This window comes from Marinomonas rhodophyticola, assembly GCF_026113935.1.
Taxonomy (GTDB): domain Bacteria; phylum Pseudomonadota; class Gammaproteobacteria; order Pseudomonadales; family Marinomonadaceae; genus Marinomonas; species Marinomonas rhodophyticola.
The window spans coordinates 115,344-230,686 of sequence record NZ_JAPEUL010000007.1; the positions used below are offsets into that span (position 1 = coordinate 115,344).

Genomic DNA, 115,343 nt, shown 5'->3' on the forward strand with positions numbered 1-115,343 from the left:
AGCATGATCAAATTCGTTGCTAGGTCAGAATACTGCAGCAATAAATTAAGTAAGAAATGTTCAATGAAGCGAGTCCCGCCAAGCAATGGCTAGCTTACTGGCTTGTTCTGTTATTGGCTTTACCATCATTAAAGAATAGCAGCCACTGGCCTTGTCTTTTGCTGTGCCGAGACGAACTGGAACATAGCCATTTTTGAGCCAAAAAGACACCACATCATAGCTTGCGGCAAAGCTAGTGCAAAGAAAGTCACAACCTTCACTGGCGCTATTTTCCACATAAGTAAGTAATTGACTGGCTAGGCCTTTGTTTTGCTGAGTTTGCTCTGTGGCGATACGACTAATGCGCCAATAGCGGTATTGTCCTGCGTTATTAATGCCTTCATGGGCTAGTAAAGATTGCGCTACTAAATGGCCTCTCGGTCGACGTTTTCCTTGCATGACCTCTTGGCTAAGTGCGGCTGGTAAATCCCCTTCTTCGGTAATAATGGCAACACTTTGGACTTGGTCTTTATCGAGCAAAAGGTAAGTTGACACAGAAGGGTCGTCTAATATCCAGCGCAGGTTATCAGGTGATGTTTGATAGTGAGCGCTTACCAGTAGGTTAAAGGTATCAGCGAGCTTGTCTGAGTGCGTTAACCAATTTTCACCAGTGAGGCGTTTGAATTCTGTTGCTGGTTTGGTTGTGTTTTCATCAATACTATCGATAGTGTGTGAGTCGGTAGCGGCTAGAAAAAAGCAATCATTGATCCAATTTTCCAGTGGGTCATTTCCCCCCATCGAATGGGCTGATTTAATGTGAGCTCCTGTAGCGCTAAGTTTTGTGTGGTTTTTTGCACGGATAAGTCGTGACAAAACCGTATGCCAAAACCTTTGCCAGCGCCTTCATAGCCATAATTCGTTGTGCTAAATAAGCAATGTGTGGCTTTTTTATTTAAGGCCATGAGCATAGGTAAAGGAATCATGGCTGCTTCGTCGATAAAGAGAAAATCCCACTCAGTAGGGGCATTGATGAGGGCATCAGGCGCGAAAAAAGGCAGTTCATACTCTATGCCGATTTGGCTCAGAGTGCTTTCGAAACGAGATCGCAGAGAGAGGATCGCCTCTTGGTTCGGCGCGGTAATGGCTACACGTCTGCCACGTCCTAACAGCTTGGCTAAGCTGTCGCCTAATAAGGTCGATTTTCCTCGACCTCGGGGAGCAATTAATACATAGGATTTGGCCAGTTCTGCCAATAAACACGACTGAGCTTCCGCTTGTTCTTGGGTTAGCGGCGCGTTAGGTTCTATTGGTTTTAAAGCCGGTAACGGGTTTACGCTATGTTTTTTGTTCTTACTAGAGCGTAATAGTGTAAAAGGTGATGTCTCGTCTTGTAATTTATTCAGCAGGTAATGCTTAAAATACGATGTGACCTGTTCTGGTTCATAAGGCCAAGGTAAATATCTCGATAAGTCTTGATCTGCCATTGACAACCACTCGTCATTAGGCAGTGCAATGGCAAAGAGGCCATTGCCTCGAACCGTACCAGACAAAATAGCCAATGCACTCGCCGATACACCATGAGTCAAATCCACCAAAATAGCCTCATGACTGCGACCAAGCTGCTGGAGAGCTTGTTTAAAGGAGCAGGTTATAAAAGGGGTGGTAGAAGACAGGAGTGCCGTATCGTACTGGCTAACATCATACGCCGCGACCAAGGGAGTAGAAAAATGTTTACTAAGAGTCAGAAAGTCAGACAACACCTCGTTGGGCGAGCCTTTTAAGAGAAAACAATGGCGATGGTGGTCAGACATATCAATAAAATTTCCTTGTGGTCGCATTATCATACTGTGACCACAAGGCAGAGCCAATGAATGTTTGCAGGATAAATACGCTTACGCGATGACAAATAAATCCATGAAGCGGTTTACCGCAGTGTTTTCAAGGGCTTTTTGATCCTTGCAAAGGGCAAAAATGTTTTGGCATTGATGACTTGGGAAGCGCGTTGCTAGGTTGTTTTTAAACTTCTGCTCTAATAACGGGATGCCTTCTTCACGACGACGACGGTGTCCGACTGGGTATTCTACCACCACTTCTTCGGTGCTACTGCCATCTTTAAAGAACACCTGAATGGCATTGGCAATCGAACGTTTGTCGGCTTCTAGATATTCGGCTGTGAAGCGTTTGTCTTCGACGATTTCCATTTTGTTACGCAGCTCATCGATGATGGGATTGGCCGCATGAAAGTCATCCTCGTAATGTTCAGCGATCAAGTTACCAAAGGCCAGTGGCACAGCAGCCATGTATTGCAAGCAATGATCGCGGTCGGCGGCATTCGCCAAAGGACCGGATTTGGAAATAATACGAATCGCCGATTCATGAGTACGAATCACGATCTTGTCGATGTCGGCTAAACGGTCTTTCACCAAAGGATGCAAGGTCACCGCGGCTTCGGCTGCTGTTTGGGCATGGAATTCGGCTGGGAATGAGATCTTAAACAAGACGTTTTCCATCACATAAGTGCCGTAATCTTGCGAGAAAGAAAACTGACGTTTGTCATTCGGCTTAATGGCTTGGTCTTTGTTGGTTTTTGAGAAAGATACGTCATAAAAGCCCCATTGATCAGCCGTTAGTACACCAGGAATGCCCATTTCACCTCGCATCGACATGTCCGCTAAGCGCACCGCGCGGGACGTGGCATCACCCGCTGCCCAAGATTTACGTGAGCCAGCGTTTGGCGCATGACGATAAGTACGTAAAGCCGAGCCATCGACCCAAGCTTGAGAAATTGCCGCCATGATTTGCTCCCTGTCGCCTCCCATCATTTTGGTAACGACCGCCGTAGAAGCGACTCGTACTAAGAGCACGTGGCACAGACCAACACGATTGAACGAGTTTTCAAGCGCAATAACACCTTGTATTTCATGGGCCATGACCATGGCTTCTAGCACTTCGCGCATGGTCATTGGGCTGTCGCCCTTTGATAGTCGAACTTGTGACAGATGATCGGCTACCGACAAAATGCCACCTAAGTTATCGGAAGGATGCCCCCATTCTGCTGCTAACCAAGTGTCGTTGTAATCTAACCAGCGAATAATACAACCAATGTCCCACGCCGCTTTTACTGGATCGAGAGACAAAGACGTGCCCGGTACACGAGCACCATTTGGTACGACAGTACCTTGTACAATTGGGCCAAGGTGCTTGGTACATTCTGGGAAGCGTAGGGCGAGTAAGCCGCAGCCGAGCGTATCCATTAAACAGTTACGGGCTGTGTCGAGGGCTTCTTGGCTTTCTACTTTAAAGTTCAGTACATAATCTGCGATGTCTTGAATGACTTGGTCGTAATCCGGGCGGTTGTTTAAATCTACGTTAGCACTCATTTCTTTTCCTTAATCGTTAAATTTTAATGCTGATGTTGGCTCAATGACGGTCGTCGATGTCTATCCACTCAGAATGATCTGGTCCAATATAATCGGCGCTGGGACGAATAATGCGGTTGTTCGACCGTTGTTCCATTACGTGAGCTGCCCAGCCAGTCACGCGGGAGCATACGAAAATCGGTGTGAACAACTTGGTTGGAATTCCCATAAAGCGATAGGCGCTGGCGTGAAAAAAATCGGCGTTACAGAAGAGTTTTTTCTCGCGCCACATCACGGCTTCGCAACGTTCTGACACAGCATATAAATGGTCGTCGCCGACGTCTTCGCTGAGCTTTTTGGCCCACTTTTTAATGATGTCATTGCGTGGATCGCGCTCACTGTAAATAGCGTGACCAAAGCCCATGACTTTTTCTTTATTGGCGAGTTTTTGCATCAAGGCCGCTTCGGCATCGTCTGGGGTTTTCCATGGTTCTATCATGTCCATCGCGGCTTCATTTGCACCACCGTGAAGGGGGCCGCGTAAGCTACCAATACCGCCAGTGACGCAAGAATACATATCAGACAAGGTGGAAGCACAAACGCGGGCGGTAAAGGTGGACGCGTTGAATTCGTGCTCTGCGTACAAGATCAAAGACGCATTCATCACTTGCGTATGAAGAGCACTTGGCTCTTTGTCATGCAGCATAGTGAGGAAATGACCAGCCAAAGAAGGCACGTTGGCATTGTGTGTATTAACGCGTACGCCATCGTGGGTGAAACGATACCAATAAACGACCATAGCCGGCAGCGTCGCGACCAATCGATCCGCGGTATGCAGCGCTAGCGAAGGTTGCTTTTCAAACGGCAGCTCGAGACTCTAGATTACCTAAAAAGGAGCAGCCAGTGCGCATCACATCCATTGGGTGTGCACTGGCCGGGATAAGTTCTAAGACCGCTTTTAGTTCTTCAGGCAAACTGCGTAAACTCATCAGTCTTTGCTCGTAATCGTGCAGTTGTGTGCGATTAGGTAATTTGCCGTACAGCAAGAGATACGCGACCTCTTCAAAACTCGCTTTGTCCGCTAAGACATCAATGTCGTAGCCGCGATAGGTTAATCCGGAGGCCGCTTTGCCAACGGTACAGAGTGCGGTTTCGCCTGCGCTTTGACCACGTAGGCCGGCGCCAGAAAGTACTTTAGCCATTTTTCTACTCCTTTCATTTATTGTTATTTCTTGGAGAAAAGTGCGTCTAATTTGTCTTCGTATTCATGGTAGTTGAGAAACTCATAAAGCTCATTACGGGTTTGCATACTGTCGACCACATTGCGCTGGTGACCGTCATGTAATAAATGTTGGTACACGTTAAGTGCGGCTTTGTTCATGGCACGAAACGCACTCAGCGGATAAAGCACCAAATCTACGCCAGCACTGGCCAATTCCTCTTTGCTGAACAGCGGCGTTGCGCCAAATTCGGTGATGTTTGCCAAGACAGGTACTTTTACGGCAGCGACAAATTCTTTGTATTGGCCCAAGGTGATCATGGCTTCTGGGAAAATCATATCGGCACCGGCTTCAACACAAGCAATGGCTCGCTCGATGGCCGATTCCATGCCTTCCACCGCCAAGGCATCAGTGCGCGCCATGATGACAAAGTTGCTATCCACACGAGCGTCTACGCAGGCTTTCACGCGATCGACCATTTCGTCTTGGCTGACAATGGCTTTGTTGGGGCGATGACCACAGCGCTTTTGCTGAACTTGATCTTCAATATGCACGGCCGCCGCGCCCGCTTTTTCCATTTGTTGAATGGTTCTGGTGATGTTGAAAGCGCCACCAAAGCCAGTATCGATATCGACTAATAAGGGCAAGTTTGACGCTGAGGTAATGCGACGAACGTCCTCTAAGACATCGTGTAAATCTGTCATGCCAAGATCTGGCAAACCATAAGAAGCGTTCGCAACCCCGCCGCCTGATAAGTAAATGGCATGATGTCCCGTTTGTTCTGCCATCATAGCGCAATAGGCATTTACGGCTCCTACCACTTGCAAAGGTGATTGAGTGGCAACCGCGTGCCTAAAACGGGCGCCTGCTGAAAGTCTTGTCATGCTTGTCTCCTCTTATTCTTGTTAATGTTTGGCTAACGTGAGGCTGCCGATGCCGCTTGGTGCATCGCTTGTTCGAGTAATTTACTGGCGCGGCTAATGTGGCGACGCATCAATAGTTCAGCCAGATCGCCTTCGTGATTGGCAATCGCGTCGAGAATGGCTTTGTGCTCGCGCAATGCTTGGCGTGGATCACTGCGTTGATCCGACGTATGGCGGCGATACATACGAATCACCGCATACAGTTCTTCTGTTAATAAACGAATCAGCTTGGCGTTGCCGCTGGCGTGGATGATGCGAAGGTGGAAGTCATCATTGCCGCCTTGTTGCACATAGTGTTCGTCTTGGTTGGCATCAAGGTGGGCTTGGTGTTTATCGAGTAATGCGTACAGACTGTGTATTTCATCCGCTGGCATCATGGTGGCCGCCAATCGTGCCGCCATGCCTTCTAGCGCCTCGCGCATGGTGAAGGTATCCAGCATGTCTTGTGTATTCAGTTGGATAACACGAGCACCCACATTGGCGGTGCGTGTTACTAGACCAAGCCCTTCTAATTTTACAATGGCTTCTCTGAGCGGGCCGCGAGAAATGCCATATTGCTTGGCAAGTTCTGGTTCTGAGATTTTGCTGCCTTGGGGAATGTGACCCTGCACTATGGCATTGGTGAGTTGCTGAGCGATGTCTTCAGACAGGGTGGCGGACTTGATAGAAATAAGGTTGTTCATAAAAGACAAATCGCTTTATTGTTGACAATATGTCTATTTATAGTGGGTTGTTTGGGTTTTATCAAGTTAGATTGTCGACAATTTTTCGTTTTTTCTCTTATCCTTTGGTCGTATGTCGCTTCTTTTTAATCTGTGTCATAGGTTGATAACGTGATGTTTATTAAGCATTTTTAGGTATTTTTTAATGGTATGCTGGGCGGGAGATAAAAAGCTGCTAGAGTTTAGTTGTCGACATAACTGTTGATTTATCGGAAAAACAGATAGGGTAAAACCATGAAAAAAATTAAAAATGAAGCCGCGTTAAGTAAAAAAGCCATCCAAGTGGGTGAGAACTACGCGTTGAAACGTGGTTACAATGGCTTTTCCGCGACCATGTCAGCGAATGAAAAAACCGAGGCCATTTATCGTTTACTGGTACTGGATAAGTTGATCGTAGGTTTGCCTGCTGACAAAGAGGATCTGCCTAGTATGAAGCATAAACTGGCGTTGTGGATTCAAAAGCATTTACCAAAAGATGATCCATTGCTTAAGTAGATTTTTTATTCAGCGAGGCTTTATTTTAAATATGTTATAACATATCATTTTTTATTTTGGTTGTTTATAACATTGGAGAATAGAGCCGTGAGTTTGAATTTACAGAAGATCCCACAATCGGTTGATTTAAAAGATGCTGTGTTAACACTTATTGATGGTGGGTCTGTAAATGAAAATGCGACCGACAAAATACCAAGTTTATTTGGCGTGGTGAAATCGACTCATCAAGACGTGCTGGCAGACATTTATCAAAACAATATCAGTATGGCGATATGGCAGCGTCAACTCGGTATTTTATCGCGGTATGCGCAGTCAGTATTAATATTAACCCCTAATTTAACGCTTAAACTTCAGGGCGATTCCCAGTATATGGTCGCTTTGATGGCACGTCTTTTACCGGATGCACCAGGTAAAAAGGAATTTATAGAGGACGTGTCATTATTGACCGACATGTTTGCTTGTTTGTTTGATCTCAAAGAAGTGGGGCTGCGTCTGAGTGTGCTGTCTAGTGCGATGTGTCCACGTTTCCACGTAGATAAAATTCCTTGCCGTCTTGTTTCTACTTATATCGGTGCGGGCAGTGAATGGTTGCACGATGCTCATGTGGTCAGAGACAAATTAGGTCGTGGTGGTCATATCAAAGACTATAACAGCGGGTTACACGAGCAGGGTCGTATTAATCAGTTAAACGTGGGGGATGTCGCGGTAATGAAAGGAGACGAGTGGCCAACGTCTTTAGGGCGCGGAGTCGTACATCGTTCACCTTCAGCAAGCGCTGAAGATAAACGACTGTTTTTAAGTTTGGATATAATTTGACTTCACCACTCAATAGTTTGGTTATTCCAGTCAAGATACGCGGCTTTGTTGTCCATTGTGATGCCTTCCATAATAGACAGCAATTGCGTAGCGACAAACTCCGCTGTAAAAAGTTTGTCTTGTGGGACAGAGCGCTGAAAAGGTTTGGATAGCGGCGTGTCTGTTGTGCCAGGGTGAAAAGCGATTAGCTTAACATTCTTAGCTCTTCTGGCGTATTCCACGGAACTGGTTTGAATCAGCATATTCAATGCTGCTTTTGACGCTCGATAACTGTACCAACCACCGGTTTTATTATCTGAGATACTACCTATCCGGGCGCTAAATAGGGCCACTTGAGTTGGTTGTTCCCCTTGTAGAATAGGCAGTAGTTTACTTAGCCAAAGCATAGGAATGATGGTGTTTACATGAAAAACAGCCTCCAGTTGCGATGCACTGATTTCTTCTAATTTTCTTTCTGGCATTATGCTTTCGTCATGCAGCATACCATTACAGATCAATACCTTAGTGATTTTTCCCGCATGGAGTGCCAAGCGTTTGCAAATTTGATTAATACTGCTTTCACTATAATCTGATTCTAACCACAGGGTTTTAGCGTTGTTTGATGTTTTGGGTAGGCAACGGCTGACAGCAAACACGCCAAGGCAATGTTGGTCAGTTTCAAATTTTTGTATGCTAGCTTGAGCAATAGCACTGCTTGCGCCAACCACAAGTGCGTAGAAAGAAGACATATCAAGACTCCGACAATAGACGTCGATTAATCAAAGGTCACAGCGATCTTTTAAACAGCTAGCGCAACGCGGTTTACCTGTAATAAAGGAAGAAATTTGATGGCGGTAACGGGCAAAAAACTTATAACCTAGATCAGCAAAAAAACGAATCAATGGCCAGCGAAGTATTTGTATCCACTGGTGCTTTTCAACCAGTTTCCAAGCAAGACAAGTGACGTCTAAACCGGTAATAATTTTTCCATCGGCAAGTTGTCCATGTAGCAATTTATCCGCCTTGATTGGATCAATGTGTGGAAACTTTTTCTTAAAATTGTCGTTATGAATGTCTTCTAACTGCAGTCTATTGTGAATGTCCAGAGACCGTAATGTTTGCATTTCAGCAGCACAAAGTGGGCAGTATCCATCATAGAAAATTGTAAGCATACATCATTACTCAATAGTGTCATCATTAAGTAACAATACGCAGCAAGGAGTGGGTTAGATCACATTTATTAGAATTATATTAATAGTGCGGATATAAGACGAGCAGATGCATGATGCATACCACGGAGGTTAAACCAAAATGCATAGACATGTAGGGTTTGTTTGCGTTGGACGGTTTTAACCAACGAGCTTCAACCCAATAAATGCTGACAAAACCAAGCAAAAGCAAGGCAACAGACAGCTCCGGCGTATTCATGAGCAAAGAAACCCAAGAGACCAATAAGATCACATTACAAGAAACAAGTAGCTTTCTGCCATGCTTGCTTTCAGGAAGTTCTATGATACGACCCCAAATAATACCACTCAACAAGCTCAGAACAACGGCACCGTAAGTCGCAAACAAGGTCACGCCTGCTTTGCCAAAAAGAGAGGTATTGGCAAGGCTAAAATAGGTCGCTAACACAAAAGGAAGTATGCTCAACGTAGCCACTGTCATCACTACGGGCTTATAAGAACGCATGTCTATACCTACACTAAATAAATAAGAATATGTAAACAATACGCATTATCTAACAAAATGGACTTTAAAACAGTAATTAATTTCCTTGTTTTGTTCTATTTTTTGGCATAAAAGTGTAAATTTTCTCCTGTTTTGTGTCTTGCAAAAGTGATTGTTTCTTTGTTTTGCGTTAGCAAAGACTTATTCACACCTTGCGTCGAATCGCCATTGAGCAGAATACGGTCAAAGAGTACAATGGACGGCTATTATGTCTTGAACGTGGTACCACTTTGGTTCTCATGTCCTTATTAAACAAATTTGCTTAAGGTGTGTTTAGAAATGCCAGCTAAAACAATGGATGAACTCGTCTCCCTGTGTAAACGTCGCGGATTTATTTTCCAAGGCAGTGAAATCTACGGTGGTATGCAAGGTGCTTACGATTACGGTCCGCTAGGTATTGAGTTGAAAAACAACCTAAAAGCCGCTTGGTGGCGTTCAATGGTGTATGAGCGCGATGATGTTGAAGGCTTAGATGCGGCGATCATCCAAAATAAACATGTTTACAAATATTCTGGTCACGAAGATACCTTCACAGACCCAATGGTTGATTGCCACGAGTGTAAATCTCGTATGCGCGCCGATCACATGAAAGACATCAAGGTGTGTGACAATTGTGGCTCAACCAATGTGACCCCACCACGTGATTTTAACCTGATGTTTAAAACCAACGTTGGTCCAATGGTGAACGAAGAGTCTTATACTTATCTTCGTCCTGAAACGGCACAAGGTATTTTTACCAATTTTAAAAATGTGGTGGACTCTACTTCTCGTACCTTACCATTTGGTATTGCGCAGATTGGGAAATCCTTCCGTAACGAAATTACGCCACGTAACTTCATTTTCCGTGTTCGTGAATTCGAACAAATGGAGCTGGAATTCTTCTGTAAGCCTGGCGAAGATGAAAAATGGCATGAATTCTGGGTTAATGCTCGTAAACAATGGTGGTTGGATCAAGGTCTGACAGAAGAGAATATCCAGTTTGAATATGTAACTGGGGATGACCTAGCGCATTACTCTAAATCGACTGTGGATATTTTGTACAAGTTTCCACATGGCTTTGAAGAGCTGGAAGGCGTTGCCAACCGTACTGACTACGATTTGGGTTCACACACGAAAGCGCAAGAAGAATTTGGTTTGTCTGCTAAAGTGAAGAAAAACGAGCATTCAACGTCTAAGTTGGCGATTCGTGATCTGGATGAAAACAAATGGGAAGTGCCTTTCTGCATCGAGCCTTCTGCCGGCCTTGACCGCGGTCTATTGGCTGTTATGACAGAAGCTTATACAGAAGAAGAATTACCAAACGGCACGTCTCGTACGGTACTTAAGTTCAAACCGCATCTAGCGCCGATCAAAGTGGCTATCATGCCGCTTAAAAAGAACAAGCCAGAAATCGTTGCCCTTGCTAAAGAATTGAAAAACAAGCTGCAGAAGCTTGGCTTGGGTCGTATTCTTTATGAAAACACGGGTAACGTAGGTAAAGGTTACCGTCGTCATGACGAAGTAGGCACGCCAATCTGTGTGACGGTTGATTTCGATTCTATTGAGAAAGAAGGCGCACCAGTGACGGTTCGTGATCGTGACACGATGGAGCAAATTGTTGTTAACGCAGCGGACTTGCCAGCGTACGTGATTAACTATTTCATCAATCAAAACTAATTTTTGCTGGTGACCTAAAGAACCACGATTCTCATTTCAGAGTCGTGGTTTTTTTATGTTTGGGGGGAGCTTTTGTCAAAATACAAACAAAAAAAGACCGCAAACAGAGTGCAGTCTTTGCGTGCGAATAAGCACTAAGGGAAAAATTGACTTTTATTTGATGCTAAAAACGGCTTGTTAATCCCATGTAATAAGTACGTGGACTGCCATCGCCATGATCGTCACCCGTTCTAACAATAGTGCCAGTTAGGTTTTCAACGCCAGCTCGCAAACTAACACTCTTATTAACTTCGAAAGTCGTACCGACGTCCAATGTGGTGTAGGCTTTTGCAAAACGTATTTCATCTTCAGTATTGTAGGCTTGCTTGCCTAAGTACTGCACTTTGGCAAAAGTATTCCATTGCTCATTCACATCCCAGTACAGACCAACATTAGCCGTTACTTCTGGAACCAATAATAATGGCTCATTATTGTCTTTTCTTTCTGATTCAATAATATAAGTCAAGTTACCTTTTAGGGTGACTGTGCTAACGACCGGTGCGGCAAAAGTGGTTTCAATGCCACTGGTTGTTGCTGCACCGACGTTTCGTTGAATGGTGTACCACTGACCATCAATGATTCCATATAAATTATTTTGGATTAGATCGTCAATGTCGGTATAGAAATAGGTTACGTCAAGTTGATAACCTGCATCTTCAAAGATGAAGCCGACTTCGTAGTTGGTGCTAACCTCAGGCTCTAGGTCTGGGTTACCTAACATAGTACAGCCACCACCAGTGTAGCCCAATGCTACCAATGAGGTGCAACCGTTGCCGCGTGAGAACGTTCCAGAACTAGGTGAGCGCTCAAGTAACGTCGGTGCTCTAAACCCTTGCGAAATCCCCCCTTTCACTGTCCAAATATTGGAAGGATGATAGACCAAATAGGCTCTAGGACTGAGATGTGCATCAAAGCCGTCTGTTTTGTCGAGTCGTGCTCCCAACGTCAGTGTTAAGTTATCCTTCAAATACAATTGATCTTCCGCAAACAATGAGCCAGACCAGCCGTCTGGGTTTAGTTCGGGGGTAATGGGGTTACCATCTTTATCTTCGCTTAAGTTGCCAATGATCGAACGGTTATAAATATCTTCGGTTTTGTATTGCAGACCAAGGGTTAGATCCTGATCTACGCCTAACGACATTGGGATATTGGTTTTTGCGTCAAGTACGGTTTCGTTGGCCTCAGAATCACCAGTACTGTATCCACCACGTCCATTTGGTAACGATTGGTCGTTATTATTGTATTGATTATGGTACAAGTTGATGGTGTTTTTTACGCTTCCTAAATACCCTTCATACCCAATTCCGTAGCCATGATGTTCTAGTTCACCGACACGATATTGTTCGTACTCCGCATCTGGCGCAGAGTCCGATTCTTGCAAACCGTAGTTAAAGTCAAATTTTAGTGTGTGCTTCTTATTGACTTGCCAATTCAATGCTGTATTTACACTATTATTCTCAAAACCAGAACTTCCTCGCGCATTGGTATCCGCATCTCGTTCAGTTTTATTTAACCCAATTTTTAGTCCCACACTGTCGCTTAGTGGTCCTGCCATGTTTGCTCCCAATTGGGTGGTATCACCGAACGAGCCACTGTCAGGTTTTTGATAGTTTGTAGATACTGATCCTCCCCATTTCGCTGGAATTTTACGAGTAATGATGTTTACAACACCGCCCATGGCTTCTGAACCATACAGTGTCGACATAGGTCCACGAACTATCTCTATGCGTTCTATCATCTCAGGCGATATCCAGTCTAGATCTTGCCCTACAAGATCGGCACGATAACCTGTTAGTGATGAACCTCCAACACGTTTGCCATCAACCATAATTAAAGTGTATTGGCTTGGCATACCGCGAAACGAAATTTTAGAGCCTGCTCCTGCATTGCTGTAGCCACCTGTAATGCCTGGTAGTTCACCGAGTAGTTCAGACAGACTTGTGGCTGGTGTTCTCTCTATGTCTTCACGAGTAATAATGCTGATAGAGGCGGGTGCATCTTTTATATCAATATCATTCCCAGATGCTGTCACAACTAGCTGGTCTAGGTTGACGGAATCTTCCGCAAGCAGTATGGAAGAATGAGCGGCAGCACTAATTAGAGTAGCTAAGACAGTAAGTTTATAATGACGAGGTGAAGGGGCCATTGTGAACATTTTCTCCTTGGTTATGGACGAACTTATTTCGTATCATATTGTCAGTAAATTGTAGTGAGAATCTTTATCATTTGTATTATCTAGCAATATTGCTTTGTTGTGGTGATACGTGTTGTTCCTCTTTTTGCAACATTGCAGATGTTGAAAGTCGTGATACATTCCGTGGAAAATATAAGGTGCGTTAACAATGAAATTTAAAGGACGTCAATGGGTTATGTCATACGCAAGATTAGGAGAGCATGAATGTACGATCTTAATGAAGTGAAGACTTTTGTGTCTGTCATGGAAACGGGCAGTTTAAAAGACAGTGCTCATAAGCTTGGGGTGTCAAAATCTACTTTGAGTCGTCGTATAAGTAATTTAGAAAGTGCCTTAAACCAACCCTTATTACGCCGCCAAGCGAATCGGCTTATCGCCAATGAGGCGGGGCTTAAATTTTTGCCTTTCGCGCGAAAAATGCTAAATGTGGCTGATGAAGGCCATAAAGCGGTTGAAGAATTAAAAGAAGAAGTTAGTGGGTCATTAGTTGTTTATGTACACACTACTTTAGTGCGAGGCTGGTTTTCAGCATTGATGTTTGATTTCTTGGAGGAATTTCCTCAGGTTAATATAGATGTCCGTACAGGCAATCAGCTATACCAAGAGATAAAAAGCAACGACGTGTGTGTGTGGGTTGGTGAACCTGCAAACGATCAATTACGTTCTGAACGGATTGGACAGTTAAGCCAAGGCTTGTACGCCAGTGCCAATTATTTAGAACGAATTGGCATGCTGAACCACCCTAGTGAGCTGAGCCAGCATGCTTGGGTTGATACGCTAAAAAGCGAGCAAAATAGCATAGTGTTGGAGCATGAAACTCAAGGCGACGTGTCTTTTGATTTGCCTAAATCACGACTTACCGTGGATCAATACATATTGCATGCCGAGGCTATCATTCGAGGTAAAGGCGTAGGCTTACTACCACATTACTTTGCTGAAAAACATTTGGCTCGCCATCCTGAGGTATTTGTACCTTGCTTGCCAGAGTGGAAAGGTAAGTCACAGCCAGTCTACCTGCAATACCCTTTCGGCCATTTACCAAGGAAAATGCACGCTTTGATTCAATATTTAAGAGATGAAGCCAAAGCGTTTTATTGATTCCAATGTATTTGTCTTGTTATCGCTCAGACTTCCACCAGAGTGTTAGCGGTGGAAGTTTGTTGATCGAAAAAATGTGTCCAAACTGAGGTGTGCTTAATATCACATTTCGGTTCGCAGACTCAGTCACCACACGATCAAATGGATCATGCCAAGTGTGGAATGCGAGGTCAAACGTGCCATTATGAATGGGCATCATAACTTTTCCTTTCAGATCGATATGCGCTTGAACGCTTTCTTCTGGCTTCATATGGATGTCAGCCCAGTCTGCATCGTACGCACCAGTTTCTATCATGGTGAGGTCAAAGGGGCCATACTTGTCGCCCGTTTCCTTAAAGCCCTGAAAATAACCAGAGTCACCGCTAAAGAAAATACTGTCTTGTGGTGTTTTAATCACCCAAGCCCCCCATAAAGTCGCATTACCATCGCCCATGCCACGGCCAGAGAAATGCTGAGTGGGTGTGAAGACGACTAAGCCTTGGCTTGTTTTCAGCTCTTGCCACCAATCAAACGTAGTGATTGTGTTGGCCTGAATGCCCCAATTTATGAGATCACCATCCACGCCTTTTGGTACTAAAAACTGTTGTGTTTTGGTGCGTAAAATCTTGATGCTCGCCTTATCCAGATGATCGTAATGGTTATGAGAAATCAATACTTTATCAATAGGCGGTAAGTCTTCTAGACTGATAGGGGGCTGGTGGAATCGTTTGGGGCCAGCAAACTGAAAGGGTGATGCTCGATCCGAGAAAACAGGATCAATTAGCCAGTACTCACCATATATCTTTAATAAAATAGAAGAGTGCCCAAGCTTAACTAGGTGCAAGGTGTCATTGCTTAGTGCGTCCAAATCGGCTCGACTTACGCGGCTAACTGGAATGTTGATATCTGGCGTCGTATTCACTTTCTTTTCCGTGAAAAAACGCACCCATAGGGCAGCAGTATCGCTAAACGTCATAGGCTGGCGCGGTGCCGTATTATGAAATTTAGCGTCTTTATAAGGTGCAGAAGTGACCTCTGTAATAGGAGGAACTTTAGATTTAATATTCAGATTAACGATATAAATCACTAGAGCGAGCGCAATAACCAAGGCAACAAAGAGTTTGATCACAAACATAGATAATCACTTTTGGGTTAGATGGTAGCTTATAATTTGGGCGGATGGATAAAACACAATCATAGAATTGTGCCAATAATAAGCAAGTATTGAGACTTCAGGTCTGTATGGTAGTTGAGTAAACTGAACCAAACTTTTGATTAAGCTAGAAAGGAGCCAATGTGATTCACATTGAAAAAATGACGACTCGGCATTTAGCTGATGTTCTATTGCTAAGCGTTGCAGACGAACAGCAGAGATTTGTTGGCAGTATCGAGGAAATATTAAAAAGCGCTAATGCGCAAATTCGTCCTCATGTGATCCTTGTAGAGGGGATCGTTGTTGGCTTTTTTTAATTGATACCATTTATGCAAAACACTTTGATTTTGCTAAAAAACACAGTCTAGGACTGCGTAGTTTTTTTATCAGTAAAGAGTTCCAAGGCAGAGGCTTCGCCAAGCAAGCCATCTCGGCATTGCCCCATTATCTTAAAGAAGCTTTTCCAACGTATTCGATTATTTACTTAACCGTAAACTGCCAAAACCCTGTTGCCAAAGAACTTTATTTAAAGGGCGGCTTTGAAGATACCAACAACCTTTACCATGGTGGGCCAGCGAGCCTACAGCATATTATGATGAAAGCGATTGAATCCAGCATTGGAGCTGAGAGCGAATGAAAAACATGTCTATACAACCCATTTCGCAAACTATGTGGGATGAAATACTCCAGATCCAAGCCGAAGCTTACTCAGAAATCGAACCTGAAAGCCTAGAAGTATTACAGAGTAAATGGCAACAATCGCCAGCGTGTTGTTTTGCCTACCTTGAAGAAAAAAGAGCGCTAGAAGAACAAAATGGGCCAGAAGATAAAGAAGAAGCACAAGGCATATTGGGGTACTTATTGGCTCATGCTTGGCACAGTGAAACGCCGCCCAAACTCTATCAAACTTTATCGGAAAGCAGCCATGGCTCGATCTTATTTTTGCATGACTTAGCGCTGTCAAAACGGGCTTTGGGTAGGGGCATTGGTTCTCAAATGGTCAAACATTTATTGGAAACAGCTACTCTATTAGGGTTTAACAGCGTTTTACTGGTTTCCGTGCAAGACTCAGTACCATTTTGGCAGAAGCACGGCTTTAATGAAGTAACGAATCAACAGGCCAGCGACAGCTACGGTGAAGACGCCAAAATCATGAGGAGACGGTTGACTTAAAAAAGGCGTTTGTCATCAAGTCTCTCTTGCTTATCTGATAATAGAGTGGATCTTCTTATTCTCTTATAAGGAACACAGACGCTAATTCACATTAGAGTCTGCGCAGTCCCCACATGAGATATAGGCCACCGATAATAGACGCCACCATGCCGGCTGGAATTTCCTGAGGATAAAGCCATTGCCTGCCGAGCCAATCAGACAGCAGCATTAGAGCCCACCCACAAGTGCTGACGCAATAAGATGTTCTTTCGCTTTGCTGAAACCGAGTAGACGAGCCAAGTGAGGAGCCATCAGACCAATAAAACTGAGGGGGCCAACAACCAATGTGGCGGCAACAGTTAAGCAAGCGGCAAGAAGCAGTAATAAGAGTCTTGCGCGAGACACCTTCATGCCTAATGATTGGGCTGTAGATTGACCAAGTGGCAAAATATCTAACCATTTACTCACTACAAAGCCAAGTCCAACAAAGACAAGCGTCGCGACAGCCAAAGGCAATAGGGTATTCGTTGTTACGTAATAAGTTGAGCCGGATAACCAAGCAAGAAACGCATAACTACGGGGATCACCACCCGCCAAAATAAGCGTTTGTACCGCATTCATTAACGCCGTGATGGCCACACCAGTCAGCAGCACTTGCTCTGGTTGAAAGCCAGATTTGTGGTTCAACAGTATGATCAAGCCCATGGTTAAGAGAGCACCAATCAAACCGCCCAAGTAAAGCCCTATTGTGCTGGAAGCAAGACCTGCATAAATAGTAACAATAAGGCCAATCGCAATACCAGAGCTAATGCCAATGACTTCAGGGCTGGCCATTGGGTTACCACTTAAACGTTGAATAATCGTACCAGCAACCGCCAGCATGATGCCTGCTAACAGGGCTGCAACCAATCGCGGAATCCGCCACTCCAACATCGACCAATCGCCATTGAGAACTAACCATTGCCAACCATCGGTTTGCACTGACAGCGTGGCAAACAAACAAAAGCCAATTACTAAGGCGCTACCAGTCCACAAAATGGATGACCTGTTGAGTCGACTAATATGATGGTGGTGTCGTGTTAGTACGGTTTGTGTTTGATGACGAATGGCTAATTTGGGCAGCAACCACAGCATTAATGGGGCGCCTAGCGCAGCGGTTGCCGCGCCTGTTTGTATTACCATGCCCAGCATGCCAGGGAGTAATTGAATCAGTAAATCGGTTAGGGTTAACAGCAACGCCCCGAGAATCATGGATATGACGAGCTTAGGGACCAATCGACGTACACCCATTAAGCGCGTAATGGCGGGGGCGGCAAGACCGATAAAGCCAATAATGCCGACACTGGCAACCACCCAAGAGGTGAGTAACACCGCCAGACCAAGGCAGATAAAGCGTAATTTGGTCAATGACACGCCTAAGCTTTTTGCACCAGATTCAGTCAGTTCTAATAAACTCAAAGGCTTTAGAAACACAAAAGCAATAAGTACGGCAGTCAAAATGCGTGGCCATAGATACTGGACATTTCCCCATCCCGTTTGCGCTAAAGAGCCAGCGCCCCAGATCATTAAGCCGGAGAGTTTTTCTTGGTTTAACATGAGCAAAACAGTGCTGAAGGCACTGAAATACAAATTGATAACCAATCCCGCAATCACTACGATGGTGGGTGATAAAGCACGCTGCCATGACAAAGCAAACACCAATCCCATAGACACAATGCCGCCTATTAAAGCCACCAAACTGTGTGAAAAACTAATCAGCCAAGGCGCGTAAAGTGTCGCGAGCATCAAGCTAAAGCTAGCACCGCTTGCGATGCCAAGGGTCGAAGGTGATGCGATTGGGTTGCGCAGTACCTGTTGCATCAGCACGCCTGCAACCGCCAAGGCCGCACCACAAAGTAGAGTGCTGAATACGCGAGGCCACCAGGTTAATGTCAATTCGACAGAGAGACTAGATTGCCAATTCGTTGTAAACGGGTTGATAAATTGACTATGTAACGCCCCAAGATTCGCCAAATGGGAACCCATTAATACAGCGGTTAAGACAATGAGTGTGAGTATTAGAGTCGTCGGAAGAGCGCGCATTATTTTGCTTCCTCATTAAGAGCAGAGGTTAATAAGGTAGCAAAACGTACCGTAGAGGGGATGGCGCCAAAGCTCCATACCGCTGGAATGGTCAACACTGGGTGACCTGATTGTTTTACTACATATTGCCAAAATGCATCCTGTTGCAAATGCTGTTTTACCCCTGCTGGTAAGGGTTCTATCACGACAATCTGTGCTTTTAGGCCAATGAGTTTGTCGATACTGACTAAAGAAAATCCCCAGCTATTGGTATCGCCTTGCCAAGCGTTTTTCAAACCGATTTTATCGACGGCTATTTTATACATGCTATTGTTGCCGAAGACTCGAACATGACGGGCATCCATAAATTGCACCAACAATAACGGTGCTGCCTCCATAGGGACTTGTTTCGACAATGTGGCTAAAGTGTCTCGAGCCGATTGAATTAGGGTGTCAGCTGCGTCTTCTCTGTGTGTGTGTTTGGCAATGATTCGGGTATAGGTTTCTAGCGCTTGCCAAGAGACCTCGTCTTTTTTGTACAAGGTAATGTTCTTGATGGGAGCGATTCGAGACAGTTGTTGTGTCAGTGATTGAAACATGGGGGAAATAAAAATTTGATCAGGTTTTAATTCCGACAGTCGCTCCATATTAGGTTGGGTACGAAGACCTAGATCGACGGTGCCTTCAGGAATCTCTGGTGCTTTTACCCAAGCGTTGTAATCGGCTATTTGCGCTGCGCCAATAGGTTTAACTCCCAAAGCCAACAGTGTTTCGGTTTGCGTCCAGTCAATGACGACCACTCTTAGGTCCTGTTCTTGAGCAAGGGAAATAGGAGACGCCAAAGTGATGACTAACATCAACAGATAAGAAAAAATTCGTTTCATGACATTCCACTTAGCTAATAGGGCATGGCAACCGGATACCCTGCAGGGTGATTCAGGATGTGCATGTGTATACCGTAAATATCTTGCAATGTCTGAGGGGTAAAAAGACTCTCGACAGAGCCAGAAGCAATCATTTTTCCACTATGAAGTGCCACGATATGGTCGCAGAAGCGTGCAGCCATATTAATATCATGAATAACAATAATGACACCTAGGTTTAGTTCTCGGCTGAGCTTTTTGATCAGCTTTAGCATGTCTACCTGATGGGCAATGTCTAAGGCAGAAAGAGGTTCATCGAGCAATAAATATTGCGAGCGTTGTGCCAAAAGCATTGCCAACCAAAGACGCTGGCGTTCACCACCAGATAAGGTGTCGACCAAGCGATCTGCATAATCCATTGTGTCAGTTAATGCCATAGCTTCGTCTATATATTGCTTGTCTTGCTTGTTTAAGCGGTCCAGTAAGCCGTGCCAAGGGTAACGACCAAAACTGACGAGATCTTTGCCTGATAAACTGTCCGTTGTGGGCGTTTGCTGAGGCAGATAAGCAACCTGCTGGGCGAATTTTTTAGGCGACCAAGCTACAATAGCTTGATCATTCAAGAAAAGTTGACCACTTGTCGGTTTTTGCTGCTGGGCGAGTAATTTAAGCAGTGTGGATTTACCAGAACCATTGTGTCCCACTAATGCGTAAACCTTTCCAGCTTCAAAAGTCATTGAAACATCTGTTAGCAATACTCGGCCATCAACGCTAAACCCTAGTTTTTTCGACTCTATCATGCTACCAATCCGTCATGTTTTATATTGTGCGTCGTCTATTTTAAGGCGATACATTTTATAGGTTGGTAATATTAATACAAATCATTTCTATTTGTTGTGGTTTTATTGCATGCATCGTCGCTTTTCGTAGGCCGGATGAATCGAGGAACGAAGATGTAATCCGGCGATGAAAGATTAGCCGAGGTACGAGGCGCTTTACTTGAAAATGAAAGTGATGGTTGAAGATTAACGTGACGTACACCAACGCCTCCGTGTACGAAATTACCAAAATCATGAAGCGAGCGCTTTAACGCGTTCGTAAAAGCGTTCGTATTGTTCTTAATTCACTCGACCATAAAAGGTTTTGCTTGCCGCTTCTGATAGGGCAATTCCAGTGTTGTGAATTATAGGCGAGAACCGCCAGCATACGAGTGGTATTACCTTGTGTTGGTGTGACTCGGTGAATGGCATTTCGACCACGGAAAAGCACCAAAGCGCCAGTTCGATTGCTAATTCTTTGACTTTTTTCTGTCCCGCGAGAACCTCACTGACTCCGCTGTAATTCATCTCGCCAGCATCAGCATCACGCATGTTTTCAATGTATTCAAACACACCGCCACCCTCAGGCTTTTGAATTAACAAAGTAATGGCAAATGACGAGTTATCGAAGTGCCAACCTAACTCTTGGCCTTCGCTGGCGTAATGCAAATTGATAGAAGAAAGATTATCAGCGTAGTTATACAGTGCATCTTCTTCCAACACACTGGCAAGAAAGGCTCGAAATACTTCCGAATTATAAAGCTGGCGTAGTGGTGAATCGTCATCGATTTGATCGTCCGTGATGCAGCCTTTGGACGAAATGACCTGCTTGTTTCTCGCATGATCTGCGTCATAATTTGGATCGACATTCGTTAAGTAAACGTTATGGGTGGACTTGGTATACCAAGCGAGATCTTTTTTCGCCTCGCCTTCCTTAATAACAGCTCGAATTGCCTTATGATTGAGGAAGTCAGGCAAAACCAACGCCCCGTTTTCTGCCAACGTCTTTTTACAATTCTCTCTAAAGCCATTATCTTCAATAGGGTAAGTGGTCTCATTAATAATATTGCATAACGACATTAGTGTTCCCCTTTAGGTTTTGATCTTTTATATTGCCAGCGGTACCCTCTAGATTAGTGACGTTAGCAACACAGTTAAATCAATATTTTATACACCTATCATTCATTTTTACTTAACAATAATGTTAATAAGTGATCCCGTTTTGCACAGCCTTCATTCTACGAGAGCATCATGTTAAAACTGCCTAACCTGAACGGCTTAATCACCTTTATAAACGCAGCGCACACTGGCAACTTTGCGAAAACGGCAAAAGCCTTGTGTATAACGCCAGCGGCCGTCAGCCAACAAATAAAACAGCTGGAATCTCATCTAGACACAACACTGTTTGAACGCTCAAAACTTGGTGTGGAACTGACTCAAGCAGGTCAGCAATACTTATACTTTGCCAACCAAGCGATTGAAAGCCTGCAACGTGGACAAGCCAGCTTAGACCAATTAAAGCAGCAAACGATTTTTACCTTACACACATTACCGTCAGTGGCGAGCTTGTGGTTAATGCCCAAAGTACTGCGCATAATGGAACAACACCCAGACCTAGAAATACGAGTGGAAGCCAGCCATGCAGCGGTCGACTTCAACTTGAGCCGCTGTGATGCAAGCATCAGCTTTGGTAAACAAGACAAATCACTAAACCACGATTTTTTATTCCAAGACGAAGTACACCTCGTCGCCAGTCCATCACTCGTTAACGGAATAGCACAGGGGGATTTAGACGCATTACTGGAAAAACCAATGATCCATATAGACTGGGGCGACGAGAATCCATATCTACCCAACTGGCAAGACTGGCTAACTGCCGCAGGTTACCACAACCGAAAATCCAACAAAGGCCCACAATTCAACCTCTCCAGCATGGCGATCGACGCCGCCATACAAGGCAAAGGCCTACTACTCGGCCAAGGACTTTTCATCCAAAATGCACTGAAAACAGGGCAACTCATCACACTAAGCCCAATCACACTGCCACTAAGAAAAGCCTACTACCTCATCTATCCAGATAGAACCAAGAATAAAGACGGAGCAATGGGATTGATAGAGTGGTTGAAAGAGGCTGATTTCTAAGATTAAGGTGTTGGCATTGTTGGTGAACTTTAATAGAAAGGGCATTTAATTAGCATGAATTAGTCCGTTCTAATAAAAAGCAAGTTGACCAAGCTCTTAGTACTGGTTAGCTTTTATAGAACATATTTTAAGCATGGATAGTTCATGGAAAACCAAGATAAGAACGAAGCAAATATTTCTGTAGATTTAACTTTCGATCAAGTGATAGAAGAGTCTCACTACATTCGAGGCCTTTTTTACAGATAAAGACAGTGTGAAGCTGTTAGCTGAGTGGTTACATGAAGATTATGGAATTAACAAAGCCGCCTCACGACTTGCTTTAAAATATATTATTCCTTTTGTACTAAACAGACTATCTCAACTTGGTAAAGTGGTAGCTCAGTCTTGGATAAATAAATTACATGATAATTTATCCCACAGACCCTTGTATGAAAAATTGAGCCGCACGTTACTCGATACCTTGAAAACTCATACAGATAAGACTTATCAAAGCGCTATGCAGGTAGCCGATTCTGAACAGTTAAAGCTGCTACAAGCAACACCAAGTTGGATTCAACTTAATGCTGAACAACAAGGTCTAGTGCATCTACTTTTGGCACAAGAAAAAAACCATCAGCAACAACTTGGTATTAGTAATGATCTACATCACCTCATTGATTTGCTTTCATTTGATTTAGATTTGAAGTCCGTTGAGCAGCTCAAATCCCAAGCTGAAAACGTAGAAAAAGGCAGTGCTATTTGGTTGACCTACTTTAAGCAACATTCCGATTTAATTGGCCGTGATGCTCAGCTGAATCGACTCGACGAATTTTATGATCAAGAAACCATGTTTAGCTGGTGGGCCATATCTGGTGCAGGCGGCATAGGTAAAAGTCGTTTAGCTTTAGAATCCATTGCTCGTCATGATTACCTTTGGGATGCGGGTTTTTTACACGCCTCAAAACTCGATGTACCTGATGCTTTGCATAAATGGATGCCGTTACAACCCACGATTATAGTTATTGATTATGCGGCTTCATATAGTAAACAAATTGCTAATTGGTTAGACCATATAATTCGACATAAAGACAATTATCTCTGTCCTGTGCGAATTTTAATATTAGAAAGGGAATACAAAAAACAAGATTGGTGGGAGCACCTAACCACAGGGTCTAGCGCAGCCTTAGTCCGCAAAAATGCTTTTTATACACAAGCTGATCCACTTGAACTTATGCCGTTGAACAAAACGGACCAACAAACAGCGCTCGCCAGTTTTTTATCTAGCTTAGATGCTAATGGCAAACTTCCTGAAAAAGACAGCGCGATTTGGGAAACAATCCATGAACTCACCACAAAAGGCAGTCCATTATTTTTAGGCATGGTTGCCATCGTATTGGCGCATAATGAACTTGCGGATATTCGTCAATGGCAACATCTAGACCTTCTGGACAATATATACAGTAGAGAAAAGCAAGCATGGCAACGCCAATTAGCAGACCTATCTAAACAGCAGCAAGAGCAAACCATTAACCTATTAGCCTTTTCTACTTTCATTGGTGGCTTTGATTGGGACAATCATAAAGAGGAAAGTATCCAAACTTTGCTTGCTTGCGAGTTAATCGACTCAAAAAGAGATATAACAAAAGTTCGCCAAAGAATGACATTACTAACCGGTCATGAAGCAGGTTATCTCCAGCCTGACCTAATTGGAGAATACTTCCTTTTACATCATGATTTATTTGAAGACGACGATGTACTAAAGCATGCCTTCTCACTCTCCCAAAACATCACTCTACAAAACCTCATTCGTTGTGCAACCGATTACCCTGAAAATAAAAAATCTTTTATATGGTGGAAAAAATTATTATCTACAGCCAAAGAAAAAGATAAAACTGAGATATTATATGAAACTGCTTTTCGCATAGTAAGTAGACTAATCATAAAAGCAATTTATAAAGTTTCATTGGATGTTTGGTTGCCAGCCCTTAAAAAAATAGATGATAAGAAAATTCATGCTCGTGTCCTAACTACCATAGGGAGGGTTTATTATTGGATGTCTAATTACGGAATGGCATCTGATTACTGGAAACGATCCTTATCAATTCAAAAAGAAATCGGTGATAAAAAAGGAGAAGGTGCAACTTTAAATAATATATCGTTGATATTCCAAATGAAAAGTGAATATGAAACAGCATTACAGTATCAAAAAGACTCATTGGCTATTCAAAAAGAAATTGGTGATGAGACTGGGGTTGGTATAACTCTAAACAATATGGCAATTAATGCAAAAGCTCAAGGTGATTACGACTTGGCAATGAACTATTTACAGGAGTCTATAGTTACTCCCATGGACAAGTTAGGTGAAAGTGTAACTCTAAATAGTATGGCTGCTATCGCTCATGCCAGAGGTAATAGTGATGTAGCACTAGAACTCCTCGAGAAGTCTTTGAAGACTTTAGATGGAGTTGGGAATAAGCTAGGGATCGGCTCAATATTAAATAACATTTCACAAATTTATAGTATCAGAGGAGATGTTGATACTGCATTAATTTATTTGAAAAAATCCTTAATGATAAGAGAGGAAATTAAGGATATATTTGGGTTGGGGACAACACTAAATAATATTGCTAATGTTTATCAAGCCAGAGGAGAATATGATATGGCATTGAAATGTTTGCATAGATCTTTGGTGATAAGGAATGAGATTAATGATAGATTAGGAAAAGGAGTGACATTAAATAATATGGCATCTGTCTATAATAGCAAAGGTGATTATAGTGCTTCATTATGTTATTCGAAAGAGGCTTTATGTATTCAAAGGGAGGTTGGGGATAAAGAAGGTATTTGTGCAACTTTATTTAATTTAGGACATTTTTATTATCAAAATAGCCAAAAAGAAGATGCTATAACTGCTTGGCTAGAAGTTTATCAAATAGCTTCATCAATGGGGTTGAAACAAGCATTGGATTCGCTAGAAGAATTGGCTAATTATTTGAATTTATCTGGGGGAGTGTATGCATGGAAAGCATTATTAGATAAAAGAAATAGTCAAAGTTAGAATAGTGGAACGTTTAAATTCTAGTTGTTGCTTGTTAGGTCTTGTTTTTTCTATATCTGGGTTAGCTATTTCTTGATCTGACCCCACGGCATTGGATGAAACCCACCAAAGCCGATCTACACTTTCTGAACTCATACCACGGAAGAACGAACTTCGACGCAATCCTGATTGCGCGACCCTATGGAGTTTCAGGGGCAGTTAAAGATATCCTTTCTCACAACAGCGAAAACAATCTATGCCTTACGATATAACGAGCGTAGGAAGCAATCATGCACCTATGAAAAGAATCAGGCATTAAAGATCTTAAAGAGACCTTTTGGTTACTTTTGCGGCTCTGGGCAAAAGTTAAACGCCCAGCAGGGCGGAATAAAGGCTGTGATTACAAAGCGTTCGAATGGAAACAGTCAAAACCATAACCCCTCCCTAACCCTCCCCTTGAAGAAAGGGGAGGGAACAAAACCGCTATATACGTCAAATGACGTATACGCCTAAGTCATTTCGCGCATACCTTTCCAACGGTGTTTTTTTAATACTGGCTTTGCGGATTTGAGGTGTTAACACCTCGTCTAAAAAATCAACAATATTATAAATCACAATAGGACGGCTCCAACTATGAAAATCAAAACGCTTACTTCTGCGATTGTGCTCTCTGGTGCAACGCTTATTGCGCTTCCTTCACTGGCGGCAGACACAATCAAGGTCGGTGTGTTGCACTCCTTGTCTGGCACCATGGCGATTTCTGAAACCACGCTAAAAGACACTGTCTTGATGATGGTGGATGAGCAAAACAAAAAGGGTGGTTTGTTAGGTAAGAAGATCGAAGCTGTGGTGGTTGACCCAGCATCAAACTGGCCATTGTTTGCAGAGAAAGGACGCGAGTTATTAACCAAAGACAAAGTGGATGTGATTTTTGGTAGTTGGACATCGGTTTCTCGTAAATCGGTATTGCCAGTATTGGAAGAGTTGAACGGTTTGATGTTCTACCCAGTTCAGTACGAAGGCGAAGAGTCGTCTAAAAACGTGTTCTACACAGGGGCTGCGCCAAACCAACAGGCGATTCCTGCGGTGGATTATTTGATGAATGATCTTGGCGTAGAGCGTTTTGTGCTAGCCGGAACTGACTATGTTTATCCTCGTACCACCAACAAAATTCTTGAAGCCTATCTAAAAGGCAAAGGCGTTGCTGAACAAGACATCATGATCAACTACACGCCATTTGGTCATTCGGATTGGCAATCGATAGTGTCGGATATCAAAAAATTCGGCAGTGAAGGTAAGAAAACAGCCGTGGTTTCTACCATCAATGGTGATGCCAACGTGCCTTTTTACAAAGAGTTGGGTAACCAAGGTGTGTCTTCTGAAGACATCCCAGTGGTGGCGTTCTCTGTGGGTGAAGAAGAGCTTTCTGGTTTAGACACGAAACCATTAGTTGGTCACTTGGCGGCTTGGAACTACTTCCAAAGTGTGGAAACACCAGAAAACGAAGCTTTTATCAAAGCATGGCATGAGTACACCAAGAATCCTGACCGTGTCACCAATGACCCAATGGAAGCGACTTACATCGGTTTCAAAATGTGGGCTAACGCCGTAACGAAAGCCGGTACCACAGACGTTGATGCGGTGGAACAAGCCATGATAGGACAAACCGTGCCTAACTTAACGGGCGGTGTGGCGGTGATGAATAAAAACCACCACTTGAGTAAGCCGGTACTGATTGGCGAGATCCAAGACGACGGTCAATTTGAAGTGGTTTGGGAAACCGATGGCGTGGTGGCGGGTGATGCTTGGTCTGATTTCTTGCCAGGTTCTAAAGACCTGATTTCAGATTGGACGGCGCCAATCAAGTGCGGCAACTACAACACCAAAACTAAGACATGTTCTGGTCAGAATTACTAATTTGACCCATTCCCAGGGGTAACCTCGACTCTCTGTCTAGCAGGCTAATAAGCGAGTTAGCCAGAGAGTCACTTTTTACCTTCGAGCAAGCTTCTGATTTCTTTCTTAGCGTTGTGTTTCTGAATGCTAGCGTAATAAACCTACGACACTTGGAGTATGACCTTGAGACGTATCACCTTGAGACATTGCATTGCGCTTTGTTGCTGTCTTTTTGGGCTATTTTCCCTTTCTACTCATGCGGCTGAACCGACTTCTTTGGATCCTTTGCTGGCAGAGTTGGGCGAAGCCAAAATCAAAGATATGGAGCCTATTCTAGTCAGAATCGAAGCCGTATCCGATGAAACCGTTCTACCGCTTTTGCGTACTTTATTAAACGGTAACTTGTATTACATCAAGGCAGAAAAAAAGGTCATTGGTGAATTCGAAACCAACGGCGAAACCTATTACAAAGACGTATTTACTGATGAAATTAACGCTGGCATTAATAAGCGTGATGTTGAAAAAATCCGTGTGAACAATAACTTACGTGGCTATTTGCGTAATGCTATTGCCCGTATTCAGCTGACGTCCAAATCGCCAAGCGTTCGAGAAAGTGCAGTACGTTCCTTATTGTCTAATCTCGATCAAGATACAGTCGCGACGTTAGAGCGCTTGTATTCCAATGAAACCCATAAAAAAGTCAAAGAAGCTATGGCGTTAGCATTGGCAATGCATACCGCCTCGCAAACGCAATTGGCGCCGTCTAATCGCATTGCGGCGATTGACACCCTGTCTACCAGCTTAGAAAGCGATGTACGAAATCTACTAACGCAATTGACTCGTGACGACAATGCCGCGGTGGTAAGTGCGGCAAATATTGCCTTAGAAAAAATTGCGCAACGGGTGAATCGTTTTGCCTTTGTCGATCAGTTATTTTTTGGTTTGAGTCTTGGTTCAGTATTGCTGTTAGCCTCTATTGGTTTGGCGATTACCTTTGGGGTGATGGGCGTGATCAATATGGCCCATGGCGAAATGATTATGCTGGGCGCTTACACGACCTACGTGGTGCAGTTAATCATGCCGAATTACATCGATTATTCGATTTGGGTGGCGATCCCAGCGGCCTTTTTGGTGTCTGGCTTGATGGGCGTATTGATTGAACGCTTAGTGATTTGCCGTTTGCATGGCCGACCACTAGAAACCTTGCTCGCGACCTTTGGTATCAGTCTGATTTTGCAGCAATTGGTGCGGACGATTTTCTCGCCGCTTAACCGTCAAGTGTCTACGCCTAGCTGGATGAGCGGTTCTTGGGAAATAAACCCTGTGCTGTCTTTAACGTGGAACCGTTTGTACATTCTGGCCTTTGCCTTGTTGGTGTTCATCGTCTTGGTGATTGTATTGAAGAAAACCTCTCTTGGTCTAAACGTGCGTGCGGTATCGCAAAATCGCAACATGGCCAAAGCCATGGGGGTGAAAACCCATTGGGTGGATGCAATGACCTTCGGTCTGGGTTCTGGTATCGCGGGTATTGCCGGTGTGGCTTTGAGCCAATTAACCAACGTTGGGCCAAATTTAGGCCAGTCTTACATTATCGATTCTTTCATGGTGGTGGTGTTTGGTGGCGTTGGTAACTTGCTGGGCACTTTGGTAGCAGCCTTTACTTTGGGTATCGCGACGAAGTTTCTTGAACCAACTACGGGCGCGGTTCTCGCAGCGATTCTGGTGTTGGTGTTTATTATTCTCTTTATCCAAAAACGTCCTAAGGGACTCTTTCCACAAAAAGGGAGGGCGGCAGAATGACACGTCTTACAGCTTGGTTTTCTGAAGGGCGCTCGACGGGCAAACACACTTTGCCATTTGTGGTGATTTTATTAGGTGTGACGATTTTGGCGTCGGCCGCGAATCTGTTTTTACCCGCTGATTCGGCTTTCTATGTCAGCACTTACACCATTACTTTGCTGGGTAAATATTTGTGCTACGCCATGTTGGCGTTAGCGGTGGATATTATTTGGGGATATTGCGGTATTTTGAGTTTAGGCCACGGGGCGTTTTTCGCCTTAGGCGGTTACGCGATGGGCATGTATTTAATGCGTCAAATCGGGGATCGCGGGGTGTACGGTAATCCTTTACTGCCTGACTTTATGGTGTTTTTGGATTGGAAAGAGTTGCCATGGTTTTGGTTGGGCATGGATCAGTTCTGGTTCGCTATGTTAATGGCGGTGCTGGTGCCAGGGTTGTTGGCTTTTGTGTTTGGTTGGTTGGCGTTTCGCTCTCGTGTTACCGGCGTGTATCTTTCCATCATGACGCAAGCCTTAACTTATGCCTTGTTGCTGGCGTTCTTCCGCAACGAAATGGGCTTTGGCGGCAACAATGGTCTGACCGATTTTAAAGAAATCCTTGGCTTTAATTTGCAAGCGGATAGCACACGCGTTGCGTTGTTTTTGATCACCGCGATTCTACTGGCGGTGATCTTCGTGGTCAGTCAGAAAATCTTGTCCTCTCGTCTCGGTAAGGTGGTGTTGGCGATTCGTGACTCGGAATCTCGCTCACGTTTTATTGGTTATCGTACCGATAGATACAAAGTGTGGCTGTTTGTTTATTCCGCTGTGATTGCTGGCATTGCAGGCGCCTTGTATGTACCACAAGTCGGCATTATCAACCCTGGCGAGTTTTCCCCTATCAACTCTATCGAGATGGTGATTTGGGTAGCGGTGGGTGGTCGTGGCACCTTGATTGGTGCGGTGATTGGGGCCTTATTGGTGAACTACGCGAAAACCCGTTTTACCGCGATTATGCCTGATGCTTGGTTGTTCGCCTTGGGTGCCATGTTTGTGCTGGTGACCTTGTATTTACCAAAAGGCTTGATGGGCTTGTATGGGCAGCTAAAGGCCAAGCGAAATACTGTTATGAATAAGGAGTCGCAAGCATGAGCACTTTAGATAGTACGCGTGAATTTTTCCGCCGTGATCAGGTTTGGCCTTTTCTGGCGCCAGAACAAGCCGCTGTTAATGTCGACAATCAGGTGATTCTGTATGTAGAAGGTTTGAATCTGAGCTTCGATGGCTTTAAGGCTTTAAATAATCTCAACCTTTATGTGAACGATGGCGAATTACGTTGTTTGATCGGTGCCAATGGTGCGGGCAAAACCACCTTGATGGATGTGATTACCGGTAAAACTCAGTGTGATTCCGGCACAGTGTTCTTTGGGCAAAACCACAACTTATTGAACAAAGACGAAGCCGAAATTGCTCAGCTTGGCATCGGTCGTAAATTTCAAAAGCCAACCGTATTTGAAGAGCAAACCGTGTTCGACAATTTGGAGTTGTCCCTTAAAACCGACAAGCGCGTTTTGCCGACCTTGTTCTCGCGTTTAACACCGACACAAATCGACCGCATTGATGAGGTATTAAAAACCATAGGTTTGGCTAAGCATAGATTCATGCTGGCGGGTGCCTTGTCTCACGGTCAAAAACAATGGTTAGAAATCGGCATGCTGCTCGCGGCCGATCCAAGGCTGTTATTGATCGATGAACCCGTGGCGGGCATGACAGCACAAGAAACCGAACGTACGGCGGAGTTGTTAACGTCTTTAGCTGGAGAGCGAACGGTGATTGTCGTGGAACACGATATGGAGTTTGTGCGCAGCATTGCGCGCACGGTAACGGTATTGCACCAAGGTTCTGTGTTGGCCGAAGGCACGATGGATCAGATACAAAGTAATAAAGACGTGATTGAAGTGTACCTTGGTGAAGAAGCCGCAAGCGAGAAAGCGCAAACAAGAACCAAAGCGCAAAAAGGAGCGTCAGAATGATTTCAATTAACAAGGTTGATCAACTTTACGGTGGCACGCAAATTCTTTGGGGCTTGGATTTAGAGATAGTCCCTGGCTCCATTACTTGCATCATGGGACGCAACGGTGTGGGTAAAACCACCTTGCTAAAAGCCATCATGGGCTTATTGCCGATCACAAAAGGCGAGATCACCATGGAAGGCGACGTACTGAATAAACAAAGCGCTGAAAAACGTGCGTATTCGGGAATTGGCTACGTTCCCCAAGGGCGAGACATTTTCCCCATGCTCACCGTGGAAGAAAATTTGCGCATTGGTTTGCCAGTGCGAAGTAAACGTACCAAAGACAGTCCGAAAGAAATCCCAGAGAAAATCTTCGAACTTTTCCCTGTATTGAAAGACATGTTGCATCGTCGTGGTGGTGATTTATCTGGCGGGCAGCAACAGCAGCTTGCGATCGGCCGTGCCTTGGTATTAGAACCAAAAGTCTTGATTTTGGACGAGCCAAACGAAGGCATTCAGCCCAACATTGTTAAACAGATCGGCGATGTGATTTTAAAGCTGAACGAAGAAGAAGGTTTGACCGTTATCTTGGTGGAACAAAAGCTCGGTTTCGCCCGTCGTGTGGGTAAAGAATTTCGTTTGATGGAAAAGGGACGCATTGTGGCGGCGGATAAAATGGAGAACCTTAACGACACGCTGATAAAACAATACTTGGCGGTCTGATTTTTGCATTCGCTCAATGCGCAGAGTTGTTTGGCAAAACAAAATTTTAATCCAGTAGACCAGCCGTCAGGATGACGGTAAAGGCCCAACCGGCACAGGGATGTGCCGTATGGGCCAGGTCGGAGGATGAATTTTGTTGGAGCCACTATACAACCAAGAAAACAATGTCTGTCGCCATGTGTGAAGACGCTTATAGGGCATCAATGAATAATAAACATAATCTTGCTTTGGCAGAACAATACGACCAAAAGCCGCTGCCAGAAACAAACATGCCAGTGACGGGACAAGCTTCACACTGGCATGCGTTTCTGACCTTAGGCTTTTGTCAAACCACTCGCGGTACCGTGTTGAAAACCTGCGATCACAAAGGGCCTTTGTACGTACAAAAGCCTTTTTATCCTGAAGGTCGAGACACGGCGCACGTGTATTTATTGCATCCACCGGGCGGATTGGTGTCGGGTGATCGCCTCACGATTACGGCAAACTTAGCCGAAAATACTCACGTTTTAATCACTACGCCAGGAGCTGGTCGTGTCTATCGTGCTCGTAAAGACAAGACTCTACAGCATCAAATTACCCAGTTGAACGTCGCTGAAAACAGCTTAATGGAATGGTTACCGCAAGAAACCATTCTTTATCCGAATGCCCATACTCGCCTTGAAAACTGCATTGACCTTGCGGATAACGCTAAGTTCATTGGTTGGGAAATCACTTGCTTTGGTTTGCCAGCCAATAAAGAAGATTTTGGCGAAGGCCACGCAGAGCAAGGCTTTCAGATCCGTCAGAACGGTCGTCTTAAAGTACGAGAACGCTTGGTGATAGACGATAACAGCCGAGCCATTTTTACCGCCAAAGCCGGACTGGATGGCAAGCCAATCAATGGTTTGATGATCGCTGGGCCGTTTGATTCAGCCAATCAGGACGATTTGATCGATTCTTTACGTCAGCATTGTACCCAACATGGGTCACTAAGTGGCGTAAGCATGGTCGGCGAGTACATCTTAGTTCGTAGCCTTCATGATGATTCAGAACAAGTAAAACAGCTATTTATTCAGTGCTGGCGCGATATTCGTCCCGCATTAATCAACAAAGAATCCAATGAACCGAGAATTTGGTCGACCTAAAACGGGGCGTGTGATCCATTTTGGTTCATATAAATCTATTTAAGAGTGACATGAAGAGGCATTAAATAAAAATGGAACTACTCCCAAGAGAAAAAGACAAGCTGCTGGTATTTACCGCCGCCTTGCTTGCCGAACGTCGTTTGAATCGCGGTCTTAAATTGAATTACCCCGAAGCCATGGCGTACATCACCATGGAAATTATCGAGGGCGCTCGCGATGGTAAAACCGTGGCGGAGTTGATGGCTTATGGCAAAACGGTATTAAGCGCGGAACAAGTGATGGATGGCGTAGTGGAGTTAATCCATGAAGTGCAGGTGGAAGCGACGTTTCCTGATGGGACTAAGCTAGTCACTGTTCATAATCCCATTAATTAATGACTACTCGTTACGTCATTAAAAGTATGTGTTCTTGTTTAAAAGGAAAACATCATGATTCCAGGTGAAATACAGGTTGCCGCGGGTGATATTGAACTCAATGTGGGCCGCAAAACGGTGAAAGTTCGTGTCGAAAATACCGGTGATCGTCCTGTGCAAATTGGCTCCCATTATCATTTTTACGAAGTGAATCCTGCTTTGTCTTTTGATCGTGCAGTGACGAAAGGCTTTCGTTTGAATATCGCGTCTGGCACCGCGGTGCGTTTTGAACTCGGCCAAGGCCGAGAAGTGGAGTTGGTCGAATACGCGGGCACGAAAACCATTTATGGCTTCCGTGGTGACGTCATGGGCACATTGGCTGGAGCAGAATAATGGCGACGATGGACAGACAAAGTTACGCGCAAATGTTCGGTCCAACCACGGGCGACCGCGTGCGTTTAGGCGATACCGATATTTGGATTCAGGTGGAAAAAGATTTCACCGTGTATGGCGACGAAGTGAAATTCGGCGGCGGCAAGGTCATACGCGACGGTATGGGACAAAGCCAAGTGACCAATGATGTTGCTGTAGATTTGGTGATTACCAATGCCTTGGTGTTGGATCATTGGGGCATTGTGAAGGGCGACGTTGGCATCAAAGACGGCCGCATTTTTAAAGTCGGCAAAGCGGGCAACCCAGATGTGCAAGATAACGTCGATATTGTGGTTGGGCCGGGAACAGAAGTGATCGCTGGCGAAGGGTCTATTTTGACTGCGGGGGGCATTGATGCGCACATTCACTTTATTTGTCCGCAGCAAATTGAAGAGGCTTTGACCTCTGGCGTCACCACCATGATTGGCGGTGGTACAGGGCCTGCAACAGGAACCAAAGCGACCACTTGTACACCTGGGCCTTGGTATCTTGGCAAGATGTTACAAGCCACCGACAGCATGCCGATGAACTTGGGCTTTTTGGGCAAAGGCAACGCCAGTCTGCCAGAAGCCTTAGAAGAACAGCTAGAGGCGGGCGCTTGTGGTCTGAAACTGCACGAAGATTGGGGTACCACGCCCGCGTCGATTGATTGTTGTTTGAGTGTCGCGGAAAAATACGACGTACAAGTGGCGATTCACACCGATACCTTGAATGAATCCGGCTTTGTCGATAGCACCATTGATGCCTTTAAAGATCGCGTAATTCACACCTACCATACCGAAGGCGCGGGCGGCGGTCATGCGCCGGATATTATTCGTGCGGCGGGTAATCCGAATGTTTTACCATCGTCGACTAATCCAACGCGCCCTTATACTCGCAACACGGTAGACGAGCATTTAGACATGCTGATGGTGTGTCACCATTTGGACAGCAATATTCCAGAAGACGTGGCCTTTGCCGATTCGCGTATTCGCAAAGAAACCATTGCTGCGGAAGACATTCTTCATGATCGTGGCGCGTTCAGTATGATTTCGTCCGATTCCCAAGCCATGGGGCGAGTAGGCGAAGTCGTGACGCGTACGTGGCAAACGGCTCACAAGATGAAGCAGCAGTTTGGCTTATTGCCAGAAGACCAAGAGCTTGGTGCGGACAACTTTCGGAGCTCGTCGCTACATTGCCAAGTACACCATTAACCCAGCGATTGCCCATGGAATTAGTCATGAAGTGGGTTCGATTGAACCAGGCAAACTGGCGGATTTGGTGTTGTGGAAGCCCGCCTTTTTTGCGGTGAAGCCTTCGATGATTATCAAGGGTGGCATGATCGCCAGCGCGCCAATGGGTGACCCAAATGCCTCTATTCCGACACCTCAGCCAGTGCATTATCGTCCTATGTTTGGTTCGTTCGGTAAGGCTGCTGCGGCGACGTCTGTGACCTTTGTTTCTCAGGCAGCACTGAACAATGGCCTGAAAGAATCACTCGGTTTGGATCGTACTTTGGTGGCCTGTAAAAACACACGCAATATTTCCAAGCTTGACATGATTCACAACGACTGGCTGCCGAACATTACCGTCGATCCGCAAACCTATGAAGTGCGCGCCGATGGCGAATTATTAACTTGTGAGCCTGCGGAAGTCTTGCCCTTGGCTCAGCTTTATACTCTCTTTTAGAGACGTTTATTTTAGGAACATACCATGCTAGATATTTACGAAAGATTAGGCACCCATTGTCACGACCCAGTCCACACCACAGTAACCTTAACTCACGAACAGCGTGATCGTGGGCGTTTGAAACTGATAGGTGACAATAACGAAGAAGTTCGCGTTTTCCTTGAGCGTGGTAAACCGCTGTTAGTCGGTGAATTTTTGAAATCGGAATGCGGCAAGATAGTGCAAGTGAATGGCGCGGTGGAAGACGTGGCTCATGCTAGCTGTGAAGATTGGGAAGCTTTTTCCAAAGCCTGTTACCACTTGGGCAATCGCCACACCAAAATTCAAATTGGCGAACGCTGGCTGCGCATCAAGCCTGACCATGTATTAGAAGACATGCTGCACATGCTTGGCTTGATTGTCACTCATGAAGAAGCCGTGTTCGTCCCAGAATCTGGAGCTTACAGTCATGGACATAGCCACCACTGACATCAGCTTATTACGGTTTTTGCAATTAAGCAGCGTCGCTTTGCCCGTAGGTGGTTTTGCCTTTTCCCAAGGCATGGAATACGCCATTGATCAAGGCTGGGTGAAAAACAAAGCCGAGGTATCCGATTGGATTGGTTTACAGCTGCAGCAATCTGTGGCGCGAATCGACTTGCCCGTATTGCAGCGTTGCATGGTGGCGGCAAAACTCAATGATGCCGAGCGACTGTTTGAGCTAAATGACTTGGTTTTGGCCTGCCGAGAAACCAAAGAGCTGCGTTTAAACGACACCGCCATGGGTGAAGCCTTGTTTCGTTTAATGGGCAGTTTGCAAATAGACACGCCGTTTAAGCGTTTAGATGAAATGAGTTTTGTCACCTTGTTTGCCATTGCTGCGAGTCATTGGAACCTGAAAGCGGATCTTGCGTCGTTGGGCTTTGCTTGGTCTTGGTTAGAAAATCAAATCGCCGCCGCGACCAAGCTAGTTCCCCTTGGGCAAACCCAAGCACAAGAATTGTTAGGGGAATTACAGACAGACATTCGACAGGCCATTGTCTTGTCGTTAACGATTGAGGAAGACCGCATTGGCGCTGGGTTACCTGCTATTGCCATTGCCAGTGCTCAGCACGAAACACAATATTCGCGGCTGTTTCGGTCTTAGGTGAAGCGGTCAATTTAGACTTATCAACCCTAACGAGGGATTGGGTTTTGTAGGTCGCGGCTTTAGCCCGACAAGACGTGAAGTGTTGTGGTGAGTTTTTTGTCGGCATAAATGCCGACCTACAAGTGATTGGTCTAACCATAAGATTTCTAATGTATTTTTAAAAGGAACCTAGTATGAAAAAACAAACGTTACGAATTGGTGTGGGTGGTCCAGTAGGATCAGGTAAAACGGCGTTGCTGCGTTCTTTATGCAGCGCGATGCGCGATCATTACAACATTGCCGTAGTGACCAATGATATTTACACCCAAGAAGACGCGAAGTTCTTAACTCAGCATGAAGCCTTGGATGCGGATCGTATTATCGGTGTCGAGACCGGCGGTTGCCCACATACGGCGATTCGTGAAGATGCATCGATGAACCTAGCGGCAATTGATCAATTATTAGAACGTCATGGTGCCTTGGATCTGGTGTTTGTAGAAAGTGGTGGCGATAACTTAAGTGCGACTTTTAGTCCTGAATTGTCGGATTTGACTCTCTATGTGATTGACGTGTCTGCAGGGGATAAGATTCCTCGTAAAGGTGGCCCAGGTATTACCAAATCCGATTTGTTGATTATTAACAAAACCGACTTAGCCCCTTTGGTTGGTGCTTCTTTAGATATCATGGCACATGATGCCAAGATTCAACGGGGCGAGCGTCCGTTTATTTTTTCGAATCTTAAAAAAGCCCAAGGCTTGGACGACATCATTAAATTTATTGTGTCGGAAGGCATGTTGGAAGCAAAAGAGTTACCAGCGGCGAAAGCGGTTGTTTAGTTCAGATTGATTCAGTATTTGGAGAAAGATTATGAAGGCATTGAAAACAAAAGGGTTATTGGTAGCGGCTTTGCTATTGGCGTCAGGTGCTGTTCTGGCTCATCCAGGGCATGAACAGGCTTCTAGCTTTATGACGGGTTTTGCTCACCCAATGGGTGGTTTGGACCATCTTTTAGCTATGGTGGCGATTGGTCTTTGGGCGGCGAGCATAGGTGGTCGCGCTTTGTGGGCGATTCCGGCCGCGTTTGTTATGACTATGTTGTTAGGTGGTGGCTTAGCCGTGGCCGGTTTGACTGTGCCATTTGTTGAGCAAGGAATTCTGTTGTCTGTCATCGTATTGGGGGCTTTGGTGTTGTTTGCTAAGCGTTTACCAACGACGGTTTGCGTGGCAATTGCCGGTGGTTTTGCGTTGTTTCACGGTGCCGCTCACGGAATGGAAATGCCGTTGAATGCTAATGGTCTGCAATATGCGCTGGGCTTTGCTTTGGCAACGGCTGGCTTGCATGTGGTTGGTCTGGGTTTTGGTCAGTTAATGGCGAAAATCGGCACGCCTTTGGCGACGCGTATTAGTGGTTCTGTGATTGCTGTTGCAGGCTTGGTGCTTGCTCTTGTATAAGCCTATGAGCGGTATGTTATGGCCTAAGCGTGAGACTCTATGACGGCGGCGCAAAAGATCTTTAAAGTGCGACGCCACTATAATAAGTGGGTCGCTGACCAAACCATGGAAGATTACGCTCTGCGTTATACCTCTAGGTATGATAGTAGCTCCAAACAAGGTCACAGTCACACCATGAGCATCGAGCGCGTCGGTCATACGGCGCTCGGTGCCACGGCGTTTTTGGCTCTAGAGGGATTGGCCGCTGTTATTACTCTGGCGTACGGTTTTACCAATGCAGTGGCGGCGATTCTCATTGTGTTGGCGGTATTTTTTATCACCGGTTTCCCCATTGCTTATTATTCCGCTAAGCATGGTTTGGACATAGATTTATTGACCCGAGGTGCCGGTTTCGGCTATCTCGGATCGACCATTACTTCGCTGATTTACGCATCGTTCACCTTTATTTTTTTCGCTATTGAAGCGGCTATTTTGGCCTCGGCGATGGAAGTTCTGTTAGGCATTCCCTTGGCATTGGGTTATGCGCTCTCGGCCATTTTTGTTATTCCCATTGTGACACACGGTATTCGCGCTATCAGTCGTTTTCAAAACGGCACCCAATGGGTTTGGTTAGTGTTACAGGTCGCGGCTATCGGTGTGGTAGTTACGCAAGAATACCAAAACTTTGAAGGCTGGACGCAATACGCGCCAGTGGATGTACCGAACAGTACGCATTTTGATTGGGTTTTGTTTGGTGCGGCGGCATCTGTGTTGTTTGCCTTGATGGCGCAGATTGGCGAGCAGGTCGATTATTTACGGTTTTTTCCAATTAAGACCCAACAAAACCGCCGCCGCTGGTGGTTTTGGCTGATTTTAGCGGGTCCAGGTTGGGTGTTTATTGGCGCAATTAAAATGCTATTGGAGCTCGTTTTTGGCTTATTTGGCCATTTCCGATGGTGCTACTGACATCCAAGCTACTGATCCAACTTATTTGTATCAGCGCATCTTTTTCTTTTTAACCACGTCGCCTACTACTGCTTTGATTTTAGCGGCGGTGTTTGTGTTTATCTGTCAGATGAAAATCAATTTAACCAACGCCTATGCGGGTTCCATTGCTTGGTCGAATTTCTTTTCACGCTTAACGCATTCCCATCCGGGGCGTGTAGTTTGGTTGGTGTTTAACGTGACCATTGCCTTATTGCTGATGGAATTAGGCATTTATCAAGCCTTGGGTGCGATTTTAGGCGTGTTTGCCATCGCCGCGGTGAGCTGGCTGGGCAGTTTGTCGGCGGATTTATTGATCAATAAGCCCTTGGGACTAAGCCCTAACTATGTCGAGTTCAAACGCGCGCACCTATACGACATTAATCCGGTCGGAACTGGGTCGATGTTGATCGCAACTACGTTAGGGTTAGTGAGTTATTTAGGTGTCTTTGGCGACGTGGCGAAAAGCTTATGCCACTTTATTTCGTTGGGTTCTTGTTTCGTCTTTGTGCCGCTAATCGCTTGGATCACCAAGGGCAAATACTACCTTGCGCGCCAAAGCCCTGAGCTGATTCCGATGATAGAGTTAGCAAAGCAGCGCAACCCTAAATATGTCACCTTGACCTGCGGGATTTGTGAGAATGCGTTCGAAACGGAAGACATGAGTTTTTGTTCGGCCTACATGCAGCCGATTTGTTCTTTGTGTTGTTCCTTGGATGTGCGCTGTTTAGATAGCTGCAAGCCGCAGGCAAGTATTGGTCAGCAGAGCGATTATTTCTTAAAGTTGTTTTTACCCAAAGGTTTGGTGAAAGCTCTGAGTTCGCGTTTTGGTCGTTTTGCGTCTTTGTTGTTGGTGATTAATATCATTAACGCGGCACTGATGATGCTGATTTATCGGCAGATGGCACCGAGTTCGTTGAGTGAAGAAGCTTTGTTAAAAGACACCATGTTGGCGCTGTTTTTTACCTTGTTGATTGTATCTGGCGTGTTGTCATGGTTATTTGTGTTGGCTCATGAAAGTCGCGTGGTGGCGCAGAAAGAGTCGAACCGTCAAACGCGAAAATTGATTCGTGAGATTGATGCTCACCAAGAAACCGACAAAGCCTTACAGCATGCCAAAGAGCAAGCCGAACGAGCAAATGAGGCGAAAAGTCGTTATCTCACCGGTATTAGTCACGAATTACGTACGCCACTGCAATCTATTATTGGTTATGCACAACTTTTATCTGAGAAAGCCAATACGCCCTCTGGACATCAGAATGGTTTGGATATTATTCATCGCAGCGGGTTGTATTTGGCAGATTTGATCGAAGGTTTGTTGGATATCTCTAAGATAGAAGCGGGGCGTTTTGACCTGTATCGCAATACGGTGGATTTGCCCAAACTGATCGACCAACTCAACAGTATGTTTGCTATGCAGGCGCGCAGTAAAGGGGTGCAATTTCAGGCAAAAATTCTGGCGCCTTTACCACAACATGTTATTACGGATGAAAAGCGCTTACGACAGATTTTGATCAATTTGTTGTCAAATGCAGTGAAATATACGCCAAAAGGTTCGGTTTTGTTTGAAGTGAATTATCGTAATCAAGTAGCGGAATTTATCATTCGAGATACGGGCATTGGTATAAAAGAAGGCCATTTAAAACGTATTTTCGATCCTTTTGAGCGAGTCCGTGATGTTAGCACTGGGAATTTACCCGGTACGGGCTTGGGATTGACCATAGTGAAGTTATTGACTGAAATTATGGGAGGAGATTTGCAAGCGCGTTCCGTGATTGGAGAAGGGAGTGAGTTTCGAGTGAGCTTGATGTTGCCTTGGGTTAGTCAAGGAGATGGCTCTGCTTATGAATACAAACGTATCGTGAGTTATCGGGGTTATCAGCGCACCTTGATGGTGGTGGATGATGATCCTGTAGTACGTGGTTTATTATCGGATATTCTTGTACCGCTTGGTTTTAATGTGTTGGAAGCTGCCGATGCTGAAAGCTGTTTGGATGAGCTGGAATCCTGCTCGCCAGATTTATTTGTCCTAGATGTGTCGATGCCCGGAATGGATGGCTTGAGCTTGGCTAAGCTGTTACGGGATCGCGCTTACAGTGCGCCGATTATTATGCTGTCCGCTGATGCTAAAGAGAATCAGCGCAAGCCAGATGAGCAAGCGGCGTTTAATCAATATTTGGTTAAACCGGTGAACAACAGTGCCTTATTGGATGCTATCAAACACTGGCTAGTATTGGAGTGGGTGTATCAAGAAACAGAATTGGATACCTTAGCACTAACGGCTCTTAAGAAGACGGTTAGCGGTAACGAAGAACCTTACCAAGACGTGCTAGAAGATCCATCCGTTGCCACGATTCCAGACCATGAAAGTGTTCGAGAGCTGATGGCGTTTGCTGAAATGGGTTATAAAAAAGGCGTGCGTGGCGTGTTGGATCAGCTGGCCAAAAAAGACGTGATTGCCCAGACTCATTTACAGCAATTGGAAAGTTTGTATCAAGGTTTTCAGTTTGATGCGATTGCTCAATATATACAAACAAACTCACAGTTAATGTGTGAGGTCAGTGAGAAACCGAATGATGAACCCCAGTAGTAAAAGTGACATTGTCTTAGTGGTCGACGATTCGCCTGATGCGTTGAGTCTGATTCATGACACTTTGGAAGCGGCTCATATGGATGTTTTGGTCGCTCTGGAGGGACGACAGGCGTTAACCATTGCGAAACGGATTCGACCTGACATCATTTTGCTTGATGCCATCATGCCAAATATGGACGGTTTTGACACCTGTCGAGCATTAAAAGCCGACCAAAGTTTGGCGTCGATTCCGGTTATCTTTATGACGGGATTAAGCGACACGGACGATATTGTGCGCGGTTTAGAAGCAGGTGGGGTAGATTATCTCACCAAGCCGATTCAGCCCAATGAACTGATTGCTCGTATGCGGGTACATTTGTCGAATGCACGCTTGAGCAACAACGCGCAATCGGCCCTTGATAGCATGGGGCAATATTTAATGACAACCAATCACGCTGGTGAAATTACTTGGGCCACACCACAAACTTACGCGTTACTTGCCAAAGCGCGGGCTAATAGTGAGTGGCAAAGCACACACTTAGCATTGCAAATACGTCTTTGGTTGGCTCATCAACCTGTGATAGGTAACCTGTTGAAACTCAGCGATTTGGACTATCCGCTAGCGCTGAAAATGATGGGCGTCACGGAACAGAAAGAAGTGTTGTTAAGATTGGAAGATGGTGATAAACCCACAGGCCCTGCGCTATTAAAGAAAGAGCTGGATCTTACCGATCGGGAGTCAGAAGTGTTGCACTGGATTGCCAATGGTAAAACCAACCGCGAAATCGCGGAAATTCTCGATATGAATTCACGAACGGTCAACAAACACCTAGAACAAATCTTCCCCAAGCTCGGTGTCGAAAACCGTACTTCCGCCGCAGGGGTGGCATTGCGCATTTTATCGGCCGATCGTTAATAAATATCTTTTGAAAATAGCTTGGTCATTCAGACTTAACTTAAGGTAAGCATTTACATATTTTATCCGTATAAAAATTACTCTATGCTGGTTTTTTATTGCATCGTAAAAGGTGTTTATCGTATGTCTATTCAGTACAAGGTTAATCAGTCTATTACCTCTGCTCAATTCATTGAGCCTCTTGTCTAAAACCTCCCTTGGTGCGCGTCGTCCCATTGATAATACTGAGACCATTGAAGCCATGTTAAAACACGCTAATCTGCTGATTACCGCATGGCAGGGTGAGGCGCTTGTTGGTGTGGCGCGTTCGGTGACAGATTTTGCCTTTTGCTGCTATTTATCAGACTTAGCGGTGGATGAATCTGTACAGGCATCGGGGATCGGTAAAACCCTGATTCGAATGACCAAGGAAGCCTTACAGCCCAAGTGCTCTTTGATTTTATTGTCTGCGCCGCAAGCCGTAGCGTATTACCCTAAAATTGGCTTTACCCAACACAACAGTGCATGGGTGCTGACGAATATTGATGACTTAAAATAAGGAGTCTATTAGGCAAGTAACCAACTGAATTATATAGGGTTTTGTAGGTCGTGGCTTCAGCCCGACAAAACGTGATTTGTCGTCACGAGTTTTTTTGTCGGCCTAAAGGCTCGACCTACAAGCAAGCTATCCTCTTGAAGAAAGGCTGCTTAGATCTGGAATTGACCCACTTCATTGTCTACTTGTTGTGCAAGTAGGCTAAGCCGTTTCGATTGTTCCACACCGGTTTGGCTTTCTGAGGCTAAGTCCGCAGCGACTTGACGAATGATCTCGCTGTTTTGGCTGATTTCATTGGTGACAGCGGTTTGCTCTTCTGCGGCAGTGGCGATTTGTGTCGCCATGTCAGAAATACTAACAATGGCGTTAGCGATTTCTTCTAGACTTTGTGTGGCGGCATCGGCATCGGCTACGCTGGTTTGAGCTTTTGCACTGCTGTTTTGCATCGACACAACAGCTCTCGATGTTTGTTCTTGCAGTAACTCGATCATTTTTTGAATTTCTTCCGTCGAGGCATGGGTGCGCTGTGACAAGGTACGAACTTCGTCGGCGACCACAGCAAAGCCACGACCATGTTCACCGGCACGTGCGGCTTCAATGGCGGCGTTTAATGCCAATAAGTTGGTCTGCTCCGCAATGCCTATAATGGTAGCGAGAATGCCGCTGATTTGTTGGGCATGCTTATCTAGATCGGCTATCTGTTGTGTAGCGGCGCTGACTTCGTTGGCCAGTTCATAGGTAGAATGACGGCTTTTTTGTACTTGCGCACTGCCTTTATTTCCCAGTTCCACAGAGTGACCCGCGGCTTTAGCGGTTTGCTCTGCATTGCCAGCGATCTCGTGGGTTGCCGCTGCCATTTCAGTTACTGCAGACGCCACCATGTCGATTTCTTGTTGCTGAGTCGCCACACGCGAGGCGCTTTGTGTTGAAGAATTCGATACTTTGTGTGCTTCGTCTGCCACATCTTTGGACAGCGTTTTTAGTCGTTCAACCACACCGTGCATATGGCCCACAAAATCGTTAAAGCCTTGTGCCAATACACCAATTTCATCGTCGCGTTTTACTGGGATGCGAGCGCGTAAATCGCCTTTACCTTTAGAGATATCTTGTAACGCATTAGAAACTCGATTTAGGTCACTAAAGAGGACTTTGAACAACCAGTATAAAAAGCAAATAAAACCGATTAAGAGAAGTAAAGCGGTGACGATTTGGCGAATCAAGACTTTATAGACAGGTGCCATTAGTTCACTTTTGTCCATAGTAAAGATCAATGACCAATCCGTGCCTGGAATGGCTTGTCCATAAGCAAATACCTCTTTTCCATTTAGGGTTTCTTCCGCTAACTTGTCTTCCTTGATCAAATTAGACAGAAGTTTAGGGGCAAAAATCGAAGAGATAGACTCGGCTTTTTTCATCACCATGTCTCTGTCTGGATGGGCAATAATGTCGTTGTTCGACGCCACCATCATGGCAAAGCCTGACCACTGGGACGTTAAGCTCGCCAACTTGTTTAGACAGCTGATCCAAACTGAGGTTAGCGCCAACCATGCCAAATGTTTGTCCATTTCGGTTAACAGGATTCGTTAGAATTATCACTAAATCTTTGGTGGTGGAGCTGAGATTTGGTCCAAGTATGCTGGCTTTACCTTTGCTCATGGCCTCTCGGTACCAGTGTTGTTCGCGGGGATCATAGTCAGGTCGTTTGGCATCGAGTGCGGGATCTTGGCGATACATATTGCCGTCGTTGTTGCCGTAATAAGTTAGCGCAAATTGGCCGCTATCGAAGGCTTGTTTGATCGCGATATAGGGCGATTGTTCTGGTGCGCGTTCTAAGGTATTGGCAAGCGAGGTGGCAATGACTTTACGGCTATTTAACCATTCACTGGTATTGTCACCATAGGCACCAGCAAAGTGACGCACGTCTTTCAATAAAGAGTCACGCATTTGCTGGGTGAGCGACAAGGTCGTTTCGGTAATGAGGTAAGCTGTCGTTATGACGACCGCTAAAATACTGACACTCAATAAACGAGTGCGCAGAGAAAGAGTCATTCAGATATCTCCAATAAAAAAAGGGCGTAGCATTGTAGTAATGCTTACGCCCAAAGAGGTTTAAGGTACGCTAAAGCACGAAGGTGATTAGCAGGTTAAATAATAAAGCGGCGGCAAATCCCAATGGTGCGGCACGGAATAGGAGTTGTGGAAAGAGCTTGGTGCGGCTTTCCTCTGTTGGGCAAGCGCCCAGCATCAAACTACCACCTGAAGAGAAAGGCGAAATTGCCGTGGCTTGTGCACCGACAACAATACAGATGAACAGCATCATAGGATCCAATGACAAGCTTTGTGCAATGGACGGTACGATTGGGAAAAGCGCAGGTGTTACGACGCCTAAGGTACTGGCAAACAGAGACATAAATGCGGCAACAATCCCAAATACAACAGGAACAAATACCGCAGGGATAGAGGTGCCAATCCACGAGGCAAGGTCGTCGATGGTGCCGGCTTTGATAGCAACCGAGATCAACATACCCACACCACAAATCATAATAAGCGTAGACCAAGGCACAGAAGCAATGGCTTTGCGTTCATCGCCTAGTTTCAACAACAGCGCAATGACAGAGAACACACTGGCAATTAAGCCAATGTCCATTTTTGAATTGATGAAGCTAATCGTCTGATTATCAGGGAATACTAGGTGTGAAATTGGCGCAAGCAATACTAAGCCCATCATAACCAGCGTTAGTATGAGTGTTTGGCGTTGTTCTTTATTAAACGCCGTGGGCGCTTCTATTTGAAAGCCGCCTTTGGCGATCGTGCTACGGTGTTTGGTGAAGAAAATCAGCGCCGTAATCACGATGAAAGGTATGATAGCTGAGCTTAGAAAAATACCAATAGAGTTGATAAAGGCTTGGTTTTCTGTGATACCGGCGTTTGTCATGATACCGCGGAAAATAATGCCGCTCTGACTAGACATAAAGTTCGCCCCCGTTAGTGCCCCATAACCTACCGACATCGAGCCAATTACCATACTCATGCCAGTACGCTGGCAAAGCAGTAGGGTAATAGGCGCCATAAAGGCTAATACCGTGTAGTAGCCTGCGCCCAAAGCCGAAATAATCGTTGTGGTAATGAAAATGGCGTAAGGCAACAGATGGGGGAAATGGCGGCAACGATACATGAGATGCTCGGCCAGCTTTTCCAAGGTGCCATTGATGATGGCGAAGCTATAAAACAAAGACACAGAGAAGATAATAAAGAAGATCTTCAGAGGCCACATTTTAATGATGTCGTTTGGGCTTAGTCCCAGTGCAAAGCTGCCAATCAAGTAGGCAAAGGCAATGGCAAACAGTCCGATATTAATACGAGTTTTATAGCCGAGAATGATGGAGAGTAGTATGGCTCCAACAACAAGTAGACTCATTTTGATGGTTCCTTTTCACACTGCCTGGTTGGCAATTAAAATTTAAATAGCTTGCTTGGGTTCGTTATCAGGATCTGCTTGCGTTCATCCATGTTTGGCAGTAATGCTTCCATAAACTGGTATTGTTCTGGGTAATCGGTTTGTGATTCGAACTGGGTATGTGGCCAGTCACTGCCCCACAATAAAAGTTCTGAGTGTCCATAAGCTGAGCGCAAAGTGGCTAACATGGTTTGTGCTTGCTCGAGGTTGGCATCACAGCGATAGGCTGCTGATACCTTAGTCCAGATAGGCGCACCGCTGCTTAATAAATCTAAGAAGTCTTGATGGGCAGGATTGGATACTTGAATGCCCGTTGAAGTCCGTCCAAAGTGATCGACAATAATCTCTACGCCTGATTCTAAAATAGCCGGTAGAAAACTGGCTAAATCGTCGATTTCTCGCTGAATTTCTACCACCCAGTTGCGCTGTGCCAATTTACTGAAAAAGCTCTGCCACAGCGGTGCTGTGTAATCTTCCAGCGGCTTTTTAATAAGATTAAGACGAATGCCAACCACGCCGGCTGCGTTCAAATCGTCCAGCTCTGTATCACTGATGCTAGGATCGACAACTGCAATGCCTTTTAACTGTGTTGCGTGTTCGCGCAGCGCAGCCAGCATAAAGTGGTTGTCTGTGCCCAAAAAGCTTGGTTGAACCAACACGCCATGAGACACATTGTGTTTGGCTAAGTGATCTAAAAAATCTTCGGCCAGTGCATTGTATTCTGGTGCATATCGACGCTGTTCGGCCATAGGAAGGTCAGTGCGAAATAGATGCGCATGAGTATCGATGCCTGTTATTAATGGTGATAGATGCGTTATTTGAGAATCGTGTTTTGTCATTTTTTATTATTCAATGTGAAAGATTAGTGTAATTTTTTGTAATTCATATATATGAATATATGTCTATATGATTGGTAAGTCAACAATCGTGGATCTTCTGTTACCTGAGTATTAGAATAGGCCCTACTAAAAAGAGGCTCACCAATTAAGGGACTCGCTAACAAACGCTTATAAATAAGAGATGATAATGACTTTTTTCAAGCATGGGCGGGATAAACGTTTGCCGCTGTATCAACAGGTACGTGATGAATTGCTAGAGAACATCAGCGCGGGGATTTGGTTGCCGGAGAAGCCTATCCCGACAGAAAGTGAATTAACCAAAAGCTATGGCGTAGCCATTGGTACGATCCGTAAGGCCGTGGATACGCTAGTGAATGATGGTTTGCTTTATCGAAGCCAAGGTCGTGGTACTTTTGTGCGTCGACCAGATTTCAACGCTTCGTTGTTTCGATTTTTTCGTCAGATGTCTGCGGATGGACGTTTTGTCATGCCGAAAAGTCAGCTGTTATCAAAAACCATGAAACAACCGTCTAAGCACATTGCTGATGCGTTAAACCTTAAGATAAAGGATCGCGCCATTTGCCTTGAACGTCTGCGCTTTTTGGAAGATCGCGTGGTGCTAACGGAAGAAATTTGGCTGCCTGCGTCGTTATTTAGCCGTCTGATTGATCTCGAATTGTCCGAGTTTGGTAATTTGCTTTATCCATTTTATGAGCAAGAATGCGGTCAGCTTATCGCGTCAGCAAAAGAAACCTTAACGATCCAATCGGCCAATACCCGCATTGCAGGAGCATTAAACATCGCTGAAAACAGCCCCGTTGCGGTGATTGAACGAGTGGCTTATGGTTACGATAAAACGCCCTTGGAGTACCGCATTTCCCATGGTGCTGCAGAGACGTTTTGTTATCAAATAGAGATTACTTAAACCGTTAAGATAGTGCTTGACCAACGCCGCTTGCTAACGCTTACTACTCGTTATGTTATGCCGTGCAAATGAGCGGTATTTTGTAATGAATAGAAGGACTTTAAGGCGTTAATATGAAGATTACTGATTTACCCTTTGGTGTTACCGATTGGCAAGGCGTGGAGAAAACCACCCACAAAGGTGAAAGTGGCTTTGCCTACTGGCAGACCAAACAATTTGGCGATATTCGTGTACGGATCGTGACTTATTCGGCGGGTTATTTAGCCGACCATTGGTGTACCAAAGGTCACATTCTTTTTTGTATGAGTGGCGAGCTGAAAACAGTCTTAAAAGATGGCCGTACTTTTGTTCTGTCTGCAGGCATGAGCTATCAAGTGGCCGACGATGCCGAACCGCATCGTTCTTCCACAACAGAAGGCGCAACCCTGTTTATTGTTGACTGATAGTTGTAGATTGAGCACGACTAATAGATTGAAAAAAGCAAAACCACGTAGGTGATTTTGCTTTTATACTTTATGCTCCTCAATCGCTTAATTGGCTGTTATAGAAGACACAAAACGTTGCCGAAAAGCGCTGGGCGTTAGCCCCATAATTTTTTGAAAGGCTTTACGGCAACTTCCCACATCGTCATACCCTACTTGCAAAGCGATGCTTTCGAACGGCAGTGTCGTTTCCTCCAACTTGTCGCAAGCGGCTTGAATACGAAGTCGCTGCACATATTCATTTGGGTTGAATTCAGTGCATTTGGCAAAACGTCTTAAAAAGGTTCTCGGTGTGAGTTTGGCGAGAGCGGCCATGCTTTCGGTGCGTTGCAGTTCGGCAAAATGCCCTTGTAAATGATGTTGAACCGCCAGAATCGCCGCATCGCCATGGTCGAAATTTGGCTGGAATTGCTGATAATAGCGTTGTTCTCTTTTGCCGGTATCAATGACTAACGTTTTGCCTAGCTGACGAACAATATTGGCATTCATCAAGGCTTGTACCAGCTCCATCGCCAAATCCACCCAAGACATCATGCCACCGGCGCTGATCACATCGCCTTGGTTAATCAATATCTTCGACGTGTCCATTGCTTGTTGAGGAAAACGTTCTTTAAACAAACCTTCTAGCGCCCAGTGTGTTGTCATCAGTCGTTTATCCGTAATGCCTGTGTAAGCCAAGAAAAACGCTCCAGCGCAGGCACTGCAAAGCATGGCACCTTGTCGATGTTGTGCGATTAAAAAATCATTGATGCTGGCATTTTTCTCGCTGTAACTGGCTTTCTCCAAACTGGGAGGCAATAACACCGCGTGATAAGGTTGTTGGGTTGCTTGTTTGTTGAGCAGGTTGGCTTCATACAAAATATGCGTTGTGATGCGAACTTCTAAGCCTGCTTCTTCACAGGCTTCATTGGCAAGCTCGAACGTCTCGGCAAAACCATAAACCGCCGACAAGAGACAATGAGGATAAGCAAGCACAGCGATTTGATAATGTTTCAAGGGAAATACTCATTTTGTCAATTTTGGCTTTTAATATGGCAAATTTGACACTGTAATGGAACCCATCGTTTTGCGATGCTAGGGTTCTTGATAACGATCTTTGCAAACAACAGAATAGGAGTCGACCATGAGCCGCACCGCATTATTAGTCATCGATGTACAAAACGATTATTTCGACAATGGAAGCTTTCCTTTATGGAACACAAAGCAGGCTTTAAAAGAAATCCTTAACGCCATTCAAACCGCGAAAGAGCAAGATGCCGCTGTAGTCCTGGTGCAACATGTGGCTGAAAGTGAATCACCACTATTTGCTGAAGGCAGCGAAGGGGTTAAATTACATCAAGCCATTTTAGACGCTGCACCAGATGCGCCTATCGTCACAAAAACACACGCTGATGCGTTTCAAGAGACAAACCTGACGCAAGTGCTAGAAGAACTGGAAGTAGACCGCTTGGTTATCTGCGGCATGATGACGCAAAACTGCGTGACACACACGGCGATTTCAGATGCTGCTGATCCTTACCAAGTCAGCATCCTGCCAGACGCTTGTACCACCCGTGAAGAACTGCTGCATTTTATTGCCCTAGAAGCGATTCAAGCAAAAGTGACCTATACCGATATTCAGCACGCTTTTGAGCGAGTTTAAATCAGTCGCTAACGATAAATAAAAAACGAGTAAAACGCATAAAACTAGAGGGCTGAGTAATTGGTTGGTTAAAAAACGTCAGATAATCAACCACTTTCGAAAAATTATTACATATAAATGGCATCGACTTCTTGGCAAGCGGCAATCATGTCGATATAATCTGCAACGCTTTTAGGGCCTGTAGCTCAGTTGGTTAGAGCATCCGACTCATAATCGGCAGGTCCCCAGTTCAAGTCTGGGCAGGCCCACCATATAAAATAAGCCCCGATAGGTTAGTGAAAACTGACTTATCGGGGCTTTTTTATTGCCTGCGATTTGTGGGGCTTTAGCCAATGATGTTCTCTCTAAGTTAGGTCTGTTTCTTCAGTTCTAGTTGGTTTGCCCGATGATGTTTTTTAATACTGTGGGTATTAAAATGTCCTCCAAGATAAACTGTTTGGTAAGATCTCGCGTTTTTTGTTTAGTGCTGTGAGTGCTGGCGTTAGAGTTTTAGACCGAGTGGTCGTGTTTTTATCTGACCAGCGCTACGCTCTTGATTTGCGCCCAGAGTGTCTTTCCTGTCACCAAGACTAAGTGATCAACGGATCGGTAGGTCAGCCTTGCAATAAGCGTGTTTTGCTCTGTCTGTAAGCGGACTAACGCCATGGCTGGGTCTTTGTCGGCAACAATATCTAGCACGGTGACGAGCAGTTTGTTTAATATACTGGAGTCGTCATGGGGCGAGAGCGTTAGGCTGACGTCGGTAGCGAGTATGCGTACTCGAATGGTTTTTCCTATGTCGTCGCCATTGTTGCGAATCCATAATTCGCTTCCAGCGCAATTGACCTTTGATAAGTGCCAGCGATTGTCTTGTTCAATAATCTGGCCTTGCCAGAGGACGCTGGTGTCATTATTCATTAGCAGTGGCGATTTAAGCTGTGCAAACACCTCCTCGATCGCGCCTTGTGTTGCGACCTTTCCATCCTGCATTAGCACCACGTGATCCGCCAGACGCATGACTTCTTCGACCGAATGGCTGACGTATAAAATCGGTGTTTTAAGGGTGGATTTAAGCTTTTCGAGGTAAGGCAAAATCTCTTGTTTTCTGGCGTTATCTAACGAAGCCAACGGTTCATCCATGAGTAACAATGTCGGTTGAATCAATAATGCGCGCGCAATGGCAACCCGTTGTTTTTCTCCGCCAGACAGCTGTTGTGAATTATTCGCCAGTACGGATTCGATGCCCATTAAGTCGATGATTTGGTCATATAAACCCGCTGGTAAGGGAATGCCGCTGCGTTTAATGGCGTACTCTAAATTGCCCTTCGCGGTTAGGTGAGGAAAGAGGCTCGGTTCTTGAAACACATAACCTAATGGTCGTTTATGAGTCGGCAAGAAAACAGTGTCGCTTTGCCATGTTTCGCCCTTCATCACAAAATGCCCTTGCTGTGCTCGTTCTAGCCCTGCAATACAGCGTAGCAGGGTGGTTTTGCCTGAGCCTGACTCGCCAAAAATCGCCGTTACGCCACTGTCTGGAAGGATGAGGTCGACATTTAAGGCAAAGCGAGAGTGTGGGTGTTGTAAGTGAAATTTGGCGTACAGCCCTTGTTCTGTCTTGTTTGTTTTTTCTAGGCTGTTGGTGTTTTGTGTAGTCGTACTTTGTTTCAGCATTGTTATTTCGCTCCCCATAGAGTGTTTTTCCGTTGGAAGCTATACAGGCTGAGCAACACCAGAAAAGAAAAAATGATCATGATGGCGGCGAGTTTATGAGCTTGATCATATTCCAAGGCCTCAACGTGGTCGTAGATTTGCACAGACACAACGCGAGTTTGACCAGGGATATTGCCACCTATCATTAAGACAACGCCAAATTCGCCGACCGTATGGGTAAAACCTAAGATGGCTGCGGTAATAAAACCCGGTTTGGCGAGTGGTAAAACAATGGTAAAAAATCGATCCCAACTGTTGGCGCGTAAGGTAGCGGCGACTTCTAGTGGACGCTCTCCAATGGCTTCAATGGCGTTTTGTATGGGCTGTACGACAAAGGGCAGGGAATAAAATACCGAGGCTACGATCAGTCCCCAGAAGGTAAAAGGCAGGGTGCCGATGCCGAGTTCTTGAGTTAATTGACCAATGAAACCGTTTGGACCCATAGCGATCAGTAGATAAAAGCCTAATACGGTGGGAGGTAATACCAGAGGTAAGGCAACAATGGCACTGATTGGCCCTTTCAAACGTGAGTGGGTACGTGCCAGCCACCAAGCGATTGGCGTGCCAATTAGTAATAGAATAATCGTGACCGTGGTCGCCACTCTAATAGTGAGCCAAATGGCTTCTAAGTCTGACGCAGAAAGCATGTTGTGATGTTATTCCGTTTTATAGCCGTAGGAGTGAATGATGCGACGGGCTTTGTCACTGCGTAAATAGTCAAGTAAATCTTGTGCAGCAGCGCTGCTTGCGGCGCTTTTTAATAAGACGGCATCTTGGCGTATTGGACTGTATTGATTCGCGGGGATGATCCAGCTTGAGCCTGATTTAATATGCCCTTGGCTCATAATTTGTGACAATGCCACGAATCCTAGGTCTGTATTCCCTGTGCTAACAAATTGATAGGTTTGCGAAATGTTTTCGCCCATGACCCATTTTGGTTGGGTGGCCGTGGTTAGACCAAGACCTTCCAGCACTTCCATGGCGGCCACGCCATAAGGCGCCAGTTTTGGGTTGGCTAATGCGACTTTATTAAAGTCACCGTTTTTTAAACGGTCCTCATTATTATGAATGAAATCCGCTTTGGCTGACCACAAGGCCAGCGCACCAATGGCGTAAGTAAAACGACTGTTTGGAACGACCAGTCCGGCTTTCTCTAAAGCATCCGGTTTGTTTTGGTCGGCGGATAAAAACACCTGAAAAGGCGCGCCGTGTTGAATTTGAGCGACGAATTTACCTGAGGAGCCAAAGGTGAGTGCCACTTTGTTGCCTGACTCTGCCTCGTATTGTTTGGCAATGTCTTTCATGGCGTCTGTGAAATTGGAAGCGACAGCAACATACACTATTTCCGCGTAGAGGGAAGGGCTGACCAGTAAGCCGCCAAACAGTAGAGCGCTGAATAGACGCAAGAAGCGCATGAAGGCATCCTTATCGAATTGTCGTGGATAGGGCTGATATTGATGCGTTGTATATTGCGTTATACAGTCAGGTGGCGCAAGTCTGCGGTATTTTCTATTTATCTTCTCTCTGTTTATTTTCTAAATAGGCACTCGATATCGATGTCGTCTATTTGGCTGTCTGGTAAAAATTTCTGTGCGTATTTTAAATAGGTTTTACTGGTTAAAAAGAAACGGAACATCTGTAGGTCAAGGTGACCTTCTTGGCACATTTTGTACATGATATCGATGGTAACACTGATGGGGTTGCCTGTTTTGTAGGGGCGATCTGACGCTGTGAGTGCTTCGAATACATCGGCGATCATCAGTACTCTGTCTGGAATACTCAGTTGTTCTGCGCTGAGTTTGCGTGGGTAGCCTTGGCCGTCCATTCTTTCGTGGTGAGTGGAAGCGTAATGAGGGACTCGACTGAGCCTCGGGTGGAAAGGGCAGACTTTCAAGCATGGTGATGGTGCTGATGATGTGTTCATTGATTTTAAATCGATCTTCTTTGGTCAGTGTGCCTTTGGGTATGGTGAGATTGTAGATCTCACCTTGGTTATATTGGTGTTCTGGTACAGCCATTTTTATGCCTAATAATGGATCAAATGTCATTTCTTTGAAACGTGGAATAATGTGCTCAGGTTTATCCGATAATAGATTTTCTGTTATGCCTTGCTGTGCTCTCTCTTCATGATTTAGATCGACTGTTTGGGTTTGTGTGGTTCGCATGGTTTCTTCTGCGGGCGATAAGCCTAAGCGGTCGCTAAAGTGTCGTGTCCATGTCTGTGTGCCAATGTCTCTGACTTTTTGTTGGTCTGCTTCACTCATGAACTCGCTACCAAGGTTGGCTTTGGCAATAAAAGCAAATTGTTCCTGTAAGGCGGTTTGACGTTCTTGCCAGACTTTTAAAGCCGCCTCTGGGTTTTGTTTTTCCATGTGCACTGCATGTAAATACGCTATTTCGGCATCCCGCCATAGGACCTCAAAACGAGTGCGGATTTCATGAATACGATTATAGAGGCATTCCAGTTTGGAGTCCTTGTCCATAATGTGTTCAGGCATGGTGATTTTTCCGCAATCGTGCAGCCAAGCCGCAATGCGAAACTCTAAGCGTTCATTGGCATTGGCGAATTGGAAATCTTTATAAGTGGCTCTCTTGGGTTTGTTCCAGGGCCTCAGACAGCATTAATCCCAGTTCTGGTACTCGATAACAATGACCGCCTGTATGAGCCGATTTATTATCAATAGCTGTAGCAATCAGGCGGATTAAGGCCTCTAAAAATTCTTTTAAGCTCTCCTCATGTTGTTTGATATCTTGTGACATGGCGACAAAGGCGTTAGACAGTTGCCAGATTTCTTTGATGTGTGAATCGGTGAATGTGACATCGTCAAATTGACGTTGTTTTATCTTCTCGGTTTCGCGTTGTAATTGTCTAATAGGGCGCACGATGGGAGCGCTGAATAGCCAGATAATAGGCAATAGAACGACCATGACCAGAGCACTAAACAGTGCGGAATGGAGTGCTTCTTCGGTGGCGTGTTGAAACAATAGGTCTTTAGGCAAAAGCATGGCTAGGTATTGTCGATTCAATATGTCATTACCGATGGCGGTGACAAACACATAATATTGCTGATTGTCTTCTTTTTCGATCAGCATGGGTTGTTGTGCATTTGGGTCATTGGCTAGGTCGATTAAACGTTTGAGGGAAGTACCAAGGTAATCCTGTAAAGATGGAATAGGAGGTGTTTTGTCTGAGTCATGGAGTCTACTATTTGAGGCGAGAATGTTGCCATTTTGGTTAAACAAGACCGCTTGCTCTTGGCCATTTAAAAACGTTGATGAAGACAACGTCAGTTGATCTGATAGGGAAGAGAGCAGTATGTCTAAGCCAACGACCTGTTCGGTATTGCGGATTCTTTTGGCATAGGTCTGCCCCGATATTTGTAAGTGCTGAAAAAGATAGGGATCCGTTTTATATATGTGGTTTTGCTCTGATGCCACAAACCATGGTCGTTTTGTGGGGAAGAAATGGCTGTTTTCAGTCTTTTGATGATTTAAACGCAAGGTATCAGAATAGTAATAAGTGCGGCGTAGCCGTTGTTCTCCGAGGCCTGAAATATCGACCGCGGCCCAACGGTCATCCGTTTGAGCCTCCCATTCGTTGTCTTATGTCTTTGGCTGAGTCCAAGTTAACGATTTGAAAAAAGTTCTCTTGTTTGTCACCAATATAAAGGCTGTATAGCTCTGGCCGTTCTCGTAAAAATGCGCTTAATAGGCTAGTTTTGTCTTCAATAGTGGCGCCTGATAAGTCTGAAACGATGAGTTCTGCTAGTAGGTTAACGGTTTGTGTGGCGTCTTTCTCTAGGCCGTGAACACTATCTCTCATATGAGCTGACAGTAAATTCATATTAGACAGCATGTGAGTAACGGCTATATTTTTACTGGCATTGTATTGTAGCGAAATAGCGATACCTGCGGTAATCACAATGGCCATCAGGAACATATTGGCAACGAGTATTTTGATAGGGAAGCGTCTGAACGTAGGCTTTTTAATCGTCACTATTTTCTTCCATGGTCTATGGGTTGAGTTGGTGTAAACGGGACGCTGTCGTCTTTTAATAGAAGTTGAACTTGAGGTTTTTTGCAAATGTTTAGCTAGTATAATGGACGTTTTTTACGGGTTTATGAAAAGAAAGGTTTCTTATTCGTTTTTCTTATATAAGTTAATGATTTTTCCGTCTTATCCATTTGGTCAGCATTTTGTTAAGATGGCCCTAACGTATCGATTTTCTGTTTCTAGGTAGCAGGAAAGACGATGTTCTATAAGTGATTTTTTAAGGTTTTCCTCCATGTTGTATCCCATTCTTAACTTAGCGGTGTTCGCTTTGTTAATCGCGTTGTTGTTTAAATTACAAAAAGCCAAAAAGACCTTATCCACGCAAGTATTTACTGGTTTGGGTTTGGGTGTGGTGTTTGGTGCGGCGTTGCAATTCATCTATGGTGTTGACAGTGCAGCTAATAATGAGACGTTAGAGTACGTGAGCATTGTTGGCTATGGCTATGTTAGCTTGCTAAAGATGATCATTATGCCGTTGATTTTGGTGTCGATTATTGGTGCCATTGTGAAGGTAAAAGACACGGAGCTCTTTGGGCAAAATGTCTGGCTCTATCATTGGTATTTTGCTGGCGACGACAGCAGTGTCGGCTTTAATCGGCGTGTTTGTGAGTAACCTATTTGGTTTGTCTGCAGAAGGTATCGTACAAGGCGCTCGTGAAATGGCACGAGGCGCGGCGTTAGAAACTCGTTTAGAAGGGTTGGCTAGTGTATCCTTTGCTGACATGATTACCTCTTTCTTTCCAGGTAATCCTTTTGCTGATTTAGCGGGAAGTCGTCCTACTTCTACTATTGCTGTGGTTATTTTTGCTGCTTTTGTGGGTGTGGCTGGTGTGACTGTTGCGCGTAAAGAGCCAGAGTTAGGAGCAAGTTTCGAACGTTTTGTTGATGTAGCTCAATCTATCGTTAGAACCTTGGTGCGTATGGTGCTAAGCCTTACGCCATACGGTATTCTTGCTTTGATGACCAAGGTGGTTGCTGGGTCCAATGTGTCTGATATTTTGACCTTGTTAAACTTTGTCGTAGCGTCTTATGTGGGCTTGGCACTTATTTTAGTGATGCATCTATGCTTGTTGGCGTTTAACGGCATTTCACCCCTTCGTTACTTTAAGAAAGTTCTACCGGTATTGTTGTTTGCTTTTACGTCTCGCTCAAGTGCAGGAACGATTCCGCTGAATATCGATACTCAGGTGAAGCGTCTTGGAAACGGTGAAGGTGAATCGAATTTTTCGGCTTCATTTGGTGCCACTATGGGGCAAAATGGTTGCGCAGGTTTGTATCCAGCCATGCTCGCTGTGATGATTGCACCAACAGTGGGGATTAACCCATTAGATCCGAGTTTCATTATTTCATTGATTGCTATTGTGACTATCAGCTCATTTGGTATCGCAGGTATTGGTGGGGGCGCGACATTTGCAGCCTTGATCGTGCTGTCTGCCTTAGATATGCCAGTTGCGTTAGCTGGTTTATTAATATCTATCGAACCTTTGATCGATATGGGGCGTACTGCTGTGAACGTTAATGGTGCAATGACAGCTGGGACTATTACGTCGAAGTGGTTAGGACATTCAGACGCAGGTTTGTTTGCACGCGATGAAGAGCCAGAGTTAGAGCTGAAAAACAGTTAGTTCCATTTCAGACTGTAAAGCATAAAAAACCACCTAAGCGGTGGTTTTTTTATGCTGTTTACTTAGTTTTTACGCGATGAGTAACGACTAATTGTCGCTGCTTGGTTTGCGGTTACGGCGAGCAGGGGCTAGCGGTTTACTGCGCAGTCCTGGACCTGGTGTCACTTCGGCTTTCGGCGCTGGGCGACGATTACCTGACTTGGGCGCATTGCCTTGTCTTGCGCCACCTTGTTGATCGCGTGGTGCTTTGGGTTTTTTCGGCTTGTTTGGTTTAATTGGACGTGTATCTAGTGTTGTATCTGGCAACATGTGCGTTGGTATGAAGTCGTCTTCGTAACGGCGTTCAATAAGCTTCTGAGTCAAACGCTCAATAGCGCGTAATTGATCTAACTCGTCAGCAGCAACTAATGAAATCGCTTTTCCTGTCGCGCCAGCGCGTCCTGTACGGCCAATACGGTGAACGTAATCTTCTGCTACATCTGGTAAGTCAAAGTTGACCACGTGAGGCAGTTGTTCAATATCCAATCCACGTGCCGCGATGTCTGTCGCCACAAGAATGCGAATGCGGCCTTCTTTAAAGTCAGATAGGCTTCGAGTACGTGCGCCTTGGCTTTTGTTGCCGTGAATGGCGCTGGCACGAATGCCAGCGTCTTCGAGTTGTTTGGTGATCTTATTGGCGCCGTGTTTGGTGCGTGAGAACACCAAGGCTTGGTCCCAACGTCCCTCGGAAATCAATTGAATCAATAGTTCCGTTTTGCGTTTCTTATCGACAGGGTGCAACCACTGTTCAACAGACACGGCCGTGGCATTGCGCGGCGTCACAGAAATCTCGATAGGGTTGTTTACCAAGCCCTTAGCAAGTTGACGAATTTCAGGTGAAAAGGTCGCAGAAAACAAAAGGTTCTGGCGTTTCTTCGGCAGAATCGCAAGGATTTTTTTAATGTCATGAATAAAGCCCATGTCGAGCATGCGATCTGCTTCATCCAATACCAGTATTTCGAGCTTGTCGAATTTCACCGCGTTTTGGTTGTATAGATCCATCATACGACCAGGCGTAGCGATCAAAATGTCCGCGCCGCGACGCAGTGCCATCATTTGTGGATTGATCTTCACGCCACCAAAAACCACAGTAGATTTTAGAGCAAGATGACGTCCGTAATCTTTTACACTTTCCGCCACTTGGGCTGCCAGTTCTCGCGTTGGTGTTAAGACCAATGCACGAACTTGATTGCCTTGTGCGTGTTCGCCTTTGCTAAGCAGTTCAAGCAAGGGTAAGGTAAATCCAGCTGTTTTACCTGTGCCGGTTTGAGCTGCGGCCATCACATCTTGACCTTCAAGGATAGCGGGTATAGCCTGAGCTTGTATTGCAGATGGCTCAGTATAGCCTTGGTCTTCAATGGCTTTTAAGATGGGGGCAGAAAGCCCAAGTTTGTTGAAACTCATAGATGTTCTCATGTTATATCAAAGGCAGGCGCAAAGCTGAATGGTCAGGTTATGCAAGAATTGTGCGAAGCTTACCTTATATCTGATGCACATGCTATGTACTATCAAGTCAAACTCTTCTAACGTCCACTGAGACCGCTAATTGTTGGGAGCCGCCGCCCTCAAAAATGACGCCTTGCAATGGCGTGACATCCGAATAGTCTCTGCCCCATGCGGTAACGATATGCTGTTCATTTGGCATTAGATCGTTCGTAGGATCAAATTCTACCCAGCCAAAATCCGGTGTGAATATTGCGAACCAAGCGTGAGAAGCGTCTGCACCGACCAGTTTTTCTTGCCCCGGTGGGGGCAAGGTTTCTAAGTAACCACTCATGTAGCGAGCTGGAATGCCAACCGAGCGCAAGCAGCCGATGGCTAAATGGGCAAAGTCTTGACACACACCACTGCGTTGCTTTAGCACTTGTTCGAGAGGAGTGGCAACGGTTGTGGTGCTAGGGTCGAATTTAAATTCGCTGAAAATTTTGTGAGTAAACGCCATCGCGGCTTGTAAAACAGGCTCATTATCGGCAAATGTGCTTTGAGCGTACGCTTTTAAATCCTCTGAACGGCGAATTTGTGGTGAATCTAATAAGTATTCTTTCGCCATCCGCAGTTCTGGCGTGTTGGGTGCGTTTAACATGGCCCGTAACTCACCGCAACTGAGCGTACTTTGTGTTTGCCATTCGAGCACGTTAAGTGACGTGATTTCAAAGTCGGTTGTGACGTCAATTACCAGTTTTTTATGTGCTTCTTGAATCGAAAAATAGAAAGTTTGATTACCAAAATAATCCTCCCCATCGTTTTGATACACGGGGGGCGGATTAATCTGTATTTTCTGATGAAGACAGCGTTGGTTTCGGGTGTCGCGCGGCAGTAGATGTGCCATGTTATAGCACAAGCTGACAGGCGCACCGTAAGTGTATTCTGTAATATGGCGAACGCGATATCTCATAGGCGAGTTCCTTTGATTGCGTCGGTCAATGATTGAGGGCCAGCAGTATGATCAAAATACTTGTCACTAATGAGTACCGTGAATTGCTCTAGTTGTTCTAGAAGCTCGGTCATTAAGGCTTCTAATTTGACACGGCTTTGTGCTTTTTCATCGACTTTAGCAAGGTCTTCTAAATCGGCAAGTTGAATGTCGTTTAACGACTTGATGATAATTTTATGCTCAGGGCTGGCCCGGCAGTTGCACTGTTGTTACGTGGTAATTCGATAATGTACTTGCGTAATTGATCTACTTGATACAATAAAGAGCGTGGGTTGGTGCCGTCAATCATCAGCAAATCCAGTCCGTAGGCAACCCGGGCTCTGTTACGGTAGCGGCGACGGAAGGAAATAAGGGCTTCCACACTTAATAAAACCGATTCTAAAATTTGTTGCTGAGGTGCTGACGGTAGTGGTTTGGTCAGGGCGGAACGAAGCAGGGTTGCGGTTTGAAGCGCGCGCTCTGTGCGGCGACCAATTTCTTGGAAAGTCCAATCGAGACCACGCAACATACTTTCATGATTTAAACCAGACAATGCTAATAGTGAGGTAACAAGGCTGTCTAGAGATTCTTCTGGTGCAGAAGGTAAGCCATTGGTGTAGGCGCGATCCAATTCATGAATGTGATCACGCAACTCGTTAATAATGATACGAGTGTCCGCAGACAGCATTTCTTTGACTTGTTCACTGCAGCTAAGCATGGCTTGTAGGTTGGCTTTTACGGAACCTGCTCTACTGCCATCGGTGATAATAGATACTAATTCGGCTTCAGGGTGAGCAAGCATGTCATCATCAGCTTCCATGAAACCCGGTAAACAGCTGGTTTGCGTAGAGGCCATTTCCAGCAAAGTGCGTTGGCTTTCTTTGGGGAGAGGATCTACGCCGTTCATTTGCTTAAAAATGGTACGCAGCAAACGCATGCTGATTTCAGCACGTTCGGCGTAGCGTCCCATCCAGAATAAGTTTTCAATTACTCGACTAGGTAGGTTGGACTGTAATGCTTCATCGTGTAGAAGAACCTGTTCGATTTGATGAGAGGTTTGTTCTTCTGGCTCGGCTGCCAGTATCCAAGTGTCTTTACTTTTTGAGCGACTAATATTCGAGACAATGGCTTCTTGAGACGATTCGCCAGTGCGTGATAACCCTCCGGGCATCACCGTGTATCCCGTTGGGTTAGACACAGTAAAAGCACGCAAAATACTCGGACGAGCTTGTATTTTGCCGTCTAACCAAATGGGGGACATGGACCCGGGACATAGCTTTGCGCCACATAAAAGTGAGGATGTTTTTTGATCTTTTCTATCAGGCTAAGCTTTTGTTTTTCTGTCAGCGTGTGACCATAGGCACTGCTACTGTCATGGCGACGAATGGCCGGTTTAATAATTAAACTTTGTATGTTGGCAAGGACGTAATGGAAATCGTCATGGTCACCGCACCACCATGTCGCCACGGAAGGAATAGTTAGTTGCTCTCCCATCAAGAATTCACTGATGGCCGGTAAAAATTTAATTAAAGCAGGAGCTTCTAAAATGCCACTGCCTAACGGGTTGGCTAACACGACGTTGCCTGCTCTAACTACTTCTAGTAAGCCTGGTACGCCAAGAAAGGAGTCTGCTCTTAGTTCTGCTTGATCGCAATAGGCGTCATCTACACGACGTAAGATAACATCGACACGTGCCAAGCCGTTGAGCGACTTCATCCATACAGCGCCATTACGTACCGTTAAGTCACTGCCTTGAACAAGGGAAAAGCCTAGGTAGTTTGCAAGATACGCTTGTTCGAAATAGGTACTGCTTAATGCTCCAGGGCTGAGTACAACGATACGTGGCGTGTCTGTCCATTGGCTTGCTAACGACGATAACATGCTTTTGAAAGATAAAAAGAAGCCAGCAAGTCGACGTACTTGGCTGTCTCGGAAACTGTTAGGAATCACACGTGAGACGACAGCACGGTTTTCCAACGCATAACCCGCACCATTAGGTGCTTGGGTTCTGTCCCCAATGGCTTGAAACTGTCCACTTGGATCACGTACCAAATCTACTGCGTGTAGCAATAGTTGGTGAGCACCAGGTACAGTTACGCCATGGCATTGGCGTAAAAAGCCCGGATGACTAAAAATGATTTCAGAAGGAATGATGCCGTTTTTCAGTAACTCTTGTGAACCATAAAGATCTTTTAATAAGAGATCGAACAAGGTTGAGCGCTGTGCTAAACCTTGTTCGATAGTAAGCCATTCTTCGGTTTGAATAATATTCGGAATAAGATCCAGCGACCAAACACTGGGAGTGAGTGGGTCGCTGCTTAAATTATAGGTGGCGCCATCTTCACGAAGGATACGCTGGGCACGACGCTGTCTATCCAGCATTTCCTCATTGGTAAGACTTTCCATGTGACTCATGATGGATTCCCAATGAGGGCGAGGTTGGCGATCTTCCGTGAAGGCCTCATCATAAGCATGCATAGGAGTATCATAGGCGGAAGATAACGTCGGTTTCTCATCGATTACCGACGTTAAAAAAGTACCTGTTTGAAATTGCATAATGTGCTTGAGCCTAAAAAAATTAATTATTAGAGAACATTATACTGCTTCCTTAGATCTAATGTATGCGGATATTCATTCATTGGCTCTTCTGCTGGTGGTGACATGGCACGAGGCACGTCGCCATTCGGGTAAAAAGAGCGCAATGCACTGAAGGCTGGCGGTGGAGATAGCGTGCCTTGAGTGAAGCCATGATCCCAGAAACGGTTAACGCGACGGGCTTCCGCTTCATTGCTATTGACCGGTACATTGTCATAGGTGCGTCCACCGGGTGAGACACATGGTACGTACAACCGCCCACAGATAAACCATTCCATGTATCGATCAAATCAAATATGAGTGGCGTATCGGTTCCGAGTGTTGGGTGCAACGCAGATGGTGGCGCCCAAGCCTTGTAACGTACAGCACCCACATATTCGCCTTTACGACCTGTAGCGCGAATCGGCACGCGACGGCCATTACAGCTCAGTACATAGCGTCCATCGGTTAAGCCAGATAACTTCACCTGTAAACGTTCAACAGAAGAATCTACATAACGAGCGGTGCCCGAGCCGGTAATTTCTTCCCCTAGAACGTGCCAAGGCTCAATTGCCCAACGAAGCTCGATTTCCATGTCATCGATTTTTTGACGACCATAATGAGGGAAACGAAACTCTTCAAACGGTGCTAACCATTCTAATTTGAATGGGAAACCATGGCGCTGAAGATCTTCGACCACTTCTTTGACGTCTTGCCAAACAAAATGTGGCAGCATGAATTTGTCATGCAAGCTGGTGCCCCAACGAACCAAAGGTTTTTTGTACGGTTCTTTCCAGAAACGTGCGACTAAACAGCGCAACAACAGCATTTGCACGAGAGACATGTGCGGATGCGGCGGCATTTCAAAGCCACGGAATTCCAATAAACCTTGTCTACCACTGGCGCTGCCCGCTGCGTAAAGTTTATCGATACAAAATTCAGAGCGATGTGTGTTACCTGTGATATCGACCAGCAAGTTACGCATCAAGCGATCTACTAACCAAGGTTCTTCAACAAAACCAGAAGGCATGTTTTGGAAAGCGATTTCCATTTCATACAAGGCTTCATCGCGACCTTCATCTGGACGTGGTGCTTGACTGGTTGGGCCTATGAACATACCAGAGAAAAGATAAGACAAGCCAGGATGATGCTGCCAGAAGGTGACCAAACTTTGCAGTAACTCAGGGCGACGTAGCAGCGGACTGTCTGCCGGTGTACGGCCACCAAGCGTTACGTGATTACCACCGCCTGTGCCAGTATGACGACCATCCAGCATGAACTTCTCTGCACCTAGGCGAGAAAGATAGGCTTGGTGATACAGGGTTTCGGTATTGTGAACCAACTCTTTCCAGCTGGCTGCGGGGTGAATATTCACCTCGATAACGCCTGGGTCAGGAGTGATCAGAAATTTTTGCAGGCGTGGATCTTTTGGTGGTTCATAACCTTCGATCACAATAGGCAAATCCAGCGTTTTTGCTACGTCTTCAAGCTGTCCAAGTACATCAACAAAATGCTCAAGATGCGTCATTGGCGGCATGAAAATATGCAAGCGGCCATCACGCGGTTCGATACACAAGGTAGTGCGAATCACGTTTTTCAACGTTTTTTCTGGCGCTAAAGCAGGCTCGACAGCTGGTTTTTTAGCAAAATGCTGTTTGGCTACGCTGTCTAATACTGGGTTGTCTTTTTTGTTCGCCAAAGGTTGGCGAGGATCAAAGGGGTCTCGCTCAGGAATACGATCTTCTTCGGCTTGCGCTGGCAAAGAATTCAGTGGTAAACGATAACCCATTGGGCTGTCGCCAGGAATCAAGGTGATCACATCACTGCGCATTGGCCAGAGGGAGCTGTTCCAGCTATTTTGATAGCTATCAAACTCCAGCGGTAAGATAAAGCCTGTTGTCGTACTTAATCCTCGGCTCAGTAGCTTAGCGAGACGGCGTCGTTCTAAATCGTCTTTTAAATCGGCTTTGGTTGGATCCGCGTCCACAGGAAGGGATTGTTCCATCCATAAATAGTAAAGCGTGTCTTCATAAGTGCTTTGTAGATATTGCTTATCTAGGGCGAGCTTTTCACACAACAATTCCCCAAAGGCTTGCGCGTCTTTGATGGTGTGTTTGTAGTCTTTGTCTACGCGAGCCAAATATTTGGGGTCATTCCATAAGGCTTGGCCGTCGGTGCGCCAGAAACAACCCAGCGCCCAACGTGGCACTTCTTCACCCGGATACCATTTGCCTTGCCCATAATGGAGTAGGCCGTTAGCACCGAATTCTTGCTTCATTTTGATCAGTAAGTCTTTGGCTAACTTAAGTTTTTCTGCGCCCAATGCACCAGTGTTCCATTGTTCTGAATCCATGTCATCAATGGAGACAAAGGTTGGTTCACCGCCCATTGTTAAACGAACGTCGCCATCTTCAAGCTCTTTGTCGACCGCAAAACCAAGTGCCTTGATGGTTTCCCATTCACCTTCAGCGTACGGTTTGGTTACGCGCGGATCTTCGTGGATTCGCGTCACAATGTTGCTGTAACTAAATTCGCATTCACATTTATCTACAAAGCCGGTAATGGGCGCAGCGGATGCTGGCTCTGGTGTACAAGCTAGAGGAATGTGACCTTCGCCAGCAAATAAGCCAGAGGTTGGATCTAAGCCAACCCAGCCAGCGCCTGGCAAGAAAACTTCACACCAAGCATGTAAGTCGGTGAAATCTTCTTCTGGTCCGGATGGGCCATCGAGTGCTTTTACATCGGCCGTGAGCTGTACTAAATAGCCTGAGGCAAATCGAGCGGCTAAGCCTAAACTGCGCAGTATTTGAACCAGTAACCAAGAGGTATCACGGCAAGAACCTTTCTTTAAGGTTAGTGTTTCTTCGCAAGTTTGAACACCTGGCTCTAAACGAATTCCATAGCCAATTTCGGCCGCTAAACGGCTGTTGATGGAAACAAGAAAGTCATTAATTGGCACACTTTTGCGATCAACAGTGGATAGCCATTTGTCTAATAATGGACAGGATTCAGTAACTTGCAAATAGGGATTCAAGTTCTTTTTTGAGTTCTTTTTTATAAGCAAACGGAAAGGTTTCCGCGTAGCTTTCAACAAAGAAATCAAACGGATTGATGACCGTCATGTCAGCAATCACTTCCACATAAAACTCTAATTTATTGGTTTTTTCAGGAAATACCAAGCGAGTTTGAAAGTTACCAAATGGGTCTTGTTGCACATTGATAAAATGCGTTTCAGGCAAGACTTTCAGAGAGTAGGCGTGAATTTTAGTGCGCGAATGGGCCGCAGGCTTTAGTCGTAAAACGTGGGGGGCCACGTTTACAAAGCGGTCAAACTCATAAGTAGTCTTGTGCTGTATTGCGACTCTAATGGTCATGCAGCGTCTCCTTGCCGAAAATGAAACCAGTTTTCGGTGATCTGGTGATTTATTTCAATGATGGCGATCTGTAGATCATTCAAATGATTGTGGAAATCCTCATCCAAATCTTCCGAACTAACCAGTGGATAATCGAATTCAAGAATTTTATCCACTTTGGCGGTAAGTAACCCTGCTCGTGGCAACTTTGTTGCGGCTTCGCCTATTTGTTTAAAGCAATACGCTAAGGTGCGTGGGAAGCAGGGATCGTTCATCAAAAACGTGGCGGCTTTTGCACCATTGATGGATGTTCTTACGGTGCGGCGATAATCCAAATAAGCACTCTGCGATTTGAGCACTTTTGACCAGGTCACTTGCCCGAGTTGTGTTCTCGCTTCCGGTTCGGATTTCAGCATCAGCGAAACGGCCGCATCAAGAATACGAGTGCCCATGTCAGCACGTTCTAAATAGCGTCCCATAATAAGAAAGTGCCAGCCAGAATCACGGCTCATGGCGCCAGCAAAGAGGCCGATGATTTTTTGGCAGCCCTCGATGATGGTATTTAAGAACAGATGACGTTCCGAACGGTTAATGCCTTGTTTAATGTTTTGCTGAGCATACAGATCGAGTTCGTTAATCAATTCCCATGTTTCTTTGGGTACCACATCGCGGGTTGTGCGAATGTTTTCGCGGACCATTTTTAATGATGACAGCATAGAGCTGGCATTTGTGTCATCCGCTAACAGGAATTTCACTACGTTGCGTTCGTCTTTTACTTTGTAGCGTTGTTCGAAAATTTCTTCGCCACTTAAAATCTCAATAAGATTGTACCAAGATACTTCTATGTCTTTTGGAAGATCGAAAAGTAGATCGTCATACACACTGACCAAACGGGCGGTGTTTTCAACGCGCTCCAAGTATCGGGCGCTCCAATATAAGCGTTCTGCGACTCTAGATAACATGATTACTGCCCCTTTGTTTCTACGATCCAAGTATCTTTACTACCACCACCTTGTGACGAATTAACGACCAAGGAACCTTTTTTCATGGCCACACGTGTGAGGCCGCCAGTGGTGACGTAGGTCTCCTTGGCTTGCAGGATAAAAGGACGCAGATCTAAGTGGCGAGGTTCTAAGACACCTTTGGAAACCAGTGTTGGTGCGGTGGATAATTTTAGTGTTGGCTGAGCAATATAATTACGAGGGTTTTTCGTAATCAATTCGGCAAACAAGGCTTGTTCTTTTTTGGTGGAATGTGGGCCAACTAGCATACCGTAGCCGCCGGATTCGTTGGCTGGTTTAACGACTAATTTATCAAGATTTTCTAACACATAAGCCCGCTGTTCTGGGTCATCGCACAAGAAGGTTTTGACATTCTTTAGAATTGGCTCTTCGTTTAGGTAGTAGCGGATAATTGCAGGTACATACGCGTATACGACTTTGTCATCGGCCACACCGGCGCCTGGTGCGTTAGCCAATGCCACATTGCCTGCTCGCCATGCGCGCATCAAACCTGCCACACCCAACACAGATTCAGGATCAAAGGCTTCAGGGTCGATAAATAAGTCGTCTATGCGACGATAAATGACATCCACACGTTCTGGACCGTCGATGGTTTTCATATAAACACAATCGTCGCTGTCGACAAACAGATCGCTGCCTTCGACCAACTCTGCTCCCATTTGCTGTGCCAAGAAAGCATGTTCAAAATAAGCGGAATTATAGATACCCGGTGTGAGTACAACGATTTCTGGGTTTTCTATGTTTCTGGGTGATAAAGCGGCTAAGGTGTCAAACAGTTGTGAGGTATAAGAGTCAACTGGCAGGATGGATTCGTTTTCAAACAATTCTGGCAGTACGCGTTTAGTAATAGCACGATTTTCTAACATGTAAGACACACCAGAAGGTACCCTTAGGTTGTCTTCTAATACAAAGAAGTCACCGTTTTCATCACGTACTAAATCCGTACCACAGATATGTGCCCAAACGCCATAGGCTGGCGATACGCCGACGCATTCAGGTCGAAAGTTTTTTGAGTCTTTAATAATGTGTTCTGGGATAATGCCGTCTTTGATGACGTTTTGATCGTGGTAGAGGTCGTTGATAAAAAGGTTTAGGGCGGTGAGTCGTTGTTTTAATCCTGCTTCTGCGATTTTCCAGTCTGAGGCTTCAATGGTTCGGGGAATGATGTCAAAGGGCCATGCTCTATCTATATTGCCTTCTTCTGTGTAGACCGTGAAGCTGATACCCATCTCTTGTATCGTCGCTTCGGCGGTGAGACGTCTTTTTTCGAGTTCATCTTCTGAGAGACTGTCTAGATATCCCAAGAGTTGTTTTGCTGGAGATCTTGGGGCGCCCTTGTCATCTATTAACTCATCAAAAAAATTAGATGACTGATAATGGCTCGTTAGTTTTTCCATGTATACCTCGTTCTCTTTATCAAGCCGGAGGTGGGTGCTTTAAATTTGCACATGATTGTGTGCCTTTTTTGTGCATCCGCCCCACATTGGGGAGACTTCTTCACTTTATAAGGTTAGACCCAGTGATATCGTTGTCTTTTTGTTAGGTCACGCATAGTGTTTTCGCACTACTGAGGGAATAAAGCAAGGATCGAGCCATAGTATTTGAAATTTTTTTTTGCCCGTTAGGTTTTATTAAGCATGATATAGATCGGTTTTATTCCGCTTGAAATTCGCTAAGATGGCGCTCTGTAATTCATATAAATTTGTTATTTATAAAAAAAGGAAAGGTGTGTGGATCAGCTGAGTCATGTTGTGATTGCTGGGGCGGGGATTGGTGGTTTGTGTGCTGCATTGGCTCTGACTAAGCAGGGGAGGCAAGTGGTGGTCTGTGAGCAGGCCGCTACGCTTAGTGAAGTGGGGGCAGGTTTACAGATAAGCCCTAACGCCTTGAAAGTGTTACGACATTTGGGTTTAGAGGATGAATTACGACCTTTTGCTTTTGTGCCGGAATATGCAGCGATCCGTGACTATAAAACGGGTGAATACTATCTTAAATCACCTCTAGGGACTTCGGCAGAAAGTCGTTATGGCGCGCCTTATTGGCACTTGCATCGCGCAGATTTACACCGAGTTCTTGTAGAAGCTTGTTTACAAGCGGGTGTGGAGTTGGTCCTAAATGCTGCGGTGGTTAGTTATCGCGAGAACCTCGAGCGTCAGCCAGTCAGTTTGTTGCTCGAAGATGGTCGTGTGTTCAGCGCTGATTTGTTAATTGGTGCAGATGGTATTCGTTCAAAAGTACGCGAGCAAATGTTAGGGCAAGAGCGTCCAACTTTTATGGGGCAAGTTGCTTGGCGTGGGGTGATTCCAGTGAGTGATCTGACTGTTGATGTGAAGCCTGATGCCTGTGTGTGGGCAGGACCAGGCCGTCATTTTGTCAGTTATTACCTGCGTGGCGGTGATTATGTGAATTTTGTCGCTGTGGAAGAGCGAAGTGATTGGTTGTCAGAGTCATGGCGCGAAGAGGGTAATGTTGACGAGTTAAAGCGAGCGTTTGCTGGCTGGCATCCCGAAGTAAGCGAATTACTTCAATCTGCACGCAGCACGTTTTTATGGGCATTAAATGGTCGTGAGCCATTGTCAACCTGGCATCAAGGTCGAGTTGTTTTATTAGGTGATGCTTGTCATCCAATGTTGCCTTTTATGGCGCAAGGCGCGGCGATGGCGATTGAAGATGGTTATGTTTTGGCAAAATGCCTGTCTCGCCATAGCTTGAAAGATGCTTTGTTTCAATATGAACACTTACGCAAACCCAGAGCGACTAAAATTCAGCAAATGTCGAAAGCTAATGCCGGCTTATATCACATGCATGGGGACGTGCTTGGTAGGATGAAATTGACTGCGCTCCAAGTCGCTGGCCGATTTGTTCCTAATGTTATCCAATCTAAGTTAGATACCGTGTATGGTTATGATGTCACTGAAGTTTGAGATGGATTTGATGATAAATATGTAAGAAAAAAGTCTATTTTGTTGTTTTATGCACTACACTTTTACTTTGAGTTGTAATCATTTATTGTAATTAAGCCGCTGACGGTTGTTTTGTCGTGTAGCTTATTTTTTTATGAATTAAACAATGAATTTAAACGCGAAGGGATTGTGTCCTATGATTGTTCTCTCGGTACTCTTTTGGGCTATTGGTTTAGCTTTGCTAGTGGGTGGTGGCTGGCTAGTGTCACTTGGTGGCAGTCTCTATTATGTTATTGCTGGTGTGGCATTTATTGCCGTTGCTTTATTGTTAAAAAAACGCAGTAAATCCGCCAATTTTTTATATGCTTTGTTGTTAATTGGTACCTTGATTTGGTCGATTACTGAGTCAGGTTTAAGCTGGTGGCCTCTTGCAACGCGTATGGGGCTTTTCTTAGTTCTCGCTATTCCGCTCTTACTCATGGCGTATTTTAAACACCGTGGTGGTAGTCGTTTTTTACTTCCCGTTTGGATCGCGACGGCTTTAGTGACGCTATCTCCTTTGTTCATGGCGTCACCAACAACACTCGAAGGTCAAATGACACGTTCTGTCACTATGTCTGATGCCGATATGGGGGATGTCAATCAGGGAGAGTGGAACGCCTATGGACGTAGTAATTTGGGGCAGCGTTTTTCTCCTCTAAGTCAAATTACGCCAGACAATGCAAATCAGCTTCAGTTAGCGTGGCAATATCAGACTGGTGATAAAAAAGGGCCAAAGGATATTGGCGAGACAACGTACGAAGCAACTCCGCTAAAATTGGCGAATGCCCTTTATGTTTGTACTCCACATAACTGGCTTGTGGCATTGGATGCCGATACCGGAGAGGAGCAATGGGTATACGATGCAAAAGTGCCTGCTGACAGTCAGCGTCAACACCAGACTTGTCGCGGTGTGTCTTACTTACCACCGTCTAATGTGGATACGCTTCCACCTGTACAAAAAGCGTCTGTTCCTGCAGAAAGTCTAAATAGTATGCAGTGTGACGCCCAATTGTTCTTACCAACGTCCGATGCGCGTCTTATAGCCGTAGATCCAACGACGGGGGACCGTTGTGCGAACTTTGCTGACAATGGTGTCTTGGATTTAATGCACAACATGCCGTTTAAACAGTCAGGTTATTATTACTCTACGTCGCCACCATTGGTTGCTGGTGGCGTGGTGATTGTTGCAGGGTCCGTCAATGATAACTACGATATTAATTCTCCCTCTGGTGTGATTCGCGCTTACGATGTAAAAACGGGGGCATTAAAGTGGAACTGGGATTCTGGAAACCCTGATGATACAGCGCCAATTGGCACGGATGATGTGTATGCGACGAGGCTCGCCAAATAGTTGGTCGGTGGCCAGTGCGGATGAAAAATTAGGATTAGCGTATTTCCCCATGGGTAATCGTACGCCGGATCAGTTGGGCATGTACCGTAGTCCAGCAGAAGAAAAATACGCTACCTCTGTGGTGGCGTTAAGTTTAGAAACCGGCCAAGTGTCTTGGGTGCAACAGTTTGTTCACCATGATTTGTGGGACATGGACACACCTGCGCAACCTTCTTTATTGGATTTAGATACCCCATCAGGCAAGCAGCCTGCTTTGGTTGTTCCGACAAAGCAGGGGGATGTGTATGTGTTGAATCGAGCCACTGGTGAACCGATTTTTCCAATAACCGAAGAGCCAGCACCGCAAGGCGCGATTCCTGGTGACTATACGGCGCCAACTCAGCCCACTTCAGCACTGTCTTTTAAACCAGCCGATTTAACCGAAGCGGATATGTGGGGGGCGACACCGTTAGATCAGTTATTGTGTCGTATTGAATTTAAACAGCTGCGTTATGAAGGGCGTTATACGCCACCTTCAGAGCAAGGGTCTATTGTCTATCCTGGCAATTTTGGTGTGTTTAATTGGGGCAGCATTGCAGTTGATCCGAAGCGTCAACAAATGTTCGGGATGCCTTTGTATCTCGCGTTTACATCGACTCTAGTACCAAAAGCGGACTTAGATTTGAGTGAAACAAACAAAGGTGAACAAGGCGTGAACTCTAACGATGGTGCCAATTTTGCCGTTCAGTTAAAACCTTTTTTATCTCCTTTGGGCGTTCCTTGTCAGCAACCACCATGGGGTTATGTGGCTGGTGCCGATCTTAAAACTGGCAAGACTGTTTGGAAGCACAAAAACGGTACCATTGAAGATATGACACCATTGAAGCTGCCAATAGAAATGGGTATGCCCGGCATTGGTGGCCCAGTAATTACTGATGGTGGGGTTGTCTTTATGGCCGCGGCGGTTGATAACTACTTGCGAGCCTATGACATGGCTACGGGCGAGGAGTTATGGAAAGGCCGTTTACCTGCCGGTGGGCAAGCTACACCCATGACTTACTTGAACAGCAAGGGGGAGCAGATGGTGGTTCAGGTAGCTGGCGGGCACGGGTCTATTGGTACAACCATTGGCGACTATGTGGTTGCATACAAACTTAAAAAATAGCTTTTTCGCTATCACTTTTTTCGATTGTTAGCCGTATTTAATGACGACTTAGCCCAGTGTGAATGAGTCAAATGGATGACTGGTTGATACTGGGCTTTTTATGTCAAAAGCATATATCTGTTTGGTATAATGAATTTTAAATTTAATCTTTTTTGTTATAATGTTTGGTAACAACGACATCGCGATTTATTATTAGTCTCATGCATGACTTTTTACTATCATTCGCGCCTTCTTCCCTAAGATCACAAGTCACAGGGCTAACTCAATCTGGAATCCTCAGACGATATGACTTCTAAATCTCCTTTGGCACTGTTGCCACTGTTACTTTTTCTTATTCTTTTTGTTGGTAGTGGCCTTTGGTATCAGTCCGAAGGTGTAGACTTTGCCTTTTATCAGATCTCTGCCCCCGTCGCGATTTTGCCTGCGATAGCCTTGGCTATATTGTTGGGTAAAGGGCATTTTAATCAGCGTATTGAAACTTTTATTAATGGTGTGGGTGATAACACCATTATTACTATGATCCTGATTTATTTGTTGGCTGGTGCCTTTGCTAGTGTCGCAAAAAGTGTGGGTGGTGTGGATGCCACCGTCAATTTCGGTTTAAGTGTCGTGCCTCCAGCCTTATTGTTGCCGGGTTTATTTGTGATTACCGCGTTTGTGGCGACTTCGATGGGAACGTCCATGGGAACGATCGCCGCGATTGCTCCCATCGCGATTGGTGTAGCGGAAGCGGCAGATTTACCTTTGTTACTGACGGTTGGTACTGTGATTGGCGGCGCTATGTTTGGTGACAATTTGTCGATTATTTCAGATACCACCATCGCGGCGACGAGAACGCAAGGCTGTGATATGCGTGATAAATTCCGCATGAATTTTAAGATTGCCTTACCTGCAGCATTGGTGACATTAGTGTGGTTGTTTTTCCAAGGCAGTCATGCGCAGATCGCTGATATTCAAGATTATGATCTCATTCGAGTTTTGCCTTATGTTGTAGTACTAGGCCTAGCAATCGCTGGTGTGAACGTCATGTTGGTTTTGTTCAGCGGGATTATTTTGGCGGGGGGGATTGGTTTGACTATGGAGGCCGATTACACAGTGGCTTCTTGGTCTTCTGATATTTATGCTGGTTACACTGGTATGCAGGAAATTTTGATTCTTTCGCTATTGATTGGTGGTCTTGCCGCTTTAATGAAATCTCAAGGTGGTTTAGCATGGCTAGTGGGTGCGATTGAGCGTATTAGTCGTATACTAGGTGCCAAAGCTGGCTCAACACGAGCGGGAGAATTGAGCATCAGTGCTGCCGTCGCGTTAACCAATTTATGCACGGCGAACAATACGGTGTCTATTTTAATCAACGGTTCTGTCGCAAAAAATATCGCTGAACGCTACAATGTGGATCCAAGACGCAGTGCCAGCTTGCTCGATATTTTCTCATGTGTGGTACAAGGTGTTTTACCTTATGGTGCGCAAATATTGCTAGCCTCTTCTTTGGCGGCGGTTTCTCCTTTTGCTTTGATTGGTTATGTTCAGTACAGCTGGTTGTTGGCTGTTGCTGCTTTGATTTCTATTGTGATCGCTTGGCCTAAAGGCGCAAAATAGACTTTCTTAAAGGGTAAATAATCCTTTTCAAAGCCCGCTAATCTAGTCTTTTTGTACTAGGTGTGCGGGCTTTTTTGTGTTGTCTAATGTTAGTACGTTTTATTTTATAAGGAAGATGTTTGAAACAGGTTACTCATATAAAAGCTGAGCTTATTTTGGTATTTGTGACCATTCTTGCTGGTTTTGGCTGGATATTTTCGAAAGAAGCATTGGCCGGTTTGCCACCGCTGTTTTTTATGGGTGTGCGTTTTATTATTGCCGGTTTCGTATTATTTTTAGCAGGGCAAAAATATTTTCGAGGTCTAGACTGGCAAGACGTTAAGCAGGCCAGTTTGGTCGGCATGGTAATGGGCATTACCATGATGTTTTGGGTAACGGGATTGGATCAAGGTTCTAATCTTGGTGTGGGCGCTTTTATTACCAGTCTTGGTGTGGTGCTCGTTCCCGTAGTTGCACGGTTTATGTTTGGCGCTAGGCCGCCTTTGAGCATTTGGGTTGCTCTGCCAGTGGCGATTATTGGACTTGGTTTTTTGGCACTCAATAACGGTTTAGACTTTGAATTTGCGCATTTGTATTTTTTGGGGGCTGCCCTAGGGTCAGCTTTACAATTGAACTTATTGTCGCGTTTTTCAATGCGTATGCACGCATTAGTTCTGACGGCTATTCAATTAAGTGTGGCAGGGTGTTTGCTACTGTTTCTTTCTTTGTTAACAGAAACCTTACCACACAGCATTAGTATTGAGGTCGCAGGTTGGTTTTTGGCAAGTACCTTGATTGCTAGCAGTTTACGATTTTTATTGCAGACTTATGGGATGAGTTTGACGCCTGTCAGTCATGCTGCGGTGATTATGAATTTAGAGCCTGTATGGACCGCTATTTTCGCTGTATTTTGGTTTAGCGAGTCTATGGGGGGCGGTCAGGTGATTGGTTGTTTACTGATCTTTATTGCCATGATAGTGAGCCGTTGGCCACAAATTAGAGCAATTTTTAAACCTCATTAATTAAATGTTGTCAGGTAAAATAATATCCAATGTTTGGCGATAAATTTGTTGCATTTCCTCATTGAAAGGTCTTGTTTGGAAATCCCAGCGGACCAGTAATCCTTCTGTCAGTGTCACTAGCATTTCAATTCGTGCAATAGCCTCGCTTTTGGTGATGGTTGGATAGCGTGATTGTAAAATACCCACAGCTCTGTTTTGTAAGCGGTTGTGGGATTCTACGTAGATTTCAGCAATGACAGGGTTTCGAGTGGCTTCGGCTTGAATTTCTGCATGCATCACTCTCATGTTATGAGTTTCTTGATTTTCCTCAGAAAAATGACGATTTAACCAATCTTTTTTGTCCAGAAAAGAGGCCATAAACTGTAATCGTTTTTGTGTAAACTGTTCGACGAGACTCACGAATAATGTCGTCTTTGTGGGCAAAATAGCGGTAAATTTGCCCTACACTTAATCCTGCGGATTTAGCAATTTCGCTCATACTTGCTTTATGGAAGCCTTTTGTTAGTGCGTGTTGTTCCGTGGCATCAATAATGCATTGTTTCCGTTGGGCGCTGTCATAGGGTAATTTATTAGTTCTCATTTATTTGCACGTTTTGTCATATATTAGGTATATAGCTTATATTATAGTGCTAGCGAATGATCATTCTCAATGTTTCAAAAGGAAGTCTCCTCAATGTTGTCTAGATTTAAATATGCTTCAAGTGTGCTGCTTGTTCTGTTGTTGGCTGGTTGTCAGGAGGAGGCGCCTAAGTCTGCTGTTGCACCATCCCCACCGAAAGTTCAAGTGGGTATTGTGACTATCGAACCCCAAAAGATAGATTTAATCACGGAACTGCCTGGCCGAACTACGTCTAGCTTGGTTGCGGAGATTCGCCCACAAGTGGGGGGTATCGTAAAAAAGCGTTTTTTGAAGAAGGTCAAGATGTTAAGACTGGAGATTTGCTTTATGAGCTAGATGATTCCACTTATATTTCTTCCTACAAGCAAGCACAGGCTGATTTAGAATCTGCCAACGCCAGCCTAAAGTCCGCGCAGCTAAAATATGAGCGTTACACGCAATTGCGCAAGCAAAATAACGTGTCTCAGCAAGATCTTGATGATGCGCAAGTAGCTTTTTTAGAAGCAACAGCTAAACAAAAAGGCTCAGAAGCCGCACTAGAAAGTGCCAAAATTAATCTCGATTATACCAAAATTCGTTCGCCTATTGATGGCCGCATCGGTATTTCGCAAGTAACGGTTGGCGCATTGGTAACAGGCAGTCAAGCGACGGTAATGACGACAGTACGTTCATTGGATCCAATCTTTGTTGACTTGGCGCAAACCAGTTTGGATCAGCTTAAACAGCGCACTTTTTTGGCATTAGATGATGTTGAAAAGGGTTCTAATAAGGTTGCTTTGTTGTTGGAAGATGGCACCAAATATCAAGATCAAGGTACATTAAAAGCACGAGAAGTCAGTGTGGATGAATCGACAGGCAGTGTCACACTTCGTGCGGAGTTTCCTAACCCTGACAACTTGTTGCTTCCTGGCATGTTTGTGCGTGGTTTGATCCATGAATTGACTCATAATGCTGCACTTTTGGTACCACAGCAGGGCGTTTCTAGAGATGTAAAAGGCAATCCCATTGCGTATGTGGTCAATGCGAACAATGTAATAGAAAGCCGAATTCTGACTGTAGAAAGAACAGTAGATAACCAGTGGTTAGTCACGGAAGGTATTAAGGCGGGTGATAAAGTCGTTGTTGAAGGGTCGTCAAAAATCAGATCGGGAAGTGAGGTGACCACGGTAAATATGAAGCGTGATAGTCAAACTGGCGCGATTGTTGCCGACAACTCGAATGGCTCTTCAGCCCAAGGGAACTAATCTATGTTTGCGCAATTTTTTATTAATCGTCCGGTCTTCGCATGGGTTATCTCCATTGCGATCATGTTGGCAGGCCTTGCGTCCATTTTGAACCTGCCGATTGCTCAATATCCAAACGTAGCGCCACCTACTATTAGTATTTCGGCGACTTATTCTGGTGCTTCTGCTGAAACGGTTGAGAACAGTGTGACGCAAATACTGGAGCAACAGCTTACCGGCTTAGACGGCTTGTTGTATTTTTCTTCCTCAAGCAGTTCTAGCGGTCGTACCAGTATCAATGTGACCTTTGAGCAAGGTACGGATGCGGATATTGCTCAAGTTCAAGTGCAAAACAAAATACAGCAAATCACCTCGAATCTGCCCGATTCAGTGCAGCAAAATGGCGTGACTGTAAAAAAATCGAACTCAGATTTTTTGCTGGTTGCGGCCATTTATGATGAAACAGACCAAGACACTGCGAATGATATTTCGGATTTTTTGGTTTCGACAGTTCAAGATCCCGTTTCCCGTGTGAATGGGGTCGGTAGTATTCAGGTGTTTGGTGCGGAATATGCCATGCGCATATGGTTAGACCCGCTGAAATTAGCGTCTTATAAACTAATGCCTTCTGACATATCGTCTGCCATTAGTGCCCAAAATACTCAAGTCGCAGCGGGTAGCCTAGGAGCTTACCCTATTGTGCAAGGGCAAGAATTAAACGTTACCGTCACGGCACAGTCTAAGTTGCAAACAGTTGAGCAATTTAACAATATTATTCTAGCGTATGATGATAGCGGTGCTACGGTTCGTTTAAGTGATGTGGCTCGAGTCGAATTAGGCAGTGAGTCTTATGGCTATATTCCACGTTTGAACGGTCATCCGGCTTCAGGTATGGCGGTTATGCTGGCTCCTGGAGCGAATGCGCTGTCTACTTCTGAGGCGGTTAAAAAAGTATTAAATGGTTTGTCTGGTAGTTTACCAGATGGCTATAAGCTTTCGTATCCGGTTGATAATACTAGCTTTATTCGTATCTCTATTGAAGAGGTAGTGAAAACACTGTTTGAAGCTATTTTGTTAGTTGTTATCGTCATGTTCATTTTTTTGCAGAATTGGCGTGCAACATTAATACCGGCGATTGCCGTGCCTGTTGTTCTTTTGGGTACATTTGGTATTTTAGAACTATTTGGCTTCTCCATTAATACACTCACTATGTTTGGTATTGTTTTGTCCATCGGTTTGCTGGTGGACGATGCGATCGTTGTGGTTGAGAACGTCGAACGAGTAATGGAAGAAGATAAATTGTCTCCCAAAGAGGCAACGATAAAATCGATGAAAGAGATTACCAGTGCCTTGATTGGTATTGCGGTTGTCTTGTCTGCGGTGTTTTTGCCTATGGCCTTCTTTAGTGGTTCCACTGGGGTGATTTATCGCCAGTTCTCCATCACTATCGTTGCGGCAATGACTTTGTCTGTTTTGGTTGCATTAACCTTGACGCCAGCTCTATGTGCCACCTTCTTAAAAGCTAATCATGAAACAGCTAAAAAAGGTTTAGGTGCTTGGTTTAACCGTAATTTTGATCGTGCAACAGGGAAATATTTTAGTGGTGTTAATCGCATTATTAAGAAGCCTGTTCGTTGGATGCTAGGTTACGGCATTATTGTGGCTGGCTTAAGTGGTTTAATGATGACCTTACCGTCTGGTTTCTTGCCAACGGAAGATCAGGGCCGTGTCATGGTGATGGTGTCTTTGCCTGAAGGTGCCTCCATGTCTCGTACTGACAAAGTGATGCGAGAAGTGGAAAGCTACTTTTTGGAAAAAGAAAAAAATAATGTAAGCGCCATCTTCACTATTTCTGGTTTTAACTTTATGGGCAGCGGACAAAATGCCGGTATGGCATTTGTTGCCTTAAAAGATTGGAGCGAGCGTGTTGGACCAGAAAACAGTGCTGGTGCGATTGTTGGCCGTTCATACGGTGCGTTTGCTGGGCTGCGAGATGCGAGAATTTTTTCGTTGATACCGCCATCTATTCAAGGGTTAGGGCAAAGTAGTGGTTTCACTTTCCAGCTACAAGCAACGGGTAACACTGACCGAGCCACCTTATTGGAAATGCGTGATGCGCTATTGCAAAACGCCAACACTAGCCCTCTGTTGATCGGTGTTCGTCTTGGTTCTGATTCAGAGGCACCACAGCTGCATATTGATATTGACCAAGAAAAAGCCTCGGCACTCGGTTTGTCTTTGTCGGACATCAGCTCAACATTAAGTAGCGCATGGGCAGGCTCTTATGTAAATGACTTCATTGATCGTGGACGAGTCAAAACTGTTTATATGCAAGGTGATGCGCAATACCGTTCTTCCCCTGAGGATCTACAACATTGGTATGTACGTGGTAGTGGTAACACCATGACGCCGTTTTCGGCATTTGCTAAGAGTGAATGGACTTACGGACCAAAAAGTTTAACGCGTTTCAATGGATTAGCTTCTTATGAAATCCAAGGTTCAGGAGCCGATGGGGTGAGTTCGGGGGCCGCAATGGATGAGTTGCAGCGTATTTCTGACGATTTGCCAGCTGGTGTAACTGGCGCGTGGAGTGGTCTGTCTTATCAAGAGCGATTATCAAGCGGACAAACTCAAATACTCTATGGGATTTCTATCCTAGTTGTGTTTTTGTGTCTTGCGGCTCTATATGAAAGTTGGACAGTGCCATTCTCGGTGATATTGGTGATACCGCTTGGTGTCATTGGGTCGGCAGCAGCAGCGCATTTACGTGGTTTGGAAAACGATGTGTATTTCCAAGTGGCTCTGTTAACGACCATTGGTCTATCGTCGAAAAACGCGATATTGATCGTTGAGTTTGCGGAAGCGGCTTACCGTCGAGGGTTGAACGTATGGGATGCAGCTGCTCAAGCGGCTCGTTTACGGTTACGTCCGATTATTATGACGTCGATGGCATTCATGGTAGGAACACTGCCGTTGGCCTTGTCTTCTGGCGCTGGCGCCAACAGTCGAATCTCGATTGGTTCGGGTATTGTGGGTGGTACATTAACCGCAACTGTGTTGGCGATTTTCTTTGTGCCACTGTTCTTTGTTGTGGTGCGACGTATTTTTCCTAAGCGTCCTGATGGTTTGGTTGAGTCAAAGAATATCGATTGATTTTTTGACTGTATAAACAAAAAGGAGTCCAATGCGGACTCCTTTTTTATTGCTTAACGGGTAGTCATAGCGATTGTTTAGATGAGACGCTTACGCACGTTTACCACTAGAATTTCGGCTAGAATTACGATAATGAAAATCGCTAATAACGATACAGCAACTCGGTCCCATTGGAACAAGTTCATTGAGTCATCTAGTACTACACCGATACCGCCCGCGCCCACTAACCCAAGTACCGCAGACTCTCGGACATTAATGTCCCAACGAAAAAGGACGATACTAAAAAAAGCGGGTAAGACTTGTGGCCAATAACCTTTTAGTAAAATAGACAGCCAAGATGCCCCAGTGGCTTTTAGCGCTTCAATGGGTCCCATGTTAACTTCTTCGAGTGCCTCTCCTAAAAGTTTGCCAACAAAACCTATGGAGCGGAAGGCAATAGCCAATACGCCAGCGATGACTCCAGGGCCAAAGATAGAGACAAACAAGAGCGCCCAAACTAAAGAGTTTACCGAGCGCGAAGACACCAGAAAAAACTTTGAAATCCAGTGACACCAAGTTGAGCTTACGATGTTGCTGGCATTCATAAGGGCTAAAGGAATGGCAAAAATCAACGTAATTAAGGTTCCCAGTGTGGCAATGTTGAGGGTTTCAATCATGGCGTCATGAACCGTGACTGGATAGTAGGCGAAATCCATGGGCCACATGCGAGAAAACATATCTGCCATTTGTTCTGGTGCATCCAGTAGGAACTCGGGAATTACCTCGACAGATTGAATGGACTGGATAAAAGCTATTACCAAAACCAAATAGACAGCATAGCGAGAGAGTTTCTGCTTTAGCGTAAAACGTTGCCAATGATGATCAATAGCGTTCATAAAAATGCTCCTAAGTCAGGTTAGCGAAAAATGCGTCGAACGATGTTGGATAGAAACTCGCCAAACATGATTAGAGCGATAATGACGATTAAAATGGCCGCCACAAAGTCATAATCAAAGCGCTGGAAGGCCGAGAATAAAGTTCCTCCTAATCCGCCCGCGCCGACAATGCCGACCATGGTGGAGTTACGCAAATTCGAGTCGAGCTGATAGGTTGAAAAGCCAATAAAACGCGCAAATACTTGTGGCATGACGGAAAATAAAATGATGCTGGTAAAACCGGCACCGGTCGCTCGAATGGCTTCCACCTGTTTGAGAGAAATCTCTTCAATCGCTTCAGCAAACAGTTTGGCAATAAAGCCAATTGACGCAACGACGAGGGTGAGAATGCCTGCTAGCGCGCCAAAGCCAACACTTTTGACGAACAAAATAGCAATGATAACGGGATGAAAAGTGCGACAAAGGGCAATCAAAGCCCGTACAGGCGTACTGATCCAGCTTGGCATTAAATTACGTGCGGCAAATAATCCGAGGAATAATGAAATGAAAATGCCGCAAATACTTGAAATAATAGCAATTTCTAAACTTTCTATGAGGCCGCTTAAGAGTAGCGACCAACGACCAAAGTTGGGTGGCACCATGCGTGCTAATAATTCACTGGCGTGCCCTAAACCATCACTAATTCGCCCCAAGCTCAGATCCATTGCATTGAAGGAGTAGATGACATAACAGATGACCAGTAGCCAAAGTGAGCTTACTAGCCAGTTATGCTTAAACGGATTTTCTCTGTCTATATTTACTTGTGAGTGAGTTGAGTTTACGCCAGCCATGATTCACCTCCATAGATTTGTTTTAGGTGCTCGTCAGTGATGCCTTCTGGTGGGCCATCGTACACTACCACGCCATTACTCATACCTATCATGCGTTTCGCAAAGCGGCTAGCTAGCTTAACGTCGTGAATATTCACTAAAGCGGGAATATTTTTTTCTTGTGAAAAACGCTCTAACAATTCCATGATTTCGACTGCCGTTTTAGGATCAAGCGATGAGGTCGGTTCATCCGCAAGCAAGATACGAGGGTTTTGCATTACGGCTCGGGCAATACCGACACGTTGACGTTGACCGCCAGATAAACTGTCAGCACGTTTACTCGCATGTTCGGTTAAACCAACGGCATCGAGTAATTCAAAGGCGGTATTGATATCTTGTTGGCTAAATTTGCGGCGCCACGCTTGCCATGCAGACATATAACCGAGCCTTCCAGTTAAGACGTTTTCAATCACAGTGAGGCGCTCAACAAGATTGTACTCTTGGAACACCATGCCAACTTGACGGCGTAGTTTGCGTAGCTGAGCACCTTTGGCTAAGCAAAGGTCGGCGTTATCAAACAAGATCTTTCCTTCCGTGGGATCAATTAATCGGTTGATACAACGTAATAGAGTACTTTTTCCTGTCCCAGACGGGCCGATAATGGCCACAATCCCAGGTTCCGTAATGTGAATATCTATGCCTTTTAAAATGGGGTTGCCAGGTGTGTATTCTTTTTTTAAGTTGAGAATTTCAAGGAAGTTTGAGTGCTCAGTAGAGCTTTGGGTGACAGACATAATCGTTTCCTACAGGCGAAGAGGGCTAACAACCTGATGCTTTAGGTTGTTAGCATGTATTAAGTGAATTTTTAATCGATTAAGCGAGTAGTCGCTGCTTATTGGCTTTTGCTGGCAGCTTCTTTGGCGCGTTTGTCGGCAGCGGCTTTAGCGGCATCGGCTTCCGCCAGCTGCTTAAGTCCTGTTTTGGTATAGGCGGTACCAGAAGAGTGGGCAATATCGCGGATGACCTGCCAATCTTCTTTATAAGTAATTGGGAAGAAGCGATCAGCGCCACCAAAGGTTTTTTGCATTTCAGCGGGGAAGCGGAAGGTGAAAAAGGCGTGTTTAATTTTTTCAACCAGTTCTGGGTTCAAATCGTAAGCATACCCAAACGAAGAGGTTGGAAAACGGGGGCTGGTATAAATAATACGGAAGTCCTCTTCATTGATACGTTTGGCATCAATCATACGTTTTAGAACGTCAGAAGCAACCGGAGCGGCATCGTAATCGCCTGACAATACGCCCATAACAGACTGGTCGTGTTTGCCTGAGTATTTGACTTCATAGTCTTGATCTGGTGTCAGCCCTAGCGCTGGAAAGATCGCTCGTGGAGCAAGGTTTCCCGAGTTTGACGATGCCGATGTATGGGCAACGACCTTGCCTTTTAAATCCGCCATTTTCATGATGCTACTGTCTTTGCGGACAATAGTGACTAGGTTGTAGCCTTGAAAGGCTTCCTCGGTGCCTTTTACGGCAATAGGAACAAGACCGCCTAAATTAACCGCGTAACCTGTTGGACCTGTTGAGAAACCTGCAATGTGTAAACGACCTGAGCGCAAAGCTTCCACTTCGGCCGCATTGGAGTGAACCGTGTAATACACGACTTTTTTACCCGTCACTTCACTAAGGTATTTTTGGAAGTCACTGAATGCGTCTTTGTAAACTGCAGGATCTTCTACCGGCGTGTAGGTAAACACTAAAGTACTAGGATCGCGCCATTGGCTTTGATCTTTTGGAAGATCAGCGACGAGGTCGTAGTTTTCATCACAGAACTTATCATCCAGTACGCCACGATAGCTGCAATCATCGGCTAAAGCGACACTGCTTCCTATCAAGAGTGAGCTAGAGAGCATTAAACCAGTCAGTAATTTAATAGACATTATTGTTTTCCTCGAGATGTATTTTTTATTGTTATCACCGGTCGGGAGGTTCCGTTGTCGGAGATGAGTCAATCCTGTGGGTTCACTGGATTGACTGCCTTGTCGGCGCATAAAATATAGCAAGGCTGGTGCCAATAGTGAAAAAACTATATAAAACATAGGGTTGTGTGTTTATTAGGCTTATATTTTTTAGGTGTTGGGACTTTAGAGTCTCATTGGAAATAAAAAATGGGTCATTCTTGTCCTTCATCTTCGAACGCTTTAAAGTGTTGTTTATCTAATTGGTGTTTTTTCATTTTGCGATACAGTGTCTTGCGTGACATATCCAACAGTTCGGCCGCTTCGTTTAATTGGCCGTTTGTGACTCTTAGTCCTTCTTCGATAATGTGGCGTTCAAATTGCTCCATGCGTTCTTCGTAACTGCCGTTACTATCGTCTTCGCGTTTAATGGAGGCGAGGGAGGTTTCACTGATACCGAGCACAAAACGATCGGCGGCATTTTTTAGTTCACGTACATTGCCTGGCCACGGGTGTTGAATTAAGTATTCTAAGTACGCAGATGTGATCAGAGGTAGAGGGCGAGAAAAATGCTCGGCGGCTTTGTGGGCGTAATGATGGAAAAGGGGAAGGATGTCTTCAGGACGATCTCTGAGAGGTGGAATGGTGAGACTGGCAACGTTAAGGCGGTAAAACAGGTCTTTACGGAATTTTCCCTCTTCGCCTAATTGGGCAAGGTTGTCCTTACTGGCAGCGATGACGGTCAGCTCAACGGGAATGGGCAGGGTACTACCAACGCGTTCAATCGTGCGTTCTTGTAACACTCTTAATAATTTTATCTGTGCGGGTAGTGGCATGGTTTCTATTTCATCAAGAAACAAGGTGCCCCCATTGGCGGCTTCTATTTTGCCAATGTGACGTTTATTAGCGCCTGTGAAGGCACCAGCTTCGTGACCAAATAGCTCGCTTTCAATCAGGCTTTCGCTGATGCCACCACAGTTGATGGCAATGAATCGGCCTTTGTTTCTAAGACTAAATTGATGCAAAGCTCGGGCAACGACGTCTTTACCACAGCCCGTTTCACCGTAAATAATGGTGTCGATATTGGCTTGAGCCAAAGAAGATATATGTTGACGAATGCTCTTGATGGCCGCTGATTCTCCAATAATGAGGGCTTCTAAGCCTGTTTGTTGGGCAATATTTTGCTTTAGTTTCCGGTTTTCTAATACTAACTGCCTTTTCTCCACTGCGCGCTGCAGTTGGTTGATCAGTAGTGCAGGTTGCAGTGGTTTTTCGAGAAAATCGTAAGCACCTTCTTTCATGGCTTCTATCGCCATCGGAATATCCCCATGACCACTCATCAGGATAACGGGCAGCTCGCTGTCCAGCGTTTGAATACGAGCCAGAAGACTTAAGCCATCCATTTTAGGCATTCTTACATCACTTAAAATGACAGCGGCCGTCTGATGATTTAACGTGGAAATGGCTTTGTCGGCGCTTAAATAACTGCTGATCTGGAAACCTTCTAGCTCAAGCATTTCGGTTAGTGCTTCGATAATGGCTTGATCGTCGTCGATAATGATAACTTTGTTTGTGTTGTTCATTTATTTCTCTGCCTTGTTTAATACTAAGGTAAAGCAGCTGCCTTTTTCGGGAGCGGATACCACTTTAATTTGACCACCAAAATCTTGCACTATGTTATAGCTGATGGATAAGCCTAGTCCGAGGCCTTGCCCTACGTCTTTTTGGGTAAAAAACGGATCGAATATTTGCTCAATTTTGTCTGCTTCTATGCCTATGCCCGTATCACTCACCTCGACCATGACTCTATCGTTGAGTTCGTACACCGCAATGTTTAATTGTTTGACCGATGCGCTAGACAAGGCATCAACGGCATTGCTAATAAGATTAACCATTACTTGCTCAAGACGAATTGGTTCGGCTAATACGTGCAGCGACAGTTTGCTTGGCTGATAATTGAGTATGCTGTTTTGCTCATCAATCTGGCTAGACATCAATTCGATAGCATCTTCTATGACGGTTGCCAAACAGACAGGAGTGAGTTCTGTGCCCGCAACGCGTGCAAACGCTTTAAGGTGTTTGGTGATGCGGGTGATCTTGGTGAGTAGTTGGCCAATTTTATCAAGGCTATTTTGTGCTTTATCCAATTGGTTTTTTTCTATGTGACGCCCCGCCGTATGAAGGTGGCTTGCGATGGCGGTTAAGGGTTGGTTTATTTCATGGGTAATGCCCACACCAAGTTGGCCTAGTGCAGCGAGTTTTCCAGCTTGTACCAGTTCATTTTGGGTCGCCTTTAATTGTGCTTCGGCGGCCACTCGCTCTTCGATTTCGGCGGCGAGCCTTTGATTAGTTCGTTCAACCTCAATGGCCGTTTGTTGAAAGTATTGCAGATCCCTAGCCATACTAGACACTTCATCATTACCAGCTATACGGATTTGTGTGTCTAGCTGTGAGCTGGCAATAGCACGCATGTTTTTCTGTAATTCTACAATGCGTTGTAGCACATTGCGCCGGACATAAAACCAAGAGATGGCACAGGCAATGCTCAAGCTAATAAGAGACAACAGTAAAATATTACGAATACTGCTGTTGATGGATTTAATGGCACCTTCTAAAGAACCACGAATACTGGTGTTGGTATAATTAGTATATTGGTTGATTTGGGCGGCCAATTGTTGAATATGTCGTTGACTGTTTTCAAGTAAAAAGCTTTGTTGATACAGTAAATCCAATTCTTCGTTTTTGAGTTGAAAAAGTTCGCCTTGCCGAGAGCCTCATGTTTAAAAGCGCTAGTAAGTTTTGCGCTAAAGGCGGTGAGACTTGTGGCAGTAATGTCAGATATTGAGCGATTTCCCCCCAGCTTTTCCAGCCGTAAAAAGGTGTAATCAAGTTCGTTGAATGACGCATCGTTGCTGATTTTTTCCATTAAACCTGAGAAGTAATGAAGTCGATGAATGACTTGTTCTAACTCGGCACTGCGTTCTAGCTGATTCAGTTGCTGAATTAGGGCTTCAAACAAAGGAAAGATAAGTAAAGACGATTGTGCTAATTCGCGTCTTATGACTTCGCGACGTTCAACGCTTTGGTTTAGTAACGTGAGGCTGTTTTGGATCTGGGTGATGAGTTCCAAAAAGTATCGATTGTAATCCGGTAAGTTGCGCATTAAAGCATCCATCTCACTAATAGCAAGACTGAGTGCTGCCATGGTTTGCTCTCTAGATATGGCGGCATCGCTAGTGACCAGAAGTGGCGCCGTTGCGACAATGAGACGACTTTTATCGTTTAGTCTAGCGGCGGCATCTAGGCCCGGAATGTCTTGGTATTTCAGTAGTAAAAGACGATCACTTAGTTGCAAATAGGTATTGGTTGACAAGCCACTTGCGACAATTGTAATAGAGGAAATCAGCACAAAGGCGAGAAAAAGCCGACCACCAATGCCGATATTGCGAAGCCAAAGTAATGTGGGAATACCCATTAGTCACTTGTCCTGTTATTTTTATAATTGGATGACACGTTCGTACGATTCTTGTGTCGGTTAGTACAATGAAAAATTAATGCCAACTTTTAGCCCGTGTACTCAGGGGGATTGAGTGATACTGAGGACAATAATGTCCCATTTAAAGTATTTGGGAATTAATCTCATCGGAATATATCATGATACTGATGATTGGGAATGAGCTGTTTTGGAAATGATATGATTTTGACTTTGGCATACAGTGAAAAAGCGTTTGCGATTGAAAATAGTCTGGATGAAACGGAGAGGCAGCGTGCTGCTTCATTTCGTTTTGCGTATTTACGTGATGCTTATGTGTTTGCCCATGCCTTTAAACGTCGCGTTTTGAGTTATTATTTTCCACTCAAAAAAACATCAGAGTGGTCCTTTTATCGAACGTCGTCTGGTAAGCCTTTTATACAAGAAAATATTGCCTTTAATTTGAGTCACAGCGCGGAGTCGGTGGCAGTAGCGTTGGCTCAGTCTAGCGATGAATGCGCTATCGGGGTGGACGTAGAATGTTACAAAGATATGGATGATCTTGAGAGCATGATTGATATGGTATGTCATCTGGATGAGAAAAGTCTGCTGGAGGTATGTGCAGACAGGCAAGCGAGTTTTTTTGCCTTTGGACAGCCAAAGAAGCGTTATTAAAAGCCAATGGCAGCGGCTTAGTTGATAATTTGAGTCAGATTAACTGTGCCCCGAGTTTGCTGAATAGGGAGCCGTATGGCTTGCCTTGGCAAGGTGATCAATATCGCTTGCAAAGCTTTCATTTTCCTTGGGGGGTGATTTCTCTTGCCTGGCGAGAAAGGCTCAGTGTGTCTGATATTCAACTGGTTGATTGGACATCTGGAGCGCCTATTACTGAAGTGAATGGAATGAAAAATTAACAAATTGTCATATTAGTTCTCGTTAATGGCGACGGCTAAGTATCTTGCTTTAAGCATGTGTGGTTTAAATAGTCATGAATTCCATCGTCATTGATTGTTTATAACTTCGAGATCAGCGAAAATAGCGCCAAACGTAATCACGATTAACATGACGGGGTTGGCAAGCGCTGATTATGCTGTGCTGGTCTTTAAGAAGATGAGAGCAACGCCCGCGTATAACCTAAAAGAATTTTTTAATGGCAAACCAGAATTTTCTCAACGAAGTAAACGAACGAAGAACTTTTGCGATCATATCGCACCCTGACGCCGGTAAAACCACCATAACGGAAAAGCTTTTGTTGCTTGGTCAGCTTATTCAAACGGCGGGTTCGGTAAAAGGCCGTAAAGGCGACAAACATGCGACATCTGACTGGATGGCGATGGAGAAGCAGCGCGGTATCTCTATTACCTCTTCTGTGATGCAGTTCCCATATAAAGACCGTATCGTCAATTTACTTGATACGCCTGGGCACGAAGATTTCTCTGAGGATACCTATCGTACGCTTACCGCGGTTGACTCGGTCTTGATGATTATCGACGGCGCAAAAGGGGTAGAGGATCGCACTATCAAATTGATGGACGTTTGTCGTCTTCGCGATACGCCTATTCTGACTTTCATCAACAAGATGGACCGAGATATTCGTGATCCGATTGAGCTGTTAGACGAAGTGGAAGATGTTCTAAAAATTGCCGCCGCCCCTATTACTTGGCCGATCGGTATGAGCGATTTTTTCAAAGGGGTTTATAACCTTTACACTGACACGATTCATGTATTTGTACGTGGTCGTGGTCATACGCTGATGGATGATATTCGCATCGAAGGGCTGCAATCGGATGAAGCCAAGGCTTTGTTGGGGGATGATTGGGAAGCGTATGTAGATGAGATCGAACTGGTGCGTGGTGCAAGCCATGAATTTGATCATGCAGCTTATTTAGCGGGTGAGTTAACACCTGTTTTCTTCGGTACAGCTTTATCTAACTTCGGTGTTCGTGAAATGTTGGATGGGTTTGTTGAGTGGGCGCCTTCACCAATTGATCGTGAGACCAACAGCCGAAAAGTATCGGCTACGGAAGAGAAGTTTTCAGGGTTTATTTTTAAAATTCAAGCCAACATGGATCCGAAGCACCGTGACCGTATTGCGTTCATGCGAGTGTGTTCTGGAACCTATAGTCGCGGTATGAAGATGCGTCATTGCCGTATCGGTAAAGACATTAAAGTGACGGACGCGGTGTCTTTTACTGCGGGTGATCGTGAAGGGGTTGAAGAGGCCTTTTCTGGTGATATCATTGGTTTGCATAACCATGGCACGATTCAAATTGGCGATACTTTTACGGAAGGCGAAGACTTAAAATTCACCGGGATTCCCCATTTTGCGCCTGAACTTTTCCGTCGAGTCCGTTTAAAAGACCCTATGAAAATGAAAGCCTTGCAAAAAGGCCTTCAGCAGCTTTCTGAAGAAGGGTCGACTCAGTTGTTTATGCCACAACGTAATAACGAATTAATCGTGGGGGCCGTGGGGCAGTTACAATACGAAGTAGTGGCCTACCGCTTGCAGGATGAGTACAAAGTAGAATGTATTTATGAGGCGGTCAACGTTAACACCGCGCGCTGGGTAGATTGCGACGACGCTAAGAAATTTGAAGAGTTTAAAAATAAGTGTCGTGATTATCTGGCTGTTGATGGCGGTGGGCATTTGACTTACCTGGCTCCAACGCGAGTAAATTTAATGATGGCAGAAGAAAAGTGGCCTCAGGTTCGTTTCCGTTCAACTCGAGAACATTGATCAATACTTGACTAAATTACTAGGTTAAGCGGATAATCTGATCATCGGTAATTGTTATAGTGGTGTCAAAATGAGCATGGTTGAATCGATTGATCCTATCGAATTTACAGACGCAGCGGCTGCAAAGCTGCAATCTTTGATCGAAGAAGAAGAGAATGATCGGCTCATGTTACGTGTTTATGTGACGGGTGGCGGTTGTTCAGGCTTTCAGTATGGTTTTACGTTTGATGAAGAGCATCAAGAAGACGATACAGAAGTGAAGCGTAACGGTGTGACTTTGGTCGTTGATCCGTTGAGTTTTCAATATCTTGTTGGATCAGAAGTAGATTACAAAGAGAATTTAGAAGGCTCACGCTTTGTCGTGCAAAATCCTAACGCGACGTCCACTTGCGGTTGCGGAGCCAGCTTTAGTATTTAGCTTTAATCGGCCACACACAGACTAAAGATGAAAAATACACCCTTTATGCCTAGCCGTATAAAGGGTTTTTTATTGTTGTTTTGTGATGTTGTGTCACGTTTTTGGTTTTTCTATTTGCTTGTGAGGCCAGCATATTTCAAACCGCGTACCGCCTTGTGCTGTTGGGTGGCAGCTTGCCTCGCCATTATGCGCTCGCGCAATAGCAGCAACCACGGCTAAACCTAAACCACTTCCCGTTGCGTTACTGTCAGATGAGCGTCTGAATGCGGTGAATACATGTGGCGCTAAGGCTTCAGCAATACCAGGGCCTTCGTCTTCTACAGATAAGGTCAAGGAATGTTGTGTTTTTCGTGTTTGAATCTTAATGCAACCTGGTACAGCATGTTTGATGACATTGGTAAGCAGTGCAATGAGTGCTTGTCTGATTCTGGCTGGATCACAAGAAGCATCGTTTACAGCGAGATCTAGTTCTACATATTGTTGTGTTGAAGCGAGAGCGTCTTTCATAAATTCGACAACGGCATTGATTTCCGTACTTAAATTAACCTCTTGTAATCTTAAATTTAGGTGACCACTTTCTTCTAGGCTGACGACTCGTAAATCTTCCACGAGATTTTTTAGTCCATCCACCTGCACTAATAAACTGCGCAGTTGATGATTGTCTGAGGTAAATACGCCGTCAAGCATGCCTTGTAAACGACCATACAAAATCGTAACAGGCGTTCGTAATTCGTGGGCAATGGCCGCGTTCCAAAATCTCTGCTCGTTGGTCATTCGCTCTAATCTCTCGGCGAGTAAATTAAAATCACGAATAAGCTGATTTGTTTCATTTTGTGCATTATTAAACGACGCGGCTCTCGCTGACAAATCGCCTTCTGCGAGAAGGCGAATGCCTCTCGTAACGGAGTTAAGAGGGGATAAAATATGACGCGCCAAATTGATGGCAACGGCCACGGTAATGCTGAGTGATAAGATGGTTGTTCCTGCGAGCCAGATGAGTTCTGGGCCGGAAGGAATATAGCTGTCTACAAAAATATAATCTGGCCAAAATGTATCCATGAAATAGTAAAAAAGGTACGCGGTAAAGAACACAAGCAATATCGCAAGTAAGGTGATAGCCATCATTGAGGCAATGATTTTGCCACTTAATCCAACTATTTTCATTTTCGATCCCAAAAGCGGTAGCCAATGCCTCTGACGCCAACAGGAATGTCATGGACGCCAACCTGTTCCAATTTTTTTCGTAGTTTACTGATATGACTGTCCACGGTACGCTCTAATGTATCGCCTTCAGGTAAACAATTCTCCAGAAGTTCTGTTCGACTGTAAGCACGTTTTGGCGTGCGGGCCATTAGTGTTAATAGTTTAAATTCGGTCAAGGTTAGCGTGATGTCTTTGTGTTGTGTTTCTTGCTTTACTGACACCGAATAATTTTCTATATCAATGTGTAATGGACCTATTTGAAGTATTTGTTGTGCTGGCGACTCTTTTACCATGGTTCGGCGTAATACGGCTTGGGTTCTTGCGACTACCTCTGCAGGGTTAAATGGTTTAACAACATAATCATCAGCGCCAGTACGCAGTCCCATGAGTTTATCTATGTCTTGATCCATGGCAGTCAGCATGATGACAGGCGTATTACCGCGATGGCGAATTTCAGATAATACACGCCAGCCATCCAGTTTTGGCATTTGGACATCCAGTAAAATAATATCGGGTTTATAATCTAAGTGAAGTTCAAGTGCTTGAAGGCCATTGGCTGCATGTAGGGTGCGCATGCCAGATTTTTCTAAATAGGCGGTCAAAATTTCTGCAATACCCAGTTCGTCTTCTGCAATTAGTACGGTGGCTTTGCTATCCGAGTCCCATTGCTGAATCTGTCATCAGATTATTCATAAAAAGTATTCATCTCCATCAAATCTACACACATTCTCGGTCATAGCTCCATTGAGTAAAAGTAGAATTTAGATTATTCAATGTTTGCTTACCTTAAATGGTAAAGGATTTTCGATGAAGTTTGACCTTAGTAGTACCCGCTATGGAATGATTGCTGTGTTAGCTTTTATTCTTATCGCCTGCGATCAGTCACAATCAGATGAAGAGGTTTTGATTCCACCACCTTTAGTATCGACAATGTCTTTAACGCCTGAGTCACTAACCGTGAGGGATACATTACCAGGCCGAGTATCACCGGTGCGTAGCGCTGAGATTCGAGTCTCAGGTCGGTGGTATTGTTCAGAAAAAGCTCTTTGAGCAAGGGCGCGAAGTGAAGGCAGGTCAACCTTTGTATCAAATTAATCCCGAGCCTTTTTTGGCTGAGGTTGATACTGCCGTTGCAGGTCTAAAGCGTGCAGAAGTGGCATTAGCGCATGCTCAGGCGCAAATGCTTAGAGTGAGTTCATTGCTTAAGTCCCATTCAATTAGTCGTCAAGTTTACGATGACGAGGTGTTTAAACGAGATCAGGCGTTAGCGGAAGTTGCGCAAGCTCGAGCAATGCTGGAGCGCCGTAAGCTTGACTTAAAATTTGCTACGGTAGAGGCGCCTATATCAGGCCGAATCGATCAGACTTTAGTGTCTGAGGGCTCTTTGGTGAGTAGCACTGATAGTAGTCCAATGGCTCGTATTCAGCAGATCGATCAGGTTTATCTGGATTTACGACGCCCAGCCTCTTCATTGGAATCTTTACAAAAAGCACTCACCACACAGCACTCTGAAAATGGTTTGCCGGTATCGGTTTTGCGTTCTAACGGTGAACCTTACGGTATAACAGGACGTGTTTTATTCTCCGGTATCAGTGTGGATTCTGGTACGGGAGATGTGTTGCTGCGTGTGCTTGTGGACAACCAAAATCAACTGCTTTTGCCTGGCATGTTTGTACAAGCCAGAGCGGATCGTAGTTACTACGACAGTGCTTTGATGCTGCCTCAGCAGGCAATAGTGCATTTTGAGGGAAAGTCTCAAGTATGGGTTATTGATGCTAATCGTCGGAGTTCATCTTGTGCCAGTCGAACTCGGAGAGTTGGTTGATAGACATTATCGATTGAAGGCAGGTCTAACCGCTGGGCAAAAGGTGGTAATAGAGGGTATGGATCGACTTAATGATGGCATGGACGTTCGCGAACAAGAGTGGCAGTTAAATAAGTCCGTTTCTGGTGTTGACCACTAAAATTACAGGAAAATGTCGTTATGGCTCAGTTTTTTATTCACCGCCCAGTGTTTGCTTGGGTGATTGCTTTGTTTATTATTTTGGGTGGCGTGTTGGCTATTCCGCAATTGCCAATTGCTCGTTACCCATCTATTGCGCCTCCATCGGTCAGTATCTCTGCAAGTTATCCGGGCGCAGATGCTCAGACGATGAATGATGCTGTGCTCAGTTTAATTGAGCGTGAGCTTTCAGGTGTTAAGAATGTTTTGTATTTTGAGTCTTCAGCAGATGGTTCTGGATCCGCCGCGATTAGCGTGACGTTTACGCCTGGGACGAACCCTGAGTTGGCCCAGGTTGATGTGCAAAATAAAATTAAGGCCGTCGAGGCTCGTTTGCCACAAGTGGTTCGTCAAAATGGCTTGAGTGTCGAATCTGCAACCTCTAGTTTTCTGATGATTGTTGGCCTTAAATCTGATGATGGACGTTTTAGCGAGACGTCGTTGAGTGATTATATGGCACGAAACCTAATGGAGGAGTTTCGTCGCATCGACGGTGTTGGTAATGTGCAGTTGTTTGGTTCTGAACAAGCGTTGAGGGTTTGGGTAGATCCAAATAAGTTAACGTCTTATGGTTTGACTATGGCGGATCTCACGACAGCCATTACGCAGCAAAATACACAAATTGCTCCCGGTAGCATTGGAGCGTCACCTACAGTAGCTGGTCAGCGAGTGACCGTTCCGCTAACGGTTCAGGGGCAATTGAGCTCGCCTGAAGCGTTTGCCAATATTGTGGTGAAGGCGGACTTCAGATGGTTCAAAAATTGTCTTGAGTGATGTGGCGCGCGTTGAAATAGGTGCCCAGTCATACGGTTTTAGTAACCGTGAAAATGGCAAAGTGGCAACGTCTGCCGCCATTCAATTAGCGCCAGGTGCTAACGCTGTGAGTACGTCAAATAAGGTGCTTGCTCGTCTGCAAGAGCTAGAGCCTACTATGCCTGCTGGCATGAGTTATTCTATCCCTTTTAATACTGCTCCCTTTGTGAAAGTGTCGATTGAAAAAGTGATTTACACCTTGCTTGAGGCGATGACGCTGGTATTTCTCGTGATGTTTTTGTTCTTACAAAATATCCGTTATACCTTAATCCTGGCCATTGTTGCACCAATCGCTCTGTTGGGTACTTTTTCGATTATGTTGTTGGCGGGCTTTTCGATTAACGTCTTGACTATGTTTGGCATGGTGCTGGCCATCGGTATTATTGTCGATGATGCTATCGTTGTGGTGGAAAACGTTGAGCGGATTATGACGGAAGAAGGGTTGAGTCCGAAGGATGCGACAGTCAAGGCAATGAGGCAGATAACGGGTGCGGTAGTCAGTATTACCTTGGTGCTAACCGCTGTCTTTATTCCTATGGCCTTTGCTAGCGGCTCAGTGGGCGTTATCTATCAGCAATTTGCGCTGTCCATGGCGGTGTCTATTTTGTTTTCTGCATTTTTAGCTCTGACTCTGACTCCGGCGCTGTGTGCCACATTGCTTAAACCTCATGCCCAACAACATCTTGATAAAACGGGATTCTTTGGCTGGTTTAATCGAATGTTTGATGGCATGACAACAGGGTATGTCTCTTGTGTCGGTAAGTTGGTGATACGAACTGGACGGATGATGATGATCTTTGTGGTTATTGTCGGGATCTTGGTGATGGCTTTACGGCATTTGCCAACGTCATTTCTACCGGAGGAAGATCAAGGATATTTTATGACAACCATCCAATTACCCGCTGACGCGACAACAGAACGTACGCTGGATGTGGTGGAAGTGTTTGAAGAGTATATCGCTTCGCGTCCTTCTATTGTGTCAAACCTGTCCATTTTGGGTTTTGGGTTTTCAGGCTCTGGCTCAAATGCCGCGATGGCCTTCACTGTTTTAAAAGATTGGAAGGACAGAGAAGGTACAACGTTACAAGAAGAGGTAATGCTTGCGCAGCAGGCCATGTCCAATATCGCTGAAGGCTCTGTGATGACGTCAATGCCTCCAACAATAGATGAGCTAGATACGAGTTCAGGCTTTTCAATGCGCTTACAGGATCGTGCGAATCGAGGTTATGACGCGTTAAAAGAGGCAGAAGCCAAACTGCTTGCATTGGCAGCGAAAAGTAACATTGTGACGGGTGTCTATTCTGATGGTTTACCTTCGGGGGCGAGTATTCGGCTAGATATTGATCGTCTTAAAGCAGAGGCAATGGGGGTATCGTTTAGTAATATTAGTGACACTCTTTCTACTGCGATGGGGTCTGCCTATGTAGGGGATTTTCCTAATGCTGGACGAATGCAGCAGGTTATTCTTCAAGCTGATGTTTCTGCACGAATGCAGATTGATGATGTGCTTAAATTGTACGTACGAAACAGTAACGGTGGAATGGTGCCCTTATCGGAGGTGGTGACTCCCGTTTGGATAGAAACACCTTCACAGTTGGCTCGTTATCAAGGTTTTCCAGCTGCACGCATATCGGGAGCTGCGGCGACGGGTTTTTCAAGTGGCGCAGCGATGCAGGAAATGGAGCGTTTAGTGGCCCAATTGCCAGCTGGTTTTGCTGTCGCTTGGAGTGGGCAGTCACTTCAAGAGCGTCAATCCTCATCTCAAGCGCCTTTGTTAATGGCGCTATCCATGTTGGTTGTATTTCTTGTGTTGGCCGCATTGTATGAAAGTTGGTCAATTCCTCTTTCTGTTATGTTGGTTGTGCCGCTGGGTTTGCTTGGGGCCGTGATCGCGGTATTGCTTCGAGATATGCCGAATGATGTTTTCTTTAAGGTTGGTATGATTACCGTTATTGGTTTGTCTGCTAAAAATGCGATTTTAATTGTTGAGTTTGCTAAGCAATTACGTGAACAAGGTAGGGGGCTTGCTGAGTCTGCTATCATGGCGGCACGTCTTAGGTTACGCCCGATTCTGATGACATCTCTTGCTTTTGGTTTGGGGGTGATTCCTTTGGTTATCGCTTCAGGTGCCAGTGCTGAAACACAACATGCAATTGGAACGGGAGTGTTGGGTGGAATCATTAGTGCGACAGTGTTAGCAATCTTTTTTGTTCCAGTGTTCTTTGTCTTTGTTATGGGGATTCAAGAACGTGTTAGACGTTGGCGGTTATCTTATTAATTTATTAGCATATTGATTCGTAAAAAAATAAGCTCTTCATGCGCACGGTATGGAGGGCTTTTTTATGGCTAAAATACTACGCCTTTGTATAAAGGTTGTTGGCCTGTCTTGCTCGCTCTTCTTCGGTAATGGGATTTCCTTCTATGGGAGGGTAGTGCCCCACAAATAATAAGCCTATTTTGCTGTCTCCTAGAACCGCGGGCGTCAAAACCTGATTTTTTGCCCGCCAAATTCGCAAACCAAACGCTTGAGGGGAGGTGTTGCTCTCGCTTATTTTACCTTGGTTTAGGTGTGGGTAAAGCGCTGACAGCTGATCTTGTTCGCCATCTTGATCTAATAATATGTGGTAATGCGTGATTTGTTGGTCAAGGAATTCCGGTGAATAGGGCGTGCGTAAAATGGGCAGCCAACTTTCTTGCGCAAAGGTATGAAAAAAGATAGGAGTTTCTGGGGACCCGTTGTGAGGCGACATTAGGACCGTCATTTCGACAGGAATGCCATATAGCGGCTTAACTGGAATGTGAAAGATAAGTTGTTTTGCTGGTGGTCGCTGGGGAACTTCTGGTGCTATGTAGTCATCCGCTCTTTTGATTTTTTCTGTATTCAGTGGTGGAACTTGTAAAAATATCTTCCACTCTTTTGAGTCCAAATTAAGCTCTTCCGGGGAATGCAGGTTAAGGGCGGAATTCATGATGTGGCTTAATACGTGCTCAATGAGATTGGCAAAAATACTGGTTGACGCTGTGAGTGGGTTTTTTGTCTGGCTATCTAAATGAATTTCTTTGACTTGATGAGCAGCAGAGCTTAGGTCAACAGAGTCTTTATTGCTGATGATGGGGCGATATTTGTTTCTCGAGATCAACTTTCTTTCGTTGGTCTGGGTGCTGGCTCTATTGAGTGCCTCTATAAATATCATGATCCGACTCCTTTGTTGGCTGTCAAAGGTATCGGCCATTTTTATGAAGAGTTTAGAGATAGTCTGTTTTTTGAGCAAAAAAGACTATCTCAGTCTACGTTACTAACGAAGTAAGTTGGACAATTTAGGATTTGGCTTGAGCGCAGCACGGTAAAAGAGTGCCACTTTGCCAATCGTTTGTACTGTTTCAGATTTCATTATTTTATTGATTTCTTCAATCAGTGCTGTACGTACTTCACGATCTGTAATGCTAATGCGTATTTTAATCAGCTCGTGATCTTCAAGGGCGCGATCAATCTCAGTAAGAACGGATTCTGTTAGGCCATTGCCCGCAATCATAACCACTGGATTAAGTGCGTGTCCGATTAGGCGATATTGCTTTTTTTGGGCGTTTGTAAGACTCATAGTAAAATTTTCTCATATTAGTTGATCCTCTTTATTGGAGGCTGAAGAGGTTAAGCGATATTATAGCGGAATATTGACTGATTTAGGTATGATGAAAACGTGGCAAGATCAAAAAGTAGTAATAATTGGATGAAGGAACATTTTGACGATCCGTATGTCAAAAAATCGCAACAAGATGGTTATCGCTCCAGAGCCAGTTATAAACTGATAGAAATTAACGATAAGGACAAGTTGTTTCGACCCACGATGCGTGTCGTTGACCTAGGTGCGGCACCAGGTGGCTGGTCTCAGGTGGCAGCGAAACTGGTAGGAGATAAAGGAACGATTGTTGCCTCAGATATATTGGAAATGGCGCCCTTGCCAGGTGTGCGTTTTGTTCAAGGTGATTTTACTGAGCAAGAAGTATACGAAGCGATTTTAAGGGAAATCGGAGATGAAAAAGCAGATCTTGTAATTTCCGATATGGCCCCCAATATGAGTGGGAACAGTTCTACTGATCAGCCACAAGCTATGTATCTTGTAGAGCTTGCTTTGGATATGGCATCTCAAGTGCTGCGTCCGGGCGGAAATTTTCTAGTGAAGGTGTTTCAGGGGGAGGGGTTTGAAGAATACCTCAAAGCCATGCGGACTCAATTTGATTCTGTTGTAACACGTAAGCCGGATGCCTCGCGAGCAAGAAGTCGCGAAGTTTACTTATTAGGAAGACAATATAAGGGTTAATAGGGTATGTTCTGGTATTATTACCAGAGATATTAAAAATAACCTTTAAGAGGTGTGCTCTTGAACGATATGCTGAAAAATATACTGTTGTGGTTAGTAATAGCTGCTGTACTGCTAACTGTGTTTAATAATTTTAATACAACGGCCGACACGAACCGGATTTCCTATTCCGAATTCGTAAAAGAGGTGCAAGATGGTCGTATTGCGAAAGTAGTGGTGGATGGTTATACCATTAGCGGTAGCAGAACAAGCGGTGATACCTTTGACACTGTGCGTCCTGCGGCAGCTGATCCAAAGATAATGGATGATCTGTTGAGTAATAATGTCATTGTAGAAGGGCGCATGCCTGAGCAGCAAAGCATTTGGACTCAATTGTTGGTAGCCAGTTTCCCAATTCTTCTGATACTTGCGATTTTCATGTTCTTCATGCGTCAGATGCAAGGCGGTGCTGGTGGCAAGGGTGGCCCTATGTCTTTTGGTAAATCCAAAGCACGCCTTTTACCAGAAGATCAAATTAAAACCACTTTTGCTGATGTAGCTGGTTGCGATGAAGCGAAAGAGGACACTGAAGAGCTTGTTGATTTCTTGCGTGAGCCAAGTAAATTTCAGCGCCTAGGTGGAAAAATTCCTCGTGGTATCCTGATGTGTGGACCTCCAGGAACAGGTAAAACTTTGTTGGCTAAAGCAATTGCCGGCGAAGCAAAAGTGCCGTTCTTTACTATTTCAGGTTCTGACTTCGTTGAAATGTTTGTTGGTGTTGGTGCATCTCGTGTTCGTGACATGTTTGAGCAAGCTAAAAAGCATGCGCCATGCATTATCTTTATCGACGAGATCGATGCTGTTGGTCGTAATCGTGGTTCCGGTATGGGTGGTGGTAACGATGAGCGTGAGCAAACATTAAACCAGCTATTGGTTGAAATGGATGGCTTCGAAGGTAATGAAGGTATTATCGTTATTGCGGCAACAAACCGTCCTGACGTATTAGATCCTGCTTTATTGCGTCCAGGTCGTTTCGATCGTCAAGTGCAAGTGGGCTTGCCTGATATTCGTGGTCGTGAGCAGATTTTGAAAGTGCATTTGCGTAAAGTGCCTTGTGATGACGATGTTGAGCCAAAAAACATCGCTCGTGGAACGCCTGGTTTCTCTGGTGCTGACTTGGCGAACTTGGTTAACGAAGCAGCATTGTTTGCGGCTCGCTCTAATCGTCGCTTAGTGAACATGGAGCAACTTGAGCTTGCGAAAGACAAGATCCTCATGGGCGCAGAGCGCAAAACCATGGTGATGAGTGACAAAGAGAAGCTGAATACCGCATATCATGAGGCCGGTCATACTATTATTGGTTATCTAATGCCAGAGCATGACCCAGTGTACAAGGTGTCTATTATCCCTCGTGGTCGTGCACTTGGTGTCACCATGTATTTACCAGAAGAAGATAAATACAGTATCAGTAAGCGTGGTCTTGAAAGTCAGGTTTGCAGTTTGTATGGTGGTCGTATTGCAGAAGAGATGATCCATGGTTTTGATGGTGTCTCTACTGGTGCCTCAAATGACATTGAGCGAGCCACTAGTATAGCTCGTAACATGGTGACTAAATGGGGGTTGTCTGAAAAATTAGGCCCATTTGCTTACGAAGAAGATGATCATAGTGGTAGCTATATCAGTGGTCCTACAGGCAGCAAGGCGAATTATTTCTCTCCTGAAACGGGTAAGATTATTGATGCTGAGGTTCAAGATATTATTACTCGTTGCTATGCAAAGGCGACGCAGATATTAGAAGAGAACCGCGATAAGCTAGATGTCATGGCGGAAGCTTTGATGCAATATGAAACAATTGATGCGAAGCAGATTAAAGAAATTATGGATGGTAATAAGCCTTCCGCTCCTGAGGGTTGGTCAGACCCTAGTGCGAATTCGCCAAAAGGTGATGACGCAAAAGCGGTGAAGGAGGATGGTGTTACTGAGTCTTCTGAAGAAGAATCGTCCAATCTTGATGATTCTACTGGGACAGTATCTCCTAAACCTACGGGTGAGTGATTTTTCCTTGTTAATCTGCTGATATGGATTTTTCATGTCGTTAATGTCGTTCGGGGACAAGTCGTTAGACTTGTCCCTTCCTCATGTAATGGGGATCTTAAATGTGACACCCGATTCTTTTTCTGATGGCGGTGTCTTTCATTCCCTTGATGCGGCCCTGCGTCAATCTGAAAAAATGATTGCCGAAGGTGCTAGTATTATCGATGTCGGTGGTGAGTCAACTCGCCCTGGTGCTGCTCCCGTCAGTATCCAGCAAGAAATGGATCGCGTCTTACCTGCTATAGAGGCGATAAAGAAACGCTTTGATATTATAGTCTCTGTTGATACCAGTACCACACAAGTGATTCGAGAGGCTGCCCGTTTAGGGGTTGGTCTGATTAATGATGTTCGTGCTCTTGAACGTGATGGTGCCTTGCAAGCTGTTGCTGAAACGGTCTTGCCTGTTTGTTTGATGCACATGAAAGGGGTGCCACAAACCATGCAGCAGCAACCGGATTACGCTTCGGTCGTTGATGATGTGATGCAATATCTGCTGTCTAGAGTGGTAGAGTGTGAGCATGTGGGGATTGATCGTTCTCGTCTCATTTTGGATCCGGGTATTGGGTTTGGAAAAACACTGTTTCATAATTTATCCTTGCTGAATCGGACATCTCAGTTTAAAGAGATGGGGTTTGAGGTCCTGATTGGTCTTTCGAGAAAAACCATGATAGGGGATGTGTTGAATTTACCAGTTGATGAGCGTTTGTATGGCACAATGGGGGCAAATGCTTCCGCCTATTCAAAAGGTGCTCGTATATTTAGGGTTCATGATGTTAGGCCACACGTTGAAATGTTGGCGCTAATGTCTCGTATTGAGAGAGATTTGATGCGTAAGTATTTTGGAACAGATGGCATTCGTGGCAAAGTTGGAACCACCCCAATTACGCCTGAGTTTATGCTCAAACTTGGTTGGGCGGCTGGGCAGGTTTTTAAAGAAAATGATAAGAAAATCCTGATCGGTAAAGACACTCGAATCTCAGGTTACATGTTTGAGTCAGCGCTTGAGTCCGGTATTGTTGCCGCGGGTGCTGATGTCCGTTTGGTTGGGCCTATGCCAACGCCTGCAATAGCCTATCTGACACGAACATTTCGCGCCAGTGCGGGGATTGTGATTAGTGCTTCCCATAATCCTTATACCGACAATGGCATTAAGTTTTTTTCGGCAGAAGGTGGGAAAATTTCTGACGAAATAGAAGAGCGCATTGAGTATTTCATGGAACAGCCGATGGTTGTGGTGGAGTCTAGTCTTATCGGTCGTGCCAAACGCATTGATGATGCAGCTGGGCGTTACATAGAATATTGCAAAGGCACTTTTCCAATCGGTTTGCAGTTAAGTGGGCTAAAGATTGTTGTCGATTGTGCGGATGGTGCTACTTATCATGTCGCTCCCCGAGTATTTTCAGAACTAGGGGCTGAAGTTATTTCTATTGGTGTTAACCCTGACGGACTAAATATCAATGAGTTTAGCGGGGCGACAAAACCAGAGTTGTTACGCAAAAACGTTTTAGCTGAGGAGGCAGATCTTGGTATCGCTTTGGATGGCGATGGCGATCGTTTGATCCTAGTAGATCGTCATGGGGTGGTTCGTGATGGCGATGATATTTTGTATATCATTGCGAATCATTTAATGCGAACAGGGCGTTTTAGTGGCGGTGTTGTTGGTACATTGATGAGTAATTTTGGTCTTGAGTTGGCGTTCTCTGAAACGGGTATCGGTTTTAGTCGAGCGGCGGTGGGGGACCGATATGTGAATGAAAAGTTGATGCAGCATGGCTGGGTGTTAGGTGGTGAGCCTTCTGGGCATATCGTTTGTCGCTCTATTACAACGACTGGTGACGGTATTATTGCGGCCCTCCAAGTACTTCGGGCCATGGTGGAAGAAGGTAAGTCCCTTGATGAGCTTTTGGTCGGTCTTGTAAAATTCCCGCAGAAATTAAAAAACATACGTGTCGCGAAGCGTTTTGTGCCAAATGAAGAGCCTGCTTTACAGAAAGCCATTGCCGTCGCTAATGAGCGTTTGAATGGTCTTGGTCGAGTATTGCTTCGGGCTTCGGGGACAGAGCCTTTGATTCGTGTCATGGTAGAGGGCCGAGACGATCAAACAGTGGATGAGCTTGTTGATTATTTGGTCGAGGAAGTGAATTCTGTTGTTTCAGCAAAAGCGAGTCTCATAAAGCAAAATTTATGAGCTGAATAGTAATAAATGACTTGAAACTAAAGCGTCCATTCCATAGAATGGGCGCCTCGAATTTAGGGGTTAGAATATGATTCGTCAAAAGATAGTAGCTGGTAATTGGAAAATGAATGGCTCAAAAGAGTCCATATCCTTACTGATTAACGGTTTGCTTGAGATGGAAGGTTCTGACTCTGAGGTTGTTGTTGCACCATCTTTTCCCTACTTGTCTCAAGTTGAGAGTTTGATTTCTGGCAGTGCCATCGTGCTAGCGGCTCAAAATGTTAGTCAAGAAGTAAAAGGCGCCTTTACGGGAGAAGTATCCGCTTCTATGTTGGGTGATTTCGGGGTTAAGTATGTTTTACTTGGTCACTCTGAGAGACGTTCTCTTTATGGTGAGATAGATGCGTTAGTTGCATCAAAAGTAAAGGCAGTATTAGATTTTGGCTTGGTTCCTATGTTTTGTGTCGGAGAGACGCTGGCAGAACGCGAAGCAGGCAAGACGCTTGAAGTATGTGAACGACAAATTCAAGCGGTCATTGATGTTGTTGGTATTGCTGCGTTCGAAGGTTTGGTTATAGCCTACGAACCTGTGTGGGCAATAGGCACCGGTTTGTCAGCCAGTGCAGAGCAGGCACAAGAAGTTCATAAAGCAATCAGAGATTTTTTAGCTCAATCGTCAGAATCTGTTTCTCAGAAAGTGCAGATTTTGTATGGTGGAAGTGTTAAGGCATCAACCAGCTCGGCTTTATTTCAAATGCCTGATGTAGATGGTGCTCTTGTTGGTGGTGCATCGCTTGATGCAAAAGAATTTATAGCAATAGTAAAAGCGGCAGGTTAATTAATGGAAGCACTTATTTTAGTTTTGCATGTACTGGCGGCAGTAGTGATTATTGCGTTGGTCTTGTTGCAGCAAGGTAAAGGTGCGGACGCTGGTGCCTCTTTTGGTGGTGGTGCGTCCCAGACTGTATTTGGTAGCCAAGGTGGCGGTAGCTTTTTTGGAAAGATGACGGCGTTTTTTGCATTGATTTTCTTTCTGACTAGCTTTGGTCTGGCTTACTATGCAAGTGAGCAGGCAAAAAGCGTTTCTGGTGCACTTGATTTTGTTCCTTCAGCACCTCAAGTTGAAGAAACGGTTGGTCTGCCTGATTTAGGTAATAGTAAAAACACAATATCTGATATTCCAGTGACTGAGTGATTTTAGTCTCTGTAATACTTAGTTAGTTTAGTGTTTGGTTAAGCGTTTTGCGGATGTGGCGGAATTGGTAGACGCGCCATCTTGAGGGGGTGGTGAGCAACGCTCGTGGGGGTTCGATTCCCCCCATCCGCACCAATATTGAATTGGTATCATATTTTGTGTATGATGTCGTCATATTGATGCAGAGCAATCTGGTTTGTTGAGTTGAGAGTTTCTTTAAACGAGTTATTCTTCTCATGGTTTTCCTAATTTAGGTATCCGCAGCAGTTTGTTCTTAGTATTTGGTGTCAGGATTGATAGCCTTCTTTTTTAGAAGGATGCTCTTTCAATGCTTCATTGAGTAGAGTACTAAGAACCCCTATATGGGGTTTTTTGTTATCTGCACCGTGCACTATATTTTAATGAAAATGGGCCTTGAGCTCGTTTTTTGTTTCTGCGTTTTACAAAATTGGTTTTCGGAGAAAACGATTGTCAGCAAAATATACGATTTTAGAAGAACTTATTCGACCAGTCGTTGAAGGTTTGGGATTAGAGTTTTGGGGGATGGAGTACTTGTCTTTAGGTAAGGATTCTGTGCTTCGTATTTATATCGAGACTGACGCTGAAAAGGGGATTGATGTTGAAGATTGTGCCCGCGTTAGTCGTCAAGTAAGTTCTATTTTAGATGTTGAAGATCCTATTACTGGGGAATATAGCCTAGAGGTATCGTCACCAGGTTTAGATCGGCCTTTATTCAGTTTGGCTCAGTATCAGGCGTATATCGGTTCTATTGTTTCTTTGCGTTTACGAGTGCCTTTTGATGGGAGGCGTAAATTTAAAGGGCAACTAATGGGGATCGAAAGCGAAGATATTGTTATTCGTGTAGATCAAGAAGAATACCTATTGCCTATCGAATTGATTGATAAGGCAAATGTTGTTCCACAATTTTAAAATTAACCTTGAAGAGAGGCTAAAAGGATGAGCAAAGAAATTCTTTTGGTAGTGGAAGCCGTTTCCAACGAGAAAGATGTTCCGAAACAAGTTATTTTCGAAGCCGTTGAAATTGCTTTAGCAAGTGCTGCCAAGCGTCGTTTTGAAGAAGACGCATTAATTCGTGTTTCCATTGATCAGCGTACAGGTGATTATAAAACGTACCGTCAGTGGCACATTGTTGCCGATGAAGAATATTCTGCGCCAGCTTCAGAGCTGACAATAGACGATTCTGAAGAGCAAAATCTTGGCTTGGGTATCGGTGAAATATACGAAGAAGAAGTCGAGTCTGAAGCATTTGGTCGTATTGCCGCGCAAACAGCAAAACAAGTTATTGTGCAAAAAGTGCGCGAAGCGGAACGTGCAAAAATGGTTGCGCTGTACACTGAAAAAGTAGGCAAGCTTGTTCACGGTCAAGTTAAAAAAGTGACACGCGATAGCCTGATTATCGATCTAGGTGAGAACGCCGAAGCGTCTTTACCAAAAGATCAACTTATTGCTCGTGAGAGCTTCAGAATGAATGATCGAATTCGCGCTTTATTGCTTGAGATTCGTGAAGATAATCGTGGATCGCAATTAATCCTTTCTCGTAATGCCCCCGCTTTCATGATCGAGCTATTTCGTCTTGAAGTGCCAGAGATTGCAGAAGAAGTTATTGAGATTCGTGGTGCCGCACGAGATCCTGGGTTGCGTGCAAAAATTGCCGTCAAAACAAATGATCGTCGCATCGATCCAATTGGTGCGTGCGTTGGTATGCGTGGCGCGCGCGTTCAAGCGGTATCAAATGAGATGAACGGCGAGCGTGTTGATATTGTGCTTTGGGATGATAACCCAGCTCAATTGGTTATCAACGCAATGGCACCTGCTGAAGTCGACTCTATTGTGATTGACGAAGATGCGCACTCTATGGATGTCGCTGTTAAATCAGACAACCTAGCGCAAGCTATTGGTCGTAATGGTCAGAACGTTCGCTTGGCTTCTACTTTGACTGGTTGGTCTTTAAACGTTATGACCAGCGAAGATGCGGAAGCGAAGCAACAAGAAGAGTCTCAGAAACTGATTGATATTTTTGTTTCTGGTTTGGACATTGACGACGATTTGGCCATTCAAATGGTTGAAGAGGGATTCACTTCTTTGGAAGAAGTGGCCTATATCCCGATGGAAGAAATGTTAGACATCGACGGATTTGATGAAGATTTGGCAAATGAACTACGTTCACGAGCAAAAGAGTCCTTGTTAAACCGAGCTTTACAAGCTGAAGAGCAATTAGATGATGCTAAACCGGCTGCTGACTTGTTAGCAATGGAAGGTATGGATAATCATCTTGCTCTAGTGTTGGCTTCTATGGGAGTGATCACCATGGAAGATCTAGCAGAGCAATCGGTTGATGAATTGCTAGACGTTGAAGGTATGACAGAAGCGCGCGCGGCGAGTCTTATATTGACAGCTCGTGCACCTTGGTTTGCTGAATCTGAATAAAATCTGAGTACATAAGGGGGAACTTAATGACAGTTCAAACCGTAAAGATATTATCCGAGCTGGTTAATACACCAGTCGATAAGCTACTAGCTCAGATGAAAGACGCTGGCCTGCCTCAAACGAGTGCAGGTCAAGAAGTCTCTGAAGTTGAAAAGCAAGCGTTACTGAATTATTTAAAACGTCAGCATGGCGAAGACGGCGGTAGTAGCCAAAGAATTACTCTGCAACGAAAGACAACAAGTACGTTGTCGCGTGATGGCGGAAAAGCGGTTAATATTGCAGTGAAGAAAAAACGCACGTACGTTAAGCGTGATGATTCAGACAGCGAGTCTCAAAAGCAAGAAGAGTTGTTGCTTGCCCAACGCCTTGCTGAAGAGCAAGAACGTTTGGCTGCTGAAGAGCAGGCCCGTTTAGAAGCTGAGCGTAAGATTGAAGAAGAGAAGGCGGCCAAAGCAAAAGCTGAAGCCGAAGCAAAAGCGCGTCAAGACGCAGCGGCAAAAGCCGCCGTAGCGGATGCTGACGCGGTAAATTATACGGAGCAGTATGTTTCCGATATAGGAGCGGCAGAACCCGTGGAATCACCGAAGCAGCCTAAAGCAGCGAAAAAAATGTCTCAACCAGCAATGGACAGTAAAAAATCATCGGTTGCGCCAAAAGGCAAAAAAGGCCCAGTGAGACATGACAACGATAAAGACAAACCTCGTGGTCGTATTAATCCAGATAACAAGCGCACATCACGCGTAAATGTCAATGACGAAGATGAATTCACTCGTCGCGGCAAGTTAGGTCGTAAAAATAAGAAGCCTGCAAAACAAGAGCATGGTTTCCAAAAGCCAACGGCTAAAATGATTCATGAAGTTGCTTTGCCAGAAAGTATCACTGTGGCAGATCTTGCTGAAAAAATGGCAGTGAAAGGCGCAGAAGTTATCAAGGTCATGTTTAAAATGGGCGCAATGGCAACCATTAACCAAACGATTGATCGCGATACAGCAACGCTTGTTGTTGAGGAAATGGGTCATACGGTTAAGCTGATCGACGAAAACGCTGTTGAAAATGACATGATCGAAGCCATTGACTACGAAGGTGAGGCGATTAAACGCGCACCAGTCGTTACCGTGATGGGCCATGTTGACCATGGTAAAACGTCTTTGCTTGATTATATTCGTACTACTCGCGTTGCTGCGGGTGAGTCTGGCGGTATCACACAGCATATCGGTGCTTATCACGTTGAAACACCACACGGTATGATTAGTTTCTTAGATACGCCTGGACACGCGGCATTTACTTCTATGCGTGCCCGTGGTGCGAAAGCAACAGACATCGTTATTCTAGTGTGTGCTGCAGATGATGGCGTTATGCCTCAGACAATAGAAGCCATTCAGCATGCTCGCGCTGCTGGTGTACCTATTGTTGTTGCAATGACTAAGATTGACAAAGAAGGCGCGGATTTAGATCGCGTTAAAAATGAATTGGTCGCACAAGCTGTCATTCCTGAGGAGTGGGGTGGTGACGTACAGTTCGTTGGCGTGTCTGCTAAGACTGGTGAGGGTATTGAAGCACTCTTAGAAGCCGTACTATTGCAATCAGAAGTACTTGAATTAACTGCAGTTCCTAGCGCACCAGCTAAAGGTGTGGTTGTTGAAGCACGTTTGGATCGTGGTCGTGGTTCTGTTGCCACTTTACTCGTTCAAAACGGTACTTTGAAGAAAGGCGACATCGTGTTGGCTGGTCTTCAAATGGGTCGTGTGCGTGCTTTGTTGGACGAAACTGGTAAGACGATTGATTCTGCAGGCCCATCTATTCCAGTTGAGATTCTTGGTCTTGACGGAACGCCAGAAGCTGGTGAAGAGTTTATCGTGGTGGCGGATGAGCGCAAAGCGCGTGAAGTAGCTAACTTCCGTCAAGGTAAATACCGTGAAGTGCGTTTTGCCCGTCAACATTCTGCTAAATTGGAGAATCTATTCTCTGAGATGGGCAAAGACGAAGTGCGTACTTTGAACATTGTTATCAAAGCGGATGTTCGTGGTTCTCTTGAAGCCTTGATTAAATCATTGACTGACATGAACACCGACGAAGTGAAAGTAAACGTTGTCTCTAGCGGCGTTGGCGGTATCACTGAAACAGATGCTACTCTGGCGCTAGCGTCCGATGCGGTTATTTTCGGTTTCAATGTGCGTGCGGACAACTCTGCTAAGCAATTCATTGAACGTGAAACTATTGATCTTCGTTACTACAGTGTTATCTATAACATTATTGACGATGTTAAATCTGCATTGTCGGGTATGTTGTCTCCAGACCTTCGCGAAGAAATCAAAGGTACTGCTGAAGTACGTGATGTATTCCGTTCGCCTAAGTTTGGTCTGATTGCTGGCTGTATGGTGGTAGAAGGTACCGTTTATCGTAGCAAGCAAATCCGTGTATTACGCGATGATGTGGTTATATACGAAGGTGAACTTGAATCTCTGCGTCGATTTAAAGATGCTGTTAATGAAGTTAGCCGTGGCATGGAATGCGGTATCGGTGTTAAAAACTACACTGACGTAAAAGTAGGCGATAAGATCGAGGTTTTTGAAACTATCGAAGTTGCTCGTACGTTATAATAGGACAAGATCATGGCAGGCGAATTTAGTCGTACTAGTCGGATCGGTGACCAGCTCCAAAAGGAGCTGGCGTCCTTGATCCAGTTTGAAGTAAAAGATCCTCGTTTAGGATTGGTTACTGTCAACGAAGTGCGTGTAGCAAAAGATTTAGGCTATGCGGATATTTATTACACCGTACTAGGTAAAGATGATCAGCCAGAAGTATTGGCTGAGAACCAAGCTGCGCTGGATAGTGCAAAAGGGTTCTTGCGTCGTCGTTTAGCACAAGAAGTAAAACTTCGTGTTATGCCACATTTGCGTTTCCACTACGACCAGAGTGTTGTTAATGGTTCGCGTATGTCCGCTCTGATTGACGAAGCCATTCGTGATGATGAGACAAAAAACGGTAACGAAGACGAGTAATAAGTTCGTATGGTTAAAGCAAAATGGCGTTCGGTAGACGGCATCGTCCTACTGAACAAGCCGATAGGTTTAAGTTCGAACCAAGCTCTACAGCGTGTCCGTCGCCTTTATCAGGCGGCAAAAGCGGGACATACTGGTGCGCTAGACCCTTTGGCAACAGGAATGTTGCCACTGTGTCTTGGTGAAGCGACGAAATTCTCGCAATATCTATTGGATGCAAATAAGCGCTATTTAACGTGTATTCAGTTGGGGAAGCGAACCACAACGGGCGATCGTGAAGGAGATGTGTTAACCGAAGAGTTGATTCCGACCCTAACCGATGATTCGCTTGAGGCAATTTTAGATAGATTTCGTGGTGATATTGAGCAAATACCGCCTATGTATTCCGCTTTGAAGCATGAAGGCCGACCTCTTTACGAGTATGCTCGTCAGGGCATTGTTATTGAGAGAAAACGTCGACGCGTCACGGTTTCAAATTTAACCCTTATTTCCAGAACAGAAGACACGCTAACGCTTGATATTCAATGTTCGAAGGGGACGTATATTCGAACCATTGGTGAGGATATTGGAGAAGCATTGGGCTGTGGTGCTCACCTTCATTCATTGCATCGTATTTCGACGGCAGGATACTCGCCTGAAAATATGATGACGTTGGAAGAGTTTGAGTCCATTGCAGAGCAAGGTTATGACGCGTTGGATTCTCATTTGATCTCCATGGATACCGCTGTAGAACACTTCGAAAAAGTGGATTTAGTTGAAGCGGACACTTTGGATATGATGTTTGGTCGGACCATTTCTAGTCCTATTTCATTAGAGCATGAAACTGTGGTGAGGATGTACGATCAAAAATCTCAGCGTTTTTTGGGACTTGGACAGATAAAAGGAGTGTCTATTCGTCCTTATCGATTGGTAAATACTAGCGAGTTCTCTTTATAAATAGCAGTGAGTTCTGCTAAAAAAAGTGCTAAACTTGCTGGCCTAGGATGACTGAAAATATGCTCGGCTATCCTTTACTTTCAATAGCATATTAATTTGGAGATTAAGATTATGGCATTGTCTGCAGAAGCTAAAGCAGCATTGGTTAAAGAGTTTCAAGTAGCGGAAGGTGATACAGGTTCTCCTGAGGTTCAAGTTGCATTGTTGACTAAGAACATTGAAGGTCTACAGGGTCACTTCCAAGCTCATAAACACGACCACCATTCTCGTCGCGGTCTAATCCGCATGGTAAACCAACGTCGTAAGTTGTTGGATTACCTTAAGCGTAAAGATGCAACTCGTTACACTAGTTTGATCAAAAAACTAGGTCTGCGTCGCTAAGACTGAGAAAGGGCCATAAATTATTATGGCCCTTTTTTTATTGGTCTCCCAAGGGACAGCCTGTACTTCATATGCACTTTTCTTCTGCTAGACGAAGAAGCAAAAAGAGTTCATATGAGTACTGGCTTAAAAAGAGGTCTTTGGGAGAAGAAATTTTTTTAATAAAAGGAATACGCGTGAGTATTACGACAAAAACTTTCCAGTTCGGTAATGATACCGTAACGCTAGAAACAGGCCGCATTGCTCGTCAAGCAACGGGCGCCGTACTTTGTACAATTGGTGATGCACAAGTGTTAGCAACGGTTGTTGGTGCGAAAACAGCCACACCTGGTCAAAACTTTTTTCCATTGTCTGTACATTATCAAGAGCGAGCTTATGCTGTTGGTAAAATTCCAGGTGGTTTTTTAAAGCGCGAAGGTCGTCCTTCTGAAAAAGAAACCCTGACTTCTCGTTTGATCGACCGTCCAATTCGTCCATTGTTCCCTAAAGGTTTCATGAACGAAGTTCAAGTTGTTTGTACCGTTATGTCTACGAACACTAATCTAGACGCTGATATCGCAGCTATGATCGCAACGTCTGCTGCTTTGACTATTTCTGGTATCCCATTCAATGGTCCTATCGGTGCGGCTCGTGTTGGTTTTAATGACGAGTCTGGTTACATGCTTAACCCAAATTACTCTGATCTAGAAGGTTCATTGCTAGACATGGTGGTAGCAGGGACAAAAGACGCCGTATTGATGGTGGAATCTGAAGCGCAGGAATTGACCGAAGATGAAATGTTAGGCGCGGTTCTTTATGCGCATAAAGAAATGCAAACCGCGATTTCTGCCATCACTGAATTCGCAGCTGAGTGTGCTAAGCCTCGTTGGGATTGGCAAGCAGAAGAGGCTAATGTTTCTTTGGCTGACGCTCTTCAATCTGGTTACGCGGCTCAAATCGAAGAAGCGTATGGAATCAGTGAGAAAATGGCTCGTTACGCACAATTAGGTGTTGTTCGTGATGCTGCTGTTGCTGCCTTAGTGACTGAAGGCGGTGAGTTTTCTGAAGCGGACGTAACAGGCGCTTTCTCTAAATTAGAAAAACGTATTGTACGTCGTCGCGTTATTGACGGTAAGCCACGTATTGATGGCCGAGACAACAAAACGGTTCGTCCTATCAATGTTGAAGTGGGTATTTTAAACAAAACTCACGGTTCTGCATTGTTCACTCGTGGTGAAACCCAAGCCATTGCAACTTGTACGCTAGGTACGAGCCGTGATTCTCAAATGACAGACGGTTTGACTGGCGAAAGCAAAGACAGTTTCATGTTGCATTACAACTTCCCTCCATATTCTGTAGGTGAATGTGGTCGTATGGGCGGTGTTGGTCGTCGTGAAATTGGTCACGGCCGTTTGGCTCGTCGCGGTGTTCAAGCCGTATTGCCTTCTGAAGACGAATTCCCATACACTATTCGCGTCGTATCTGAGATCACTGAATCTAATGGTTCAAGCTCTATGGCGTCTGTATGTGGTGCGTCTTTGTCTATGATGGACGCTGGTGTACCTTTGAAAGCACCAGTTGCGGGTATCGCAATGGGTCTTATTAAAGAAGATGACGGCTTTGCTGTATTGACTGATATCTTGGGTGACGAAGATCACCTTGGCGATATGGACTTTAAAGTAGCGGGTACTGCAGAAGGTATCACTGCACTTCAAATGGACATTAAAATCGAAGGGATCAACGAAGAGATTATGGACATTGCCTTGAGCCAAGCGCTTGAAGCTCGTACTCATATTCTTCGTGAAATGGCAAAAGTAATTGGTTACGCTCGTCCAGAAGTGTCTCCAAATGCGCCATCTATGGCGACGATTAAAATTGATCCAGAGAAAATTCGTGACGTTATCGGTAAAGGTGGTGCAACAATCCGTTCTATCACTGAGCAGACAGGTGCTTCTATCGATCTAGATGACGATGGTACTGTTCGTATTTACGCCGCTGATAAAGCGTCTTCTGATGCCGCATTGCTGAAGATTCATGAGATCACTGCTGAAGCTGAAGTTGATAAGCTTTACAAAGGTAAAGTGGTTCGCTTAGCGGAATTTGGTGCATTCGTAAATATCTTACCTGGTAAAGATGGTTTGGTTCATATCTCTCAAATCGCTGAAGAGCGTATTCGTGCGGTGACCGACTTCCTTTCTGAAGGACAAGATGTCATCGTTAAAGTACTAGATGTTGATGCTCGTGGTCGTATCAAATTATCTATGAAAGACGTTACGGCAGAAGAAAAAGCCGCTTACACAGAGTAATTTTGTGTGACGGATTGATTAAAAAGGTGCTATTTATTAGCGCCTTTTTTTGTTTTTAATGTTATGTATAGACTAAAATGACAGCATTGTATGGCTGATATTAGTGCTCTATTTGTTGATTGTCTTAGTGAAAATAAAGGAAAAGATCATGATGTTTAAAGTGGTAGGGTTATTAGTGGCGAGTCTTGCGTTGATAGCATGTAGCAAAGATGCGGTGAATACCCCTGTATCGGCGATTCCTGACTGTGTTTTTGCCGATGGCTCTAACCAGCCTGCGCCTGATTGGGTGTGTGGGGCCCTATTGATGGCGTGGCTTTATCGGCTGTTGGATATAGTGAAAAATCCGCTGCAGGGGTGAATTATATGAAGCAGATGGCAGCCACAGCAGCACGAGTTGAATTAGCTCAAGTGCTGAGTATTGATCTGCAAAATATGGTTAAGCAATACGTCGAGACAACGGGGGCTGGCGATTCTGAAACGGTAGACCGTGTGAACAGTGTTGTTACCAAGCAAATTACTGAGCAGCAATTAATCGGCTCAAAAATCATCCGTCAAATGCCAACGCCATCTGGTGGTTTAGTTGTATTAGTGGGGCTGGATCCCGCTCAAGCTCAAGGTGTTGCAGAGAGTATTTTGCGTTCTTCAATGCGAAATGAAGCAGCATTGTTTCAAAAGCTTGAGTCTGAAAAAAGCTTTGATGAACTTGCAGCTGAAATTGCCAAGCGACACGCAAAATAAGGAATAAAAAACACAGTGATGTCGTTAAGTGGACTCACTGTGTTTTTGATAATTGCTAAGACATTATTTCTTCATCAAAAATGGGGGTTGGTTTTTTGTTGCTATCCACAGCAACAAAGTTGAAATGCCCCGTGACCGCTTTTGTGCGTTTGTCGCTGTCGAGTTGTTCTAGAAAAATAGACACTTCTACTTTCAGTGATGTTCTTCCAACATGAACGACGCGAGCAATGAGTTCGACTAAAATACCTGATGGGATGGGGTGTTTAAAGTCAACCTGTTCTGTTGAAATGGTGACCATGGTTTTTCTGGCAAAACGAGTGGCAGCGATATAGGCGACTTCATCCATCCACTGTAGGGCGATGCCACCAAATAAGGTATCGTAATGGTTTGTTGTGGCTGGAAATACCATTTTGGCAACACGTGTCTCCGATATTTCTTCTCGTTTTTGGATGAGTAGTTTATTCATGTTAGTAAAAACCTTTGTTTCAATGATTCTGTTGAGTGGCATTATACTCGTAGGAATGAGTGGTTGTGATACGCGTTTTCAAGGCGAGGATGTTTTATCTCAATATGCAGCAGGTTTAAATCGCTCGCAGTATGTGTCGGTGTCTTCTCCTGCAATTCAAATGCCAGCAAGCCTGCCGTCGCCTCGTCATCGTCAACAAAATCTGACACAATTTGATATTGGTTTATTGGATTATTTGTCTTTACAGCAATGTGATGTTGGTTTTGTCGCAGGAAGAAAGAACAGCATATTAGGTAAAGTGATGCCTGACAGTCAGCGGTTTTTATATGAGCTGGACATTATCCGAGCCATTGAATCGTGTGATATTAAGAACGACACTTTGGCTGAGGAGTTGCATTATATAGCGCAACAGAAACGCCTAGAATTGACGATGGCGTTTGGAAATGCGCTTTTTAATGGTGCGGAAAGTGAGGCTTTTTTTAGCTTATCCAATGGCTTTTTACCGCTGAATTCCTCAACCGCAGATCAGCAAGAATTAATGAACGCCCTTAATCGATTGGTTGTCATAGGTGAGAATCTTGAACGCTTGCCTGTTATTGATGCCAAAGTTTTTGAGGGCGATTTAAAGACTCTTATGGACAGTGAATATGCAGGTAGGTTGTTATATACGATCGTTCGAATAACGGATTACTTAAATCTCATTGCTGGCGAGATTGCTGGTCTTGATCAACAAATGTGTGGTGCGCCAATGGTGTTTTTTAAACAGCAATTTGAAACGCATTATGTAGATATTGTTCAGCCTTATATGGGGCGCATTAATCGTAGTGCGTATCAGGTTTTACCGCTTTTAAATAAGCTATTTGAGTTAAGTGCACCATTGAGTAATGATATGCATGTTTTTTCTCATCAGTTCTCATTAGTGGCTTCAGATAGCCGTTGGCAACATTATCAACAAGCGTCTCA

104 protein-coding genes, 2 tRNA genes and 8 pseudogenes (2 of these 114 cut by a window edge) are annotated in these 115,343 nt (G+C 44.9%); 65 read left to right on the forward strand and 49 right to left on the reverse strand.

The window, feature by feature from the left end:
* The 7 genes and pseudogenes from ONZ52_RS09010 to ONZ52_RS09040 form a co-directional block, all read right to left on the reverse strand.
* Window positions 1–5: the 5' end (the start) of a hypothetical protein gene (locus ONZ52_RS09010; protein WP_265218292.1), read on the reverse strand. It extends 313 nt beyond the left edge of the window; the window shows 5 of its 318 coding nt (coding positions 1–5); the start codon lies at window positions 3–5; the stop codon falls past the left edge of the window.
* Window positions 6–60: 55 nt separating this feature from the next.
* Window positions 61–777 (reverse strand): GNAT family N-acetyltransferase, encoded by a 717-nt coding sequence (locus ONZ52_RS09015; RefSeq protein ID WP_265218293.1) that lies wholly within the window; start codon window positions 775–777, stop codon window positions 61–63.
* Window positions 726–1,790 (reverse strand): tRNA(Met) cytidine acetyltransferase TmcA domain-containing protein, encoded by a 1,065-nt coding sequence (locus ONZ52_RS09020; protein ID WP_265218294.1) that lies wholly within the window; start codon window positions 1,788–1,790, stop codon window positions 726–728. Before ONZ52_RS09020 ends, ONZ52_RS09015 begins: the two co-directional genes overlap by 52 nt.
* A gap of 81 nt (window positions 1,791–1,871) precedes the next feature.
* Window positions 1,872–3,359, reverse strand: a complete 1,488-nt coding sequence (gene prpD, locus ONZ52_RS09025; RefSeq protein ID WP_265218295.1) for a 2-methylcitrate dehydratase — start codon at window positions 3,357–3,359, stop codon at window positions 1,872–1,874.
* Window positions 3,360–3,399: 40 nt separating this feature from the next.
* Window positions 3,400–4,540: pseudogene (gene prpC / locus ONZ52_RS09030) on the reverse strand (bifunctional 2-methylcitrate synthase/citrate synthase).
* A gap of 23 nt (window positions 4,541–4,563) precedes the next feature.
* Window positions 4,564–5,442 (reverse strand): methylisocitrate lyase, encoded by an 879-nt coding sequence (gene prpB / locus ONZ52_RS09035; RefSeq protein WP_265218296.1) that lies wholly within the window; start codon window positions 5,440–5,442, stop codon window positions 4,564–4,566.
* Between the two features lie 32 nt (window positions 5,443–5,474).
* The gene (locus tag ONZ52_RS09040; protein ID WP_265218297.1) at window positions 5,475–6,164 is read right to left on the reverse strand and encodes a GntR family transcriptional regulator; all 690 of its coding nucleotides are present in this window, start codon (window positions 6,162–6,164) and stop codon (window positions 5,475–5,477) included.
* A gap of 273 nt (window positions 6,165–6,437) precedes the next feature.
* Here ONZ52_RS09040 and ONZ52_RS09045 point away from each other — a divergent pair, with 273 nt between their 5' ends.
* A complete protein-coding gene (locus tag ONZ52_RS09045) occupies window positions 6,438–6,698 on the forward strand; it encodes a DUF5062 family protein (RefSeq protein WP_111607061.1) in 261 nt (86 codons plus the stop codon).
* 87 nt (window positions 6,699–6,785) lie between these two features.
* Window positions 6,786–7,514 (forward strand): DUF1826 domain-containing protein, encoded by a 729-nt coding sequence (locus ONZ52_RS09050; RefSeq protein ID WP_265218298.1) that lies wholly within the window; start codon window positions 6,786–6,788, stop codon window positions 7,512–7,514.
* 2 nt (window positions 7,515–7,516) lie between these two features.
* Here the strand turns inward: ONZ52_RS09050 and ONZ52_RS09055 are convergent, their stop codons facing one another.
* The 3 genes from ONZ52_RS09055 to ONZ52_RS09065 all read right to left on the reverse strand — a co-directional run bounded on the left by ONZ52_RS09055 (window position 7,517) and on the right by ONZ52_RS09065 (window position 9,185).
* Window positions 7,517–8,242 (reverse strand): SDR family NAD(P)-dependent oxidoreductase, encoded by a 726-nt coding sequence (locus ONZ52_RS09055; protein WP_265218299.1) that lies wholly within the window; start codon window positions 8,240–8,242, stop codon window positions 7,517–7,519.
* 30 nt (window positions 8,243–8,272) lie between these two features.
* Window positions 8,273–8,665 carry a thiol-disulfide oxidoreductase DCC family protein gene (locus ONZ52_RS09060; protein ID WP_265218300.1) on the reverse strand — a complete coding sequence of 131 codons (393 nt, stop codon included), beginning with the start codon at window positions 8,663–8,665 and terminating at the stop codon, window positions 8,273–8,275.
* Between the two features lie 79 nt (window positions 8,666–8,744).
* Complete coding sequence (locus ONZ52_RS09065; RefSeq protein WP_265218301.1) at window positions 8,745–9,185, reverse strand: DUF3429 domain-containing protein; 441 nt, start codon at window positions 9,183–9,185, stop codon at window positions 8,745–8,747.
* A 318-nt stretch (window positions 9,186–9,503) separates the two neighbouring features.
* Here ONZ52_RS09065 and ONZ52_RS09070 point away from each other — a divergent pair, with 318 nt between their 5' ends.
* A complete protein-coding gene (locus ONZ52_RS09070; RefSeq protein WP_265218302.1) occupies window positions 9,504–10,880 on the forward strand; it encodes a glycine--tRNA ligase in 1,377 nt (458 codons plus the stop codon).
* 163 nt (window positions 10,881–11,043) lie between these two features.
* Here the strand turns inward: ONZ52_RS09070 and ONZ52_RS09075 are convergent, their stop codons facing one another.
* A complete protein-coding gene (locus tag ONZ52_RS09075) occupies window positions 11,044–13,074 on the reverse strand; it encodes a TonB-dependent receptor domain-containing protein (RefSeq protein WP_265218303.1) in 2,031 nt (676 codons plus the stop codon).
* Window positions 13,075–13,317: 243 nt separating this feature from the next.
* Here ONZ52_RS09075 and ONZ52_RS09080 point away from each other — a divergent pair, with 243 nt between their 5' ends.
* Complete coding sequence (locus tag ONZ52_RS09080; protein ID WP_265218304.1) at window positions 13,318–14,211, forward strand: LysR family transcriptional regulator; 894 nt, start codon at window positions 13,318–13,320, stop codon at window positions 14,209–14,211.
* A 19-nt stretch (window positions 14,212–14,230) separates the two neighbouring features.
* Here ONZ52_RS09080 and ONZ52_RS09085 read toward each other — a convergent pair whose 3' ends face one another.
* On the reverse strand, window positions 14,231–15,325 hold the full coding sequence (locus tag ONZ52_RS09085; RefSeq protein ID WP_265218305.1) for an MBL fold metallo-hydrolase: 1,095 nt from the start codon (window positions 15,323–15,325) through the stop codon (window positions 14,231–14,233).
* Between the two features lie 161 nt (window positions 15,326–15,486).
* Here ONZ52_RS09085 and ONZ52_RS09090 point away from each other — a divergent pair, with 161 nt between their 5' ends.
* The 3 genes from ONZ52_RS09090 to ONZ52_RS09100 all read left to right on the forward strand — a co-directional run bounded on the left by ONZ52_RS09090 (window position 15,487) and on the right by ONZ52_RS09100 (window position 16,516).
* A complete protein-coding gene (locus tag ONZ52_RS09090; protein WP_265218306.1) occupies window positions 15,487–15,660 on the forward strand; it encodes a hypothetical protein in 174 nt (57 codons plus the stop codon).
* Window positions 15,661–15,728: 68 nt separating this feature from the next.
* A complete protein-coding gene (locus ONZ52_RS09095) occupies window positions 15,729–15,980 on the forward strand; it encodes a GNAT family N-acetyltransferase (RefSeq protein WP_265219379.1) in 252 nt (83 codons plus the stop codon).
* Complete coding sequence (locus ONZ52_RS09100; RefSeq protein ID WP_265218307.1) at window positions 15,977–16,516, forward strand: GNAT family N-acetyltransferase; 540 nt, start codon at window positions 15,977–15,979, stop codon at window positions 16,514–16,516. The genes ONZ52_RS09095 and ONZ52_RS09100 overlap by 4 nt, the downstream gene beginning before the upstream one ends.
* 91 nt (window positions 16,517–16,607) lie before the next feature.
* Here ONZ52_RS09100 and fhuB read toward each other — a convergent pair.
* The 4 genes and pseudogenes from fhuB to ONZ52_RS09125 form a co-directional block, all read right to left on the reverse strand.
* Window positions 16,608–18,577 (reverse strand): annotated as a pseudogene (fhuB, locus tag ONZ52_RS09110) (Fe(3+)-hydroxamate ABC transporter permease FhuB).
* Window positions 18,577–19,440, reverse strand: coding sequence for an ABC transporter substrate-binding protein (locus ONZ52_RS09115; protein ID WP_265218310.1), 864 nt, complete (start codon window positions 19,438–19,440; stop codon window positions 18,577–18,579). The pseudogene fhuB and the gene ONZ52_RS09115 overlap by 1 nt, the downstream one beginning before the upstream one ends.
* A gap of 14 nt (window positions 19,441–19,454) precedes the next feature.
* Complete coding sequence (locus ONZ52_RS09120) at window positions 19,455–20,219, reverse strand: ABC transporter ATP-binding protein (protein WP_265218311.1); 765 nt, start codon at window positions 20,217–20,219, stop codon at window positions 19,455–19,457.
* A 318-nt stretch (window positions 20,220–20,537) separates the two neighbouring features.
* Window positions 20,538–21,317 carry a HalD/BesD family halogenase gene (locus ONZ52_RS09125; RefSeq protein ID WP_265218312.1) on the reverse strand — a complete coding sequence of 260 codons (780 nt, stop codon included), beginning with the start codon at window positions 21,315–21,317 and terminating at the stop codon, window positions 20,538–20,540.
* A 171-nt stretch (window positions 21,318–21,488) separates the two neighbouring features.
* Here ONZ52_RS09125 and ONZ52_RS09130 point away from each other — a divergent pair, with 171 nt between their 5' ends.
* The 18 genes and pseudogenes from ONZ52_RS09130 to ONZ52_RS09220 all read left to right on the forward strand — a co-directional run bounded on the left by ONZ52_RS09130 (window position 21,489) and on the right by ONZ52_RS09220 (window position 42,932).
* Entirely contained in the window at window positions 21,489–22,379 is an 891-nt protein-coding gene (locus ONZ52_RS09130) for a LysR substrate-binding domain-containing protein (protein WP_265218313.1), read from the forward strand.
* Window positions 22,380–22,632: 253 nt separating this feature from the next.
* Complete coding sequence (locus ONZ52_RS09135) at window positions 22,633–25,416, forward strand: tetratricopeptide repeat protein (RefSeq protein ID WP_265218314.1); 2,784 nt, start codon at window positions 22,633–22,635, stop codon at window positions 25,414–25,416.
* A 612-nt stretch (window positions 25,417–26,028) separates the two neighbouring features.
* Complete coding sequence (gene urtA / locus ONZ52_RS09140; protein WP_265218315.1) at window positions 26,029–27,312, forward strand: urea ABC transporter substrate-binding protein; 1,284 nt, start codon at window positions 26,029–26,031, stop codon at window positions 27,310–27,312.
* Window positions 27,313–27,468: 156 nt separating this feature from the next.
* Window positions 27,469–29,091, forward strand: coding sequence for an urea ABC transporter permease subunit UrtB (urtB, locus tag ONZ52_RS09145; RefSeq protein ID WP_265218316.1), 1,623 nt, complete (start codon window positions 27,469–27,471; stop codon window positions 29,089–29,091).
* Window positions 29,088–30,221, forward strand: coding sequence for an urea ABC transporter permease subunit UrtC (urtC, locus tag ONZ52_RS09150; RefSeq protein ID WP_265218317.1), 1,134 nt, complete (start codon window positions 29,088–29,090; stop codon window positions 30,219–30,221). The genes urtB and urtC overlap by 4 nt, the downstream gene beginning before the upstream one ends.
* On the forward strand, window positions 30,218–31,102 hold the full coding sequence (urtD, locus tag ONZ52_RS09155; protein WP_265218318.1) for an urea ABC transporter ATP-binding protein UrtD: 885 nt from the start codon (window positions 30,218–30,220) through the stop codon (window positions 31,100–31,102). Before urtC ends, urtD begins: the two co-directional genes overlap by 4 nt.
* Window positions 31,099–31,806: an urea ABC transporter ATP-binding subunit UrtE gene (gene urtE, locus ONZ52_RS09160; RefSeq protein WP_265218319.1), complete on the forward strand. Its 708-nt coding sequence runs from the start codon at window positions 31,099–31,101 to the stop codon at window positions 31,804–31,806. Before urtD ends, urtE begins: the two co-directional genes overlap by 4 nt.
* Window positions 31,807–32,009: 203 nt before the next feature.
* On the forward strand, window positions 32,010–32,930 hold the full coding sequence (locus ONZ52_RS09165; protein WP_265218320.1) for an urease accessory protein UreD: 921 nt from the start codon (window positions 32,010–32,012) through the stop codon (window positions 32,928–32,930).
* A gap of 71 nt (window positions 32,931–33,001) precedes the next feature.
* Entirely contained in the window at window positions 33,002–33,304 is a 303-nt protein-coding gene (locus ONZ52_RS09170; protein ID WP_072840219.1) for an urease subunit gamma, read from the forward strand.
* 54 nt (window positions 33,305–33,358) lie between these two features.
* On the forward strand, window positions 33,359–33,676 hold the full coding sequence (locus tag ONZ52_RS09175) for an urease subunit beta (RefSeq protein ID WP_265218321.1): 318 nt from the start codon (window positions 33,359–33,361) through the stop codon (window positions 33,674–33,676).
* Window positions 33,676–35,383 (forward strand): annotated as a pseudogene (gene ureC, locus ONZ52_RS09180) (urease subunit alpha). The gene ONZ52_RS09175 and the pseudogene ureC overlap by 1 nt, the downstream one beginning before the upstream one ends.
* Before the next feature lie 24 nt (window positions 35,384–35,407).
* The gene (locus ONZ52_RS09185) at window positions 35,408–35,851 is read left to right on the forward strand and encodes an urease accessory protein UreE (RefSeq protein ID WP_265218322.1); all 444 of its coding nucleotides are present in this window, start codon (window positions 35,408–35,410) and stop codon (window positions 35,849–35,851) included.
* Window positions 35,832–36,509 carry an urease accessory protein UreF gene (locus ONZ52_RS09190; RefSeq protein ID WP_265218323.1) on the forward strand — a complete coding sequence of 226 codons (678 nt, stop codon included), beginning with the start codon at window positions 35,832–35,834 and terminating at the stop codon, window positions 36,507–36,509. Before ONZ52_RS09185 ends, ONZ52_RS09190 begins: the two co-directional genes overlap by 20 nt.
* A 176-nt stretch (window positions 36,510–36,685) precedes the next feature.
* The gene (ureG, locus tag ONZ52_RS09195; RefSeq protein ID WP_265218324.1) at window positions 36,686–37,327 is read left to right on the forward strand and encodes an urease accessory protein UreG; all 642 of its coding nucleotides are present in this window, start codon (window positions 36,686–36,688) and stop codon (window positions 37,325–37,327) included.
* 31 nt (window positions 37,328–37,358) lie between these two features.
* Window positions 37,359–37,943 (forward strand): HupE/UreJ family protein, encoded by a 585-nt coding sequence (locus tag ONZ52_RS09200; protein ID WP_265218325.1) that lies wholly within the window; start codon window positions 37,359–37,361, stop codon window positions 37,941–37,943.
* A gap of 39 nt (window positions 37,944–37,982) precedes the next feature.
* Window positions 37,983–41,496 (forward strand): annotated as a pseudogene (locus tag ONZ52_RS09210) (hybrid sensor histidine kinase/response regulator).
* A complete protein-coding gene (locus tag ONZ52_RS09215) occupies window positions 41,480–42,394 on the forward strand; it encodes a response regulator transcription factor (RefSeq protein WP_265218328.1) in 915 nt (304 codons plus the stop codon). The pseudogene ONZ52_RS09210 and the gene ONZ52_RS09215 overlap by 17 nt, the downstream one beginning before the upstream one ends.
* Window positions 42,395–42,575: 181 nt before the next feature.
* Window positions 42,576–42,932: a GNAT family N-acetyltransferase gene (locus ONZ52_RS09220; protein WP_265218329.1), complete on the forward strand. Its 357-nt coding sequence runs from the start codon at window positions 42,576–42,578 to the stop codon at window positions 42,930–42,932.
* Between the two features lie 149 nt (window positions 42,933–43,081).
* Here ONZ52_RS09220 and ONZ52_RS09225 read toward each other — a convergent pair whose 3' ends face one another.
* The 4 genes from ONZ52_RS09225 to ONZ52_RS09240 form a co-directional block, all read right to left on the reverse strand.
* Window positions 43,082–44,398, reverse strand: coding sequence for a methyl-accepting chemotaxis protein (locus ONZ52_RS09225; protein ID WP_265218330.1), 1,317 nt, complete (start codon window positions 44,396–44,398; stop codon window positions 43,082–43,084).
* Window positions 44,304–44,978 carry a cache domain-containing protein gene (locus ONZ52_RS09230; protein WP_265218331.1) on the reverse strand — a complete coding sequence of 225 codons (675 nt, stop codon included), beginning with the start codon at window positions 44,976–44,978 and terminating at the stop codon, window positions 44,304–44,306. The genes ONZ52_RS09225 and ONZ52_RS09230 overlap by 95 nt, the downstream gene beginning before the upstream one ends.
* A 70-nt stretch (window positions 44,979–45,048) precedes the next feature.
* The gene (locus tag ONZ52_RS09235) at window positions 45,049–46,347 is read right to left on the reverse strand and encodes an SLC13 family permease (RefSeq protein ID WP_265218332.1); all 1,299 of its coding nucleotides are present in this window, start codon (window positions 46,345–46,347) and stop codon (window positions 45,049–45,051) included.
* Between the two features lie 35 nt (window positions 46,348–46,382).
* Window positions 46,383–47,225, reverse strand: coding sequence for an amidohydrolase family protein (locus tag ONZ52_RS09240; RefSeq protein WP_265218333.1), 843 nt, complete (start codon window positions 47,223–47,225; stop codon window positions 46,383–46,385).
* A 187-nt stretch (window positions 47,226–47,412) separates the two neighbouring features.
* Here ONZ52_RS09240 and ONZ52_RS09245 point away from each other — a divergent pair, with 187 nt between their 5' ends.
* A complete protein-coding gene (locus ONZ52_RS09245) occupies window positions 47,413–48,150 on the forward strand; it encodes a GntR family transcriptional regulator (RefSeq protein WP_265218334.1) in 738 nt (245 codons plus the stop codon).
* Window positions 48,151–48,263: 113 nt separating this feature from the next.
* The gene (locus ONZ52_RS09250) at window positions 48,264–48,593 is read left to right on the forward strand and encodes a DHCW motif cupin fold protein (RefSeq protein WP_111608850.1); all 330 of its coding nucleotides are present in this window, start codon (window positions 48,264–48,266) and stop codon (window positions 48,591–48,593) included.
* 87 nt (window positions 48,594–48,680) lie between these two features.
* Here the strand turns inward: ONZ52_RS09250 and ONZ52_RS09255 are convergent, their stop codons facing one another.
* A complete protein-coding gene (locus ONZ52_RS09255) occupies window positions 48,681–49,628 on the reverse strand; it encodes a GlxA family transcriptional regulator (RefSeq protein WP_265218335.1) in 948 nt (315 codons plus the stop codon).
* 127 nt (window positions 49,629–49,755) lie between these two features.
* Between ONZ52_RS09255 and ONZ52_RS09260 the strand changes: the two genes are divergently transcribed.
* Both ONZ52_RS09260 and ONZ52_RS09265 read left to right on the forward strand, forming a co-directional pair.
* Window positions 49,756–50,274, forward strand: coding sequence for a cysteine hydrolase family protein (locus ONZ52_RS09260; protein WP_265218336.1), 519 nt, complete (start codon window positions 49,756–49,758; stop codon window positions 50,272–50,274).
* 174 nt (window positions 50,275–50,448) lie between these two features.
* A tRNA-Ile gene (locus tag ONZ52_RS09265) sits at window positions 50,449–50,525 on the forward strand.
* 259 nt (window positions 50,526–50,784) lie between these two features.
* Here ONZ52_RS09265 and modC read toward each other — a convergent pair.
* From modC to ONZ52_RS09295, 7 genes and pseudogenes are all read right to left on the reverse strand, one after another.
* Window positions 50,785–51,924, reverse strand: coding sequence for a molybdenum ABC transporter ATP-binding protein (modC, locus tag ONZ52_RS09270; RefSeq protein WP_265218337.1), 1,140 nt, complete (start codon window positions 51,922–51,924; stop codon window positions 50,785–50,787).
* Window positions 51,925–51,926: 2 nt separating this feature from the next.
* Window positions 51,927–52,610 carry a molybdate ABC transporter permease subunit gene (modB, locus tag ONZ52_RS09275; RefSeq protein WP_265218338.1) on the reverse strand — a complete coding sequence of 228 codons (684 nt, stop codon included), beginning with the start codon at window positions 52,608–52,610 and terminating at the stop codon, window positions 51,927–51,929.
* 9 nt (window positions 52,611–52,619) lie between these two features.
* Window positions 52,620–53,378: a molybdate ABC transporter substrate-binding protein gene (gene modA / locus ONZ52_RS09280; protein WP_265218339.1), complete on the reverse strand. Its 759-nt coding sequence runs from the start codon at window positions 53,376–53,378 to the stop codon at window positions 52,620–52,622.
* Window positions 53,379–53,491: 113 nt separating this feature from the next.
* Window positions 53,492–53,887, reverse strand: a complete 396-nt coding sequence (locus tag ONZ52_RS25360; protein ID WP_428981175.1) for an HD-GYP domain-containing protein — start codon at window positions 53,885–53,887, stop codon at window positions 53,492–53,494.
* A 10-nt stretch (window positions 53,888–53,897) separates the two neighbouring features.
* Window positions 53,898–54,461 (reverse strand): annotated as a pseudogene (locus ONZ52_RS09285) (HD domain-containing phosphohydrolase); the annotation flags it as partial.
* Between the two features lie 79 nt (window positions 54,462–54,540).
* On the reverse strand, window positions 54,541–55,401 hold the full coding sequence (locus ONZ52_RS09290; RefSeq protein ID WP_265218341.1) for a hypothetical protein: 861 nt from the start codon (window positions 55,399–55,401) through the stop codon (window positions 54,541–54,543).
* Window positions 55,402–55,537: 136 nt separating this feature from the next.
* Complete coding sequence (locus tag ONZ52_RS09295) at window positions 55,538–55,960, reverse strand: hypothetical protein (protein ID WP_265218342.1); 423 nt, start codon at window positions 55,958–55,960, stop codon at window positions 55,538–55,540.
* A gap of 289 nt (window positions 55,961–56,249) precedes the next feature.
* On the opposite strand from ONZ52_RS09295, the gene ONZ52_RS09300 reads away from it, so the two are divergent.
* Both ONZ52_RS09300 and ONZ52_RS09305 read left to right on the forward strand, forming a co-directional pair.
* Window positions 56,250–56,630: a cation:dicarboxylate symporter family transporter gene (locus ONZ52_RS09300; RefSeq protein ID WP_265218343.1), complete on the forward strand. Its 381-nt coding sequence runs from the start codon at window positions 56,250–56,252 to the stop codon at window positions 56,628–56,630.
* Window positions 56,557–57,642 carry a cation:dicarboxylate symporter family transporter gene (locus tag ONZ52_RS09305; RefSeq protein ID WP_265218344.1) on the forward strand — a complete coding sequence of 362 codons (1,086 nt, stop codon included), beginning with the start codon at window positions 56,557–56,559 and terminating at the stop codon, window positions 57,640–57,642. Before ONZ52_RS09300 ends, ONZ52_RS09305 begins: the two co-directional genes overlap by 74 nt.
* 87 nt (window positions 57,643–57,729) lie before the next feature.
* Here ONZ52_RS09305 and ONZ52_RS09310 read toward each other — a convergent pair whose 3' ends face one another.
* The 7 genes and pseudogenes from ONZ52_RS09310 to ONZ52_RS09340 all read right to left on the reverse strand — a co-directional run bounded on the left by ONZ52_RS09310 (window position 57,730) and on the right by ONZ52_RS09340 (window position 68,440).
* Window positions 57,730–59,085 carry a DEAD/DEAH box helicase gene (locus tag ONZ52_RS09310; RefSeq protein ID WP_265218345.1) on the reverse strand — a complete coding sequence of 452 codons (1,356 nt, stop codon included), beginning with the start codon at window positions 59,083–59,085 and terminating at the stop codon, window positions 57,730–57,732.
* A gap of 109 nt (window positions 59,086–59,194) precedes the next feature.
* Complete coding sequence (locus tag ONZ52_RS09315) at window positions 59,195–60,076, reverse strand: transglutaminase family protein (RefSeq protein ID WP_265218346.1); 882 nt, start codon at window positions 60,074–60,076, stop codon at window positions 59,195–59,197.
* 193 nt (window positions 60,077–60,269) lie between these two features.
* A complete protein-coding gene (locus ONZ52_RS09320; RefSeq protein WP_265218347.1) occupies window positions 60,270–61,355 on the reverse strand; it encodes an alpha-E domain-containing protein in 1,086 nt (361 codons plus the stop codon).
* A complete protein-coding gene (locus ONZ52_RS09325) occupies window positions 61,337–62,650 on the reverse strand; it encodes a circularly permuted type 2 ATP-grasp protein (protein ID WP_265218348.1) in 1,314 nt (437 codons plus the stop codon). The genes ONZ52_RS09320 and ONZ52_RS09325 overlap by 19 nt, the downstream gene beginning before the upstream one ends.
* A gap of 29 nt (window positions 62,651–62,679) precedes the next feature.
* A pseudogene (locus ONZ52_RS09330) lies at window positions 62,680–66,042 on the reverse strand (transglutaminase family protein).
* The gene (locus ONZ52_RS09335) at window positions 66,039–66,983 is read right to left on the reverse strand and encodes an alpha-E domain-containing protein (RefSeq protein WP_265218349.1); all 945 of its coding nucleotides are present in this window, start codon (window positions 66,981–66,983) and stop codon (window positions 66,039–66,041) included. The pseudogene ONZ52_RS09330 and the gene ONZ52_RS09335 overlap by 4 nt, the downstream one beginning before the upstream one ends.
* Before the next feature lie 2 nt (window positions 66,984–66,985).
* Entirely contained in the window at window positions 66,986–68,440 is a 1,455-nt protein-coding gene (locus ONZ52_RS09340; RefSeq protein WP_265218350.1) for a circularly permuted type 2 ATP-grasp protein, read from the reverse strand.
* 333 nt (window positions 68,441–68,773) lie between these two features.
* Here ONZ52_RS09340 and ONZ52_RS09345 point away from each other — a divergent pair, with 333 nt between their 5' ends.
* The 5 genes from ONZ52_RS09345 (at window position 68,774) to ONZ52_RS09360 (ending at window position 75,083) form a co-directional block, all read left to right on the forward strand.
* Complete coding sequence (locus tag ONZ52_RS09345) at window positions 68,774–69,967, forward strand: FAD-dependent monooxygenase (RefSeq protein ID WP_265218351.1); 1,194 nt, start codon at window positions 68,774–68,776, stop codon at window positions 69,965–69,967.
* Window positions 69,968–70,142: 175 nt separating this feature from the next.
* A complete protein-coding gene (locus ONZ52_RS24680) occupies window positions 70,143–71,339 on the forward strand; it encodes a PQQ-binding-like beta-propeller repeat protein (RefSeq protein WP_321160294.1) in 1,197 nt (398 codons plus the stop codon).
* A complete protein-coding gene (locus tag ONZ52_RS24685) occupies window positions 71,284–72,483 on the forward strand; it encodes an outer membrane protein assembly factor BamB family protein (protein WP_321160295.1) in 1,200 nt (399 codons plus the stop codon). The genes ONZ52_RS24680 and ONZ52_RS24685 overlap by 56 nt, the downstream gene beginning before the upstream one ends.
* A 285-nt stretch (window positions 72,484–72,768) precedes the next feature.
* Window positions 72,769–74,082 (forward strand): Na+/H+ antiporter NhaC family protein, encoded by a 1,314-nt coding sequence (locus tag ONZ52_RS09355; RefSeq protein ID WP_265218352.1) that lies wholly within the window; start codon window positions 72,769–72,771, stop codon window positions 74,080–74,082.
* Between the two features lie 119 nt (window positions 74,083–74,201).
* The gene (locus ONZ52_RS09360; protein WP_265218353.1) at window positions 74,202–75,083 is read left to right on the forward strand and encodes a DMT family transporter; all 882 of its coding nucleotides are present in this window, start codon (window positions 74,202–74,204) and stop codon (window positions 75,081–75,083) included.
* On the opposite strand, the gene ONZ52_RS09365 is transcribed toward ONZ52_RS09360, so the two are convergent.
* Both ONZ52_RS09365 and ONZ52_RS09370 read right to left on the reverse strand, forming a co-directional pair.
* Window positions 75,084–75,440, reverse strand: coding sequence for a hypothetical protein (locus ONZ52_RS09365; protein WP_265218354.1), 357 nt, complete (start codon window positions 75,438–75,440; stop codon window positions 75,084–75,086).
* Entirely contained in the window at window positions 75,391–75,663 is a 273-nt protein-coding gene (locus ONZ52_RS09370; RefSeq protein WP_265218355.1) for a TetR/AcrR family transcriptional regulator, read from the reverse strand. The genes ONZ52_RS09365 and ONZ52_RS09370 overlap by 50 nt, the downstream gene beginning before the upstream one ends.
* Window positions 75,664–75,756: 93 nt before the next feature.
* On the opposite strand from ONZ52_RS09370, the gene ONZ52_RS09375 reads away from it, so the two are divergent.
* From ONZ52_RS09375 to ONZ52_RS09385, 3 genes and pseudogenes are all read left to right on the forward strand, one after another.
* Window positions 75,757–76,038, forward strand: coding sequence for a hypothetical protein (locus tag ONZ52_RS09375; protein WP_265218356.1), 282 nt, complete (start codon window positions 75,757–75,759; stop codon window positions 76,036–76,038).
* Window positions 76,017–76,946: pseudogene (locus ONZ52_RS09380) on the forward strand (efflux RND transporter periplasmic adaptor subunit); the annotation flags it as partial. The gene ONZ52_RS09375 and the pseudogene ONZ52_RS09380, both read left to right, overlap by 22 nt.
* A gap of 3 nt (window positions 76,947–76,949) precedes the next feature.
* On the forward strand, window positions 76,950–80,078 hold the full coding sequence (locus ONZ52_RS09385) for an efflux RND transporter permease subunit (protein ID WP_265218357.1): 3,129 nt from the start codon (window positions 76,950–76,952) through the stop codon (window positions 80,076–80,078).
* A gap of 77 nt (window positions 80,079–80,155) precedes the next feature.
* Here the strand turns inward: ONZ52_RS09385 and phnE (ONZ52_RS09390) are convergent, their stop codons facing one another.
* The 7 genes from phnE (ONZ52_RS09390) to ONZ52_RS09420 form a co-directional block, all read right to left on the reverse strand.
* Window positions 80,156–80,953, reverse strand: a complete 798-nt coding sequence (gene phnE, locus ONZ52_RS09390; protein ID WP_265218358.1) for a phosphonate ABC transporter, permease protein PhnE — start codon at window positions 80,951–80,953, stop codon at window positions 80,156–80,158.
* Window positions 80,954–80,973: 20 nt separating this feature from the next.
* A complete protein-coding gene (gene phnE, locus ONZ52_RS09395; protein WP_265218359.1) occupies window positions 80,974–81,783 on the reverse strand; it encodes a phosphonate ABC transporter, permease protein PhnE in 810 nt (269 codons plus the stop codon).
* Window positions 81,771–82,556: a phosphonate ABC transporter ATP-binding protein gene (phnC, locus tag ONZ52_RS09400; protein WP_265218360.1), complete on the reverse strand. Its 786-nt coding sequence runs from the start codon at window positions 82,554–82,556 to the stop codon at window positions 81,771–81,773. Before phnC ends, phnE (ONZ52_RS09395) begins: the two co-directional genes overlap by 13 nt.
* A gap of 98 nt (window positions 82,557–82,654) precedes the next feature.
* The gene (gene phnD, locus ONZ52_RS09405; protein ID WP_265218361.1) at window positions 82,655–83,698 is read right to left on the reverse strand and encodes a phosphate/phosphite/phosphonate ABC transporter substrate-binding protein; all 1,044 of its coding nucleotides are present in this window, start codon (window positions 83,696–83,698) and stop codon (window positions 82,655–82,657) included.
* A gap of 233 nt (window positions 83,699–83,931) precedes the next feature.
* On the reverse strand, window positions 83,932–85,299 hold the full coding sequence (locus tag ONZ52_RS09410; RefSeq protein WP_265218362.1) for a sigma-54-dependent transcriptional regulator: 1,368 nt from the start codon (window positions 85,297–85,299) through the stop codon (window positions 83,932–83,934).
* On the reverse strand, window positions 85,300–86,439 hold the full coding sequence (locus ONZ52_RS09415; protein WP_265219380.1) for a sensor histidine kinase: 1,140 nt from the start codon (window positions 86,437–86,439) through the stop codon (window positions 85,300–85,302).
* Window positions 86,328–87,191: a hypothetical protein gene (locus ONZ52_RS09420; protein WP_265218363.1), complete on the reverse strand. Its 864-nt coding sequence runs from the start codon at window positions 87,189–87,191 to the stop codon at window positions 86,328–86,330. The genes ONZ52_RS09415 and ONZ52_RS09420 overlap by 112 nt, the downstream gene beginning before the upstream one ends.
* 219 nt (window positions 87,192–87,410) lie before the next feature.
* Here ONZ52_RS09420 and ONZ52_RS09425 point away from each other — a divergent pair, with 219 nt between their 5' ends.
* From ONZ52_RS09425 to erpA, 4 genes are all read left to right on the forward strand, one after another.
* Window positions 87,411–87,863: a 4'-phosphopantetheinyl transferase family protein gene (locus ONZ52_RS09425; RefSeq protein ID WP_265218364.1), complete on the forward strand. Its 453-nt coding sequence runs from the start codon at window positions 87,411–87,413 to the stop codon at window positions 87,861–87,863.
* An 80-nt stretch (window positions 87,864–87,943) separates the two neighbouring features.
* Window positions 87,944–88,102 carry a hypothetical protein gene (locus tag ONZ52_RS09430; protein ID WP_265218365.1) on the forward strand — a complete coding sequence of 53 codons (159 nt, stop codon included), beginning with the start codon at window positions 87,944–87,946 and terminating at the stop codon, window positions 88,100–88,102.
* A gap of 236 nt (window positions 88,103–88,338) precedes the next feature.
* Window positions 88,339–89,925 carry a peptide chain release factor 3 gene (locus ONZ52_RS09435; protein WP_265218366.1) on the forward strand — a complete coding sequence of 529 codons (1,587 nt, stop codon included), beginning with the start codon at window positions 88,339–88,341 and terminating at the stop codon, window positions 89,923–89,925.
* A gap of 70 nt (window positions 89,926–89,995) precedes the next feature.
* Window positions 89,996–90,343 (forward strand): iron-sulfur cluster insertion protein ErpA, encoded by a 348-nt coding sequence (gene erpA / locus ONZ52_RS09440; RefSeq protein ID WP_110575191.1) that lies wholly within the window; start codon window positions 89,996–89,998, stop codon window positions 90,341–90,343.
* Between the two features lie 93 nt (window positions 90,344–90,436).
* Here erpA and ONZ52_RS09445 read toward each other — a convergent pair whose 3' ends face one another.
* Both ONZ52_RS09445 and ONZ52_RS09450 read right to left on the reverse strand, forming a co-directional pair.
* Complete coding sequence (locus ONZ52_RS09445) at window positions 90,437–91,507, reverse strand: ATP-binding protein (protein WP_265218367.1); 1,071 nt, start codon at window positions 91,505–91,507, stop codon at window positions 90,437–90,439.
* Window positions 91,504–92,148, reverse strand: a complete 645-nt coding sequence (locus tag ONZ52_RS09450; protein ID WP_265218368.1) for a response regulator — start codon at window positions 92,146–92,148, stop codon at window positions 91,504–91,506. Before ONZ52_RS09450 ends, ONZ52_RS09445 begins: the two co-directional genes overlap by 4 nt.
* 205 nt (window positions 92,149–92,353) lie before the next feature.
* On the opposite strand from ONZ52_RS09450, the gene ONZ52_RS09455 reads away from it, so the two are divergent.
* From ONZ52_RS09455 to ONZ52_RS09470, 5 genes are read left to right on the forward strand one after another with little or no spacing between them, the layout of a single operon-like run.
* Window positions 92,354–92,596, forward strand: a complete 243-nt coding sequence (locus tag ONZ52_RS09455; protein ID WP_265218369.1) for a hypothetical protein — start codon at window positions 92,354–92,356, stop codon at window positions 92,594–92,596.
* 13 nt (window positions 92,597–92,609) lie between these two features.
* Complete coding sequence (locus tag ONZ52_RS09460) at window positions 92,610–93,371, forward strand: efflux RND transporter periplasmic adaptor subunit (RefSeq protein WP_265218370.1); 762 nt, start codon at window positions 92,610–92,612, stop codon at window positions 93,369–93,371.
* Window positions 93,343–93,510 carry a hypothetical protein gene (locus tag ONZ52_RS09465; protein WP_265218371.1) on the forward strand — a complete coding sequence of 56 codons (168 nt, stop codon included), beginning with the start codon at window positions 93,343–93,345 and terminating at the stop codon, window positions 93,508–93,510. The genes ONZ52_RS09460 and ONZ52_RS09465 overlap by 29 nt, the downstream gene beginning before the upstream one ends.
* A gap of 20 nt (window positions 93,511–93,530) precedes the next feature.
* The gene (locus ONZ52_RS25365; protein WP_428981167.1) at window positions 93,531–94,322 is read left to right on the forward strand and encodes an efflux RND transporter permease subunit; all 792 of its coding nucleotides are present in this window, start codon (window positions 93,531–93,533) and stop codon (window positions 94,320–94,322) included.
* Window position 94,323: 1 nt separating this feature from the next.
* A complete protein-coding gene (locus tag ONZ52_RS09470) occupies window positions 94,324–96,639 on the forward strand; it encodes an efflux RND transporter permease subunit (protein WP_428981176.1) in 2,316 nt (771 codons plus the stop codon).
* A gap of 76 nt (window positions 96,640–96,715) precedes the next feature.
* On the opposite strand, the gene ONZ52_RS09475 is transcribed toward ONZ52_RS09470, so the two are convergent.
* Window positions 96,716–97,555 carry a hypothetical protein gene (locus tag ONZ52_RS09475; RefSeq protein WP_265218372.1) on the reverse strand — a complete coding sequence of 280 codons (840 nt, stop codon included), beginning with the start codon at window positions 97,553–97,555 and terminating at the stop codon, window positions 96,716–96,718.
* A gap of 102 nt (window positions 97,556–97,657) precedes the next feature.
* Window positions 97,658–97,960, reverse strand: a complete 303-nt coding sequence (locus ONZ52_RS09480) for a YhbY family RNA-binding protein (RefSeq protein WP_111605596.1) — start codon at window positions 97,958–97,960, stop codon at window positions 97,658–97,660.
* A gap of 99 nt (window positions 97,961–98,059) precedes the next feature.
* Here ONZ52_RS09480 and rlmE point away from each other — a divergent pair, with 99 nt between their 5' ends.
* The 16 genes and pseudogenes from rlmE (at window position 98,060) to ONZ52_RS09560 (ending at window position 113,914) form a co-directional block, all read left to right on the forward strand.
* A complete protein-coding gene (gene rlmE / locus ONZ52_RS09485; RefSeq protein ID WP_265218373.1) occupies window positions 98,060–98,680 on the forward strand; it encodes a 23S rRNA (uridine(2552)-2'-O)-methyltransferase RlmE in 621 nt (206 codons plus the stop codon).
* A 60-nt stretch (window positions 98,681–98,740) separates the two neighbouring features.
* Complete coding sequence (ftsH, locus tag ONZ52_RS09490) at window positions 98,741–100,714, forward strand: ATP-dependent zinc metalloprotease FtsH (RefSeq protein WP_265218374.1); 1,974 nt, start codon at window positions 98,741–98,743, stop codon at window positions 100,712–100,714.
* Window positions 100,715–100,802: 88 nt separating this feature from the next.
* Window positions 100,803–101,549: pseudogene (gene folP, locus ONZ52_RS09495) on the forward strand (dihydropteroate synthase); the annotation flags it as partial.
* Window positions 101,550–101,579: 30 nt separating this feature from the next.
* On the forward strand, window positions 101,580–102,941 hold the full coding sequence (gene glmM, locus ONZ52_RS09500) for a phosphoglucosamine mutase (RefSeq protein ID WP_265219382.1): 1,362 nt from the start codon (window positions 101,580–101,582) through the stop codon (window positions 102,939–102,941).
* Window positions 102,942–103,017: 76 nt separating this feature from the next.
* Window positions 103,018–103,767, forward strand: a complete 750-nt coding sequence (tpiA, locus tag ONZ52_RS09505; protein WP_265218375.1) for a triose-phosphate isomerase — start codon at window positions 103,018–103,020, stop codon at window positions 103,765–103,767.
* A gap of 3 nt (window positions 103,768–103,770) precedes the next feature.
* Window positions 103,771–104,124 carry a preprotein translocase subunit SecG gene (gene secG / locus ONZ52_RS09510; protein WP_265218376.1) on the forward strand — a complete coding sequence of 118 codons (354 nt, stop codon included), beginning with the start codon at window positions 103,771–103,773 and terminating at the stop codon, window positions 104,122–104,124.
* A 49-nt stretch (window positions 104,125–104,173) separates the two neighbouring features.
* A tRNA-Leu gene (locus tag ONZ52_RS09515) sits at window positions 104,174–104,259 on the forward strand.
* A 333-nt stretch (window positions 104,260–104,592) separates the two neighbouring features.
* A complete protein-coding gene (rimP, locus tag ONZ52_RS09520; protein ID WP_111605589.1) occupies window positions 104,593–105,054 on the forward strand; it encodes a ribosome maturation factor RimP in 462 nt (153 codons plus the stop codon).
* Window positions 105,055–105,081: 27 nt separating this feature from the next.
* Complete coding sequence (nusA, locus tag ONZ52_RS09525; RefSeq protein WP_265218377.1) at window positions 105,082–106,572, forward strand: transcription termination factor NusA; 1,491 nt, start codon at window positions 105,082–105,084, stop codon at window positions 106,570–106,572.
* A 26-nt stretch (window positions 106,573–106,598) separates the two neighbouring features.
* Window positions 106,599–109,172 carry a translation initiation factor IF-2 gene (gene infB / locus ONZ52_RS09530; protein WP_265218378.1) on the forward strand — a complete coding sequence of 858 codons (2,574 nt, stop codon included), beginning with the start codon at window positions 106,599–106,601 and terminating at the stop codon, window positions 109,170–109,172.
* 12 nt (window positions 109,173–109,184) lie between these two features.
* Complete coding sequence (gene rbfA, locus ONZ52_RS09535; protein WP_012068746.1) at window positions 109,185–109,574, forward strand: 30S ribosome-binding factor RbfA; 390 nt, start codon at window positions 109,185–109,187, stop codon at window positions 109,572–109,574.
* Window positions 109,575–109,583: 9 nt separating this feature from the next.
* A complete protein-coding gene (gene truB, locus ONZ52_RS09540) occupies window positions 109,584–110,510 on the forward strand; it encodes a tRNA pseudouridine(55) synthase TruB (RefSeq protein ID WP_265218379.1) in 927 nt (308 codons plus the stop codon).
* Between the two features lie 111 nt (window positions 110,511–110,621).
* A complete protein-coding gene (rpsO, locus tag ONZ52_RS09545; RefSeq protein WP_265218380.1) occupies window positions 110,622–110,891 on the forward strand; it encodes a 30S ribosomal protein S15 in 270 nt (89 codons plus the stop codon).
* A gap of 176 nt (window positions 110,892–111,067) precedes the next feature.
* Window positions 111,068–113,176, forward strand: a complete 2,109-nt coding sequence (gene pnp, locus ONZ52_RS09550) for a polyribonucleotide nucleotidyltransferase (RefSeq protein WP_265218381.1) — start codon at window positions 111,068–111,070, stop codon at window positions 113,174–113,176.
* A 148-nt stretch (window positions 113,177–113,324) separates the two neighbouring features.
* On the forward strand, window positions 113,325–113,534 hold the full coding sequence (locus ONZ52_RS09555; RefSeq protein WP_265218382.1) for a hypothetical protein: 210 nt from the start codon (window positions 113,325–113,327) through the stop codon (window positions 113,532–113,534).
* A 5-nt stretch (window positions 113,535–113,539) separates the two neighbouring features.
* On the forward strand, window positions 113,540–113,914 hold the full coding sequence (locus ONZ52_RS09560) for an LPP20 family lipoprotein (RefSeq protein ID WP_265218383.1): 375 nt from the start codon (window positions 113,540–113,542) through the stop codon (window positions 113,912–113,914).
* A gap of 55 nt (window positions 113,915–113,969) precedes the next feature.
* On the opposite strand, the gene ONZ52_RS09565 is transcribed toward ONZ52_RS09560, so the two are convergent.
* Entirely contained in the window at window positions 113,970–114,380 is a 411-nt protein-coding gene (locus tag ONZ52_RS09565; RefSeq protein WP_265218384.1) for an acyl-CoA thioesterase, read from the reverse strand.
* Between ONZ52_RS09565 and ONZ52_RS09570 the strand changes: the two genes are divergently transcribed.
* Window positions 114,379–115,343 carry the 5' portion of a DUF3080 domain-containing protein gene (locus ONZ52_RS09570; RefSeq protein WP_265218385.1) on the forward strand. Its footprint extends 67 nt past the window's final position, so 965 of the gene's 1,032 nt are visible here — the first part of the coding sequence; its start codon is at window positions 114,379–114,381; its stop codon lies beyond the right edge, outside the window. The two genes, ONZ52_RS09565 and ONZ52_RS09570, sit on opposite strands and share 2 nt — an antisense overlap.

Bases quoted from the DNA above. Each gene is read 5' to 3' on its own strand.
- ureG (WP_265218324.1), top strand. From the start codon at position 36,686: ATGAAAAAACAAACGTTACGAATTGGTGTGGGTGGTCCAGTAGGATCA.
- ONZ52_RS25365 (WP_428981167.1), top strand. From the start codon at position 93,531: ATGGCTCAGTTTTTTATTCACCGCCCAGTGTTTGCTTGGGTGATTGCT.
- ONZ52_RS09260 (WP_265218336.1), top strand. From the start codon at position 49,756: ATGAGCCGCACCGCATTATTAGTCATCGATGTACAAAACGATTATTTC.
- urtC (WP_265218317.1), top strand. From the start codon at position 29,088: ATGACACGTCTTACAGCTTGGTTTTCTGAAGGGCGCTCGACGGGCAAA.
- ONZ52_RS09455 (WP_265218369.1), top strand. From the start codon at position 92,354: ATGAAGTTTGACCTTAGTAGTACCCGCTATGGAATGATTGCTGTGTTA.
- prpD (WP_265218295.1), bottom strand. From the start codon at position 3,359: ATGAGTGCTAACGTAGATTTAAACAACCGCCCGGATTACGACCAAGTC.
- ONZ52_RS09075 (WP_265218303.1), bottom strand. From the start codon at position 13,074: ATGTTCACAATGGCCCCTTCACCTCGTCATTATAAACTTACTGTCTTA.
- phnE (WP_265218358.1), bottom strand. From the start codon at position 80,953: ATGAACGCTATTGATCATCATTGGCAACGTTTTACGCTAAAGCAGAAA.
- ONZ52_RS09300 (WP_265218343.1), top strand. From the start codon at position 56,250: ATGTTGTATCCCATTCTTAACTTAGCGGTGTTCGCTTTGTTAATCGCG.
- phnD (WP_265218361.1), bottom strand. From the start codon at position 83,698: ATGTCTATTAAATTACTGACTGGTTTAATGCTCTCTAGCTCACTCTTG.
- ONZ52_RS09445 (WP_265218367.1), bottom strand. From the start codon at position 91,507: ATGAAAATAGTTGGATTAAGTGGCAAAATCATTGCCTCAATGATGGCT.
- ONZ52_RS09215 (WP_265218328.1), top strand. From the start codon at position 41,480: ATGATGAACCCCAGTAGTAAAAGTGACATTGTCTTAGTGGTCGACGAT.
- ONZ52_RS09125 (WP_265218312.1), bottom strand. From the start codon at position 21,317: ATGTCGTTATGCAATATTATTAATGAGACCACTTACCCTATTGAAGAT.
- ONZ52_RS09245 (WP_265218334.1), top strand. From the start codon at position 47,413: ATGACTTTTTTCAAGCATGGGCGGGATAAACGTTTGCCGCTGTATCAA.
- urtD (WP_265218318.1), top strand. From the start codon at position 30,218: ATGAGCACTTTAGATAGTACGCGTGAATTTTTCCGCCGTGATCAGGTT.
- ONZ52_RS09340 (WP_265218350.1), bottom strand. From the start codon at position 68,440: ATGGAAAAACTAACGAGCCATTATCAGTCATCTAATTTTTTTGATGAG.
- ONZ52_RS09020 (WP_265218294.1), bottom strand. From the start codon at position 1,790: ATGTCTGACCACCATCGCCATTGTTTTCTCTTAAAAGGCTCGCCCAAC.
- ONZ52_RS09370 (WP_265218355.1), bottom strand. From the start codon at position 75,663: ATGAGAACTAATAAATTACCCTATGACAGCGCCCAACGGAAACAATGC.
- ONZ52_RS09165 (WP_265218320.1), top strand. From the start codon at position 32,010: ATGAATAATAAACATAATCTTGCTTTGGCAGAACAATACGACCAAAAG.
- ONZ52_RS09385 (WP_265218357.1), top strand. From the start codon at position 76,950: ATGTTTGCGCAATTTTTTATTAATCGTCCGGTCTTCGCATGGGTTATC.
- ONZ52_RS09200 (WP_265218325.1), top strand. From the start codon at position 37,359: ATGAAGGCATTGAAAACAAAAGGGTTATTGGTAGCGGCTTTGCTATTG.
- ONZ52_RS25360 (WP_428981175.1), bottom strand. From the start codon at position 53,887: ATGAACACATCATCAGCACCATCACCATGCTTGAAAGTCTGCCCTTTC.
- ONZ52_RS09250 (WP_111608850.1), top strand. From the start codon at position 48,264: ATGAAGATTACTGATTTACCCTTTGGTGTTACCGATTGGCAAGGCGTG.
- ONZ52_RS09235 (WP_265218332.1), bottom strand. From the start codon at position 46,347: ATGAGTCTACTTGTTGTTGGAGCCATACTACTCTCCATCATTCTCGGC.
- ONZ52_RS09080 (WP_265218304.1), top strand. From the start codon at position 13,318: ATGTACGATCTTAATGAAGTGAAGACTTTTGTGTCTGTCATGGAAACG.
- ONZ52_RS09325 (WP_265218348.1), bottom strand. From the start codon at position 62,650: ATGCAATTTCAAACAGGTACTTTTTTAACGTCGGTAATCGATGAGAAA.
- tpiA (WP_265218375.1), top strand. From the start codon at position 103,018: ATGATTCGTCAAAAGATAGTAGCTGGTAATTGGAAAATGAATGGCTCA.
- ONZ52_RS09365 (WP_265218354.1), bottom strand. From the start codon at position 75,440: ATGGCCTCTTTTCTGGACAAAAAAGATTGGTTAAATCGTCATTTTTCT.
- ONZ52_RS09435 (WP_265218366.1), top strand. From the start codon at position 88,339: ATGGCAAACCAGAATTTTCTCAACGAAGTAAACGAACGAAGAACTTTT.
- ONZ52_RS09355 (WP_265218352.1), top strand. From the start codon at position 72,769: ATGACTTCTAAATCTCCTTTGGCACTGTTGCCACTGTTACTTTTTCTT.
- nusA (WP_265218377.1), top strand. From the start codon at position 105,082: ATGAGCAAAGAAATTCTTTTGGTAGTGGAAGCCGTTTCCAACGAGAAA.
- ONZ52_RS09115 (WP_265218310.1), bottom strand. From the start codon at position 19,440: ATGAAACGAATTTTTTCTTATCTGTTGATGTTAGTCATCACTTTGGCG.
- phnC (WP_265218360.1), bottom strand. From the start codon at position 82,556: ATGTCTGTCACCCAAAGCTCTACTGAGCACTCAAACTTCCTTGAAATT.
- erpA (WP_110575191.1), top strand. From the start codon at position 89,996: ATGAGCATGGTTGAATCGATTGATCCTATCGAATTTACAGACGCAGCG.
- ONZ52_RS09475 (WP_265218372.1), bottom strand. From the start codon at position 97,555: ATGATATTTATAGAGGCACTCAATAGAGCCAGCACCCAGACCAACGAA.
- ONZ52_RS09015 (WP_265218293.1), bottom strand. From the start codon at position 777: ATGGGGGGAAATGACCCACTGGAAAATTGGATCAATGATTGCTTTTTT.
- ONZ52_RS09225 (WP_265218330.1), bottom strand. From the start codon at position 44,398: ATGATGGTGGCGTCGAACAACGACATTATTGCCCATCCAGACAGAGAC.
- ONZ52_RS09065 (WP_265218301.1), bottom strand. From the start codon at position 9,185: ATGCGTTCTTATAAGCCCGTAGTGATGACAGTGGCTACGTTGAGCATA.
- rbfA (WP_012068746.1), top strand. From the start codon at position 109,185: ATGGCAGGCGAATTTAGTCGTACTAGTCGGATCGGTGACCAGCTCCAA.
- urtB (WP_265218316.1), top strand. From the start codon at position 27,469: ATGACCTTGAGACGTATCACCTTGAGACATTGCATTGCGCTTTGTTGC.
- modC (WP_265218337.1), bottom strand. From the start codon at position 51,924: ATGCTGAAACAAAGTACGACTACACAAAACACCAACAGCCTAGAAAAA.
- ONZ52_RS09055 (WP_265218299.1), bottom strand. From the start codon at position 8,242: ATGTCTTCTTTCTACGCACTTGTGGTTGGCGCAAGCAGTGCTATTGCT.
- urtA (WP_265218315.1), top strand. From the start codon at position 26,029: ATGAAAATCAAAACGCTTACTTCTGCGATTGTGCTCTCTGGTGCAACG.
- rpsO (WP_265218380.1), top strand. From the start codon at position 110,622: ATGGCATTGTCTGCAGAAGCTAAAGCAGCATTGGTTAAAGAGTTTCAA.
- ONZ52_RS09375 (WP_265218356.1), top strand. From the start codon at position 75,757: ATGTTGTCTAGATTTAAATATGCTTCAAGTGTGCTGCTTGTTCTGTTG.
- ONZ52_RS09060 (WP_265218300.1), bottom strand. From the start codon at position 8,665: ATGCTTACAATTTTCTATGATGGATACTGCCCACTTTGTGCTGCTGAA.
- ONZ52_RS09410 (WP_265218362.1), bottom strand. From the start codon at position 85,299: ATGAACAACACAAACAAAGTTATCATTATCGACGACGATCAAGCCATT.
- ONZ52_RS09170 (WP_072840219.1), top strand. From the start codon at position 33,002: ATGGAACTACTCCCAAGAGAAAAAGACAAGCTGCTGGTATTTACCGCC.
- ONZ52_RS24680 (WP_321160294.1), top strand. From the start codon at position 70,143: ATGATTGTTCTCTCGGTACTCTTTTGGGCTATTGGTTTAGCTTTGCTA.
- ONZ52_RS09130 (WP_265218313.1), top strand. From the start codon at position 21,489: ATGTTAAAACTGCCTAACCTGAACGGCTTAATCACCTTTATAAACGCA.
- ONZ52_RS09185 (WP_265218322.1), top strand. From the start codon at position 35,408: ATGCTAGATATTTACGAAAGATTAGGCACCCATTGTCACGACCCAGTC.
- modA (WP_265218339.1), bottom strand. From the start codon at position 53,378: ATGCGCTTCTTGCGTCTATTCAGCGCTCTACTGTTTGGCGGCTTACTG.
- ONZ52_RS09480 (WP_111605596.1), bottom strand. From the start codon at position 97,960: ATGAGTCTTACAAACGCCCAAAAAAAGCAATATCGCCTAATCGGACAC.
- ONZ52_RS09240 (WP_265218333.1), bottom strand. From the start codon at position 47,225: ATGACAAAACACGATTCTCAAATAACGCATCTATCACCATTAATAACA.
- ONZ52_RS09175 (WP_265218321.1), top strand. From the start codon at position 33,359: ATGATTCCAGGTGAAATACAGGTTGCCGCGGGTGATATTGAACTCAAT.
- ONZ52_RS09320 (WP_265218347.1), bottom strand. From the start codon at position 61,355: ATGTCCCCCATTTGGTTAGACGGCAAAATACAAGCTCGTCCGAGTATT.
- ONZ52_RS09420 (WP_265218363.1), bottom strand. From the start codon at position 87,191: ATGGGTATTCCCACATTACTTTGGCTTCGCAATATCGGCATTGGTGGT.
- ONZ52_RS09565 (WP_265218384.1), bottom strand. From the start codon at position 114,380: ATGAATAAACTACTCATCCAAAAACGAGAAGAAATATCGGAGACACGT.
- urtE (WP_265218319.1), top strand. From the start codon at position 31,099: ATGATTTCAATTAACAAGGTTGATCAACTTTACGGTGGCACGCAAATT.
- ONZ52_RS09555 (WP_265218382.1), top strand. From the start codon at position 113,325: ATGATGTTTAAAGTGGTAGGGTTATTAGTGGCGAGTCTTGCGTTGATA.
- phnE (WP_265218359.1), bottom strand. From the start codon at position 81,783: ATGGCTGGCGTAAACTCAACTCACTCACAAGTAAATATAGACAGAGAA.
- glmM (WP_265219382.1), top strand. From the start codon at position 101,580: ATGCGTAAGTATTTTGGAACAGATGGCATTCGTGGCAAAGTTGGAACC.
- modB (WP_265218338.1), bottom strand. From the start codon at position 52,610: ATGCTTTCTGCGTCAGACTTAGAAGCCATTTGGCTCACTATTAGAGTG.
- ONZ52_RS09560 (WP_265218383.1), top strand. From the start codon at position 113,540: ATGAAGCAGATGGCAGCCACAGCAGCACGAGTTGAATTAGCTCAAGTG.
- infB (WP_265218378.1), top strand. From the start codon at position 106,599: ATGACAGTTCAAACCGTAAAGATATTATCCGAGCTGGTTAATACACCA.
- ONZ52_RS09040 (WP_265218297.1), bottom strand. From the start codon at position 6,164: ATGAACAACCTTATTTCTATCAAGTCCGCCACCCTGTCTGAAGACATC.
- ONZ52_RS09315 (WP_265218346.1), bottom strand. From the start codon at position 60,076: ATGAGATATCGCGTTCGCCATATTACAGAATACACTTACGGTGCGCCT.
- ONZ52_RS09085 (WP_265218305.1), bottom strand. From the start codon at position 15,325: ATGTTTGTGATCAAACTCTTTGTTGCCTTGGTTATTGCGCTCGCTCTA.
- ONZ52_RS09335 (WP_265218349.1), bottom strand. From the start codon at position 66,983: ATGTTATCTAGAGTCGCAGAACGCTTATATTGGAGCGCCCGATACTTG.
- ONZ52_RS09230 (WP_265218331.1), bottom strand. From the start codon at position 44,978: ATGACTCTTTCTCTGCGCACTCGTTTATTGAGTGTCAGTATTTTAGCG.
- ONZ52_RS24685 (WP_321160295.1), top strand. From the start codon at position 71,284: ATGATACAGCGCCAATTGGCACGGATGATGTGTATGCGACGAGGCTCG.
- ONZ52_RS09425 (WP_265218364.1), top strand. From the start codon at position 87,411: ATGATTTTGACTTTGGCATACAGTGAAAAAGCGTTTGCGATTGAAAAT.
- ONZ52_RS09305 (WP_265218344.1), top strand. From the start codon at position 56,557: ATGTCTGGCTCTATCATTGGTATTTTGCTGGCGACGACAGCAGTGTCG.
- ONZ52_RS09190 (WP_265218323.1), top strand. From the start codon at position 35,832: ATGGACATAGCCACCACTGACATCAGCTTATTACGGTTTTTGCAATTA.
- ONZ52_RS09120 (WP_265218311.1), bottom strand. From the start codon at position 20,219: ATGATAGAGTCGAAAAAACTAGGGTTTAGCGTTGATGGCCGAGTATTG.
- secG (WP_265218376.1), top strand. From the start codon at position 103,771: ATGGAAGCACTTATTTTAGTTTTGCATGTACTGGCGGCAGTAGTGATT.
- ONZ52_RS09070 (WP_265218302.1), top strand. From the start codon at position 9,504: ATGCCAGCTAAAACAATGGATGAACTCGTCTCCCTGTGTAAACGTCGC.
- ONZ52_RS09045 (WP_111607061.1), top strand. From the start codon at position 6,438: ATGAAAAAAATTAAAAATGAAGCCGCGTTAAGTAAAAAAGCCATCCAA.
- ONZ52_RS09100 (WP_265218307.1), top strand. From the start codon at position 15,977: ATGAAAAACATGTCTATACAACCCATTTCGCAAACTATGTGGGATGAA.
- ONZ52_RS09310 (WP_265218345.1), bottom strand. From the start codon at position 59,085: ATGAGTTTCAACAAACTTGGGCTTTCTGCCCCCATCTTAAAAGCCATT.
- prpB (WP_265218296.1), bottom strand. From the start codon at position 5,442: ATGACAAGACTTTCAGCAGGCGCCCGTTTTAGGCACGCGGTTGCCACT.
- truB (WP_265218379.1), top strand. From the start codon at position 109,584: ATGGTTAAAGCAAAATGGCGTTCGGTAGACGGCATCGTCCTACTGAAC.